Annotated in this window: 99 protein-coding genes and 1 pseudogene (2 of these 100 cut by a window edge); 50 read left to right on the forward strand and 50 right to left on the reverse strand. The window is 32.9% G+C overall.

The genetic code is table 11. The annotated features are described in order from the left end of the window. Nucleotides 1-342, reverse strand: partial view of a VOC family protein gene (locus SLH52_RS13850; protein ID WP_320209869.1) — the 5' portion only. The gene continues 309 nt to the left of window position 1, outside the view; the window shows 342 of its 651 coding nt (coding positions 1-342); it begins with the start codon at nt 340-342; its stop codon lies beyond the left edge, outside the window. Between the two features lie 540 nt (nt 343-882). On the opposite strand from SLH52_RS13850, the gene SLH52_RS13855 reads away from it, so the two are divergent. The 10 genes from SLH52_RS13855 (at nt 883) to SLH52_RS13900 (ending at nt 17,763) form a co-directional block, all read left to right on the forward strand. Then, nucleotides 883-1,008: an FbpB family small basic protein gene (locus SLH52_RS13855; protein WP_320209870.1), complete on the forward strand. Its 126-nt coding sequence runs from the start codon at nt 883-885 to the stop codon at nt 1,006-1,008. A gap of 113 nt (nt 1,009-1,121) precedes the next feature. Continuing rightward, nucleotides 1,122-1,403, forward strand: a complete 282-nt coding sequence (locus SLH52_RS13860; RefSeq protein ID WP_320209871.1) for a hypothetical protein — start codon at nt 1,122-1,124, stop codon at nt 1,401-1,403. A gap of 543 nt (nt 1,404-1,946) precedes the next feature. Next, entirely contained in the window at nt 1,947-3,122 is a 1,176-nt protein-coding gene (locus SLH52_RS13865; protein ID WP_320209872.1) for an acyl-CoA dehydrogenase family protein, read from the forward strand. 29 nt (nt 3,123-3,151) lie between these two features. Then, nucleotides 3,152-3,916, forward strand: coding sequence for a 3-oxoacyl-ACP reductase FabG (gene fabG / locus SLH52_RS13870; RefSeq protein WP_320209873.1), 765 nt, complete (start codon nt 3,152-3,154; stop codon nt 3,914-3,916). 24 nt (nt 3,917-3,940) lie between these two features. Further along, entirely contained in the window at nt 3,941-4,390 is a 450-nt protein-coding gene (locus SLH52_RS13875) for a MaoC family dehydratase N-terminal domain-containing protein (protein WP_320209874.1), read from the forward strand. Then, a complete protein-coding gene (locus SLH52_RS13880) occupies nt 4,387-4,791 on the forward strand; it encodes a MaoC/PaaZ C-terminal domain-containing protein (RefSeq protein WP_320209875.1) in 405 nt (134 codons plus the stop codon). The genes SLH52_RS13875 and SLH52_RS13880 overlap by 4 nt, the downstream gene beginning before the upstream one ends. Nucleotides 4,792-5,729: 938 nt before the next feature. After that, nucleotides 5,730-7,973 carry an immune inhibitor A domain-containing protein gene (locus SLH52_RS13885; RefSeq protein ID WP_320209876.1) on the forward strand — a complete coding sequence of 748 codons (2,244 nt, stop codon included), beginning with the start codon at nt 5,730-5,732 and terminating at the stop codon, nt 7,971-7,973. 854 nt (nt 7,974-8,827) lie between these two features. Further along, nucleotides 8,828-12,082, forward strand: coding sequence for a collagenase (locus SLH52_RS13890; protein ID WP_320209877.1), 3,255 nt, complete (start codon nt 8,828-8,830; stop codon nt 12,080-12,082). 199 nt (nt 12,083-12,281) lie between these two features. After that, nucleotides 12,282-13,373 (forward strand): hypothetical protein, encoded by a 1,092-nt coding sequence (locus SLH52_RS13895; RefSeq protein ID WP_320209878.1) that lies wholly within the window; start codon nt 12,282-12,284, stop codon nt 13,371-13,373. A gap of 835 nt (nt 13,374-14,208) precedes the next feature. Further along, nucleotides 14,209-17,763 (forward strand): PKD domain-containing protein, encoded by a 3,555-nt coding sequence (locus tag SLH52_RS13900; RefSeq protein WP_320209879.1) that lies wholly within the window; start codon nt 14,209-14,211, stop codon nt 17,761-17,763. A 341-nt stretch (nt 17,764-18,104) separates the two neighbouring features. Here SLH52_RS13900 and SLH52_RS13905 read toward each other — a convergent pair whose 3' ends face one another. Next, nucleotides 18,105-18,431, reverse strand: a complete 327-nt coding sequence (locus tag SLH52_RS13905) for a GNAT family N-acetyltransferase (RefSeq protein WP_320209880.1) — start codon at nt 18,429-18,431, stop codon at nt 18,105-18,107. A gap of 990 nt (nt 18,432-19,421) precedes the next feature. Here SLH52_RS13905 and SLH52_RS13910 point away from each other — a divergent pair. The 7 genes from SLH52_RS13910 (at nt 19,422) to SLH52_RS13940 (ending at nt 27,130) form a co-directional block, all read left to right on the forward strand. Further along, nucleotides 19,422-20,801, forward strand: a complete 1,380-nt coding sequence (locus tag SLH52_RS13910; RefSeq protein WP_320209881.1) for an MFS transporter — start codon at nt 19,422-19,424, stop codon at nt 20,799-20,801. A gap of 124 nt (nt 20,802-20,925) precedes the next feature. Further along, a complete protein-coding gene (locus SLH52_RS13915) occupies nt 20,926-21,795 on the forward strand; it encodes a cation diffusion facilitator family transporter (RefSeq protein ID WP_320209882.1) in 870 nt (289 codons plus the stop codon). A gap of 449 nt (nt 21,796-22,244) precedes the next feature. After that, nucleotides 22,245-23,021, forward strand: a complete 777-nt coding sequence (locus SLH52_RS13920) for a divergent polysaccharide deacetylase family protein (protein WP_320209883.1) — start codon at nt 22,245-22,247, stop codon at nt 23,019-23,021. Between the two features lie 288 nt (nt 23,022-23,309). Then, nucleotides 23,310-23,591 (forward strand): DUF6509 family protein, encoded by a 282-nt coding sequence (locus tag SLH52_RS13925; RefSeq protein ID WP_320209884.1) that lies wholly within the window; start codon nt 23,310-23,312, stop codon nt 23,589-23,591. 141 nt (nt 23,592-23,732) lie between these two features. After that, on the forward strand, nt 23,733-25,127 hold the full coding sequence (locus SLH52_RS13930) for a DEAD/DEAH box helicase (protein ID WP_320209885.1): 1,395 nt from the start codon (nt 23,733-23,735) through the stop codon (nt 25,125-25,127). Nucleotides 25,128-25,275: 148 nt separating this feature from the next. Beyond that, entirely contained in the window at nt 25,276-26,031 is a 756-nt protein-coding gene (locus tag SLH52_RS13935; RefSeq protein ID WP_320209886.1) for an exodeoxyribonuclease III, read from the forward strand. Nucleotides 26,032-26,149: 118 nt separating this feature from the next. Beyond that, nucleotides 26,150-27,130, forward strand: coding sequence for a sodium:calcium antiporter (locus tag SLH52_RS13940; RefSeq protein ID WP_320209887.1), 981 nt, complete (start codon nt 26,150-26,152; stop codon nt 27,128-27,130). A 358-nt stretch (nt 27,131-27,488) separates the two neighbouring features. Here SLH52_RS13940 and SLH52_RS13945 read toward each other — a convergent pair whose 3' ends face one another. Further along, nucleotides 27,489-28,646, reverse strand: coding sequence for an amidohydrolase (locus SLH52_RS13945; protein WP_320209888.1), 1,158 nt, complete (start codon nt 28,644-28,646; stop codon nt 27,489-27,491). A gap of 554 nt (nt 28,647-29,200) precedes the next feature. Between SLH52_RS13945 and SLH52_RS13950 the strand changes: the two genes are divergently transcribed. Together SLH52_RS13950 and trxA are read left to right on the forward strand one after the other, a co-directional pair. Beyond that, a complete protein-coding gene (locus SLH52_RS13950) occupies nt 29,201-30,556 on the forward strand; it encodes a TrkH family potassium uptake protein (RefSeq protein ID WP_413785533.1) in 1,356 nt (451 codons plus the stop codon). Nucleotides 30,557-30,670: 114 nt separating this feature from the next. Beyond that, entirely contained in the window at nt 30,671-30,994 is a 324-nt protein-coding gene (gene trxA, locus SLH52_RS13955; protein WP_320209889.1) for a thioredoxin, read from the forward strand. A 129-nt stretch (nt 30,995-31,123) separates the two neighbouring features. On the opposite strand, the gene SLH52_RS13960 is transcribed toward trxA, so the two are convergent. Both SLH52_RS13960 and SLH52_RS13965 read right to left on the reverse strand, forming a co-directional pair. Next, entirely contained in the window at nt 31,124-31,414 is a 291-nt protein-coding gene (locus SLH52_RS13960; protein WP_320209890.1) for a hypothetical protein, read from the reverse strand. 198 nt (nt 31,415-31,612) lie between these two features. Further along, the gene (locus tag SLH52_RS13965; protein ID WP_320209891.1) at nt 31,613-31,909 is read right to left on the reverse strand and encodes a hypothetical protein; all 297 of its coding nucleotides are present in this window, start codon (nt 31,907-31,909) and stop codon (nt 31,613-31,615) included. A 518-nt stretch (nt 31,910-32,427) separates the two neighbouring features. Between SLH52_RS13965 and SLH52_RS13970 the strand changes: the two genes are divergently transcribed. Then, complete coding sequence (locus SLH52_RS13970; protein ID WP_320209892.1) at nt 32,428-33,561, forward strand: histidine kinase N-terminal domain-containing protein; 1,134 nt, start codon at nt 32,428-32,430, stop codon at nt 33,559-33,561. Between the two features lie 559 nt (nt 33,562-34,120). Continuing rightward, the gene (locus SLH52_RS13975; RefSeq protein WP_320209893.1) at nt 34,121-34,585 is read left to right on the forward strand and encodes a hypothetical protein; all 465 of its coding nucleotides are present in this window, start codon (nt 34,121-34,123) and stop codon (nt 34,583-34,585) included. A gap of 243 nt (nt 34,586-34,828) precedes the next feature. Here the strand turns inward: SLH52_RS13975 and SLH52_RS13980 are convergent, their stop codons facing one another. Further along, nucleotides 34,829-35,200, reverse strand: a complete 372-nt coding sequence (locus tag SLH52_RS13980; protein WP_320209894.1) for a PadR family transcriptional regulator — start codon at nt 35,198-35,200, stop codon at nt 34,829-34,831. Nucleotides 35,201-35,741: 541 nt separating this feature from the next. Here SLH52_RS13980 and SLH52_RS13985 point away from each other — a divergent pair. The 11 genes and pseudogenes from SLH52_RS13985 to SLH52_RS14035 all read left to right on the forward strand — a co-directional run bounded on the left by SLH52_RS13985 (nt 35,742) and on the right by SLH52_RS14035 (nt 47,220). Next, nucleotides 35,742-37,745: a glycosyltransferase family 39 protein gene (locus SLH52_RS13985; protein ID WP_320209895.1), complete on the forward strand. Its 2,004-nt coding sequence runs from the start codon at nt 35,742-35,744 to the stop codon at nt 37,743-37,745. A 4-nt stretch (nt 37,746-37,749) separates the two neighbouring features. Beyond that, nucleotides 37,750-38,727, forward strand: a complete 978-nt coding sequence (locus tag SLH52_RS13990) for a glycosyltransferase family 2 protein (protein WP_320209896.1) — start codon at nt 37,750-37,752, stop codon at nt 38,725-38,727. Then, nucleotides 38,720-39,124, forward strand: coding sequence for a GtrA family protein (locus tag SLH52_RS13995; protein ID WP_320209897.1), 405 nt, complete (start codon nt 38,720-38,722; stop codon nt 39,122-39,124). The genes SLH52_RS13990 and SLH52_RS13995 overlap by 8 nt, the downstream gene beginning before the upstream one ends. Continuing rightward, entirely contained in the window at nt 39,121-40,014 is an 894-nt protein-coding gene (gene galU, locus SLH52_RS14000) for a UTP--glucose-1-phosphate uridylyltransferase GalU (protein WP_320209898.1), read from the forward strand. Before SLH52_RS13995 ends, galU begins: the two co-directional genes overlap by 4 nt. Next, a complete protein-coding gene (gene galE, locus SLH52_RS14005) occupies nt 40,011-41,000 on the forward strand; it encodes a UDP-glucose 4-epimerase GalE (protein ID WP_320209899.1) in 990 nt (329 codons plus the stop codon). Before galU ends, galE begins: the two co-directional genes overlap by 4 nt. Before the next feature lie 64 nt (nt 41,001-41,064). After that, nucleotides 41,065-41,742 carry a response regulator transcription factor gene (locus SLH52_RS14010; RefSeq protein ID WP_320209900.1) on the forward strand — a complete coding sequence of 226 codons (678 nt, stop codon included), beginning with the start codon at nt 41,065-41,067 and terminating at the stop codon, nt 41,740-41,742. Further along, on the forward strand, nt 41,739-43,100 hold the full coding sequence (locus SLH52_RS14015; protein WP_320209901.1) for a HAMP domain-containing sensor histidine kinase: 1,362 nt from the start codon (nt 41,739-41,741) through the stop codon (nt 43,098-43,100). Before SLH52_RS14010 ends, SLH52_RS14015 begins: the two co-directional genes overlap by 4 nt. Nucleotides 43,101-43,208: 108 nt before the next feature. Continuing rightward, a complete protein-coding gene (locus SLH52_RS14020; protein WP_320209902.1) occupies nt 43,209-44,399 on the forward strand; it encodes an NAD(P)/FAD-dependent oxidoreductase in 1,191 nt (396 codons plus the stop codon). A gap of 12 nt (nt 44,400-44,411) precedes the next feature. Beyond that, nucleotides 44,412-45,296 (forward strand): RNA polymerase sigma factor SigJ, encoded by an 885-nt coding sequence (sigJ, locus tag SLH52_RS14025; RefSeq protein WP_320209903.1) that lies wholly within the window; start codon nt 44,412-44,414, stop codon nt 45,294-45,296. A gap of 530 nt (nt 45,297-45,826) precedes the next feature. Next, nucleotides 45,827-46,519 (forward strand): annotated as a pseudogene (locus tag SLH52_RS14030) (DNA alkylation repair protein). A gap of 197 nt (nt 46,520-46,716) precedes the next feature. Beyond that, nucleotides 46,717-47,220 carry a DUF4275 family protein gene (locus tag SLH52_RS14035; protein ID WP_320209904.1) on the forward strand — a complete coding sequence of 168 codons (504 nt, stop codon included), beginning with the start codon at nt 46,717-46,719 and terminating at the stop codon, nt 47,218-47,220. A 422-nt stretch (nt 47,221-47,642) separates the two neighbouring features. Here the strand turns inward: SLH52_RS14035 and SLH52_RS14040 are convergent, their stop codons facing one another. Next, on the reverse strand, nt 47,643-48,599 hold the full coding sequence (locus SLH52_RS14040; protein ID WP_320209905.1) for a serine hydrolase: 957 nt from the start codon (nt 48,597-48,599) through the stop codon (nt 47,643-47,645). A 1,127-nt stretch (nt 48,600-49,726) separates the two neighbouring features. Between SLH52_RS14040 and SLH52_RS14045 the strand changes: the two genes are divergently transcribed. After that, nucleotides 49,727-50,140 (forward strand): hypothetical protein, encoded by a 414-nt coding sequence (locus tag SLH52_RS14045; protein WP_320209906.1) that lies wholly within the window; start codon nt 49,727-49,729, stop codon nt 50,138-50,140. 678 nt (nt 50,141-50,818) lie between these two features. Here the strand turns inward: SLH52_RS14045 and SLH52_RS14050 are convergent. The 3 genes from SLH52_RS14050 to SLH52_RS14060 all read right to left on the reverse strand — a co-directional run bounded on the left by SLH52_RS14050 (nt 50,819) and on the right by SLH52_RS14060 (nt 54,321). Next, nucleotides 50,819-51,817 (reverse strand): beta-propeller fold lactonase family protein, encoded by a 999-nt coding sequence (locus SLH52_RS14050; RefSeq protein WP_320209982.1) that lies wholly within the window; start codon nt 51,815-51,817, stop codon nt 50,819-50,821. 469 nt (nt 51,818-52,286) lie between these two features. Continuing rightward, nucleotides 52,287-53,255, reverse strand: a complete 969-nt coding sequence (locus tag SLH52_RS14055; RefSeq protein ID WP_320209907.1) for an alpha/beta hydrolase fold domain-containing protein — start codon at nt 53,253-53,255, stop codon at nt 52,287-52,289. Between the two features lie 634 nt (nt 53,256-53,889). Further along, nucleotides 53,890-54,321: a DUF6892 domain-containing protein gene (locus SLH52_RS14060; protein WP_320209908.1), complete on the reverse strand. Its 432-nt coding sequence runs from the start codon at nt 54,319-54,321 to the stop codon at nt 53,890-53,892. A 598-nt stretch (nt 54,322-54,919) separates the two neighbouring features. On the opposite strand from SLH52_RS14060, the gene SLH52_RS14065 reads away from it, so the two are divergent. The 3 genes from SLH52_RS14065 to SLH52_RS14075 all read left to right on the forward strand — a co-directional run bounded on the left by SLH52_RS14065 (nt 54,920) and on the right by SLH52_RS14075 (nt 56,712). Then, entirely contained in the window at nt 54,920-55,438 is a 519-nt protein-coding gene (locus SLH52_RS14065) for a hypothetical protein (RefSeq protein ID WP_320209909.1), read from the forward strand. A 59-nt stretch (nt 55,439-55,497) separates the two neighbouring features. Next, nucleotides 55,498-56,013 (forward strand): GNAT family N-acetyltransferase, encoded by a 516-nt coding sequence (locus SLH52_RS14070; RefSeq protein ID WP_320209910.1) that lies wholly within the window; start codon nt 55,498-55,500, stop codon nt 56,011-56,013. A gap of 63 nt (nt 56,014-56,076) precedes the next feature. Then, nucleotides 56,077-56,712 (forward strand): hypothetical protein, encoded by a 636-nt coding sequence (locus tag SLH52_RS14075; RefSeq protein ID WP_320209911.1) that lies wholly within the window; start codon nt 56,077-56,079, stop codon nt 56,710-56,712. 166 nt (nt 56,713-56,878) lie between these two features. Here the strand turns inward: SLH52_RS14075 and SLH52_RS14080 are convergent, their stop codons facing one another. Together SLH52_RS14080 and SLH52_RS14085 are read right to left on the reverse strand one after the other, a co-directional pair. Then, entirely contained in the window at nt 56,879-57,265 is a 387-nt protein-coding gene (locus tag SLH52_RS14080; protein ID WP_320209912.1) for a DUF350 domain-containing protein, read from the reverse strand. 224 nt (nt 57,266-57,489) lie between these two features. After that, nucleotides 57,490-57,825, reverse strand: a complete 336-nt coding sequence (locus SLH52_RS14085; protein WP_320209913.1) for a hypothetical protein — start codon at nt 57,823-57,825, stop codon at nt 57,490-57,492. A gap of 244 nt (nt 57,826-58,069) precedes the next feature. On the opposite strand from SLH52_RS14085, the gene SLH52_RS14090 reads away from it, so the two are divergent. After that, nucleotides 58,070-58,654, forward strand: coding sequence for a hypothetical protein (locus SLH52_RS14090; RefSeq protein ID WP_320209914.1), 585 nt, complete (start codon nt 58,070-58,072; stop codon nt 58,652-58,654). 570 nt (nt 58,655-59,224) lie between these two features. Here SLH52_RS14090 and SLH52_RS14095 read toward each other — a convergent pair. From SLH52_RS14095 to SLH52_RS14105, 3 genes are all read right to left on the reverse strand, one after another. Beyond that, on the reverse strand, nt 59,225-59,857 hold the full coding sequence (locus tag SLH52_RS14095; RefSeq protein WP_320209915.1) for a type 1 glutamine amidotransferase family protein: 633 nt from the start codon (nt 59,855-59,857) through the stop codon (nt 59,225-59,227). Between the two features lie 74 nt (nt 59,858-59,931). Then, nucleotides 59,932-60,894, reverse strand: a complete 963-nt coding sequence (locus SLH52_RS14100; protein ID WP_320209916.1) for a YafY family protein — start codon at nt 60,892-60,894, stop codon at nt 59,932-59,934. A gap of 787 nt (nt 60,895-61,681) precedes the next feature. Continuing rightward, nucleotides 61,682-62,122 carry a YncE family protein gene (locus SLH52_RS14105; RefSeq protein ID WP_320209917.1) on the reverse strand — a complete coding sequence of 147 codons (441 nt, stop codon included), beginning with the start codon at nt 62,120-62,122 and terminating at the stop codon, nt 61,682-61,684. Between the two features lie 426 nt (nt 62,123-62,548). Here SLH52_RS14105 and SLH52_RS14110 point away from each other — a divergent pair, with 426 nt between their 5' ends. Then, nucleotides 62,549-62,998 (forward strand): hypothetical protein, encoded by a 450-nt coding sequence (locus SLH52_RS14110; RefSeq protein WP_320209918.1) that lies wholly within the window; start codon nt 62,549-62,551, stop codon nt 62,996-62,998. 156 nt (nt 62,999-63,154) lie between these two features. On the opposite strand, the gene SLH52_RS14115 is transcribed toward SLH52_RS14110, so the two are convergent. Together SLH52_RS14115 and SLH52_RS14120 are read right to left on the reverse strand one after the other, a co-directional pair. After that, nucleotides 63,155-65,020: an ABC transporter permease subunit gene (locus SLH52_RS14115; RefSeq protein ID WP_320209919.1), complete on the reverse strand. Its 1,866-nt coding sequence runs from the start codon at nt 65,018-65,020 to the stop codon at nt 63,155-63,157. 296 nt (nt 65,021-65,316) lie between these two features. Beyond that, nucleotides 65,317-65,643 carry a hypothetical protein gene (locus SLH52_RS14120; RefSeq protein WP_320209920.1) on the reverse strand — a complete coding sequence of 109 codons (327 nt, stop codon included), beginning with the start codon at nt 65,641-65,643 and terminating at the stop codon, nt 65,317-65,319. Between the two features lie 571 nt (nt 65,644-66,214). Between SLH52_RS14120 and SLH52_RS14125 the strand changes: the two genes are divergently transcribed. Then, entirely contained in the window at nt 66,215-66,871 is a 657-nt protein-coding gene (locus SLH52_RS14125) for a hypothetical protein (RefSeq protein WP_320209921.1), read from the forward strand. Between the two features lie 303 nt (nt 66,872-67,174). Here SLH52_RS14125 and SLH52_RS14130 read toward each other — a convergent pair whose 3' ends face one another. The 3 genes from SLH52_RS14130 to SLH52_RS23410 form a co-directional block, all read right to left on the reverse strand. Further along, nucleotides 67,175-67,318 carry a hypothetical protein gene (locus SLH52_RS14130; RefSeq protein ID WP_320209922.1) on the reverse strand — a complete coding sequence of 48 codons (144 nt, stop codon included), beginning with the start codon at nt 67,316-67,318 and terminating at the stop codon, nt 67,175-67,177. Nucleotides 67,319-68,029: 711 nt separating this feature from the next. Then, on the reverse strand, nt 68,030-68,119 hold the full coding sequence (locus SLH52_RS14135) for a putative holin-like toxin (RefSeq protein ID WP_320209923.1): 90 nt from the start codon (nt 68,117-68,119) through the stop codon (nt 68,030-68,032). A 599-nt stretch (nt 68,120-68,718) separates the two neighbouring features. Further along, nucleotides 68,719-68,898: a site-specific integrase gene (locus tag SLH52_RS23410; protein ID WP_413785534.1), complete on the reverse strand. Its 180-nt coding sequence runs from the start codon at nt 68,896-68,898 to the stop codon at nt 68,719-68,721. Between the two features lie 1,086 nt (nt 68,899-69,984). On the opposite strand from SLH52_RS23410, the gene SLH52_RS14140 reads away from it, so the two are divergent. Both SLH52_RS14140 and SLH52_RS14145 read left to right on the forward strand, forming a co-directional pair. Then, on the forward strand, nt 69,985-70,857 hold the full coding sequence (locus SLH52_RS14140; RefSeq protein ID WP_320209924.1) for an ABC transporter ATP-binding protein: 873 nt from the start codon (nt 69,985-69,987) through the stop codon (nt 70,855-70,857). Then, nucleotides 70,854-71,981: an ABC transporter permease subunit gene (locus tag SLH52_RS14145; RefSeq protein ID WP_320209925.1), complete on the forward strand. Its 1,128-nt coding sequence runs from the start codon at nt 70,854-70,856 to the stop codon at nt 71,979-71,981. Before SLH52_RS14140 ends, SLH52_RS14145 begins: the two co-directional genes overlap by 4 nt. A 302-nt stretch (nt 71,982-72,283) precedes the next feature. Here the strand turns inward: SLH52_RS14145 and SLH52_RS14150 are convergent, their stop codons facing one another. The 8 genes from SLH52_RS14150 to SLH52_RS23415 form a co-directional block, all read right to left on the reverse strand. Further along, nucleotides 72,284-72,580 (reverse strand): putative quinol monooxygenase, encoded by a 297-nt coding sequence (locus SLH52_RS14150; protein WP_320209926.1) that lies wholly within the window; start codon nt 72,578-72,580, stop codon nt 72,284-72,286. Between the two features lie 501 nt (nt 72,581-73,081). Continuing rightward, on the reverse strand, nt 73,082-73,783 hold the full coding sequence (locus SLH52_RS14155) for an SAM-dependent methyltransferase (RefSeq protein WP_320209927.1): 702 nt from the start codon (nt 73,781-73,783) through the stop codon (nt 73,082-73,084). Nucleotides 73,784-74,307: 524 nt separating this feature from the next. After that, on the reverse strand, nt 74,308-75,033 hold the full coding sequence (locus tag SLH52_RS14160; protein ID WP_320209928.1) for an SRPBCC family protein: 726 nt from the start codon (nt 75,031-75,033) through the stop codon (nt 74,308-74,310). Beyond that, nucleotides 75,023-75,340, reverse strand: coding sequence for a metalloregulator ArsR/SmtB family transcription factor (locus SLH52_RS14165; protein WP_320209929.1), 318 nt, complete (start codon nt 75,338-75,340; stop codon nt 75,023-75,025). The genes SLH52_RS14160 and SLH52_RS14165 overlap by 11 nt, the downstream gene beginning before the upstream one ends. Before the next feature lie 468 nt (nt 75,341-75,808). Continuing rightward, a complete protein-coding gene (locus SLH52_RS14170) occupies nt 75,809-76,591 on the reverse strand; it encodes a serine hydrolase (protein ID WP_320209930.1) in 783 nt (260 codons plus the stop codon). Nucleotides 76,592-76,871: 280 nt separating this feature from the next. Beyond that, nucleotides 76,872-77,711, reverse strand: coding sequence for a DUF2785 domain-containing protein (locus SLH52_RS14175; protein WP_320209931.1), 840 nt, complete (start codon nt 77,709-77,711; stop codon nt 76,872-76,874). Between the two features lie 80 nt (nt 77,712-77,791). Continuing rightward, nucleotides 77,792-78,739, reverse strand: a complete 948-nt coding sequence (locus SLH52_RS14180) for a YafY family protein (protein WP_320209932.1) — start codon at nt 78,737-78,739, stop codon at nt 77,792-77,794. A gap of 652 nt (nt 78,740-79,391) precedes the next feature. Continuing rightward, the gene (locus SLH52_RS23415; protein WP_352223147.1) at nt 79,392-79,481 is read right to left on the reverse strand and encodes a putative holin-like toxin; all 90 of its coding nucleotides are present in this window, start codon (nt 79,479-79,481) and stop codon (nt 79,392-79,394) included. 334 nt (nt 79,482-79,815) lie between these two features. Between SLH52_RS23415 and SLH52_RS14185 the strand changes: the two genes are divergently transcribed. Then, nucleotides 79,816-81,207 carry a hypothetical protein gene (locus tag SLH52_RS14185; protein WP_320209933.1) on the forward strand — a complete coding sequence of 464 codons (1,392 nt, stop codon included), beginning with the start codon at nt 79,816-79,818 and terminating at the stop codon, nt 81,205-81,207. A gap of 77 nt (nt 81,208-81,284) precedes the next feature. On the opposite strand, the gene cydS is transcribed toward SLH52_RS14185, so the two are convergent. The 9 genes from cydS to SLH52_RS14225 all read right to left on the reverse strand — a co-directional run bounded on the left by cydS (nt 81,285) and on the right by SLH52_RS14225 (nt 89,421). Next, nucleotides 81,285-81,386: a cytochrome bd oxidase small subunit CydS gene (gene cydS / locus SLH52_RS23420; protein WP_413785535.1), complete on the reverse strand. Its 102-nt coding sequence runs from the start codon at nt 81,384-81,386 to the stop codon at nt 81,285-81,287. A 12-nt stretch (nt 81,387-81,398) separates the two neighbouring features. Then, nucleotides 81,399-82,424 (reverse strand): cytochrome d ubiquinol oxidase subunit II, encoded by a 1,026-nt coding sequence (locus SLH52_RS14190; protein ID WP_320209934.1) that lies wholly within the window; start codon nt 82,422-82,424, stop codon nt 81,399-81,401. After that, the gene (locus tag SLH52_RS14195; protein WP_320209935.1) at nt 82,421-83,767 is read right to left on the reverse strand and encodes a cytochrome ubiquinol oxidase subunit I; all 1,347 of its coding nucleotides are present in this window, start codon (nt 83,765-83,767) and stop codon (nt 82,421-82,423) included. The genes SLH52_RS14190 and SLH52_RS14195 overlap by 4 nt, the downstream gene beginning before the upstream one ends. 384 nt (nt 83,768-84,151) lie before the next feature. Further along, on the reverse strand, nt 84,152-84,592 hold the full coding sequence (locus SLH52_RS14200; protein ID WP_320209936.1) for an OsmC family protein: 441 nt from the start codon (nt 84,590-84,592) through the stop codon (nt 84,152-84,154). 25 nt (nt 84,593-84,617) lie between these two features. Next, nucleotides 84,618-85,610 (reverse strand): arsenic resistance protein, encoded by a 993-nt coding sequence (locus tag SLH52_RS14205; protein ID WP_320209937.1) that lies wholly within the window; start codon nt 85,608-85,610, stop codon nt 84,618-84,620. 394 nt (nt 85,611-86,004) lie between these two features. Then, on the reverse strand, nt 86,005-86,604 hold the full coding sequence (locus SLH52_RS14210; RefSeq protein WP_320209938.1) for a response regulator transcription factor: 600 nt from the start codon (nt 86,602-86,604) through the stop codon (nt 86,005-86,007). Further along, a complete protein-coding gene (locus tag SLH52_RS14215; RefSeq protein WP_320209939.1) occupies nt 86,601-87,740 on the reverse strand; it encodes a sensor histidine kinase in 1,140 nt (379 codons plus the stop codon). The genes SLH52_RS14210 and SLH52_RS14215 overlap by 4 nt, the downstream gene beginning before the upstream one ends. 120 nt (nt 87,741-87,860) lie before the next feature. Further along, complete coding sequence (locus tag SLH52_RS14220; RefSeq protein WP_320209940.1) at nt 87,861-88,385, reverse strand: AAA family ATPase; 525 nt, start codon at nt 88,383-88,385, stop codon at nt 87,861-87,863. 160 nt (nt 88,386-88,545) lie between these two features. Then, entirely contained in the window at nt 88,546-89,421 is an 876-nt protein-coding gene (locus SLH52_RS14225; protein ID WP_320209941.1) for an AraC family transcriptional regulator, read from the reverse strand. Nucleotides 89,422-89,546: 125 nt separating this feature from the next. On the opposite strand from SLH52_RS14225, the gene SLH52_RS14230 reads away from it, so the two are divergent. Together SLH52_RS14230 and SLH52_RS14235 are read left to right on the forward strand one after the other, a co-directional pair. Next, nucleotides 89,547-90,914 (forward strand): MATE family efflux transporter, encoded by a 1,368-nt coding sequence (locus SLH52_RS14230; protein ID WP_320209942.1) that lies wholly within the window; start codon nt 89,547-89,549, stop codon nt 90,912-90,914. Between the two features lie 326 nt (nt 90,915-91,240). Next, nucleotides 91,241-91,846, forward strand: coding sequence for a biotin transporter BioY (locus SLH52_RS14235; RefSeq protein ID WP_320209943.1), 606 nt, complete (start codon nt 91,241-91,243; stop codon nt 91,844-91,846). A 121-nt stretch (nt 91,847-91,967) separates the two neighbouring features. Here the strand turns inward: SLH52_RS14235 and SLH52_RS14240 are convergent, their stop codons facing one another. Then, entirely contained in the window at nt 91,968-93,053 is a 1,086-nt protein-coding gene (locus tag SLH52_RS14240) for an AI-2E family transporter (protein ID WP_320209944.1), read from the reverse strand. Between the two features lie 302 nt (nt 93,054-93,355). After that, a complete protein-coding gene (locus SLH52_RS14245; RefSeq protein WP_320209945.1) occupies nt 93,356-95,929 on the reverse strand; it encodes an AAA domain-containing protein in 2,574 nt (857 codons plus the stop codon). Between the two features lie 104 nt (nt 95,930-96,033). On the opposite strand from SLH52_RS14245, the gene SLH52_RS14250 reads away from it, so the two are divergent. Then, nucleotides 96,034-97,221, forward strand: a complete 1,188-nt coding sequence (locus SLH52_RS14250) for an alanyl-tRNA editing protein (RefSeq protein ID WP_320209946.1) — start codon at nt 96,034-96,036, stop codon at nt 97,219-97,221. Between the two features lie 434 nt (nt 97,222-97,655). On the opposite strand, the gene SLH52_RS14255 is transcribed toward SLH52_RS14250, so the two are convergent. Continuing rightward, nucleotides 97,656-98,663, reverse strand: a complete 1,008-nt coding sequence (locus tag SLH52_RS14255) for a phosphotransferase enzyme family protein (protein ID WP_320209947.1) — start codon at nt 98,661-98,663, stop codon at nt 97,656-97,658. 526 nt (nt 98,664-99,189) lie between these two features. Between SLH52_RS14255 and SLH52_RS14260 the strand changes: the two genes are divergently transcribed. The 3 genes from SLH52_RS14260 to SLH52_RS14270 are packed head-to-tail and all read left to right on the forward strand — an operon-like array spanning nt 99,190 to nt 101,143. Further along, a complete protein-coding gene (locus tag SLH52_RS14260) occupies nt 99,190-99,576 on the forward strand; it encodes a GntR family transcriptional regulator (protein ID WP_320209948.1) in 387 nt (128 codons plus the stop codon). Then, nucleotides 99,573-100,448, forward strand: coding sequence for an ABC transporter ATP-binding protein (locus SLH52_RS14265; protein WP_320209949.1), 876 nt, complete (start codon nt 99,573-99,575; stop codon nt 100,446-100,448). The genes SLH52_RS14260 and SLH52_RS14265 overlap by 4 nt, the downstream gene beginning before the upstream one ends. Further along, nucleotides 100,445-101,143, forward strand: coding sequence for a hypothetical protein (locus tag SLH52_RS14270; RefSeq protein WP_320209950.1), 699 nt, complete (start codon nt 100,445-100,447; stop codon nt 101,141-101,143). Before SLH52_RS14265 ends, SLH52_RS14270 begins: the two co-directional genes overlap by 4 nt. An 821-nt stretch (nt 101,144-101,964) precedes the next feature. On the opposite strand, the gene SLH52_RS14275 is transcribed toward SLH52_RS14270, so the two are convergent. From SLH52_RS14275 to SLH52_RS14285, 3 genes are read right to left on the reverse strand one after another with little or no spacing between them, the layout of a single operon-like run. Continuing rightward, nucleotides 101,965-102,666 (reverse strand): hypothetical protein, encoded by a 702-nt coding sequence (locus SLH52_RS14275; protein WP_320209951.1) that lies wholly within the window; start codon nt 102,664-102,666, stop codon nt 101,965-101,967. Next, nucleotides 102,659-103,534: an ABC transporter ATP-binding protein gene (locus SLH52_RS14280; protein ID WP_320209952.1), complete on the reverse strand. Its 876-nt coding sequence runs from the start codon at nt 103,532-103,534 to the stop codon at nt 102,659-102,661. The genes SLH52_RS14275 and SLH52_RS14280 overlap by 8 nt, the downstream gene beginning before the upstream one ends. Further along, nucleotides 103,534-103,899 (reverse strand): GntR family transcriptional regulator, encoded by a 366-nt coding sequence (locus SLH52_RS14285; protein WP_320209953.1) that lies wholly within the window; start codon nt 103,897-103,899, stop codon nt 103,534-103,536. Before SLH52_RS14285 ends, SLH52_RS14280 begins: the two co-directional genes overlap by 1 nt. Before the next feature lie 261 nt (nt 103,900-104,160). On the opposite strand from SLH52_RS14285, the gene SLH52_RS14290 reads away from it, so the two are divergent. Together SLH52_RS14290 and SLH52_RS14295 are read left to right on the forward strand one after the other, a co-directional pair. Further along, on the forward strand, nt 104,161-104,430 hold the full coding sequence (locus SLH52_RS14290) for a metal-sensing transcriptional repressor (RefSeq protein WP_320209954.1): 270 nt from the start codon (nt 104,161-104,163) through the stop codon (nt 104,428-104,430). Nucleotides 104,431-104,445: 15 nt separating this feature from the next. Further along, nucleotides 104,446-105,822: an MATE family efflux transporter gene (locus SLH52_RS14295; RefSeq protein WP_320209955.1), complete on the forward strand. Its 1,377-nt coding sequence runs from the start codon at nt 104,446-104,448 to the stop codon at nt 105,820-105,822. Between the two features lie 401 nt (nt 105,823-106,223). Here the strand turns inward: SLH52_RS14295 and SLH52_RS14300 are convergent, their stop codons facing one another. The 7 genes from SLH52_RS14300 to SLH52_RS14330 form a co-directional block, all read right to left on the reverse strand. Next, complete coding sequence (locus SLH52_RS14300) at nt 106,224-106,634, reverse strand: hypothetical protein (RefSeq protein WP_320209956.1); 411 nt, start codon at nt 106,632-106,634, stop codon at nt 106,224-106,226. Nucleotides 106,635-106,817: 183 nt separating this feature from the next. Then, nucleotides 106,818-107,786, reverse strand: coding sequence for an oligopeptide/dipeptide ABC transporter ATP-binding protein (locus SLH52_RS14305; RefSeq protein WP_320209957.1), 969 nt, complete (start codon nt 107,784-107,786; stop codon nt 106,818-106,820). Next, a complete protein-coding gene (locus tag SLH52_RS14310; protein ID WP_320209958.1) occupies nt 107,786-108,802 on the reverse strand; it encodes an ABC transporter ATP-binding protein in 1,017 nt (338 codons plus the stop codon). Before SLH52_RS14310 ends, SLH52_RS14305 begins: the two co-directional genes overlap by 1 nt. Nucleotides 108,803-108,893: 91 nt before the next feature. Next, entirely contained in the window at nt 108,894-109,829 is a 936-nt protein-coding gene (locus SLH52_RS14315; RefSeq protein WP_320209959.1) for an ABC transporter permease, read from the reverse strand. A 5-nt stretch (nt 109,830-109,834) separates the two neighbouring features. After that, on the reverse strand, nt 109,835-110,758 hold the full coding sequence (locus SLH52_RS14320; RefSeq protein WP_320209960.1) for an ABC transporter permease: 924 nt from the start codon (nt 110,756-110,758) through the stop codon (nt 109,835-109,837). A gap of 157 nt (nt 110,759-110,915) precedes the next feature. Next, the gene (locus tag SLH52_RS14325; protein ID WP_320209961.1) at nt 110,916-112,670 is read right to left on the reverse strand and encodes a peptide ABC transporter substrate-binding protein; all 1,755 of its coding nucleotides are present in this window, start codon (nt 112,668-112,670) and stop codon (nt 110,916-110,918) included. A 786-nt stretch (nt 112,671-113,456) separates the two neighbouring features. Next, nucleotides 113,457-115,343: the 3' portion of an FtsX-like permease family protein gene (locus tag SLH52_RS14330; RefSeq protein WP_320209962.1), read on the reverse strand. It continues 720 nt past the right edge of the window; the window shows 1,887 of its 2,607 coding nt (coding positions 721-2,607); its start codon lies beyond the right edge, outside the window; the stop codon is at nt 113,457-113,459.

Genomic DNA, 115,343 nt, shown 5'->3' on the forward strand with positions numbered 1-115,343 from the left:
AAAAGGTCTTACAAGGACTTCTAAAATATTCCCATCAGGATCATAAAAATATGCTTGTTGCCCTTCCCAAAATAAAGAGGTTTCTCCAAACTCATCTGGTAATAACACATCCTTCTTTGACAACGTTTTATATAAATGTTGGAAATACAGATCGTTCGTACGAAAACAAAGATGATAAAATGGAAGTTGGGCATCATGTTCAAAATTTAGCCGTGTCTTTCCAGCCATCACAGAAAACATTTGGTCGTTTTCTTCAATTAATATCATTTGTAGAACATCTGTATAAAATTTCTTCATTTCTTCTAAGTTATTTGTTTTCATAGATAACTCAATAATCTTCATTATTTATCTCTCCTTTGTTTAAGTAAAAAAATCTTTATAAAATATGTTGTTGAGTTTATTTTAATAAACTTTATTAGACAGAGCATTAGGCAGATGTATGAGTATTAGTACAACTTTCGTATGAGGTAGAGAAAAATTTGTTAATAGAAAATAAGCCCACGTCACATATGCTGTCACATAAAATATGAAAATACTAATTGACAAAGACATATTGTTTACTTTATGATATAGTTAAATTAACTTAATGTTTCTCCTAAAGGGGAGTAGCTTTTACAGCAAAGTCGTCATTACGGAGTTTAAAACTCTCGGCTTTGTTGGCGACATAACGTTGTTAGCAAGACCTTTATCAAGCGGTAAAGGTATTTATATGTAGAAAAACCTTTACCACTCTGGTAAAGGTTTTTTTTGATAGGTTATACAAAAGTGGAGTGAAGAAATGTAAAAATTATTGATTTACTATACATGATATAACACGATAATTTCCTACAGTATCATATTAACCTTTATTAAGAAAAATTAATTGAAAGGTGAGTGAATGTAATGAAAAAAGTAAAAATGCCGTTAGCTGAACTAATTAGACAAAACAAAGAAGACCTTCTTAAAGACAAAGATGCTATTGCCAAAATTGAAAAACGCATTGATAAGAAGCATGTTGGAAGCAAGTAAACATTTGTAAATGCAACGAAATGACTGGCTTCGGAAGAAAGATATTTAACATGCTAGGTTAATAAAAATGATGGATAGAGCTAGGGACTAAATTGTGATAGGAGAGAATCAATATGGCGATTGAAAGGATAAAAGTTGTTCCGTGTGGTTGTAAAGGTACGATACAATTTTGCGAATCATGTGGTGGCACTGGTAAGTTGAATGCATGCCGTAAAGTATTAGCTGAGACAACAATTGAACCTATGGGCCATAATACTGTAAAACAATCTTTTTTTAGTGTTACAACAGCTGATGATTACTTGGTGTACTCTAACATTAAACAATTTTTAGAAAACTTAATTGTTACAGTAAAAATGGAGAGAAAAACTTATAAAATTACTTTTACTACAATTTAACCATACTCAATAGCGTAGACATTACCTTAATGTGAAATTATTAACGATTAGGGTAATGTTTTTTTATTGAAAAAATATAATTAAAAGGTAGGATATGTCAAAACTTTAACAACATTTTTAAAGGACTAAACTCAAAAATATAGAATCCATAATTATAGTACTTTTAAATAGGCTACTTACGCATGAATTGTTCCTTCGTAACAAAGGATGGGTATCGAAAAGCTAGAATTCGTGGCATCTTTTCTTTTTTAAGAAATTGATGTCAACTAGTAAAAATTATTTAAGTGTTGCTGTGCCTATTTAGATACTATAACAACAAATATGACGAAAAGAGCCTGTTAATAAGTGAAAGGAGGGTGCCTCTTACTTAAAGTTAAAGGTGTTACCAAACTGTACATTAACAATCTCTACTTTTCTTGCAAAAAATATATAATATGAATGATTGTTTCCAGGGTAAAAAAGAAAGTGTATTACGCTACTTCAACGGTGTACTATAGCTTATTAATTCGGAAAATTCAAAAAATAAAATGTGGAGTTGATTTTATGAATTTAAGGTTAACCGATGAGCAGAAAATGGTTCAAAAAACAATTAGAAAATTTGTTGAAAAAGAACTAATCCCTCTTGAAAACGACGTTCTCAGAAATGAACGTGAAGGGAAGCCAGGTCTTCCTGCAAGTAAATTGAAAGAGCTTCAATTAAAGGCGAAAGAAGCTGGTTTTTGGGGTATTAGTACGCCAAAAGAATATGGAGGAGCAGATCTAGGGCAGATGATGTTAGCAATAGTTCTTATGGAAGTTTCGAAAACTTTTGTACCTTTTATGTTTGGTGGTTCTGCAGATATCATTCTATATTACGCAAATGAGGAACAAAAGAAAAAGTACTTAATTCCTACCATTGATGGTGAGAAAAAATCGTGTTTTGCCATAACAGAACCAAGTGCAGGTTCAGATACGAGAAACATAAAAATGACTGCGGTTAAAGAAGGAAATGAATGGGTTTTAAATGGAGAAAAGACGTTTATTACAGGTGGTAATGATGCTGATTTTGTTATGGTTATCGCTATTACTGACAAAGAAATGCATCAAGCAACAGGTAGGGATGGGGTGACTTGTTTTATTGTTGACAGAGACATGGGCTGGAGATCAGAAGAAATTTTAACGATGGGAGAAGGTGGACCTGCAAGTTTAGTTTTTGAAAATGTACGTGTACCAGAAGAAAATATACTTGGAGAGATTAATGGAGGCTATAAGTTAGGCTTGGAGTGGATAGGCTTTGCAAGGTGGATAGTAGGGGCACGTGCAGTTGGTGCATCTGAAAGACTACTTCAGATGGCAATTGATTACGCTCAAGAGAGAGAGACATTTGGGAAACCGATTGCTACGAGACAAGCTATACAATGGCAAATTGCCGATTGTGCTGTTGAAATTGAAGCTGCACGCTGGCTTGTGTTAAATGCGGCATTTACTCTTGACCAAGGTGAAGACAATCGTCATGCAGCATCTATTGCAAAATTATACGGAGCAAATATGGGTAATAGAGTAGTAGATCGTGTGCTGCAAATTCATGGTGGAATGGGATATACGAAGGAACTTCCAATAGAAAGATGGTACCGAGAGGCAAGGCTCTGGAGGATCTTTGATGGAACAGATGAAATACAGCGCTTAATCATTTCTAGAAATCTATTAAAAGGTCATGTAAAAGTAGGACAATTCGGTTAAGAAGATTTTTTTGGAAGGAGATATAACTCATGACAGGAAGGTTTCATAATAAAGTAGCAATTGTAACTGGGGGAAGCAGAGGAATAGGAAAAAGCATTGCTGAACAATTTGCTGAGGAAGGTGCAAAAGTAGCTATTTTTGATATAAATGAAGAAGCATTATATGAAGCTTCTCAGCAATTTCAGGAAAAAGGATTCGAAGTTTTTTCAAAAGTCGTTAATGTTGTTGATCCTGTTGTCGTAAATGCAACGATTGATGAAGTATATAACAAATATGGATCGATAGATATACTCGTAAACAATGCGGGTATTATTCGTGACAATTTATTATTTAAAATGACTGATGATGATTGGCAGACCGTTATGGATGTTCATTTAAAAGGATCATTTAATGTCACTCGTGCTGCTCAAAAACATATGGTGAAAAATAATTATGGTCGAATTATTAATATATCTTCAACTTCTGCGCTTGGTAATCGAGGACAAGTAAATTATGCAGCTGCCAAGGCTGGTTTACAAGGATTTACGAAAACACTAGCTATTGAATTGGGTAAATATGGCGTTACTGCAAATGCAGTTGCACCAGGATTCATAGAAACGGAAATGACCAAAGAAACAGCTAGAAGAATTGGTGTATCATTTGAAGATTTAATTCAGGCTAGTATAGCAACGATCCCTGTTGGAAGGACGGGTAAGCCGAATGATATTGCAAATGCTGTAACATTTTTTGCAGATGAAAAATCATCATTTGTTAATGGGCAGGTCATCTACGTCGCTGGAGGTCCAAAAAATTAACGAGTCATTTGGGGGTGTTATAGTTTGTTTAGTAAATTAATAGGCAGTCGTTCTAAAAAACAAAGAAACACCATTGAAAGAGGAGCTGTCAAAAAATTTGCTGAGGCAATTGGTAATCCTCACCCTATTTTTATAGATGAGGAAGTAGGGACGCAATCTCGATACAAAACTAATATTGCACCAGTAACATTTCCAAGAGTATTAAATTATGGTGTAATTGAAGATTTACAACTCCCTAAGAAAGGGCTGATCCACGGAGAAGAAATATATCATTATGAAAGGCCACTACTTGTTAATGAAGAGATACTTTGTTATCAGGAAGTAGAGGATTATTATGATAAAACGAGCAATAGTGGAGAGTTGGGCTTCTTAGTGCTGAAAAGCTACGGAGAAGATGTAAGCGGTAACATAATATTTACTGGTAAGTCGACGATCATTATTAATTCTGCCTTGCGAAAGGAGATGAACAGGTGATAGAATTGGCTGAACTTAAGGTGGGCGATGCACTGAGTAATGTCGAATTACCACCTGTTTCTCGTTTAGATTTAATTAAATATGCTGGCGCATCTGGTGACTACAATCCGATTCATACGATTGATGAAGAAGCTCAAAAAGCAGGTTTACCAGGGATAATTGCTCATGGGATGTGGACGATGGGGAATTTATCTAAGTTGTTTAGCCCTTTTTTGCAAGATGGTTTTATTCAAGACTATTCAATTCGCTTTAAAAGTATGGTCTTCTTAAACGATATTATTACATTGAAAGCTACATTGACAAAAATCTGTAATAATAAAATGAATTTTGATGTTAGTGCCATTAATCAGCAAAATCAACAGGTAATAAGGGGCAATGTACATTTTATTTCTTATGAATAATAGTTTTATTATTTAGGCTCTTCTCGTAAATTTTGGTGTTTACTTATTAAAATAGACAGTATGGTAAGTTTTTGACAACTCAATTATTTTAAACGTAGAAAAGATTCCACGAATGAATGATATTTATATTTAAGAAAGAAAAGCAACAATCTATGGAAAAAAACTGTTATTTATGGAATGATCTTCGAAATTATAAATGTTACAATTGTTAAATTGTCAGTTGTCTATTTTCGATGGTGATAAAAAAATTAACAATAAAGATAATGATATTCCTCACAATCCAATTAAATGCCGATTTTATTTAATTGGGTTGTTGGGGTGTGCCTTGCTAAATTTATTTGATCATATCCTCTGAGGATTCCTTTAACAACTCCCCCCTGAACTATTAACCTTAGTTTACATCTATTTTGTAAGTTATAGGTTAATTTGTCCTTTTCCCCATAATGCATATGTTTCATATTATAATTCCCATAATTATACCTTTGCAGACAAATTAGCCATTTTCATCTGCAGAATTATCTAGTTAAAGATTTTCACTACCGCTCTGTTTGTCTTCTATAAAACGATGATTGTTGTGTAGAGTGACATATTCGACTAATTTAAGAGCCATAGCTACAAAGTTTAGGAAAAGAATCTAAAATATTGAAAAGGTAATAAAGAATGTCTTTTATCACGGTTATTAAATTTTATTAATTTGATAATCTATTACATCCATACGTAATCATAATATTGCTTCATCTGGTTTGAAGTACACCTTTTTAAAAAAACAAGAAGAATGAAAGGCTTTTTTTCTTTTCTCTTATAAATACTGAAATAGTCCTATATAAATAGTTTAATATTGCTCATAATAATCAGTGAATTTACACTATTGAAAAAAATAGAAAAAAAACATATTATTTCCTTGGGTAAAACGATTAAAAATAGAAGGGAGAATCATATTGCAAAAAACAATAATATCTACCATAGCTATTATTTCATTAGGAATTAGTTTAATGACCGTTTCTATTGCCAATGGTGCTTCAGAGTTAAAGAGCAGAGGTCAAAATCAATCTCAAAATAATCCTTATATGTTTAGTGGAGAAATCATTGAGCTAGATAAAGAAGAATCGAAACGGTTAAAACTTATCCAGTCTGCTTACGACAAAAGAGGCATAAATGGGACAAGTAATGGGATTAGAAAAGGTAATGGAAATAAGTTGGGATTGGCTGAGGATGTAGAAATTGTGAATCCGGAAGCGTGGAATGGGGAGCAGACTGTTAGTAATGTCGTTGTACTTTTAGCAGAGTATCCTGATCATCCTGTTAATGACATTCTTTCTAATGATACTGAATTGTATTATGAGGACTATAATAAAGAACACTTTGAAGGGCTCGTGTTTGGAGAGAATGGTTATGAAGGACCAAATGGTGACAAGTTGATCTCTGTGAAACAATTTTACGAGGAACAATCTGGAGGAAGTCACACGATTGATGGGGAGGTATTCGGGTGGTATACCGTTGATAAACCTTCAACTTATTATGGAGATGAAAATCATGAATATGAGCGCAGGTACGAATTAGTTGAAGATGTCCTAAAAGAATTTGGTGAAGATGTAGCAGCAAACAATATTGACTTATCTAAATACGATCAGATGGATCAATATGATTTCGACAATGATGGAAATATCTTTGAGCCAGATGGGATAATTGATTATGTAATGGTTGTGCAATCAACTGTTGCTGAAGATGGTGTTTTTATGTCAGATAATATTACCAGTGATGAAACAATTTGGCCGCATTATTGGCATATTGATGAACCAATTAATCTCGATGGTACAGAGCTAAAGGGGTATTCTTATACAATACAAGGAGCGACAGGAGGAGCAGCTATTTTTGCACATGAGTTTGCTCACGCTTTGGGTTTACTTGATGAATATGAAAATTCTGGATTAGGAGAACCTATTTCTTTCTGGTCTCTAATGGCTTCTGGTAGTTGGGCTGGTGAAATCCCACAAACAGAACCACCTGGGTTTAGTCCTTATGCAAAAGAGATATTACAGGCTACTTTTGGAGGGAATTGGTTAACAGGTAATACAATTTCTGTTGAAGATATTGATAGTAACGGTCTAGAAATATTGCTTGATCAAGCAAGTACTAAAGGAACGAATAGTGATGTAGTGAAAATAGAACTACCTAATAAAGAAATTACAATAGAAGAACCCTATAGTGGGACTTACGCATATTACAGCGGTAGAGGTAACTATTTAGCTAACGAGTTGGTTTTTAATTTAGACTTAACGAATACATCAACTGACGCTTTACTTACATTTAAAACTTCTTATCAAATTGAAGAAGGATGGGATTTTGCTTCGGTTCAAATAAAAGAGGATGGAACTAATGAGTGGGTATCCATAGAAGGGAATATAACGACAACTGAGGCACAGGAAGATAATAATAATTCCGGACATGGAATTACAGGAAAAAGTGATGGATGGATAGATGGTGTTTTTGATTTATCAGCATTTGTAGGCGCAACAATCCAATTAAAATTTCATTATTTTACAGATACTAACACAGTTGAAACAGGCTTTTGGGTTGATGATATTAGTGTTGTTACTGATGGAGAAGAAATCTTCCTTGATGATGCAGAAGGTGAGACATCTGCTATTTTAGATGGGTTCACGAAAGCAACTGGGACATATAGTGGTGAGCACTACTATTTATTAGAATGGAGAAACCATCAAGGGGTAGACAAGGCATTGAGTCACATTCGTCCAATCACAAGTAAACCCGTATACTTATCCTATAAGCCAGGGTTGGTGATATGGTACGTTGATCATACCCAAGACAATAATGCTGTTGGTGATCATCCCGGAGATGGTTATTTAGGTGTAGTTGATGCTGATCAACAAATGGTCACTTGGACAGATGGGTACATCACATATACTGATACACAAATTCACGATGCTGCATTTGGTTTAGTAAAATCGGAAAAAGTCTATTTAGACTACGATGATTATTATGGTGCAAGCATTAGAGATAACTTTACTCAACAAAATACACTATTTGATGACAGCCAATCTTACCTAAACAGTAAAGTAGCAGATGCAGGGCGTAACATACCGACATATGGCTTGCAAATTCGTGTTATAGGAGAAAGTGATGACAGAAGTGTAGGTAAAATTCTTTTAACACGAGATTAATAAAATAACTTTATAATAATGCTGTTTTTGCATTTGATCTTAATTTTTTTATAGGGTTTATTCACGCACCTTTAAAGGAAGTTTCGTAAATTTCTGGAATAAATTCTACACCTATATATGTTAAAATTCTGTTTGTTTATCTTAAACAATATAGCATCATCTACTAACGATACTTTACAAATTTAGTGCAGTATACAAGTTGTACTTTAAATAGTAAATAGAAGCTGTCTTTAATAGGGGCAAATTCAATCTCTATTGTCGTAAATTTTGCAGCTTTCTTTACTTACATTTGAGACACTGATGTGCATGATAGAAGTTTATGGAAGAAGCTACGAACTATAGTAATTTTTCAAGTTTAGTATGCGAAAATAGCCTATGCAAAACATCTTGTTTGTTGAAGGCTATTTTCGTAAACTTTCTTAATATGAGTCTAAAACTAGAAAATAAAAAAGTCCTTTTACGCAACAGTCATCTTTTAAGAAGAAAATACTGTATACTTGTTTATTCTTAATTGCTAAAAACATAATTTTTACTAAAACAGCCTTGTAAGAAACGTGTATCAATATGTTTATTTTATTTATTGAAATACTGAGTATTTGGCATTATTTTGTATAAAAAGCAATTATAACTTGTTTACAGGATGAATTAAGCAAACAATTATTTCTGGTATTATTAAATTGTAAAACATTAAACAAATTCAAATTTACGATTTAAAATATCAGAAAATTAAAAATAATCAATAATTAACATTTATTCAAACTTGAAAATCTCATACAATTTAATGTTTTATGTAGCTGATATAAGCAGCTGAGTATTGGCATAATACCATTTTAACAAGGAGGAATTAACATTAAATGGGCATTAAGAAGAAATTAATGTGTAATTTATGTAGTGTTTTCTTAGCAACGAGTATATTATCTCCTGTCGGTGGAAGTAGTTATGCTCAAGGTAGCAACGCAATAAAGCGAGAGGAGGGTAATATTAATATTAACGAGATAGTTCGATCATCTATCCCTCAGTTAGATTCAAATAATAAAGATTATGAAGAAACTATACATGTTGAAAGAGGTGAGAAACTTACACTTTATCCTACTGCACCACCTCGTAATGAGAGAGCATCCACAATAAAATCTGCTGCTGTAGAAAATGTATATACATTCAAAGATTTATTAACATACTCAAATGAAAGTTTAGTAGGTTTGCTTGTGACAATGACAACAGAAAATATTTCTGACTTTTGGAACTATAGCGTTGACGCAGTAGAGTTTTATAGCGATAGAACTAGACTGTTAGCTTTAAGAGATGCTATTGTGGAAAGAGGCTCTCTTTATACAGCTAATGATGATGTTGGACTACCAACTTTAATCGAAGTTCTTAATAGAGGATTTTATATCGGCTTTGATAACCCTACTCCTGAATTATCTCACTTACAAGATTTAACATTTAGGTATGAAATGAATGAGGCTATTTCCTCGGTTGTAACTAATCGTCATTTTGAGCTTGGCACAACAACACAGGAAGAGATACTGACGCAAATCGGTTTTTTAATGAATCATGGGACGCCGGATATAAATATTTTTAATGCTGTCTTACCTGTTATTGAAGAATTTAATGTTAGAGTAAATACTTATATTAATGATTTATCAAAAACTGATGCGATTTATGCTCTGCTAAATGGCTTTGAATATAATCTTTATTTTAATTACTATAGTGGATCATATACATCGGTTCAAGAAGCCCCATGGTACGGTAGAGTAGACTCTTTTTTAAATGAGGTAGCAAAGATTTTGGAGTTTAGTCAATTTGTTGGAACAGATTCAGAGTGGCTTATTGATAATGGAATTTGGGTAATAGGTGAAGAAGGACGATTTCATAGTAATCCTGACTTTACTTTAAATGTATTTACTGATGCGATAGCTACATTTCCTTATTATAGTGGTTTGTATTTAGCTGTTGCGAAAAAAATAGATGATCTAGGCGGTCCTATTAATTATGAACAAATTAAAACAGCTTACGAAGATTACTATTATGGCCAACATTATATTTTTGATAATGGAGAAATCATTATTAAAGCAGGAAATCAAGTAACAACCGAAGAGATTCAAAGAATATATTGGGCAGCAAAGGAAGAGAAAGCTCAATTTCATAGATATTTTGGAGTAGATTCACCTGTTGAGGAAGGAAATCCTGATGATACACTTACAACAATTATTTACAATAATAAAGAAGAATATAAATTAAATAGATTTATTAATGGTGTTGGCACAGATAATGGTGGAATTTATATTGAAAGCTGGGGGACTTTTTTTACTTGGGATAGAGAAGTACCGACAGATAGTATTTATGAACTAGAGGAATTATTTCGACATGAGTATTTCCACTATTTGCAAAGTAGATATGTTGTTCCAGGGTTGTGGGGAAATACTCCTTTATATGATGGTGATCGTTTAGCATGGTTTGAAGAAGGAGGTGGGGAATTTTTTGCTGGAGCAACGAGAACTGGAGTTGAACCTAGAGCAACAAAAGTTGAAGGTATTTCAGCTAATCCAGCGGATCGTTATACACTAGATACTGTTTTACATGCATCATACAGCTTAGGTTGGGATTTTTATGACTATTCATATGCTTTCTATGATTTTATTATAAATAAGCACATTGACATCTTTTATCGTATAAATGAACTTGTGGCAAATGAAGACGAAGTAGGTTTTGATCGTTATATGGATCAGTTATCAAGGGATGCTAATTTAGAAAATGAGTATCAAAACCATTTAGCATATTTATACGATAATAAAAATCAATGGGGTGTACCGTTAGTTTCAGATGTTTATGTAAGTAATCACCCGGAGAAATCACTTGCTGAAATAAACAGTGATATTACTGCTGAAATAAACTTAAACAATGTAACACAAAACATATACACAGCTGATTTCTTTAATACGTATACTCTTTCAGGAGAATATGTTGGAGGAACTTCATATGGAGAAATGGAAGACTTTCAAAATATGAATGACATTGTCAATCAAGTCATTATTGACTTATCTAGAACTGGTCAATGGAGCGGATATGAAACGTTAACAGCTTATTTTGTAAATCATCGAGTTAATGCAAGTGGACAATACGAGTATGATGTAGTTTTTCATGGAAAATATACTGGTAATTCTACTAACAGCAATCCAATAGCAATAATAAGTGGTAATAGTCAGTTAATTGTTGGTGAAACGGTTCAATTCTATAGCACGGACTCTTATGATTCAGACGGCTCTATCGTTAGTTTTCAGTGGGATTTTGGAGACGGTAATACGAGTGCAAGAGAAAACCCTACTCATTTGTACACTGAAGCTGGTATTTTTACTGTACAATTAATTGTTAGGGATAATGAAGGTGCGACAGATAGCATAAGTATGACTGTAAATGTAAATAATGCCAGTGGTGCATTGATAGAATCAGAACCAAATGATAGGCAAACAGAAGCAAATATGCTTACCTATGGTGATCTATTGTCAGGCTCCCTTGATTATGCAACTTCATCAGACCATACAGATTGGTACTTTTTTGATGTAGATGGTGCAGGAGCTCTTACAATTGATGTATCGATACTAGACGGTACAGACTTTAATGTGTTAGTAGAAGATGAAAGTGGCAATCGTATAGCAGAACCATTAACAGATGCGAGCTTTCATGCTACAACTGGCCGATATTATATTGTAGTCTATACTTGGGCTGGTGAATGGGTTGATTATACACTAGCGTTAAATGCTGAACAAACTGAACCAGGTAATGGAGGGGTAGCTACTGAATCAGAACCAAATGATAGACAATCAGAAGCAAATCTTATTGAATCAGTCATGACTGGTGCTTTAGACTATGGAAGCAATGATCACACCGATTGGTATTACTTCGACGTTAATACAGAAGGTGTAGTAACAATTCATGAAACGAAAATTAGCGGTACTGACTATAATATCTTAGTGGAAGATGAAAATGGAAATCGAGTAGCAGAACCTATAGTTAACCCTACATTTAATGTATCTCCCGGAAGGTATTATGTCATTGTTTATACATGGGAGGGCAATGCTGTTGATTATGAACTTGAACTGGTGAAATGATACAAAGAATACTAGTATGTAAGAAAACCTTACTTACTAGTATTCTATTTTTATGAGTTAAGCAACCAAATAATGGTATACTTAATAAGGTGTATTCTCGTATTCTCCTGTGTTATGAAGTTAATGAAATTGTTTGCCTTTGTATAATAATCTTTTTAATGTCCAATAGATTTAGAATGAAGTTTAAGGAGGAAGAAAAATGGATAAAGCAATGTTGTTAAATTTGCGTCAAAATGATTATGAAAGTAGATTAATTTCTACTGGGAATAATTATCCAGACATTGATATATCCAAAGATCAACTGAATGAACTTTGTGTGTTATTACATGCGAGAGTTTCGATGGATGAGATCGTGAGTTTACTATCAATATCAGAAGTTGACCTCATGCAAAAAATTGATAAATTACGTCTAGAAGGGCTAGTTAAGTATGTGAATAACTATTTTCTACCAACATTCCCTATCGTTTCAGAAGATGATGGAAGAGAGTTATATCAGTTAAGTAGGAAAATCGGTCAGAACATTGTTAAGTTGATATGTGGAAAAATGCACGAAATTAAAGAAGAAACATATAACATTCCTGCATTTCAAAAGTTTACTTTTGAAGAACTTTCCCTGTTTATGTTAAGTGATGTGCTTCTCGATAATTTTCAAATACAAAATGTTGAAAAACTATATTTAAAATCAGAAAAACCAAATAGAAATAACAAACATTATTTTTTTGCATTATTAGCAAAGAATCCAAATTCATCTTTAGAACCATTCGGTATTTATGGTAATGATTATCGACAAATGGGGAAATATACATACTGTATGTATGGCAATTCACGGTATAACAAAGATCAGTTTTTAACTTTATCTACGGAACAATTAGAAAATCATTTTAATTATTCCTCTATTAATATAGTACAAAGTAAAGAGTTGATATTAGATAGGATCGTAGAGCACTACGATGGAGATGCAACACTTCCAAAGCAAATTCAGATGGGATTAGAAAAATTACATTTGTTATATAATGAAAAACTAATGCTACCAATTTTAAATGAGAACGAATATGGATCGTTATTTGATATTGCAGGTGTTATTCGAGACGACTTAATTTACATATTATTATGCTATCATAATGACCTTGTTAACTATTTTTCTCAATCTCTATATGCAGAGGAAACAACATATGGAGAATTTTTTCTTTGGTACTACCACTTCTTTTATACTTTTGTAACGGAAGAGCTCATCAAATCTAGAAATATTGTTTTGCCTAAGGGACAAGTTTTTAATTATATGATCCGATAAATCAACACAAAGCATAAATTAGTTTGACTTAAAGGACATTGTATATTTATAAAGAATGGTTTCGCATCTATTGTTGTAGGAATGAAGACATTAAGTAGGTTTCCATAGAAAGAATTATACGCGAATATAACTAACGTTAGAGGCATCTATATTTAGGATATAAAAGTTAAATCATTGACATCAGTTTTCTCAAATCCAAGTATAAACAACACAGTTTACGAAAAGAGCGACTTAAAAATTATCTTTTGAGAACATGATTTGAAGCTAATATTTATAGTATTAAACATTTAAGGAGTACTAGTTACTCTTTTTTATTGTGTCATTCATTTCCTAAGCATGCTAATTGATATATTTTCATTCAAGATTATTTAAAGCTGAATGTTGGCTGATGTTTTATATTTTATCAAATGTCAGTTATGTATATATTTTTATACATAACAATGTATAAAAATATACACAGCATATTTAACTTCTTTCATATACGTATTTAAATATCATACATAAGTCTCATTGGAAATAATGACATTTTATTTCCTTTTTTTTATGTAGTTCAAATGTAGTAAATATTAGTTGTTACTTTAGTTTTGGTATATCATTTGCAATTTATATTAACATGGCGAACAATCAGCGGTATTGTTGTCTAAATATTAGGAAAGAGGTGTTGTATGGTTTTATATTTTTTCCTTGAAGGGAGGGGCCACGTTTAGTTGATTAATTCCAGGAAAATTTGTAGGAATTGATTCCGGTATGTTTACGCTTATTAAGTCAATATTTCGAGTTTAAAAAGACAGAAAATTACGAAAATAGTATAACTATACAAAAAGGAGGAATTATGTTGTCAACAAAACGAAAGGTCATGTACAAAATTACAAGCATTATCCTCGTATTATCTGTTATTTTATCGACAGGCTCTTTAACTCAAGCCAACTCAATTAACAATGATTATACTACTATTGTCAAAGGAAGAGAGGAAATAAAAAAGCCGTTACAACATGCACCTGGATATAGCGATTTGACAATTTCAGACGCGAGTAGCTTATATGAACGGAATGATGTTCATAATACGGTTCGAACAAAAAAAGCTAATAACAGCGAAAACAATGTAGTAACAGCAACTAGCACAGTTACAAACTTTGCTTATTTAAATAATTTGTCATATGACAGCTTAATAGACTACCTAATATATGATCTTAATAGCGTCGACGATATAGAGGATTTTTGGACGTTTAGCTCAGATGCTGTTGACTTTTATGTTGATGAAAGCCGCCATCAAGCATTATTAGACGCAATTGTACAACAAGCTCCTCAGTGGAGCGAAACAGATGATGTAGGTTTAATCAATCTTATAGAGATGGCGAACAGACCTTTTTATAAATCAGATGAATATCGTGAATTAAGCTTTTATGATGACTTGGAGTACCGAGAGAAAGTAAATCCAGCGATCAATGCAGTGTTAGACAATCGTAATGTTGGCTTTAGTGACAAGCCTGAAGGCAACTACTTGATCACTCAATTAAGCTGGTTTTTAAATCATGCGGTTACAGATAGTGATGTGTACTATAAATTTGGTGATGTTGTTCGGGAGTTTACTACTAATTTGACATTGTATGCTGAATATGATGAAGCAATTGATGCTTATATTGAATTTATTTATTCACTTGATTGGCAAACAAAATATAACTTTGGAACAACAGGTTGGGAGTTTAATGCTGGGTTAGATTATTTAATAGAACAAATAACTCGTTTTATTTATGAGATGGAAGAAGATTACCGCTTAGTATGGGCATTAGACAACACAATGTGGCTGATCCTTCATTTTAACGTAGGGGGATATCATTCTAATGAGTATTATGGCTATGAAGCTATTACAGAAGCTCTTGATACAGTATACAATAGATGGGGTGCAAGGGAATATTTAGCACTTTATCATATTTACTGGCAATATAACGGCGTGGATGCAAATGGAACAACTGTAGCCAGAGTGGCACCTTATGATTCATTTGTTGACCGATATTTCGGTAATGAATATGTGTTCGAAGATGGTGAGTTTACAATTTGGGCAGGAGATGACGTACCAGAGGACAAAATAAAAAGAATGTATTGGGCAGCAAGAGAAGTAAAGTCACAGTTTCATAGGTTTTCTGGGACCGATTATCCAGCCGACGGACCAGGGAATCCTGATGACAACTTATTATCAATTGTGTATAACAGTAAATTTGAATACCAACTTATGAATGGCTTATTAAATTATGATTATAGTGTTGAAAATGGTGGTAGATATATAGAAAGTGAAGGATTATTCTATACATGGGATAGAAGTGTGGCAGCAGGAGATAGTAGGTTTGAATTAGAAGAGTTGTTTCGACATGAATACACGCATTACTTAATGAGTAGATTTCTAATACCAGGATTTTATGCTGACACTCCTTTGTACGATGACAATAACAATTTACCTTGGTTCGGCGAAGGCGGTGCCGAATTTTTCGCTGGTTCTACTAGAATTGGTGTAGACGGTAGAAATGTGATGGTTGAGGAAATAGGAGACCCATCCACTAGGTTTACAGTTGAACAAGTGATAAATGCTACTTATGATTTATATGGTTTTGATTATTATGATTATGCATACAGCTTCTATGATTTTATGGTCAACGGTAACAGTGGTGACTATTTATATATTTTAAATGACTTAAATGAAATTGTAGCTAACGAAGATTTTGAAAGAGCTTCAACTCTTTATAAGCAATATGTAGATGATCTTTCTCAAGATCAAGCAGTCGAGGCAGCATACCAGCAGCATATGAATGAGATGTGGGAAAATTACACGAATGGAGAGTACCGCACTGTTTTAGTAGATGATGAGTATTTATACGAGCATTCTGAAAGGTCTATAACACAAATTCAGAATGATATTACTAGTTTGATGAATTTAGATAATGCTGATGTGACAATAAAATCATCGACATTCTTTGAAACATTTACGCTTGAAGGAACATATATTAGTGAAAGCTCATCTCGTGGCGAAGCCGTTGATATTGCTGAGATGGATGATGTTACGAATACAGTGTTAAATGAACTAGATTATAGTGGCGTTTGGAGTGGTTATAAAACTGTTACTGCTTACTTTGTAAATCATCGAGTCAATTCAAATGGACAATTCGAGTTTGACGTAGTCTTTCATGGAATTTATGGAGGCGAAACGAATAACAGTGTACCAATTGCAGTGATTAATGCACCTGCTAGTGTTGTAGTTAATGAATCGACTTTATTCACAGGTGATGGTTCATATGATGAAGACGGCTCTATTGTGAAATATGAATGGGATTTTGGAGATGGAAACATAAGCTTAGAGGAAAACCCGATTCATATTTATGAAGAAGTCGGCTCATTTGTCGTAACATTATCGGTAACAGATAATGAAGGATCTACTGGTTATATCACTAAGACGATAGTTGTAGAAGAATCTGGTGCAGAAGGCACTGAAACGGAACCAAATAACCGAAAATCTGCTGCAAATAACATACGGTTTGAAGGTGAAATTAGTGGCTCTTTAGATTATGCAACGGGAGATCATACAGACTGGTTTTACTTTGATGTTGATGGAGCAGGCGATATCGTTGTAGATGTAACAATAACAGGTGGAGATATTAATGTCTTAGTAGAAGATGAAAATGGTAATCGTATAGGCGAGCCGTTAAGAAATAATACAATGACACTATCCACAGGAAGGTATTATGTAATCGCTTATACATGGTCTGGAGAATCTGCTGATTATACTATGTCAGTATCTTACGATAATACTAGTACAAATATTGCTCCGGTAGCTATCATAAACGCACCTAGTAGTGTAATTGTAAATGAAGCAGTTACGTTCAATAGTACTGATTCGTATGATGAAGATGGGTGGATAACTTCTTACGAGTGGGATTTCGGTGACGGTCATACGAGTTCAATTGCAAATCCAACACATGTTTATGAAGAAGTAGGTTCGTTTGATGTGCAATTAACTGTTACCGATGATTTTGGAGAAACGAGTGTGACAATAGTTAGTATCAATGTTCATGATGATGTACAAATAACCGAAACTGAGCCAAACAATCGAAAATCTAATGCGAATTTCATTGGAGAAAGTATTGTTGGATCTCTTGAATATGAAGTAGGAGATCATACTGATTGGTACTATTTTGATATGGTGGATGATGGAGAAGTGACAATTGACCTTAATCAATCAGGTGGAAATTATAATGTTGTAGTTGAGAATGAGAATGGTGAAATTGTAGCAGAGCCACTTCATGACAATGTTTTTCACCTCCCAATGGGTACTTACTACATTATAGCTTATACATGGTCCGGGGAGGAAATAGTCGATTATTCGATTCAAATCACAAAGTAAATTCGTAATCTTAACTTTCCAAACCTACAAGGAATCCGTATTTCAGTTTAATAAAAAAGCAATAGACCAAATCTACTCGATGATTTGGTCTTTTTCATATCTGTAGTGAAAAGAGAGTTGAAAGGCGATAGTGTAAAAAACCGCTGTGTTCGTCTATAAGCTACGGTTAACGATCAGTGTATGTGATTGTTTTACAAAAACCAGCGTCTAATTCCCTTATAATAGTTGTAAGTACTTGTTCACTGGTGGTTGTTTTAACTGATGCGATAACTGTTAACGTGTTGGAATGATATAGATGTGTTAACGCAGATACCCTTATTTACGTTTATAGTTAGCACCTGTTAAATAATTTTAAGTTCCATTCTTCTACTCTTTGTAGTCATTCCGATTGACCTATAAAACTCAATGGCAGATGTATTTTTCTCGGACACTCCCAATTCAATACTATCAACTGTGAGACTCTTCCCGAAATCAAAAACATATGTAGTTAGCTTTTTTCCGATGCCTTTCTTCCTATGCGTTTCAGCAACTGATAAACTGTTAATATATAATACTTTCCTCGCTCTGACAAAAGAATTTTCGGCTGTTTCTTCTTCCTTCGTCACTATAACTCCGACTATATCCTTGCCTACGTTAGCCACAAAAATATGTTGTTTACCATCTTTCAATTGACGTTCAAAGAATTCTTGCTCGACTGGATTCGGATTGTCTATGTATAAATCTGGTCTTGCACGTACGTGTGAACCTGCTTAAATAAAGGCAACAATAACTCGTAGTCGTTCATCTCAGCTTTTCGAATAGATATATCCATATTTTTTTCTTTCCCCTTAAAGATTGCTGCTTTTAGCATTTCTCACTCTTGCCCTGAAATACTCTCTATTTAGAGTCCTTTAGTTGAGAAAAAACTTTCTTTATATATGAACATAAAATTCCACAAACCTTTTTCTTTACGCCTCTTATCGTAAACATTGTTGCTATTGTAATCAAATTAGTACTATAAATAGTGATTGAATGGTATTAGTCATCGTTATTCAAATGAAAAGATGCCACGAACGCTAGGTGTATCCGTGCTTATATCTTAGTACGTAGATCAACAATCAATACGACCACAGTTTTCCTTATCATTTTAAAACCACAATATTTCACAAAAATGGATAAAGAACAAGCGTAACTTAAAACTACCATAATTAATGGATTAATCCCCCCGCCTTTATAGCTCGATCTTTCAATTAGTTGGCATAGAGTCACCAACTGATAAATCAGAAGCTGATCTTTTGTTCAATGAATGAAGCAACTCCACTATGGAAGCTATAAGCATTATTCTTTTCAAAATCCCTCTTTTCGCTTTATGATTAATAAGAGCACGTAAATTTTATCTATTCGAAATAGTAAGTCGTTCATGCGAATAGTAATATTAATACATTTAATATTGATGAAGGCTGTTTTCGGATTTGTTGCTTTTCGTACTAAGAAATAAAATACGTATATATGAAGTGTTCGTGGCACCTTTTCTCATTTTAAAATAAAATCTATTGCATAAATTTATACACTTCTGTAATATTTTATCTCAATTTCAACAAAATTTCCGAAATGAACCTTGATGGAAAATGACTTCTTTTGGTTTCTATTAGTAATTTAATAAGTGAAGGTGGGTTTAAATGACTTCAATTTCTGTTCCTGCTAGCAAACAGGCGCACAATGAACAGATACAAGAAAACAAAATTGTCCTTATATGGAGTTTTACTGTATGGCTTGTTGTTATGAATACAACGATGTTTAATGTAGCATTGCCGAGTGTGCTACAAGATTTATCTTTATCTTCTTCGTCAGCATCATGGATTGTTTCTGCATATTCAGTGTCTTTTGCTATTGCAACGTTAACATTTAGTCGACTATCTGACTATATTCCCATTTCAAGGCTGTTACTTATAGGCTTGACAATATTAGGTGTTGCATCCGTATTAGGGTTTCTCTCTCAAAGCTTTTTAGTATTGCTTGTTGCACGAATATTTCAAGCTGCTGGAGCGGGGGCGGTTCCAGGACTTGCTATGGTGCTTGCAAGTCGTTACATTCCACTTTCTAGAAGAGGGAAGGCGATGGCACTTATTTCATCGGCTGCTTCACTAGGTTTTGGGTTAGGTCCTGTAATAGGTGGGGCAATTACGCAATATTTGGGCTGGAATTATCTTTTCGCTGTAACAGGTCTCGTTTTACTGTTTATTCCTATTTTTTTGAAACTATTACCTCATGAGGAAGTGAAGAAGGTAAAGTTTGATACGATTGGTGGAATTCTTACTGCTTTATGTGTAACTGGCTTGTTATTGTTTCTTTCAACTTTTTCGTATGTCATTTTAATAACTACAATTATGTTAATTTTTATTATGTGGAGACATATAGGTAAAATTGAACTTCCATTTATTCAACCGGCACTACTTAAAAATAAACAATATTTAAAGCTATTATTTATTGCTTTTTCTGCATTTATAATACACTTTGCCTCCTTATTCTTATTACCACTTATTTTAGCAAATGTGTATAATATGGAACCTGCTGCAATTGGGATGATTATTTTTCCTGGTGCGATTTTATCTGCAGTAGCTGCACAGTTTATTGGAAGATTAATAGATAAATTCGGCAATATACCTTTAATCATTTTCGGACAAACGTTTCTTATGATTGCGACTGTTTTATTTGCAATCCTAGCTAGTATATCTCCATACTTCATCCTTGTAACATATATGTTCATGAGTGTTGGTTTTTCTGCACTTACTTCAAGTATTTCTAATGAATTAACGAGGATTTTACCTAGTTCTGAAATAGGATCTGGTATGGGAATGGCACAATTAACGCAATTCATTGGAGGCGCATTTGGTGTAACATTAACAGGGATATTATTGACGATGCAACAACAAAAAGGGTTAGTAGCAGAGATGAGTCATAGGAATATTTTTATCGTTTTATCGATGCTGCTTTTATTGGCTATTATAATGTTTGCACTATATGCACGACATAAGAATCAATTGGAAAGGGGAGAATAGTTTTTACTAGATGAAACTTTTTTTGACACCTATTAATAGTAAAGTTTGAGGAAAAAAGGTTGCTCTAGACCCACACGATGTATAGTTGATATCATGTTACGTAACATAAGTGGAGGGGTAAATTATGGAGCAACAAAAATATCAAGAACTAAAAATGGGTGAACGTGGCGCAATGATAAGTATCATTGCTTATATATGCTTGTCAACTTTGAAATTATTAATTGGGAATATGGCAAATTCTCAAGCATTAATCGCTGATGGACTAAATAATGCAACAGACATCATTGCATCAGTAGCAGTGTTAGTTGGCCTTAAATTTTCTAGGAAGCCACCCGATAAAAATCATCCATACGGCCATTGGAAAGCTGAAACTGTTGCCTCACTCATTGCTTCATTTATTATGATGTTTGTAGGTATACAAGTGTTATATGACGCAGTTGTCTCCGTAGTTAATGGACAACACCAATCCCCTGATATGATTTCTGCATGGACAGGTGTTGTTGGTGCATTAGTCATGTATTTTGTATACCTTTATAACAAAAAATTAGGAACAAAGATAAAAAGTCAAGCAGTACTCGCAGCAGCTAAAGATAACCTATCAGATGCATGGGTTAGTATAGGAACTGCAGTAGGTATAATCGGTTCTCAGCTAAATTTGCCTTGGTTAGATCCTCTAACTGCAATCATAGTAGCAATTCTTATTTGCAAAACAGCATGGGGAATCTTTCAAGATGCATCGCTACATTTAACAGACGGTTTTGATGAAGAGCTCATAAGCTGTTACAAAGAAACAGTTCTTAGTTTATATGGCGTAAAAGGGGTAAAAGAGATTAGAGGAAGGAGATATGGGAATAACGCTGTAGTAGACATTGTTATTCTTGTGAATTCTAATTTAAATATCCGTGATGCTCATGATATATCGACAATGGTGGAAAATGTTTTAATAAAGGAACATGAGGTATATGATATCCATGTGCACGTCGAGCCTAATTAGGGACTTAACTTAAAGAAAAGAGAATGTCAGCTGTTTAAACATAAAGTGTATCGACATGTTTAAACAGCTGTTTCTGTGCAAAAATTAAACTTAGTCTTTTTTGCATACAACTATTATTTATTTCGGTTGAACTGATTTGTAATTATTTAGAAACTATTTTATCAATCAAAGTCTTTATTTAGCTATATTTGAGCATCCCCTCGTAAAATAAGTTTTTTGAATAAATAACGTATCTGAAAAATAACTTACTCATTTTATTAGATATTTCGTTAGATAATAAGAGTACCAAACATAATTTTTCACTCTTATTAAAACATATACACATATGTACATTTGATAGCAATTGATTGATAAAACATAGGTCGATAATTTTTTGTTTAGTTTATTTTAGTCAATGAATAGCAGTTAGGTAATAACAAACAATAATAAGACTAACATTTATAGGTGGGATGAATTTGAAACGTTTTATTATTTGTTTACTTTTGCTTTTTGTTGGCATATTAGCACCGCATACTGTATATGGGGAAGAAACTATAATAAAGTCAGCAATAATAATTGATGATTTTGGTGGTGGAGATGGAGGGGTTATGGAGTTTCTGAAAAGTGATATTCCAATCACAGTTGCTGTTATGCCTTTTGCCGAGAACTCAATTGAACATGCTATGTTAGCACATAAAAATGGTTTTGAGATCATGGTCCATTTACCTATGCAGCCGAAGAAAGGAAAAAAATCATGGTTAGGTCCCAAGCCTATTACGATTGACCTTCCTGTATCAGAAGTGAAAAGAAGAGTAACTGAAGCAATCGAAAGTGTTCCTTATGCTAAAGGACTAAATAATCATATGGGGTCTCTCGTTGTCGAAAACGAAGACATAGTCAGAGCTATCGTTGAAGTAGTAAAACAGAAAGATATGTATATTGTAGATAGTGGTACCAGCCCTAAATCCAAGTTTCCTGAAATTGCTGAAGAGCTAAGTGTACCTATCTTGAAAAGAGATATCTTTCTAGATGATGTTTCATCTGTTTCACATGTGAGTAATCAAATGTTAAAATTAGCAGAAGTGGCTGAAGAGCAAGGAGCCGGGATTGCAATTGGACATGTTGGTGTCACAGGTAAAGTTTGTTATACTGGAATTTCACAATCAATGAAGCAATTTAAGGAACGAAACATTGAAATTGTTCCAGTATCTGACCTAATTGATGATAAGTATTTTGAATTTGAATAAGGTAATTTCACATAGCGTGTTGTTTTTACGTGTCGTCCTTTATTCTCAAGACTATTTATAGGAATAAAATTAACTTTTTTTTACCCATTCTGTTAGTAAGATTATTATAAAGGGTTTAAAAAACATATACAACGAAACACAAGGCAAGAACGTTGGATTATGATTTATGGTAAAATGTAAGATAGGATTTAACTATTTTTATCTATTGTTTAATACAGTTCAACATAATTATTCGGTCAATTGATTAATTATTTTTGGGTCAAGGGAAGTATAAAGGGAGAGGAATTAATGAATATTATTAGTCATTCAGTTGAAAAACTAAAAGATCCTACAGGGATTTTAGTTGGAGATAGATACGAATTTCTTTTACATATTGAACTACCAGAAGATGATGACTTATATAGTCCTGAAGGTTTATATATAAAAGTTATCTTTGCAGCTTATGAAGATGATTATAAAGTTGCGCAATATCAAATTTTTGAAAAAAATACAAATAAATATTATGATTGGGCTTTAGACGCAGAGGAAGAAATCCAAGTATTTAACTATTGTAAACAAAACTTTCAATAAATATAGGGTTTAAGAAGGGCGATATCTCACTAGGGGTACTGTCCTTTCATCGTTTTAGGATGATGTTCATATCGTTCGTGCCTAGGGTAGACCGCATAGATTAAACAAAACGTAACACGTATAAGAAAGCAGGTATAGCAAATGAAAGAATTTTTGTCATTAAACCTTTCAAATACATTAATCAATACATTAAAAAATGAAGGGATTTTTCAACCAACACCGATTCAGGAGCGAGCAATTCCAATCATACTCGAAAATAAAGATGTTATCGCACAAGCACAAACTGGGACTGGTAAAACAATTGCCTTCATGTTACCGATTTTAGAAAAGATTGATTCGAGCAAAGGACACATTCAAGCACTTATTGTAACTCCAACAAGAGAGCTAGCCTTACAAATTACTGCTGAATTAGATAAATTTATTGCGGATGTAGAAGGTGTTCATGCTTTAGCTGTTTATGGTGGACAAGAGGTAGATAAACAGCTAAAAAAATTAAAACAAAACACTCAAATCGTCGTCGGAACACCAGGTCGCCTTTTAGATCATATTAAAAGAAAAACGATTGATTTATCTACAATTGATATTCTCGTACTTGATGAGGCCGACCAGATGTTGAACATAGGATTTTTAACAGAAGTAGAAGAAATAATTAAAGAGACTCCTGATAAACGTCAAACATTATTATTTTCTGCTACAATACCTACAGAAATAAAAAAATTAGCATCAAAATATATGCATGATCCTACTTATATTCAAGTTGAAAAAATTCAAGGGCCCGCAGATAATGTTAATCAAATAGCAATACATACAATTGATCGTGCCAAACAAGCTACACTCTTCCATTTAATTGATACTCGGCGTCCATATTTAGCAGTCATATTTTGTAGAACCAAGAGAAGGGTTAGTAAGCTGTACACCATATTGAAATCAAAAGGATATTTATGTGATGAACTACATGGAGATTTATCACAAGCTAAAAGAGAGCAAGTGATGAAACGTTTTAGAGATGTACAACTTCAATTGCTTGTTGCAACAGATGTGGCAGCGAGAGGGCTAGATGTTGAAGGAGTTACTCATGTTTTTAACTATGATATACCACAGGATGCCGAAAGCTACGTTCACAGAATTGGGAGGACTGGTAGAGCAGGTATGCCAGGAGAGGCTATTACCTTTTACTCTTCTAATGATCGACCTGTCCTTGATATGATTGAAAAAGATCTAAACATCAAGATAGAAAAACAAAACGTAGGTAAAATAACAAAGAACGACGACAAGGGTAAGAAAAAAAATAATTATTCAAAGAAAACTAATAAGAATCAATCTTCTCGTCAAGGTGGTAAGGAAGGATCCAAGTCTAGATCAACATCCAAGTCTAAAAATCAAAGTTCAAAGTCGAGACAATCACATAAATCTCATAGCGATGAGTCTAGATCCACATATAAAGGTAGTAAGAATAGCTCTAAAACTAATTCGAATAAAAAATTACATCGGAAGAATACCAAAAACAGGGCTACTCAAAAAGGGAGAAGGAAATAAGTCATGTTAAGCAAAGCTACTTCAAAAGAGATCATGATTGTAGGTTAAACTACTGTGGTGAGACGCTACTACATTGAAAATATAGTGCTTTCCATAAAGGTGAAAACGATCCAAACAAAATAAGTTCAACAGTGGTGAGGAATAGTATATGAAATTGGTTTCTTGGAATGTTAACGGAATAAGAGCATGTGTGAAGAAAGGATTTTTAGATTATTTTAATGAGATTGATGCAGATATTTTTTGCATTCAAGAGTCAAAATTACAGCACGGTCAAATTGACTTAGAATTAGCAGGATATTTTCAATATTGGAACTACGCTTTGAAAAAAGGTTATTCTGGTACAGCGGTATTTACAAAAATAAAACCACTATCTGTCTCATATGGGGTAGGAGATAATGAAAGTGACCCTGAAGGTAGAATTATTACTTTAGAGTTTGAAAAATTTTATTTAGTTAATGTTTATACACCTAATGCTCAAAGAGATTTAGCAAGACTTAATTATCGTTTGCAATGGGAAGAAAATATGAGAACTTATCTTTTGGAATTAGATGGCATCAAACCTGTAATTTTATGTGGAGACCTTAATGTAGCTCATAAAGAAATTGATTTGAGGAACCCAAAGTCAAATAGGGGCAACTCTGGATTCACAGATGAAGAACGTGAAAAGATGACAAATTTGCTTGATGCTGGCTTTGTTGATTCTTATAGATTTCTTTATCCTAATAAAGAAGGCGCTTATTCTTGGTGGTCATATATGAACAAAGTAAGAGAAAGAAACATTGGATGGAGAATAGATTATTTTATCGTATCCAATAGACTTAAAACTAATATACTAGATTCAGAGATTCATTCACAAATACTCGGAAGTGACCATTGCCCTGTTTTACTAGAAATGGATATGTAACAGTTTAGTTAAAAATAGTTGTATGAAGTCATTTTTTATTATAAATTAACTAAGTAATGTATTAGATCATTTTGGAAATACTGATTACAAGTAAATTTTATTGAAGGTGGACGAACTTATGGTATATTTTCTCTTTTTCATTGCTGCATGTTTTACTATCTTTCTAGCTGTCCAGTTGTCAAAACATGCTGATATTATTGGAGAAAAATCAACTTTAAATGGAGCGGTATTAGGGTTAATGCTTGGTGGAGCAACATCATTACCTGAAATCACAACGAGTGTGACTTCTATTTTTATTGAAAATCCAGATATTGCGACTGGAAATGTACTAGGTAGCAATTTATTTAATTTGTTAATATTAGCTCTCGTTGATCTCTGGTTTAGAAATAAACAGATTTTTAATTACTCTAGTAAAGAAAATGGTTATACAAATGTGCTTGTAATGATCCTTTCAAGTATTATTTTTATATCACTTTATATAAGAGTCCCAAATCATTTCTTTTCTGTTGGAATAGATACGATTGTGTTAATTAGTGTTTATATATTGGGCATCGTTCTATTGTCAAAGGTTAAAAAACCACATGTAGAAGTAGAAGCTCAAGGAGAATCAAATAAATATGCACATGAATCTTTAAAAAAATCTGTACGAACTTTCGTATTGACTGCTTTTCTTATTCTGCTTTTTGGTACCCTGTTAACTATTTCAGCAGACCAAATAGCTACACTAACTGGCATTGAGGCTTCCTTTATAGGATCATTTTTAGTAGCAGCAAGCACAAGTTTACCAGAAGCAGTGTCTATTGTCGTTGCGGTACGGCTTGCAAACTATGGCCTTGCGATTGGTTCAATACTAGGTAGTAACATCTTTAACATACTCATTTTAGTGTTTACTGATGTTATGTTTAGAAGTGGTAGTTTGTTGTTCTATTCTAGTCCGAGCCATATATATACCGTATTAGGAACGCTTATCCTTTCAATCATCACATATTATGCAATATTAAGAGAACGTTCTATAAATAAAGTTACATACGTATTGCCAAGTTTATTCGTCGTTATATGTTATTTTATCACTAGTTATGTTATTTTTAGTAAATTATAATAGGCTTACTTTGTAGCTATTGTATTAACAAAAATATTGGTTTTTGACAAAACCTCATTATCAGTAAGATACATACACCTAGAAGAAGCTTAAAAAGAAGGTAAAACATAACCAAGACAATTAAGCTAATAAACAACTGTTAAAAAAACAAGCCTTCAAAATTAAACTGATGAAGGCTTGTTGTTATTGTCAGGCTCTTTTCGTAAACTATGGTGCTTTTAATACCAAAAAAGAACCTTAAATATCGAAATAAAATGCAACGAACGTAAGTTGTATAGGTGTTTATTTTCATAGTATGAAAACAGCGTATTATTTTGTTAAAATACATCATTTATGATCACGCATCAATATTAATTAATTAGATGTTCATTCTACGCTCTTCAGCATAAACAAGTTTGCCGTCAATAAACGTTTGCTCAACTTTATTTCTTAAGTCAAATGGGTCTCCGCTCCAAAGTACGAAATCAGCGTCTTTCCCAACTTCAATAGATCCAACCTTTTCTTCCAATCCTAAGTGTTTTGCAGCATTTAACGTAATAGCTTGTAAAGCAATCTCTTCTGTTAAGCCATATTTCACAGCTAAAATAGCACTAGTCATCAAGTGATCTATGCCGACAACTGGGTGATCAGTAGTAATAGAAAATGGTACATCTTCATTAGCTAACGCTTGAAGTGTGTGCCAACCTTTATCAGCAAGTTCAATCTTTGACCGAGAAGACATAGTAGGTCCGACAGCTACACGAACATTGTGCTTAGCAATGAAGGGAGCAATTTTGTGACCTTCTGTACAATGCTCAATCGTAAGGTCGAAGCCAAATTCAGTTTTTAAACGTAACGCAGTTACAATATCATCAGCACGATGGGCATGAACACGTAATGGAATTTCTTTATTGAGTACCTTTGCCATATTTTCTAGCTCAAGTTTACGATCTACCTTGCCCTTTTTCCTATTTTCAATATAATTTTGCGCCTCAACTAATTTTTCTCTTAACAGTGCAGCTGTCCCCATTCTTGTTATAGGTAAAACACCTTTACCACCATGAAAACGCTTTGGATTTTCACCTAGAGCAGCCTTTAATCCTGAAGGATTTTTGACTACCATTTCGTCAACGATATGGCCAGCTGTTTTTACGATAACCATTTCACCACCGATTACATTGGCACTTCCTGGCATGATTTGGACAGTTGTAACTCCAGCAAGACGTGCGTCATTGAACCCCTTTTCAATGGGATTAATCCCATCTATTGCTCGAACTTGAGGAGTTGAAGCAGCACTTACTTCATTGTAATCTTGTCCTTCTTTGCCAATTCCCTCTTCATGTATACCTAAATGTGTATGTACATCTATTAGACCTGGTGTAATAACTTGGCCTCTAGCATTTACAACCTCACATCCGTCAGGAATAGCAATGTCAGTTCCAATTTTTACGAATTTACCGTCAGAAACAATGATTGTACCATCACTTAATTTTTTTCCATTACCAACATAACCAGTCACATTTGTAATTGCTAACATCAAAATCCTCCTAAAATATCAATAAAATAACTTAATTGTTCTATTAATCATATTTTTCTATCTATATCTTATTGATCATAATGGATATTTGAAATATTGTAAATAGATTGCAATAAGCCGAATCTATAAACTGTTTGCTGTCATTTTACTATAGGTGAATGAGAATTTGTGAAAAAAATTTTTTTATACGAAAAACAACAGAAATGAAGCAATTTTAGCATGAGGTTTACGTTAAGCTCTGATGGTGTTAGTATAATGACTAATTCGTTGAATGGGGTCGATATGTAAGCGATTAAAAGCAATAAAACTAAAGGGGAATATCATTAATAGGCAATTTCTTGGTTTATCTTTGGGCATTAATTAGTTGATACTTATAATCTTTTATCAATGTAAATGCTCTTTTGAAATTTTATTGCTACAATCAAAAATATTATCTAAGATCATAATTACCTCGGAGTAAAGATGCAACGAAACGATTATTTGATAGTAAAAATCAACTCACAAACAAGTTCTTTAAAAACAATATTTAAGAAATAGGTATTGGAGAAAAAACAATGAGAATGTTAGCTAAAAGAAAATTATTGTCTTTTACACCAATTCAATTGATTGTTCTTTATTATACTGTTGCTGCGATCGTATCAACAATTTTACTCATGCTTCCTATTGCTGTTAAAGATGGTGTGGAATGGTCATTTATAGATGCTTTATTTACTGCTATCAGTGCAATAAGCGTAACAGGGCTAACTGTTGTGTCGACAGTTGACACTTTTAGTGTTCCAGGAATTTTTATCTTGGCATTTATTTTACAATTTGGTGGCATTGGATTAATGACCTTAATGACTTTTATGTGGATGTTGTTTAGAAAGAAAATTTCATATCAAAACAGAAAGCTCATTACTTATGATCAAAATCGTATTACATATAAAGGGCTTGTTATATATATTAAACAAATCTTATTGATCATTATCTCGATAGAGACTCTAGGTATGCTTGTTTTAGGCACATATTTCTTAAAGTATTATCCTAATTGGCAAACCGCATATTTACAAGGCTTCTTTGCTTCAATTAGCGCAACGACAAATGCGGGATTCGATATTACAGGGAGTTCTTTAGTACCATATGCAAACGACTATTTTGTTCAATTTATATATATCATTTTATTAATTGTTGGAGCAATTGGCTTTCCAGTCTTGATAGAACTGAGGGATAGTTTATCATTTATGAAATGGAACAAAAGGTTTCGTTTTTCACTATATGTTAAGCTCACAACACTTACTTTTTTCATTTTAATTGTACTTGGAGGACTATTGATTTTCCTCTTTGAATTTAATCATTTTTTTGCACATAAGCCGTGGCATCAAACACTGTTTTCTTCATTGTTCCATTCTGTGTCAGCAAGGAATGGTGGCCTAGCAACACTGGAATTAAATAATTTATCAACTGCTACTCAGCTTACATTGGCGATGCTTATGATCATAGGTGCATCACCTAGTAGCGTTGGAGGAGGGATACGTACAACGACCTTTGCTATTGTGATTTTAGCAATGTATGCACATATTAGAGGGCAAGGATCAGTAAAGATATTTAAGAGAGAATTAGAAAAAGATGATATCGCAAAGTCATTTGCGATTGTAATGATTGCTTTCCTCGTTTGTTCAAGTTCCGTTGTGATTTTGAGCGTAATTGAACCATTTTCATTAAAGTCGATCATATTTGAGGTTTGTTCAGCGTTTGGAACGACAGGATTATCTTTAGGGATTACACCTAGTTTGAGTAATGCTGGGAAAATAGTTATCATTTTCCTTATGTTTATTGGAAGGATAGGAATTTTAACTTTTATTTACTCAATATCTGGTGAGCAAGAACAAGAACAGCATCACTATCCTAAAGAGTATGTCTTAACTGATTAACAAACAGAAGGATTTGTGTGTATTATTCTTGTGAGAATAAAATTGTATTCCTGTATTTGAAAAAGACTTTTTTGTAACCCTTGCATTTTTATAAAAAAGATCTAATGAAATATAGTGATCAACGCTCCTAGCTTACACGTTTCTGATAAATCATTTGCAAATGAAACTAATGACGGTTTAGTATTAGTAGATTTTTGGGCACAGTGGTGTACACCGTGCAAAATGATTGGATCAATTCTTGAAGATTTAGATCAAGAGTTTAGCCATAAGTTAAAGATAGTTAAGCTAGATGTTGATGGAAATGAATTAACTGTATTAAAATATGGCATTATGAATATGCCTACATTATTACTTCTAAATAATGGTGAAGTGATTGATAAAGTCGTTGGATACAGGCGACAGGAACAATTAGTTAGTCTTATTACAAAGCATTTATAATTTAGTTTTAGGTGAAAGCTAAATAGTATAATACGTGTATTATGGATATATAGGCTTTCATACATTACTTGGTTAGAAACACACTCCTACTGAAGTAGGAGTGTGTTTTTTGCTAGTGCAAGTTAATAGTTAACGATCTTCTAATAATTCCTTAACGTCATCTACCTTAAAGTCTAGTAGGATTTCTTTTTGCAAAACACGTTTTAAAGTTTCAGCTACATTACTATTGACATCTAATAAATCACGGATAGTTACTAGCCTTTGAGATTCAAATGCCGCAACAGCTGCTTGAATTTTTTCACCTTCAGCATTCATTATGTGTGCTAGCGCTAGTTCCTCAAAACCAACTGTAACTAATAAAAATAATAGAACATTCTCTTTATCATAATCTGGTAAAGTAGGTGCAACTGGCATTCCCATAATTAAATCCCTCCTTCGTTGTTGTATTGTCTTACACTACATTAGTATGTTGAGTGATAGATATTGCTTGTTTAAATGTCTAATTCGTTTTAAAGGAAATTAAATTGTATTTTTGTACTAGAGACATACTAGAAGCAATGTTTTATAAATGTAAAAAACAACTCCAATAGAGGGAAATCGATAAACTTCCCGAATATATTAATTAATATTTAATTGAGTAATCAATTGTCTTATATCATACAACTTATTGTTTAATAGGATTTGTTGTTGATTTACACAAGTAAGTGTACGCTGAACACTTTCAGTAATAGCAAGTAACTCAGTTGTGTCAATTGTTTGATTCTTAAAAGCAGTAAATGCCATCATTACTTTCTTAGCTTCCGCTTCCATAAGTCGTGCTAAAGCTATTTCGTTTTCTGTGATAGCTTGTAATAAAAACCATAATACTTGATCCTTGTCTATATTTCCTAATTCAGGAATAACTGGTATATCCATTTTTACAATCCCCCTTTCATTTATGAGGAATTTTATTTAGTTCTAGAGGATAAAAACATAATATGCTAAATCTGTACTAGTCAGGGATGTTGAAAGTGAATAACAGTTATATTTTTATGATTCGTAGATTCTGTGTCTATGAAGTACTTAACATGCTCTTTAGAGTATTTTATGGATAAGGTTACTATTCGCTTGTGCGAAAGACTAGCATGGAAGGATTGTTTGAAATTTAAAGCTCTCTTATCGACAACTATGTAGCTATTCATACTAATTTAGGGTGCAACAATTAAATTTATGCAATTGACTTTATAATAAATGACAAAAGATGCCACGAACGTTAGGTATATACGTGTTTATTTTCTGATGTGAAAAAATGCTTAATTTACGAACAATGGGAGATTAACCAAGATAGAAAAAACCTTTCTTACTATAGTTCAATCTTCTGCTAAAATAATACATAGATACGATCACAATACAAGTTATTCACGAGGTAAATAAGTAGAAAGTGAGGCTATTGGATGAATGCAATTCGTAAGGAAATTGTACAATTTTTAGATGAAAATGTTTCAACCTTTATACAGTCTTGGAGACAACGTGTACTTATTTCAGATAATGATATACATAAGGAAGAAGTTATTAATAACGGTAAAAAAATGTTTCAGTTAGTTAAGCTTAGGTTGGAGAACGCATTAAGTGAGGGAGATGTGCGAGAATTAGCGTACAAGGTAGCTTCAGAAAGAGTAGAAGCGAATATTAATATTGGAGATTTAGTATTTAATGTTAATGAAGGCCGCAAAGAAATTAATAACTGGATTATCAGCTCAGGATTTCCTTACGATAAACTCATACAGATTTTAGAAGAAATCAATACCATTTTTGATCAATTCTCGTATTACACAGTTAAGAAGTATACAGAAATTAAGGAGGAACAATTAGAGGAGAAAACTCTATTTATTGATCAAACACATAAAGAGCGCTTAACCATTTTAGGGCAAATGTCTTCAAGCTTTGTGCATGAATTTAGAAATCCGTTAACAACTGTTATTGGTTTTACAAAGTTAATTAATAATGAATATCCAACGATAAAATATATTGATATTATCGAACATGAGTTACATCAATTAAACTCACGTGTCACTCAATTTCTTCACGTATCAAAAAAAGAATTAATAAACGGTGACAAATTCGAAGTTTCCTTAAAAAAATTGTTTGATGACCTACTAAATTTCATTTATCCAAGCATTGTAGATGGAGATGTTAAAGTTACTAAAAATATTCATTCCGATATTAGTGTTTTTGCAAATCAAGAGGAGCTTAGGCAAGTTTTTTTAAACATCCTATTAAACTCTATAGACGCATTGCAATATGTTAGACACACAAAAATAATGAATATTGATTGTAATACATCTGATGGAAAAGCTGAAATTACGATTTCAAACAATGGACCTGTCATTCCTAAAGAGATCATTGCAGTGATTTTTGAACCGTTTTTTACAACTAAAGAATTAGGTACTGGAATTGGTTTGTATATTTGCAAGAAAATAATTAACAAACATGAGGGAGAAATTAGTTGTGTTTCAGATGAAAAGTTAACTACATTTTCTATAAAGCTTCCTTTGTTTATCAAAAAGGGGAAATGCGCCATTTCATAACAAATAATTGTAGGGTAATAAGAGGCTTTTGTAATGGAAAAAGTAAAGTGTGGATGAAATTTCCTCATAGGATAACCGGCTAACAACAAGGTTTAACAAGAGAAGTATTGGTAAAAACAAACCTTTTTCAATGGCTATTGTAGTTATTAATTTAAAACAACCTTAATCAAAGGTTGTTTTTTACATAGTGTTTTAATTCTTTACTCCTATTTAGTAGCAGCTCAGAATATATAAATAGACTATTTGTAACAGAAAATATGATACTCAACTATTAAAATTATGTCTAGAGAAATAGCGCAAAAATATAGTACTAGTTCAGTATCTGTTACATTAACTGGGGATAGCGGGACAAGTTAGGAAAGGAGTCATAAATAGATGAGATTTACGGTACTGTAGCAAGAAAATGAAGGTGGTAAACCATGAACCTTACCCAATTGATAGGGTGTATCTTTAATGAGCTAAGCTTTTAACAGCTAAAACGTATATTTTTATGATCTTTAAATTTTGAATAGATGGTTTGGCGTCATCTGTTTTAGTATTAATAAGAGGAGAGAGTATGTTGAGAAAGAAATTGGCCATTATCTTATTTGTTATAGGGGTTTGTATAATAGAATTGATGTATTTTATGACTCAAGCTAAAAAATATGTTTCATTAGCACCAATTTCAGTACATGTAGTTTTATTAACTATGGCAGGAATCATAACATTTAAAGAAATTTCAAATTTAGATCAAAAAGCAATTATTAGCCATTTCGTTAAGAAAGTAGGCCTTAGTATGTTCATATTAATATTACTCCCTATTAGTTTTTTAATGACAAAGCCAGAATACTCATACTCTCAGGCACAAAAGGTTATTGCGGATAAAGAATTCGTGACAATTGTACACAATAACAGGAAATCAATAGAGGACAAGGATGAAGGGACCAGGTTTTACGTTATCACATGTACGAAAGATGGCGATACTATTTCCTTCATATTTAATCCTTATGATGGATCATATGAGGAACTTCAAATGAACCCTTAAGTAAATTATGTTAACATCCTCATCTAGTTTATCGAATGACCTTTCTAGTTTAGGTTTTGACCGATAAACTAACGAATTTGAACCGATAAAAACAATTTTCCTGCATCTTCAGTAGTTCAAATAAGCAGCAACCAGGTGATGCTTGACACCTCCCGATTGCTTAGTATGGATGAAATTTAATTTTTTATCTTTTATGACGTTCTTCACTTTGTCACTGAACTTCTATTCTAGTGAAATTATCTATCATTTATACACTTGCGTCATGACTTTATCTAAGACCTTCCGTTGTTCTTCAAAAATACTATAGTATTTTTTCTTCAAAACATCAAATTCTTCTTTTCCTGCATTCGTTAATCGATATAAATAAATCCTCTGTCTCTTACCTTTAATATGAACTTCTCTAGTTAATAGGCCATCTTCAGTCATTTGAGCAAGCGTATTTAGAAGCGTTGATGGGGCAGGGCACCATTGGCCACCGAGGGTGCGAAATTCTTTTTTAAATTGTTCACTATACATCGTTAGCCTCGTTGTCAACAAATACAAAATATAGAATTTCACAAATTGTGCTGCACTCATATTTAAGGCAAATCGTTTAGGCTCACTAGACTTATCCATATAATACCTCCTTTTATCAAATTATACCATATTACTACTTAGTAGCATCTCAGAATGTTATTTTAAAAGATATTTACTAAGAAAAATCATTTTCATCTTAGAGTGTCAAGTTTTTATCCTTCATTAAATGATGTATAGCACTGCTTAGCAGTATCCCTATTAATCCAAGCTTAAAATACCAAACCGATGTGAAGTGTTTTATAAAAAAAGATAAGACGACTTGAAAAAATGGCTACGTGTATTTCATACTTGTTCTCAGTCGTTAGAAGAGCATAATTCAGAGTAAATCATATTTTCATCTATTACAGATTAAGAACATTTAACCTTGAATAAATGCACGCAAATTTATGTTTACATAAGTCGTTGCAAACTTATAAATTTACAAGTGCTAAATAGCAAAAAACCTATAAAAACAGAAAAATGAACATTCTTATCAATTTAAGTAAAACGTAAATTCTACCAATTCGTTACACTTGTTCATAATCAGTTCATATTCAGGTGATAAATTGTAAGCAGATAATTTAAAGGAGTGATTAACTAGATGCTCAAGCATGTAAAAAAACCAGATTATTTACTCATACTTATTATTCTATTAGCTGCTGTACTGAACATTTATAACATATGGACAGATGATTATGCTAATCCATATTACACTGCAGCTGTAAACAGTATGATGCAAAGCTTTGAAAATTTCTTTTTCGCATCTTTTGATGCTGCAGGCTATGTAACAGTGGATAAACCACCAGTTGCGTTTTGGATTCAGACCATTAGTGCATTTATTTTTGGATTTCATGGTTGGAGTGTCATATTACCACAAGCATTAGCTGGAATAGGGTCGGTAATATTGATGTATGTTCTCTTAAAACCATCTTTTGGTACCACAGCAGCTAGAATTGCCAGTTTAGTCATGGCATGTACCCCTATCGCAGCAGCAGTAAGTCGTACGAATAATATTGATAGTCTTTTAGTATTTACGTTGCTTTTAGCTACTTGGTTATTATTTAAAGCAGTTAAAAATGAAAAGGTTCTATGGCTCATTGGTTCATTTGCTGTAATCGGCATAGGGTTCAATATGAAAATGCTTCAAGCTTTCATGGTATTACCTGCTTTTTATTTATTTTATTTGTTAGCTACAAAAATTGATTGGAAGAGGAAGGCGAAAATATTATCTGGTGCAACTGTTGTTTTATTGGTCGTTTCATTATCGTGGGCGGTCATAGTTGAATTAACTCCAGAAGAGAATAGGCCTTATGTTGGAAGCAGTCAAACAAATTCCGTCTTAGAATTGGCTTTCGGTTATAACGGAATTTCTCGCTTAATTGGATTACAGAAAGGTGGTACTGAGCCTGTATCTAACGAAGAAGGTAATGGTACCCCTCAACAAATGTCACCAAATAGAAGTAGGGGTGGTATGCCTAGTGGGGGACCACCAAATGGGCAGATGACTCCAGAGATGGAAGAAAGAATGAAAGAAATGCAAGAACAAATGGAAAGTGGAGAAGGTATACAAAGTGGTAATAATCCAATGATGGGTGGCGCCCGCCAAATGGACGATACTGGTGAACCTGGATTGCTAAGATTATTTAGTACAGCCCTATCAGATCAAATTAGTTGGTTCATTCCATTTATATTGATAGCAAGTATCGGGTTGCTTATGAAGATGAGAACCTTAAGAAAAATAACACAAGAAAATAGTCAAATATTATTTTGGATATTATGGTTTATACCTATAGCAGCTTTTTTCAGTGTAGCATCCTTTTTCCATTCATACTATCTCGTCATGCTTGCTCCTCCAATAGCTGCACTTACAGGTATAGGTTGGGTGGCATTAGTAAAATCGTATCTTAATGATAATGGCTGGCAAAAATGGCTCTTTCCAATTGCTATTTTAGTAACAACACTATTTGAGCTATACATTTTAATGACAAATGGAATAGTAATTGGATTAGGATTACCTTTAGTTGTTGGTTTATTAGGTATAGGTTTGTCATTAGCATTGTTTATGATGAAAAAAAATAATAAGTTCTCTTATCTTACATCTATAGCTAGTCTTCTAGTCTTGTTAATTGCACCTTTCTATTGGTCAGCGACACCGATGCTTTACGGTGGAATGGCTATGCTTCCGGCGGCGGGACCTGATATAAAAAATACACAAGGTATGGCGCAAATGATGATTGGAGATGCTGACCCGAAAACGATCGAGTATTTAACAGAAAATAATACGGGCGAGGAGTATTTGTTTGCTACTGCGAAAGCAACTACGGCAGCTCCATACATTATCGAAACAGGTGAGGCAGTAATGGCTATGGGAGGATTTAGTGGAACCGATTCAATTTTAACGGTTGAACAGCTTAGTGACATGGTCAAGGAAGGGAAGGTTAAATACTTCATATTGACATCTGAACTCATGGGTAGAGGTTCGGGTGTAGAAGATTGGATCAAAGAACACGGCACGGAAATTCCTAAGGATCAATGGCAATCTACTTCTAATGAATCCCAAATGAGCGGAACGATGACGTTATTCAAAATTACGGAGGTGGATTAAGCCGATGAATGAGCATGTTAGGTATTCTATTATTGTCCCTGTCTACAATGAAGAATCTGTTATTCATGAGACGTACTGTCGTTTAAAAGAAGTTATGGAAAGTACAGCCGAAGTTTATGAATTATTGTTCGTCAATGATGGTAGTCAAGATAACACTGCTTCTATAATAAAAAATTTCTGTGACGATGATCCATCAGTAAAGCTAATTAATTTTGCTAGAAATTTTGGTCATCAAATCGCAATTACAGCAGGGATGGATTATGCAAAAGGTGATGCCATTGTAGTGATTGATGCTGATCTACAGGACCCACCTGAATTAATTCTACAAATGATAGAAAAATGGAAGCAAGGATTCGATGTGGTATACGCAAAACGGATCAAACGCGAGGGAGAAACGCTCTTTAAAAAACTAACAGCAACTTTATTTTATCGTGTATTAAGGGCTTCAACAGATATTGATATTCCTGTTGATACAGGTGATTTTCGTTTAATAGATCGTAAAGTATGTAATGAGATGAAAGGGATTCAAGAAAAAAACCGTTTTGTACGAGGTTTAATAAGTTGGGTTGGGTTTCGACAAACAGCTGTAGAATATGTACGAAATGAACGGTTGGCTGGGGAAACAAAATATCCATTTAAAAAAATGTTGAAATTATCGTTAGATGGCATTACAACCTTTTCCTATAAACCTTTAAAGCTAGCAGGCTATACAGGTGGATTTTTATCCATCACGGCCTTTCTATATATGGTATTTGTTATCTACCAAAAACTATTTACAAATAGTACAGTAGATGGATGGGCTTCACTTATCATTATTCAACTGTTCTTCAGCGGCATTATTCTCATCTTGTTAGGAGTGATTGGCGAATATATTGGTCGTATTTACGATGAAACAAAGAATCGTCCTCTATATATTGTTAGTGACAGCTATGGTGTAGAAACGCACGAAAGAAAAGTCACAAGTAGTGTTGTGCATGAATAACAAAGGAAATCGTTTTCTTAAATTTAGTATTGTTGGTGGGATTAACACAGGCATCGATTTTGCTATATTTTCACTATTGGCCGCTATGGGCATGAATTATTTAATAGCGCAAATCATCTCCTATGGAGGTGGTTTGCTTAATAGCTATTTTCTTAATAGGAGATGGACATTTCAGCAGCAAGCAAGAGTTGAAATAACCGAGGTTGTTAAATTTATCTTAGTTAACTTGATGACGTTAGTAATTACTTCAATCCTACTTGCATTTTTATACAACGAATTAAACTTGCCATTATTATTATGCAAATTGCTTGCGACAGGGTTTGGTGTCTTTATTAACTTTATTGGCAATCGAATTTGGGTTTTTAAAAATTCTGAAGAAAGAGGCGAAAGTGTATGAAGATAAAGAAAGCAGTCATTCCAGTAGCAGGGCTTGGGACACGATTTTTACCAGCAACAAAAGCTCAACCTAAAGAAATGCTCCCAGTAGTTGGCAAGCCTGCAGTGCAATATATCGTAGAGGAAGCTGTTCAGGCAGGTATTGAAAGTATTATTTTTGTTACAGGAAAAAACAAGAAATCGATTGAAGATCACTTTGATAAATCTACAGAATTAGAGCGGATGTTAGAAGAAAAAGGAAAAATAGCTCAATTGAAGGAAGTACAGTCTATATCATCAATGGCAAATATTTATTATATTCGTCAAAAAGAACCGTTGGGCTTAGGGCATGCGGTGCTTTGTGCAAAGCAATTTATAGGGGATGACCCATTTGCAGTCTTACTTGGTGATGATATTATGATTTCTAAACCTCCAGCGATCAAGCAAATGATGAATGTATATGAAAGAACTGGCGTTCCTATCGTAGGCGTGCAACAGGTGCCACTATCAGATGTGAGTAAATACGGAATTATTAATCCAAGTAATAAAAAAGACGAGGTTTACCATATTCATGATCTAATTGAGAAACCCGATTTAAAGCAAGCTCCTAGTAATTTAGCTATTTTAGGAAGGTATATTTTAAATCCTTCAATTTTTCCTATTTTAGAAACAATTGAAAGAGGAGCCGGTAATGAAATACAGCTGACAGATGGATTACGACACGTTTGCAAAAAAGATGGCTTAATGGCTATTGAGCTGCAAGGGAATCGTTATGATATAGGAGATCAGCTAGGATATACAAAAGCTATTGCAGAAATTGGACTTCAAAGACCCGAATTAAGATCAAAACTTCTAGCCTATTTTGACCAACTTCTAAAAAACGAATCTCAAAAAAAGGAGCTGGTCAAATGAAAGCAGTATTAGTAACTGGAGGAGCAGGATATATTGGCAGCCATACTGTTCAAGAGTTGCTGCGTCAGAACATTAAAGTCATTGTATTAGATAATCTGTCTACTGGTCATAAAGAAGCTGTTAATAGTCCCTATTTCTATATAGGTGACATAGCTGATGATGAATTATTACGTGATATTATTTATACGCATCAAGTTGATTCAATCATACATTTTGCTGCTAAAAGCTTAGTTTCAGAATCATTAATTAAACCTGAAGAATATTTTCGTGAAAATACTTTTAAAACGTGTTCTTTTTTTGAAAAAGCTATACAATATGGTGTGAAACGAATTGTTTTCTCCTCAACAGCTGCTGTTTACGGAATTACAAAAGATGAACCGATAAATGAAATGTCTACGATAAAACCGATTAATCCATATGGTGAGTCCAAGTACTTTACTGAGCGATTTTTATATTGGTTAGGAAAAAAGCATAAAATACAATGGATCGTTCTACGTTATTTTAATGCAGCAGGAGCTTCTTTAGATGGAGAAATCGGTGAAGATCATCACCCGGAAAGTCACCTTATTCCATTAATACTACAAACTGCATTAGGAAAGAGAGAATTTATTTCTGTGTTCGGAAATGATTATCCAACATTTGATGGGACGTGTATTCGTGACTATATCCATGTCATTGACTTAGCAAATGCACATATCAAAGCGTTAAAAGCTTTGTTGGAGGGTAAAATAGTTTCAAATATATACAATGTAGGTACGGGTAAAGGATATTCTGTTGCAAATGTAATCAACGTAGCCAGAGAAGTTACTAATAGAAGTATTCCTATCGAATTTGAACTAAGAAGGGAAGGAGATCCACCTATATTAGTAGCTGATAGTACTGCATTACAAAAACAACTAAAGTGGAAACCAGCATTTAGTGATCTTACAACGATTATTGACAGTGCTTGGAATTGGCACTTTACCCATCCGAACGGTTATAAGTGAAAACTTAATTAAAAAAATATAAACATATAAAGTATAGGCATGGTAAAGGTAGGAGGGGAATAAAATGCTGCAAATTTTAGTTGCAGACGATGATAATCACATTCGTCAATTAATTACTCTTTACCTAGAACAAGCTGGGTTTAAGGTGATTCAAGCTTCTAATGGTAGAGATGCTTGGGGGAAACTAGAAGAATATAAAATTAATCTAGCTATTGTTGACATTATGATGCCATATAAGGATGGCTGGGAATTGACAGAGGAGATTAAAGAATTTTTTGATATACCTGTTCTCATGGTTACAGCTAGAGGAGAATCACAAGATAAGTTAAAAGGCTTTAAAAAGGGAACAGATGATTATTTAGTCAAACCCTTCGATCCACTAGAAATGGTCGCACGTGTAAAAGCGTTACTAAAGCGATATCAGATAGAAGCAAGTGATATATTGTATATTAGTCATACAAGGTTAGATAGAAAACGATTACAAATATCTTTTGAAAATGAACAGATGACCTTACCTCCAAAAGAGTTCGAGTTACTCTTTACTTTAGGTAGTGTAGCTGGAAAAATATTCACAAGAGAACAGCTAATTCATCAATTGTGGGGCTATGACTATGAAGGAGATGAGAGGACTGTGGATGTTCATATAAAAAGATTGAGAGAGCGTTTTTCAAAGAAAGACACAGGTTTTGAAATTAAAACAATCCGTGGACTAGGGTATAAATTAGTGAGTCTAAGTCAATGAAAACAATATATGCAAAATTGATAAGTTCTTTCATCATTACAATCTTGTTAAGTATGATCATAGCCTTTTACTTCGTAACGGCATTCAATAAAAGGGACATTCAACATAATTTAGCAACTAACATGAAGAGCGTTGCATACGAATTCATTCAATTATATGGTAAGGAGAATGCACAACAAGCTGTCTCATTTTTTACTAATATGTCCTTTACGGGATATACATTTATCATATATGATGAGCTTCTTCAAAAACAAGAAGTTGGAGAACGTACAATACAAGCTACCATTCATGAAGAGGACATAGTTAAAGTGTTAAATGGTGAAGAGCATACTAATTATGTAAAAGGGGTAAACCCACCTTTTAATTCAATTATCGGTGTGCCATTTGAAGAGCAAGGCAAGCAATATGCGTTGTTTGTGTTATCCAACCCTGAAAAACAGATCAGATCTTCTCGGAAAATACAACTAACTCAGTTAGCATTTGTGCTTATAATAGGGAGCTTGTTCTTCTTATATATATCAAAACTACTTGTGCAGCCTATCAAAGAATTAATCAAAGCAACAGAAGAGGTAGGAAATGGAAATTATAAAGTGGAAATTCCGGTTACCTCTAAAGATGAAATTGGTTCATTGACAAGCCATTTTAATAAAATGACGAAAGAGTTAAGTAAAATAGAACAAATGCGCCAAGATTTTGTTGCAGGAGTCTCTCATGAAATTCAATCACCACTCACGTCTATACATGGGTTTGCTAAAGCATTAAAAAATAATGAGATTGATCAACAGGCAAAAATGGAGTATTTAACTATTATTGAACAAGAAAGTACGAGGTTGTCTCAACTAGGAGGAAACTTATTAAAATTAGCCTCACTCGATTCAGAACATCATCCTTTTACATTAGTCCGTTATCGTGTAGATGAGCAAATTCGTCGTGTGATCACTTCTTTAGCTCCTCAATGGGAAGCAAAAGAATTACTATTGAATATCCAATTACCAGAAACTTATTTTAAAGGTGATGAAGATTTGTTAGAACAAGTTTGGGTGAATCTCCTTAATAATGCAATCAAGTTCACTCCTCGATTAGGGAGCATCGACATTAACTTAACTACAGATGAATCTAAAGTAACCTGCTCCATCACTGATACAGGACCTGGAATACCAGAAGAGGATCTCAAATATCTATTTGAACAGTTTTATAAGACTGATCATTCTAGATCTTCAAGAGGAAGTGGTTTAGGACTTGCTATCGTAAAAAAAATAGTTGAAATGCACGGTGGACAAACTATGGCTATTAGCGAACTCAATAATGGAAGTACATTTGTCGTTACACTACCAATTAATCAAGAAAACGAGAAATAAAAAGAAATTTTTAATACTGCTAATCAGACTAGGTTTTTATAAGAATTTCCCTTACTTTTGTCACAAACTTACCTCCTTACTCGTTATAAGGGCAAGGAGGCGAATAAAATGAAAACAATTGTGATATTAGGCGGAGGTTACGCTGGAATAAACTTAGTAGACAGTTTGAAGAAAGAATTAAAAGACCAGCTAGGAACAGCAGTGAGAGTTATATTAGTTGATAAAAACTCGTATCATTTTCGAAAGGTACTATTAGTAAAAGCAATTACCGAAGATGCAGACGACTTACAACTAAAAGTTCCCTTTCAACGGTATGTTTCAAAGGGTATTGAGGTGTTACAAGGGGAAGTCACACGTATTAATAAGGCTGGTAATATTGTTGAAATTGAAAAGGAAGACCACCAAGTAGTTGAGCTTCATTACGATTATTTAGTCATTACGCTAGGTAGCAGAGTTAAGGACAATGAGCACTTTTTTGGGGGTATGACACTTAAGGATGAAAGTAGCGCACATGCTATTAAAGATAGGTTAATAGACTTAATAAATAACACAAAAAAACTCAATTCTGATCATAAAAGGCAAAGCAATTTAAATATCGCATTAGTTGGTGCTGGAATAACAGGAATTGAAACTGCATGTGAGCTTGCTGTGTGGCTAAAAGAACAAGCGTTAGTGCATGGTATTGATCCGAGTGGAGTAGAAGTTCTTTTATTCGATCCGAAAACACGGCTTCTACACGAAGCACCTGAACATATTAGTTCCAGATTAGAGAAAAAGATGAACAAATTTGGTGTCAAGTTTTTTTCTAACACAAGGGTAAAGGAATTCAAGAATGGATACCTAGTCTGTACAGATGGAAGAAAATATGAAATAGGCTTATGTGTCATTACAAACGGTGTGGAAGTTAATCCAACCATCAAACAATTTCAATTACCACTATCTGATCGAAATCAACTAATTGTTAACGTTTGTTATGAAGTAGAAGGGCACCAAAACATTTATTCAATTGGAGACTGTGCTCGAATAATTGACCCTATTACAAATGAATACGATGGAATGACATGTAAGGAGGCTATTCCACAGGCACAGAGGTTGGCTAAAATTATTAAGAATAAAATGACTAAACAGCCAAATCATATCGTTCATACTAGCTACCCTGTTAAGCTATTTTGTGTTAGTTTAGGACCAAATGAAGGATTTGTTTGGATTCAAAAATGGGGTATGAATTTTACGTTAACAGGCCAATTAGGGTTGAGATTCCGCAATTATACATGGAATCTTGCAAGTTTACTAAAGTGACGGTGAAGGATATTGGAAAATTCATTAATTCAGCAACTTTATATAGATTATAAGCCACTTCTTTTTTCTCTTGCTTACAAAATGACTGGGAGTGTTAGTGATGCAGATGATGTCGTCCAAGATGTGTTTTCTAAATTAACAAATTATGAGCTAAAGAACAATCAAAACGTGAAAGCATTTCTTTGTAAGTTAGTGACAAACCGTTCCTTGGATTTGCTAAAATCATCAAGGAAGAAGAGAGAAATATACACTGGAACTTGGTTGCCAGAGCCAATTGTTCAATATGAAGATCCATTAAATCATGTAATGGCAGAAGAAGACATTTCTATTGCTCTTCTCTTTTTGTTCGAATCATTAAATCCAATAGAAAGAGCAATTTTTATACTACGAGAAATTCTAGAATACGATTATAAAACCGTAGCTGATATCGTTCAAAAGTCAGAGAGCAACTGCCGAAAAATATTGAGTAGACTGAAAAAAGAACTTCCTGATCTTAATAAAGAACTTCTTCCTATTCCTGCTGAGGAGCATGAACAAACAGTCGTAACATTTATCTCCGCCTTCCAAACTGGAAAAGTAACAAACCTCGTAAAATATTTACAAAACGATATCACTTACTATGCAGATGGTGGTGGTAAAAAAGCAGCTGCATTACGTCCAGTCATAGGTAAAGAAAAAGTAAGCGCATTATTTAAGGCACTTGCTATTAGACTTTTGGAGGAAAACTACAAATTTCAATTGAATACAGTAAACGGGCAAGCAGGTTTGACCATTTTGGACCCAACAGGATTCACTGCTGTGGTCTCCTTCAAAGTCTATGAAGGTAAGATAAAAGCCATCTACTATATTGTTAACCCTGATAAAGTTAGACATATTCAAAATGATGTGAGCATTTAATAGTAAATTCCAGCCGATACCTCAAAAAACCTTTGGGGTTATCGGCTTATATTTTTATACACACAGTCATTTTTTTAGGAGATCATATGAATGAATAATAGCAAAATAATTAACTCACAGATATTTGATAATAAGCATAATTAATAGTTTATTTTTTGTTGTGGTACATAATGACTGCAAGACTCTATTGGACTTTTTTAACATATTATGAAAATTTGGATGTACCGAGTATAAATACAGCTAATAAATACACCTTTTAAGTTCCTTTGATGATATACATAATATTCGGAATAAAAATGTAATCTTAGTATTTGCGGTCAATCTCTCCATTACAAATAACCGACACATTTTTGTAACTATACCTTTCTACAAATGATTTCGTATAATAATATTAAGTGTAATACCTAAATAATGGATACTAAGTGAGGTAGTTTTCAAGCTAATACATACGAGGACCAGTTTTAATGTTATTAAGTCTAAGGTTCAGTCAATATTAGAAAAATTAGTTTAATAATAATGGGTGAGAAAAAATGATTAAAAACCAAGTAGCCAATAACAATAATAGTGTATTATTAGAAGTTCATAAACGAATAGATGGTATTACGAAAAACTCGAATGTTAAGACCTATCAAATAAGATCGATTTCCTCAAGTGTATTTAAACTAATTGATAATAAATCAATTGCAAATATACTTCTACTTTGTGAAAAACTGTTAGAGAAACGTAAATGGGAGTATGGGGTTATTGCGTATGATTGGGCTTTCAGAATTAAAACACAATATAGTAAAGATACTTTCCTTGTTTTTGAAAGATGGCTAAAAACATATGTAACAGGGTGGGGAGATTGTGATGATTTCTGTACTCACGCTTTTGGAGAGCTATTAAGTCAAAATAATAGCTTATTTCCTAAGGTTGTTCAATGGACATAACACACTGATTTTTGGGTAAGGCGTGCAGCAGCTGTTATTTTAATCTATCCAATTAAGAAGATGAGGTTTGATGAACTAGAACCGTTTAAAATTGCAGATCATTTGATGAATGATGAACATGACTTAGTTTTAAAAGGTTATGGATGGATGCTTAAAATATATTCAACTGTTAAACCTGATGAAGTCTATCATTATGTGAAAAATAACAAAATGATTATGCCTAGAGTTTCTTTTAGATATGCGATTGAGAAATATGATGATAATACAAGGAAATACTTGATGCAGAAAAACTAATACAACAACATTTTAAGATATGCAACATGAGATGTAAGTGTTTACTAGTGTTCAAGACAAAAAAGTCATTCAACAATCTGGCGCTTTTCGAATAGATAAACGTCATTTTGAAAGGGGATTTTATTTATAGCTTACAAATAATCATAATTGTTGTAAACTACATGTTGGAGTAAAAAATTTTCATTGTAGGTGAAATCATGAATTCGAATAGAGAACAGTTGAATGCAATTATTCAGGAATTAACTGATGATGCGGTTTTTGAATTGACATTTTATGCAAAAGAAATCAAGTCAAGATACGAGTTTAAAGATAAGATGGATAAAAAAGGGGTCGGACTTACCTATATTGGTAATGCTGAAGTAAGGAAACGATGGGAAGATACATTTACGAATTCCATTAGTCAAAGAAAAAAAGATGAAATCTTTTTACACCAGTATCTATGGCATATTTTCAGCTATAAAGTATTACCTTGTAAAGAAAAAGAAAAAGCCATTGAAGCTTTCAATAAAGTAAAGAAAAATAAAGTTTACGTTTTTTATCAAAATACATACTCATATTCACTTGAAAGTGCTGAAAATATTACGACAGAGGATTTTAAAGGTGAAAAGGATATGTATATAGTTAACGAAGATTATACATGGACTTATGTACAAACCCATGAACAAGAAGCAGGATTGGGTCCTTACTTTTTTGAATTATAAGCATAGATAAAAATTATATAACTTAGGAATTTAGTAAGTTAATTAACGGCTAGAATGAACGATAGTAATCTTCAGCAATAAGGTGACTTTTTTTCTAAGAAGTGCGTCTTTCATTACTGAAAGGGCTAAATCGTCTATTAGTTCCAGTTCTTAAGAATAGAAAAAAATAAAACAATTATTTTACATAATAAGTAATCTTCTTTGTTGTATATCGTTTGTTAAGAACCTTGCTCTTATTAACATAGAAAACACCAAAAAACAGTGTAAATTGACCCTTAAATGGTTATGAATTAACAGCTAAATTAACAGTGAAATAGCAAAATAAAGAGGAGCTGGGATAATCTAGCTCCTTTTCCTATGGACATAAATGACATCATCTTCTTCTACAGCATCTGATAGTTTACCACAATCCCTTAGCTCCATTAGAACAATGGCATTAGATGCTTTCTAATCAATTCAATTCTATCCTTGGCACGTGGCATGTAGCAAGAAGCAATAGTAACTACCATTTCCTTCTTAGGGTTTATGAAAATTACATTTCCTCCATCACCTAAAGCTGCATAGCCATCATCAACAACCCACCACAAGTAACCATATGGCACGTCTAACCATCGACTTTTTTCTGTTGTGCTGTCTTCTATCCATTTAAAGGATACAATTTGCTTACCGTTCCATACACCGCCATTTAAATATAATTGACCTATTTTTATCATATCCCTTGGAGTTAAAGTAAGCCCCCAACCAGCCGAATTTACACCTTTAGGGTCTGCTACCCAACCAGTAACATACTTATCCTTTAGAAAAGCTAAATAGTCTTCTTTATTTTGTATAATAACATTATTAGGAACTTTGATTTCAAGAGGTTTAAATAAGTTCTCTTCAGCGAAATCAAGCACTGATTGACCAGTTGCGATCGTTAGAATACCTGATAAAATATTTATGCCAACAGTAGTATATTTAAACTCCCCTACATCACTTTTCCCCCCTAGCAAATCTAATGCAGCTTTTACCCAATCATCACTTGAATAGACCTTTGTATATGGCTCTGACTTGTATTTAAATGGTGCAGTCATTGTCAACAAATCTTTTATGGTGACATTTTGTATTGTTTTTTCGCCACGCTTAATTGTATAATCAGGGAAAAATGTTAATACTTTTTCTTCAATATTGTTAACATATCCTTTATCTATTGCAATACCAATAAGAGCTGATATGATACTTTTTGTTACAGATGCTACATGCAATACATCCTCTTGTGTATACCCATCAAAATATTTTTCGTAAACCAAACTTTCATTTTTTGCAATAGCAATACCTGCTATATTGGAATAATCATTTTTTACTAAATCTTCAAAATTAGAAATAGAATTATTATTCATTTTCGCCTTTTCGTATAGACACATTGACGTTAAATATATCAATACACTCCTTTCGTTAAAATCTAACAATATTGTTGTAATTAAGAATAATTTGTTATAAAAATATATTCAACTATTTATTTACAAAAAAAATAAAATGGTCCTGGTGCAAATAAATTATAGAATGAGAACACCTAGATATAATGACTCTAAAAAGGTGTGAGTGTATGATGAAACACGAAAATTGATTGAAATTAAAGCGTTATCAAAGTAAATGTTTGCTACGGTTATAAACACTTAGAGATAGTTTTTAGAGATTAACTGTATAATAAAATACTGAAAAAAAGAATGTTAATGATAAAACTATAAGAACAACAAACCTCATTTTCTTTGAGGTCGGAAGATAAGTAAACTTTACTGTCGTATGAGGAAAAAACAAACTTATTGTAATGATAATACCGATAAAACCCAAAAGAAAAGCTGTCTGAGAGATTTGATGTGGTTATGTGATTACACCGATGCTAATTAGTAAAACTATCTACAAGGTATTAAATATCAATCGCCTTTTAAATTTGATCTCCAAAATTAATACCTGGTACTAGTTAGCTACCTTATTATGATAAATATTCGTATTATGTATAGATATTTCCTAAAATGACAAAAATGTCACTATTATAAAAAATGATCTTCCGTAATCAGCACATACTAGGAGAAAGGGAGTTGTTTATATAAATTCGAGTAGATTTGTAAACAGTGAAAAAGTATTTTTCACCTGTTCCACAAGATTGGTATTTTCCCATCTTGTGGATCAAAAATTTCATACGCACTGAATTATCTGTGTTAAAACCATCGGTAGTGAAAAAAATTATTATATACAACTTTAGGCAAATTAAAAATATCAATAAGACCAATTTCACATTTTAAAAATTATGAAATCGAGCTTTTATCGTTACCCTATTGACTCTATTTATGTCACGTTGTATCAAGGCTCCTATCAATGTTTAATCCTACAAATCCTTCTGTTCATTATCGACTAGCAGAGACCAAAATGATAACTAATAAAATGGATAAATTAACTTTTTCTGTAAATTCATATGTTGTTTTATGTTATTCTATTATTTAGTACGAATACTATAAGGAGAAATAAAATGAATTATATAACAAATTTATTGAATTTTACTAAAGTACTTTTAGCTGTACTAATCTTATTTGCTCCTGTTGAAGTAGCATCTGCAGCTTCCTTAGAATTGACTAAAGAACAAAAGGAAAAGTATTACAAACAATATGTTGAAATTGTCGAAGAAGTAGTAGCAGATTATTGTGTGGAAATGGGGGTTGTACCTTATGAGGAGTTTGCAGAAGAACATTGGGTGAAACCGCAAGAATTTCGAAAATTAGCAATTAGTATGGCAAATATGGAATCTGTAATATCTACAGAAACATGTAATTCATCTTATATTAGGTGGTTTAATACAATGAATATAACTACTATGAGAGGATCTTTTGCACAGTTGATGCTTGTGCAAATAGCATTCATATTGGAGGAAAATATACACGAATAAACTAACTTGATTTGTATAATTGTTATAAAAAATTAGTTTATTAGCTTTTCTGACTTATGGACAACCTAAAATAGTTTTTCCACAAAATGGCGCGAACCTGTAACAAGGGTTAGTGCTTTTCTTCATTTTAGGGGAAAGATTGGGAAGTTTAAATGTATAGTTGTACTGTAATACAATTTTTTGTAACAAGGGATTCAAGCAAAATACTAAAGAAAAAGGACTTTGAAATGAGAATTAAGCACATTTAAGAGTAATTCTGTTAATTAGATTGAGTGAGTTTTTACATAAATGCCTGACTTGTACTTCTATGTTATGTAAGAATTTTTGTTAAGCTTGCATTAATGTGCTTAGGCAGATAAATTACTTTTATAAAACTAAATAGCAAATAGGGGGTAGCAATTATTATATAACAAGCTTTTTTAAAATTAAACTTAATAGATAAATAACAGGGGGAACTAGAGGTGTGAAAAAAGACTCAAGAAATAACTCTTTCATTAAAGGCCCCTTGACTTAACTTACCAAATTTAAATACCCTTGACCAAAATTGCCCACAATGATAGGGATTCCTTCACTACAATTAACATATATATCCAGCTTTGTCTAGGGTGAATAATAATAGGTTTAATTGAAAGTGTTTTAAGCTATTAAACATAGTTGTGATCTACTACATACTTAATTCTATGTAGTAGATTCAACTACGTAAGCTAATTTTCCATCAGGTGAGAAGGTAACAGAACCTATGTTACTTATTAGAATTGGAATTGTAGTAATTACTGAGTGAGTTTTAACATCGATGACGGGAACAGAATTTTCATTTGAAATCGTTACATAAGCAATTTTCCCATTAGGATTAAAAGCAATATCATTTACATTAGCATTAATACTAGGATTAACAAGAGTAGTAGAAATAACTGAATGTGTTTTTACGTCTATGACGGATACAACGCCACCAAAATTTGTAACATAAGCTAATTTTCCATCAGGTGTAAAAAGAACTCTAATTGGGTCAACAACTTGGATAGTAGAAATGACAGCGTGGGTTTTTACATCAATAACTGATACATTTCCAGGTTGTTGTTGTTGAGACCTATTTGTAACGTACGCAATTTTCCCATCAGGAGAGAAAGCAATATCTCTTACGTTATGGCTAAGAGTCACAGTAGCAATCACAGAATGTGATTTAACGTCAATGACAGACAAAGTACCATCTCCACCATTAGCAACATAAGCTAGCTTCCCATTAGGAGAAATGGCAATTAATTCTGGACGCGATCCAACAGAAACAGTAGCTATTACTGTATGGCTTTTAACCTCGATAACAGAAATAGTGTTGTCAAGTTGGTTAGTAATATAAGCTAATTTTCCATCAGGCGTGAAAACGATGGTACTCGGATTGCTACCAACTTGAACAGTAGCAATAATTGAGTGAGTTTTAACATCAATTATTGAAATAGTATTTCCAAATAGGGGACCTGTACCTCCGTTTGTAACATAAGCAATTTTCCCATCAGGAGTAAAAACGACATTACATGGATTAATACCAGCTTGAATGGTGGCTATAACCATCTGTGTTGATATATTTATTACAGATACAGTGTTATTATCTTCAGTTGCAACATATGCTAAATTCCCGTTAGGAGTGATATCTAAAGGTGATGTACCAATAGCTATACCAATTTGGAAAAGTTGTTATAGCAGAATGAGTATTAACATCAATTACGACAGTAGCCAAAAATCCACCTCTCTCTAAAAAATAATTATTTTACAGTGTATGATAAAATTGTATCTTTGATGTAAAAATTGTATGTTTATAATAGACCCTATTGTTATAGTAAACACAAGATCAATTGTGGTTAATAGGTGGATGTTCAGAAGATAAAAGAATGAGAGCTTTATCAAACTAGAAGATTAATTTTATTAGGGGATTACCCATTTTTAGACAGGAAACATATTGATTAATGAGTCTATAAGTGTAATAACTATTGACCAAATTGGAAATGGTATTCTCAATATGGTGCTGTTATAAAGTATATTGAACTTAATTATACTAAAGACAGGTTTAAAAAAAATATGTAACCTCCTTATTCCGTTCATTAAAAGGAGGGGATTTTCACCGATTATCATTTTCTGATAAAATATCGATAACTCACTTAAGGATATTTAAGGCTCTCAGTAAAGCATTTAAACTATTATCTGCATCTTTCTTACTATGAAACGCATCTGGAACAGTTAACCCTAAATGATGATACCCTGGATAAACATGCAATTCTGTAAGTACACCGTCATACATTAAACGTTTTGCAAAATCCAATGTCTCATCTGCAAATAAATCAATAGAGCCTACACATAAATATGTGCTTGGTAAGCCCCTAAAAGATTTAGCCATAGCAGGCGAATAATATTCTGAAATGCCTTCAGTTCCAGGTTCTTGTTTAAGAACAGACTTCCACCCAAAATAATTGATAGCATTATCGAAAAAATATTCACCATTAAATGGATGCGTTTCTTCAATAGCCGTACGATCATCTAGCATTGGTACAGATAATTGTAAATGATGAAAATTAAACTCCTGACAATCACGAGTAAATAAAGCTAATCCTGCAGCTAATCCAGCTCCAGCACTTTCGCCAGCAACAGCAATTCTATTAATATCAACATTTAATTCTTTAGCGTGCTCGATACACCATTTAATTCCTGAATAACAATCATGTAATTGAGCAGGTTGAGAAAATTCAGGGGCTAAACGATAGTCTACAGAGACACCGATAAAATTATAGTGATGTGCTAGAAATGCATGTTTTTCATTATTCATTTCTGGACTACCGATAATCATACCACCGCCATGTACAGAATAAATTAATGGATTAAGTTGCTCAGCTCTATTTTTCGGCTTTGTAATAACTAATCTCACTTTAGAATCATCAAATAAATTATCAATCCTTATTTCTTCTATTTCAACATCATATCGTTCTGTCACACTAGAAGTGAAAAACGCTTTAAGTTGTTCTCGAACTTCTAAGTAATTATCTGGGGTTAAACTCATACTGCCCATAACATCTAAAATATCTCGTATTTCTGGATCAATTAAATGTTCACTTCGTTTAACTCTTTTCATAATACACCCCCATAGTTAATTGTACATTTTAGTTCAGATGATCCGTATGTTGTGTATATAATTACTTTCTCAATATTTTCAATAAAATTCTTATAACTACTAATGAACTACTTCATACAAGCCTTAATCATTCCATTAAAGTTATTCTACATACATTCTTTATAAAACCATAGACACTTTAGTGTCGATTTTCCAATCTAGAAGTGCATGCTGCCCATTTAGAGCTGTACAAACTTAACCGAGTCGAACGAGATTTAATTGAAAATCGTTTTTACTTGATAAAATTCTACGTATTGATTTAAAGTGGGGGATTCCTTAGAACGGAAACCTAACATTTTTTCTAATTTACTAGGCCACCTCCTTTGTAATAAAGAAATTAATAAATAGCTTAGTTAATTCGCAAACAATGAAACACAAGTAATATTGTTTTTAAATATGTATTGGTTATGAATTTAATAAGGAAAAGGTGATGATTGGGTGTCAGATATTTTTGACTTCTTAAGTGATCTATTCTCTACAAACTCGAAGAAAAAGAAAGATGGGGAGGAGTAGAACTAACTAGCATTCATCCTGTATAGGCTATATTCAAAACGAAAAGGGCTGCTTTCAGCCCTTTATTCAACTCAATCATTGATTACTCTACTGAAATTCCATCATTTATCATTGGTGCTAATAGCTCTTCATCAACTATGCCAATTGCATACACTGTTTTTAAATTTACTAGCTTTTGATAACCCTCTATACTTTTCACATCAAAAATATCATCATCTCCGTCCCAATCTGGCTTTAAATATGATGTGTAAATTTCATTTCCTCCATCAAATACTAGCTCCGTGATCGAATTAAGATCACTTTCTTCAAGAACTAATTCACTAAAATATTGCATCAGTTCTGGTATTGGAGGGATATCTTCATACCATTCGTAATTATCGACAAATTTGTCTTCTAACTTTTGTAAATCATCTTCAAATCTTGTAAATTCCTCTAATTCAATCAAGCTATTTATCACCACTAATTTAAAATTAAAATCACTAAACAAGCCTGCCTTGTCTTTATATTTATTCAAAATTACATCTCCTTCCACAGATTTATTAATGATAAAAACCCACTTTCAGTTTTCTTCGCCATACACGAACGAAAATCCTCTCTTTTGTGAAGTGTGAACAATAAAAAAGAGGGTAGGGTGATTAGCTAAAATGAATTATTCAATTTAACTTTTGTAGCCTCTATGTGAATGTCGTGGAATAAGGTATAGATCGAAAATTCATGATATATCCTCTTCACCAAAATATAAATATCACTTATTTAATAAGCCTCCGTCAGTAGACTAAAAGATGGTTTCTATATGTCAGTAGGAACATTCTGTGCTACTTGTAGTACCTTTTAGTTCATCTATCTATACAAATTCAAATGTTTTCAGCCCTGTTTGTTTCGATTTACTTCATTTATTGTTGTCCTAAAATTACCATATTTATTTTGCAACTTCTACATGAATTCATTCGTCTAGCATGTATAAATGAGTTATTTAGGAAGCAGTTAGCAAAATTGGTAGAATATTAGTATTTCTTGGATTTAAACAATTGTTGTGATGCTTAAAGCGAGATATTTTAATGACTACTGTACCTAATATAATTTTCTTACATTTACATATTTAAGGAAAAGGGGTGATTACACTGAAATTTATTTATATGATAGTTAGTACTGTAATGCTGTTATCAGCTTGTTCTAAATTAGAGAACGTTGACGATAGATTATCATTTGAAGAACAAATTCAAGAATTATTACTTCAAAATCAAATTAATGTTGGAACCATCATTGATTATGATGTTAAAGCTAATCATGTTTTTGTCATTTATCAAAGTAAAAAGTATTTAAGACCTATAGAAGTAGCAGTTTTAAAAATGGATAATGATAGCCTGAAATGGGTTACTGGGTATAAAGATTTTTTGTATGAGGGATCGTCAACACATTGCCAAAAGGATTCTTTATGTGTAACTTTAATAAGAGAAAGCGATCCTAATATTAAAGATGTGAAAATGTTTGACAAAACTGCTAAATTAGTTAAATCTTCTATTGAATTGACAGATGGCTACACGGAAGAAGTAAAATATTGGATTATTTATAGCAATTATGACGAATATAACAATGCTATATCCAATGATGTAGAGTACGTGATGAAGTAATGTATAGCTAATAACTGAAAAAGGTGATTATTAAATTCACATATAAGGAGAATATTACTATGAATAATTCATTGGAAGTAATTGAACTTACATCAGTTGACGACAACATAATAGAACTTTCTAAATTGTTAAAGGAAGTTGTTAATAAGGGTGCTTCTGTAGGTTTTTTAGCACCTATAAGTACAGATGCAGCAATAGAGTATTGGAGCAAAGTGCTTAAGCCTGGAGTGATTTTGTATGTTGCAAAGATTAATAATGAAATTAGAGGAGCCGTTCAGTTGCATTTAGCTATGCAACAAAATGGTACACACAGAGCTGAGGTTTCAAAGTTAATGGTTGACCCAAGTAGTCGTAGATGTGGTATTGCGTCAACACTAATGAAAACTATCGAGTCTAGAGCAACGAAAGAAGGTAGAAGTTTAATAATATTGGATACTAGATTAGGTGATCCATCAAATATTTTATACAAATCTTTGGGTTATGTAGAATCTGGGACTATACCATCCTATGCACAGTCATCAGATGGCAAACTACATGGAACTGTTTTTTACTTTAAATTATTGGGACTAAAATAGCCACGTAGGAGATACTTAAGTAAATCTTCCATCATTAGATTAGACACCACAGGAGAGACATTTATGAAATCTGTGAAAATATTATGCATCTTACTAACATTAGGTTTTGGTACTTTAACTGCTTGTAGTTCTGTAGAAACCACTAAGGAAAAAACAAGTAATAATGATCTACAAACATCTGAAAATAAGGAAAATGATACACATATAGATAAAGACGAACAAACGCAGGATGAAAATGCTATGCGAGAAGAAAACAAAGATCAAGATGAACAATCAAACGAAGATAATGTTTCAGTTGAAGAAACTATGGAAAATGAAGATCAGGCAAACGAGAATAAATCATTATCAGTCCAGGTAATCAAAGAAACATTAATACTAGGCCAAACGAGTGATGAAGTTGAACATCTTTTGGGAAGTGACTATCAGAAAGGGATGGGAGCGAAGAATAGTGAACAATTATGGAGGTATGATTTAGGAAAAGATGAAGATTATACATCAATTAATGATGAATTCTTTGATGCTATAGATGTTGAAGGTTTAAATAGTGGTATTATTGAGGCTCAATTATTTATTACTTGGTCTGAAGATGGCAAAGTAGAAAAATACTCCATTCATTACCTTAATAACGAAAATGGGAACGTGGACAATTACCGAGTATATTACGATGAAAAAGGAAATATACAAAGAATCATAAAATAATAGCTAATTGTACTTACATATATGGGTAGCGATATATACATATCTGAGAAAGTAGTTATGTACGAGTTTACTGTTAAGGACATAAGATTATTATATTAAATAAGAATAAGTGAATGAATTGAAAAAGGATTGCCACTTCAGTCTAGGCAATCCCACTCCTTTTTCTTTAATATGTTAAGCATCCAGCGATAATTAAACCAACTGCTATTGATAAAAGTAATAGGAAAAGACCTACAGCTTGATTATCTTCATCAATTGCTTTAGTAATTTTAAATTGAGGAGTAAGTAATTCTGCTAAGAAAAAGACTACAATTTGTGCGACGATTCCTATGGATCCCCAAATCATTAAATCAACAAGGTTAAGAGAATTAGCAGATGTAGAATATAGAACTATCCCTAATCCAACTAATCTACCACCAAGAACATAAGCGGCTGCTTTATTCCCATCTGCAATTAATCTAAACTCTTTGTTTTTCGTTGTCAGTTCCATTAAAAATAATCCTATAACAAGCATAATAATATTAGTTCCTAAATAAAGTAAAAAATTTACCATTTGTTATTTCTCCTTAAATATATTTCTCATTTCCTACCAAGGGGTAAGAAATAAGATTCATTTTCCAATGTCTATTCCTGAGCGAACACCATTTTAGCTTCTTATAAAATTTATATATTTGCGTTGTAAATCTTTCCATAAAAACTATGTGCCATAGTTTAGTACAAAAGGGTTAAAAATCATCACTTGTTATCCTCGTACCGTTCGTAAGATATTCCTTTAAATCAACCCCCAAACCCTCCTTTTGCTCCAGAACCAAAACCGGCCTTTGTAGTAGCATTTTTGTACGTTGAGGTTGATTTGTACGAGTTATAGGCTGAGCTCTTAATCAGTTTACTTTTATTAATATAACTTTTGCCAAATAAAAAATAGTGTCCATAAAAATCGGAATCATCATCATCACATTCCCATACTCCCAACTCATGATCAAATTCCCAATCTAAACAATCTTCATTATCTGGTACTTCAGGTAAGGTTGATTCCCCGCACCCAGTTAATGAAAGTGATACAACTGCAGCACTTACGCCGGAAATCATTTTCTTTGTCTTGTTAGCTTTCATCAATTATCCTCCTTTTCACTTAATATATACTCATACTACCAAATATTATAAACTAATATACAAAAAAAGGGATTATCTTCTTATGGATTAGAACCATTGAAGTATATTCTAATATGTTTAATTTTAAACTAAGAAATACAAATAAATTCCATCTTAAATTTTGGAACTTTTTTTCAAGAGATTCGTCTTGCATATGAGAAAAAAGTTGGACAATATTGATTATTTTTAGAATTGAGGAAGGTTAATGAAAAAATTAGTATTAGCTAAAGTTTTAATAACGATTACAGTTATCATGGCATTCATTTTAACTTATACAAATGTAAAAAATACACAGTTTCAGATTTACGACGGTGTCTTACTAAATGTTGGTGTAATCGGGACACTACCAGACATACAATCCCACAATGTATTATTACATCAGGCTAACTTAGAACAAATTGCTGAGGACCACATACAATATGATGCTTTCGTATTAACAGAAGATGTTTTTCAAGAAGCATCGTTACCTACAAATAAAGATGTCTTCATTAGCAACTTTCATACACCAGTTTTCTTTGTAGGACTATACAAACCTCTCTGGGTGTATTTGGAAGATGATTATAGAGGTACTTACGACGAAGCATTCTCCCGTGATTATATGGGACATACACAAGGATATTTAATGACAGATGCAGAAAACTATCCAACATGGATTTTAGGTAAAGGTCTTTCAAAGGACAAAATAAATGATAAAGAAATAAATGATATATACTTTAGTTTATTTAAAGTAACCGAAAACATAAAAAATGGCAATGTTGAAAATGCCTTTGACTTTATGCCATATGAATAACCTTTTCACAAACCATATAATTGTAAGACAATTAGGTGAGAAAAGCTAAATCGCAACTGTATATTAGAATAAACGTTTTAAGTGAACCGTTTGGATTAATCAATGAATATAAAAAAAGAATAAGACATGCTGGATAATCACCTAATTTTTATATATATTTAAAAGCATGCTTATTCCTTTTTTAGTAAGAACACCTTAATAGTTATTAGTCATTTACACTGATGAAGATAGATTAACAAATTTAATAGGTAATGAACGCCATGAAATTAATTTTTGAAGCTGCACATTAACCATTTCTTTAATATCCTTATTCTTCCAAAGAGTTAACACATGTTCTATTTCTAGTTGTTTTACTAAATTTTTTATAACGCTATAACCTAGATAATATCCTAACCTTATAAACTTAAAGTGACAGCCACCGTTTATAGAAATCCATTCTTTAAAAATACGATCACTTGATAATCCTTATTCTAAATCATAAAAAAACTTGTTGGCAATCAGTAATTCATATTATTTTATAGCTACATAATGATTCGCACTTATTCATTTTTACAATATTAACAATTAGACTTAGTTATTTAATGAATCCATTAACTGGAAGAAATATTTAGATTCATGAAACTTATTTAGGTTATACCATGAATGTAATGTGTCTAGTGCGAATACATCTATTTTTTTTAGTACTTCCATAGCAAATTCCAGAGGAGATATCCCTGATGCAGTTACTAAATTCTCATCACATACCACAGGTCCTAATTCATAAAACTGATCTCCTTTATAATTTGGACAGCTCATTTTTATATAATCTAAGTTATTGCTAGTATGTTTTCTAGAATTTAGGTAGCCAGCATTCGCTAACCCTTCAGTTGCACCACAGATAGCAGCAACAATTGTACCACATTTTAAAGCATCTCCAACTCTTGCTATGATAGGTTGATGAATACTATCTCCCCACGTATTTCCTCCAGGTAATATTAAAAGATCTTTACTCTTTAAATTACAATCATCAAGTGAAATATCTGGTTGTATGTTCAGTCCACCCATCGTAGTAATCGTTTCTTTATTAGTTCCAACTGTAATTATTTTTAAAGGAGCTAAACCTTTTTTAAAATATCTTCCAGAGTTTAATTCGGCAATTAAATATCCATACTCCCAATCTGACATCGTATTAAATACGTAAAGAAGAACTCTGTTCGTTTGCATCTAATAACACTCCAATCAAAATTATTATAGCAATTATAAAATAACTTCCCTGACAGATAGCGTCAGGGAAGTTATTATTTTTCATGAAATTTTATTAAATCCGAAAGAATTTCGATCAGCCTTTCTTTTAAACTTATTGGCTCTTGCACTTGAATAGATTTACCATAAGGCAAAATCATGTGAGGTACATATGTATTTAGTATTTCTTTCTCAAGTAGGAATATCGCTTGATTAGGAGTCCGTTCATGTAAATAATTTTCTAAAAACCAATGTTGGCATATTTCATCCAAGGTGTTTTTATTTCCGTTAATAACTAGAGAAATAATCTCTTCCTTATCATCCATAGTCGGAAGAATATTTTTTAAAAAAAATTCACGTGCTGAAAAATCTTTTGGCTTATTAAACTGATATTCCGTTTGTATGATGGTATCAATACGCTTAACTTTAAAACTGCGTATATCATTCCTAAGATGACAAAATCCAATTACATACCAGTTAGTTTTCCAATAAATAATTGTGTATGGTTCAATTAATCTAAACTTCGATTGCTCTTCGCTACTTTTATGGTACTGTATATTAACAGCGTATCTATCGGCAACTGCCTGCTCTAGTTCTTTTAGGAGAGGGACCGCAGAGAAGGAGCTTTTTTGATTTATAACTTCAAGACTAGCTTTGCGTTGGCTTATTTTTCTTTCTTGTTCTTGATTGGAATATTTACTTAGTTTTGAAACTGCACTAGAAAGTGCTTCACCCCCGTAGTATCCCGCTTCTTCTGCAAAAACAGCAGCATGATATAAGGATGTTTGTTCCTCATTATCAAAAAAAAGAGGAGCTTGGATAAAATTAGTCATTAAAGTATATCCACCGTTATGACCTGAGTCAGAAATTATAGGTACACCACTTGTAGAAAGTGTATCAATATATCGATACACAGTCCTTATATTGATCTCTAATTTTTCTGAGATTTCGTTTGCAGTTATTTTTTTACCAGTACTTAGCATCCATAATATTGCTAGTAAATTATCAACTTTAGGCATCTGAAGCCACCTCTAAAATTATTCTCGTTTAGTAAATTTTACTAAACATTAGCTTGTTATTCTACTCATTCCTCAATAATATGTAGGATGTTCAATATGTTATCCAGATTCTTCTAATTAATAAGCTTCTTACACATAATCAATTTTTTATTTATAACATATTTTGGAAACTATTATACTATCTTTGGTTATTTCAACAGCTATGTTGCGCCTCAATATAATTGCCATGTGTGTAAGAATAATTCACATGTCAGAACCATGGAATTTATGTTCTATATGATCGCACCAAAAAGTTCACTTAATACAAACACAGGCTATTATTATTCAACTTAGCTTTTTTAGCGAGACATCTTAACGTTAACAAAGAAAATGAAACAATCCCTTTTTCCCATTGGGCAAAATCATTATAAGATATCGTGCTCAACAGCATATGTACACCCTCCTCAGTCATTCGCAAAAGCAAAGTTAAGGAGGGGGTGGAGTGATGATTAATGGTTATACAATATCTTATGCACTTTAAAGTGTGATGCTTGTATTTATGTGCTAAGTCAACTTAATCATTCTTTAATAAATGATCAATTTAACTAAAGAGCATTTGTCAAGACTTGCTAGAATAATAGCTTTATTCGATGTGTTTTTAATAACGAATTAACTTAACATGCGGTTGGACATAGTTATTGACTACTCTGAACAGCAAATACGTAAGCCAATCTACCATCCGGTGTAAAGGTAACAAAAAGTGGTGATGTTCCAGATAAATCAAGTATCGCAATTACTGAATGAGTTTTTACATCAATAGCAGTAATGGTGCCATTTGTCGTCCCGACGCCTCCAGCAATATAAGCAAGTTTTCCGTCAGGAGAAAAAGCAATATCAAATGGTAAAGATGGCTCGGTGGAAATCGTTGTAACCACGCTATGGGTTTTGATATCAAGACAGTGATAGAATTTCCGAATGCATTGGCAACATAGGCAGTTTTTCCATTTGGTGCAACAGCGACAGCTATAGGATTATCTCCGACAGGTACAGGTGCAATTAAAGAATGAGTTTTCACATCAATAACTGAAATAACAGGATCATTCATACCGTTACTGTTAATAAAATAGGCAATTTTTTCGTTCGGTGTAAGAGAGAAGGGGGTTGCTTTAAAGGTAGCAGGCGGGAAATTCCCTTCAGGTATTGTAGCTATAACTGAATGGGATTTTGCATCAATAACAAATGTAGCCAAAATAAAAGCACCTCTTTATTTAGTCGTTATTAAAAGAATACGAAATATTTTTTACAGTGCTACTAAATTGGTATTTGTTATTCGAAAAATATGTGACAATCATTTAAAAAGTTTTAATCTACTTCATTAAGCAGCATGAACTTACTATATAATGAAGAGGAGAATCTACATAAAAAAACCACACCGCCCATTTATGCAAGAAGTCAAGCAACAAATTGAGCAATGGAAAGAGACAATTCATGCAAACTATAGTGTAAACTACTACATAAATTTCTTATTACATGTAATAATATTCGTCTTAGGAAATAGTAGATCAATAACTTACAATTTTGAGAAATGTGTTAAGAGAAGTAGTAGTTAGATAATATACAAAGCACTCCATACCGATTCCATAAAATTTTCATAAGGTTAGAAAGGTTGGGGGATATGACTAATAAAATATATTTTTCGGTATCAACTTATCTTAAAGAAGACTCGTGGATAGGCGTACCGTTAAATTATGATTATTGGATTCCATTAATTAAGCACTTTTTAAAACACTCAAATACAATTGAAATCCATTGTTGGAATGAGGAAAAAGTAATTTTCGACGAATTATTGCTAATAAATGAGGATTATACTATGGATGTCATGCATGGTATGACCATTATTAAAACAGCCTTATCTCCAGAATTAATTAGCCTACTGACAACAAAATACCTAGATAAAACAGGAAAGATAAAATGGTTTTCTTTATTCTTTTACAATGATGGAAACAAAACCTTTAACTCAGAACATTGGGGAACAGAATTTGTTGTCTCTGCTTTAAACAAAGGTGAAGCTCAAACAATTCGTAGCATAATGCCAAAGGATACTAATTTCCATGAATATGAATAGATGTACAGTGTTATCCCGCATCAAAACCTACTAGATAAGATCATTCCACAAATATATATAGACACACGAGCAAAGGTAATGAAAGAAAGCCTCTCTACACAAGTTTTTTCGACTTATAAGTGCAGAGAGGCTTAAGATACATTATTCTTTTGATGTTTACATAGTTACTTTCTTTTTACGTAAATACTTTTGTAATCCTCTTTCAATAACCATAAAATTAATGATAAGTAACGTAATGACTAAACACGTCCAAAATGGAACCCAAGGGTTAACCCTAATATCTACGGCACTATTTTGTAACAATGCCATCCATGATTGTGAATTACTAATCCACACCCATTGCCCAGTATAAGCCATTTGTATTTTCTCTTGAGATATAAAAACACCAATGATCGTTAGTTGCGCAAGTAATGTTGTCGTTTTAGCGAGATCAGCTGTAAAATTAACGATAATTTTAGGGTACAGATGAGGTAAATAATAGAAACGATAATTTTTTAGTGCCGTATTCCCTACAGCAACACCTGATTTAACATACTCAGAACTCGAGAGTTTGTCTAGTTCATTAGATAATAGATGGACAACTGCACCTAATTCTATTAATGCAATGAGTATAATCATCCATAACGATCTCCATTCACTAATTACAAGCTGTGGAATTGCTGAAATGATTAAAATAAAAATAATAGTTGGGATATAGCTTAAAAGATCATTCCAAAAAGAGATGATTTTTCTAAATACACTATTTGTATTTCTAATTGCAAAGCTAATGATAAAGGCTAAAACATATCTTAACAACACTATGCCAAAGATCAAAGTTAGTGTGTTCTTCGCCCCAACAATGAATAGTTCAATTAGGTTTCTCCCATATTCATCAGTTCCAAGTGGATATTCACCCATAGGAGGCACAGGAGGCAAGTATAACTTTTCATCTATCCATAAATGCTTAACACGTGTCATGTCAAATATCGGTAGAATACTAGATAAAATGCTAAACAGTAGCAATAAACTAATCGATAATAATCCGATTGTTAATTGCCAATTTTCTTTTATCTTTGTTTTCAAAAAATTCATAGCTTTTCTAAGTACACTATTTGAATTATTAACAGTAGCTAAACTGTTCTGATCATCGACCTTAAATGTCGGAGTTAAGAAAATTTGTGATACCTTCGTTATGAGTACTGTTAAGAAAATGATCAGCATAAAGGTGATAAGGAAAGCAATTTGTGTTTGATATTCATTGCGATCTGTCGCTACAAGAAACCTGTACGCAGCTCCCTTATAATCAGTGAATATCTCAATTATTGGTAAGCTCGTTAAAATATAAATCATCATTTTTGGAGCAGCGCTTAGTATACTGTTCCATGAATTCCATAATCCGTGAATGAAAATCTTTCTAAGGTTTGACATACCTTTTGCTGATAAATAGACCATATAAAGTTTACTTTCCTCAAGCATAAGGTTATTATACATCACTCTAACCATGTAGATTGCTGGGTATATGGATAAAATTATGGTCGGGATGAGTATATTACTAGCTTGTTCATGACCATAAAGGTCAATTCTTGGAAGTCCAAATAAAGGAAACTTAATTAATATGAGTTGTAAGCAAAGAAGTAGAAAGAAATCCGGTATTGTAAACAATAAATCTAAAAAAGATTTTATGTATTTAAATAATCTCTTATTTCTAAAATAGTATATAATTAATCCAATTAATGATCCACCGACAAACCCTATTAAGAATGCAGGAAGAATCAGTTTAATACTTCTCCCCATATATCTTTTTATTTCCTCACTTATTTCTATCCCAGTATAAGTTAGTCCAAAACCTTTGTTCTCTTTAATGCTTGTAATAAAATTGGTTAGCTGAGTCTTATATGCTTCAAATCCAGTAATGAAATGTAATTGAATCCCATTTCCATCATTCATATCGATATTATACGATTCCTTCGGTATTAAAATGATGAGACTCATAATTAAGAATATTAAGATAATATAAAGTGTACTTCGCGCTAACTGTTTCAAAATTTACCTCCTCTGTAGAATTTAGTAGAATATTGCAATATAATGTTTAGTATTATATCAAAAAAATGGATTTTTGAGAATAATTTAACAAAAAAATGTAAATTTTTTTGGTGAATCTATAAAACAAAGTTTTAAAGTAAACATCTTAGTAGAGGTAATTTCTATTAGTAATGTGAAATGGATATTTAGATTTCAGCGTCATTATATAATGCAGATCTTAAATTCTTATAATATTAGCCAGCACAATTCATATATATAGCTTATTTATTCGTTATTTGCATAAAAGAATGAAAGATTTAATTTACTTCTTTTAATACTCCAGGTTGTTCTGTATATTTTAACTTGAATAATATGATGTACATAATTTGCTCCATTAATGAATGGACATATAGCCCTTGAATACTTTCATAGCATTTAGTTTTGAAGTTATATACACAAATATTTTTAACGGAAAATCTATCAATAGCCTTATCGGTTTTTTTATCTTCAATTAATATTAAATAATATCTACAGTATTCAGGTTCAGCAATATTAGCATATTGTATTTCTAGTTCATCGTGTCTTTCTCCAGTTCTCTTATTAATTAATTTTACCTCACAGATTTTATCCAATAGATTATTCATGAGAAACACCTCTAAACAGATTAGATGTTTCTATCATCTCCAACAAGTATGGGATAAATACATGAACTTCATATTAAAACGGTCATGTCATTTATCTTTTAGTACAATTCATCCAAGAAGGCATAGAGTGATGATGTTAGTTTTCATCCCTTAGCACCGAATATAGAATAGATATTTTATATTTAAGACTTATTAAATCCAGAAATGAACCAAAGGCTCTTTTCGAAAACATTGTTGCTATGGTTATAAATTTAATTCTATAAAAAATGGTTTTATATTGTTAGTTATCGTTGAACATAAGGCGGTTGAACCATCTATTAAAATTTGGGCATTGGTGCATGCAATAACACGCTAACACTACAAAATACTATGCACCTAAATTAATTCAAGGTGGTATGGTTACAATATTAAAAGACCCTAGGATTACTATAGTGATGTATGTCAACTACAAGAATATAGCAATGTGAATCATAGCTAAGCAAGAGTGATAAAGAGGAGGTATAGCAAATACTACTAAGGAATACACTTCTATATAAACATCTCTAAAAACAATCATTTTGGAGGAGAGAATATGGAATTTGTAAAAGCAGAACATTTAAAGAACTTGTATAGTGTAAAAGGTAGCTTTTATAATATAGAAATAGATAATCAAGTGTTTGAATGTAGAAATTATGCGGAAATCTACCACAAGAATAACAAATGTCATTCCAAGTATGACGCAGTGTTTGTTCTAGTAAACCCAGGTTTATGCTCACCCAAGTACTCAACATATCAAATCCCTCATTACAAAAAAGAAGAAATTCTTAAAAACTTCACTCCTGCTAAAACTGACAATACCCAATATCAAATTATGCGTTGCATGCTATTAAAACAATGGAATAATGTTCTTATAATTAATCTCTCAGATATTAGAGCAGGTAATTTAACTAAGTTTAAACAATCGGTAGATGAAGCGACTAGTAAAGGCTTTGAATCCCACAGCATTTTTTCAAGTGAACGTAAAGAAGAGCTAAAAGATGTATTGACGAGAAGTAAGGGACCTATCATATTGGCGTGGGGCACTAATCCAATAGTGAAAAATCTAGCAGAGCAAGCGTATGCCTCACTACCGCTAGAGAAAATTGTTGGGATAGAACATACGAATAGACCTTTTTATTATCATGCAAGTCCTACTCCTTTAGAACGGAAGATAAAATGGTTGAAAGAAATAAACGAAAGAATTTCTTGAAGTTTTAAGCGCTATATTATTTTTCCTTGTTATTTCCTAATGATAACAATCTGTAATTACCGTCTATCATTAAAATTTATCGCTAAATTCTATTTTTATGTCATTTTAGCAGTAACTCAAAGAGGGTGGGGGAGTGTAAATAATATTAGGGATTGATACTGCTTAGGCTATTATGTGTGACGACATCGTCCAGAATTCTTTGGCCAGTATAACATATAACTAACTTAGGTGTAACAAGTGCCTCATACGAAAGGTAATTTAGCAGAGGGCCGTCGTACAGCAATTTCTAAAATGGAGGGAAAATCAAACTGGTTTTTCTTGTTCATTTTGTGTTTCTAAGTCATTTACCTGTTTTTCTAGGCTTGCTATAATTGCACTTTGCTCAGAAGAACAGCCGTAAACAAAGGTCGTAATAATAATACATGTAAATATTAATGTATATTTCATCTAATTCCCCCTTATTATTTTAGTTAACGAGAGTTAACAAAATAGTTTACCTTGAATACTATTTGTTCATTTTAGTAATAGGTTAATAATGTACGCAGGTAATCATTCTAGATTGAGGAAGGAAATATGTTATATTTTCCTTATGACTCGTTCTTTGACAACTGAGAATATAGGTTTGAGTGGACAAATCTATGTAAAAATCAAGTTTTCCCTGATTCGTTACCACACTCCCTGGTATTATATTACAAATTAACACAAAATAAAGAACTAGCATACTAAAAAACAACAATCTTTTAGAAAAAAGCTTTTTTAGAAAAAATTAACTATATCCTCATTTTTGTTATTATCAAGTTGAGTATTCCTAATCAAAAGTGAGATCAGCGTGGTAGGGGGAACAACCCTGTATTTCCAATCCTTTTCCATCATTATTATTTGCACTTCCTATAATTGTTTTTTCCTTAATATTTATGGTTATTTTCTATAGAAGGTTGGACTAACATATATAACGTGACTAAATTGTACTGGCGTCTATGTTATTTGTACATTTACCAACAATTATGATATTCTAATCCTAGACAAGCATTAACTGCATACAATAAGAAAGACCGAAGGTGCAGCAACACCGACGGCCTAACAATAACGATTCCTTCAGGAGTCGGCTAAATCATGTGAAATAGACCGCCCTCATCTTATCAGGATACAAAGGGTGGTCTATTTTTTGTCGTTTTTATTAAAAGACAGTACCGAAATGATCAGCCCGCAAAATGCAATTGCCAACATCAACGCTTCAAGTACCGTCATACGCCTCACCCCCTTTCAGGGAATGAAGGCGACCACCCTTAGAAATCCGCTATTGTATTCCAATTATCCATAGTTGCCCATATTGACGAAGTTAGCTGTGACAGTACATCTAGCATTCGTGGCATCTTTTCTCCTTAAAATCAGAACAAAATAGAAACTGAATTTCTTCAACCTTAGTAACCTAAAGTAACTGCAGGGCAGTTTTTTCGTGGAGTGAACCACACCAGGCTTCTTATGGTGATTATCAACCCACTAGCATACAAAAGCAAAAAGATAACTACCCACTAATGGATAGTTATCTTCCTTTCAACTTAAATAGGCATTAAAATATGTTAAAAGAGTCAATCACTTTCTTTTTCTGTTCAAATTCTACATGGGTATATACTTCTGTAGACGTAATACTTTCATGTCCTTACAACTCTTGAAGCGTACATATATCAATATTCTTTTGGAACATTAAAGTCGCAAATGTATGATCCAAATGGTGTAACGAAAAGCATGAGGGAGGGAGGTCAGCTTTTCGTAATTCATTTAAAAAAAACAAATGTAATACACTATGATTCGGTTAAATCGGCATACTTGTATTTTGGTAATAGTTGCTAACTCCATGCTAAGAATTGATTCAAATCATACTCATAACTGACAACCGTATGTGATGAGTAATTTTTTTCAATTTGGATGTACAATATGAAATCATCTATAGCAGCTTTTAAGAGAAAACCTCCTAAAAAATTATGTGATTTAGACGATAATCCATTATCCGTATAATAGTTCAGCATTATCGTTCAAGAGAAGAATTAATGTTCACATTAAAAACGTGAAACATTATTAGGAATGTGTTGAAGATATGTTCCAGAGGATAGATATTATAGGAACTAGAGGATATTAGAGCCTATGTGGCGTAAAATTATTCTAGTTTACATAATATATATTATAGGAAGCAAATGCGAAAAGACTTAATATGTCTCATAATAAAAGTAAACTTATGATATTGAGACACAAAATGAAATTAGTTGTTAACATTAATAAAATTTAAAATCCGTCATATTTAGAATTATAATTCTAAATATGACGGATTTTTAGGTCTATCCAGTTATCCTGTATGTATTCACACATTATTTCGTAACTGTTCTACGAAATAATCACGTTACTCGCCACATCATTTCTTCTAAAACTGAACCCAATCAGTATAAATTTTATGAAAAACTTTAATATTCATTATTTATATATTTTCATACTCTTTCTGGGAAATTTATTTCCTGTGTTTTATATTTTTATTTATTGTTTCCTCTCCTTCGCTGTTCCAATTAATCGTAGTTACTTAAATGGATTACTAATAGCTAAATTCGTACTTTGTTTTAAATAGTAACGAAGTACGAGTGTTTATGAACTTTTATTCACTTTTTTGACCTATGTACCTCTTTGATGAGAAAGTAAATCTCTAATATCCCCTCCCTTCTGTCTTACTTTACATATGTTTTTGGTATCTACAACAGTATCTATCATAAGATAAATTCTAGTGTTTTTATGACTCTTCTCTTAAACTTTGTTGCTTCAATATAAATACCCTTCTTTCAAATGTGCAAGAATCCCAATTCCTTCACTTACGTGTTAATCTTTTCAAACAAAGATCATTAATATATGAATGGAAAAAACTACATGTTATTTTTTTAAAACTCTTTCAAAGCCTTTTTCGTTTAATTAACTGTGTTGATCAACTTCATAAATAGAATAATAGATCGTCATCTAGCAATATCATAAGTAAATTTATGAATTGAATTTAGACCTATCATCTAAAGTGTCATAAGCATTTTCTTAACAACCATATTGTTTGTAAAACAAAAAAATGAATAGAGGTGTTTTCCTTGAATTTAACAATTGATAAAGTAACAAAACAGTTTGGAGATAAATTAGCAGTAAATAATGTTTCATTTGAGTTAACTGAGGGAGTTTACGGGTTTTTAGGAGCAAACGGTGCTGGTAAAACGACATTGATGCGCATACTCGTTACATTAATAAAGCCGACTTCGGGTCGTATTTTATTAAATGGGAAAGATATTGAAGTGTTAGGAGAAGAATATCGTGACGTACTCGGCTATTTGCCACAATACATTGGATTATATAAGAACTTTACTGCTGAAAAGTATTTAATGTACATCGCTGCTCTAAAAGGGATTGAGAAAAAGGCAGCAGTAAGAAAAGTTGCTGAGCTATTAGAGGTCGTCAATTTGACAGAGCACCGTAACAGAAAAGTTGGTAAGTTTTCAGGTGGGATGAAGCAAAGAGTTGGCATTGCCCAAGCACTATTAAATGACCCGAAAGTATTAATTGTGGATGAACCTACAGCGGGTCTAGACCCTGAGGAACGCATTAGATTCCGAAATCTACTATCTTCCATTTCAAAGGATCGAATTGTTTTATTGTCAACACATATCGTTTCTGATATTGAATTCATCGCAAAAGAAATACTTGTCTTAAAAGCAGGTCAGCTCATTCATAAAGAAAAGCCAGAAGAGTTACTAGAACAAATTAAAAACTATGTATGGACAATAAATGTACAAGAGCATGAGGTACAAGCATTTCAAGCAAAATATAAGGTAGGAAATATTATTCGTCAGCAAAATGAAATTGGACTTAGAGTCATTTCTGAAATGAAACCTGACGAAAGAGCTATTAAAGCAACTCCTAACCTAGAAGATCTCTATTTATATTACTTTGATCAGGAGGTAGCCATATGAAGCAGCTAGTAAAGTTTGAGCTATACAAATTATTTCGTCAAAAAGGCATTTACATTACTATGGGACTCATGTTTATCCTCTTTAGTATGATTAGTTTAAGTGCACATATACCAACCTCCCCATATAAGGCTTTGGAGTTAAAGGGTGATTTACAGTTAGCGGCGGAAAATTGGGAAGGAGCTATTTCTGAGAAGAAATTAGATAATGCGTCAAATATACAAGAATTGCTTATACCGAAAAGTATTGAAGGTACATTATCAGAAAAAGAAGTTGCTGAACAATTTGTGATAATGTCTCTATTTGATAATGAAACGATGAATAGTTTAGTAATTCCTAATAGATTATCTGAACTTCAAAATTATATGAGTAAATTAAGCGCGAGTGATTTTTCATACAAGGAAGCTTTGTTAGAAAAAAATATGTTAGAAGATTTGAATTTTGAAACATTCATTTATAGTAAAGGTCCACAAGAAACAATTGGGTTCGCATATTATTCTCGCTTTTTTACAAGTATAATGATCTTAATCGGTTTAGCTACAATATTTGTGAATGAAACGAATACGGGGATGGATCAGTTAATATATAGTAGTACACATGGTCGTCGTAAGAGTATCACAGCAAAAATTTTCGCGTCCATCATTTACGTATTGTTTGTGATTTTGTCTTGGTTAACATTTGATGTTTTAATGAACATGTATGTTTATGGGAATAGCGGATGGGATGCACCTATCCAAATGATCACACAGCATACACCATATAACTTGACTATGTTGGAGTTTTTTCTTATTCAAACCGGCATTCATATTCTAGTTGCTATTGCTTTTATGACATTAGTTTTAGTAGTGTCTGCACTTTCAAAAAATACATTAATGTCATTCATTATTAGTGCATCGATCTTTATCTTACCAACAATTTCATTTAGCATTCCGTTTTGGGATTATGTGATGAAGTATAGTTTTGCGAACTTCATAACTGCACCTGATTTTGTTAATTCGTTCCATGCAATTAATTTGTTTGGCATTCCAGTCTTAGACCCATTGGTACATTATCCTATGATTTTTCTACTTAGCATCATTTTATTGATTGCTATATATAGAACGATTAAGAGGAAGCAAATAGCATAGCAAGTTCCACTGAGCTTCATTCTTTATTTCAAAACCAGCTACTATTGACCATATTAGCTGGTTTTGTTTGTGTTGATATAAACACCATAGCCCTTATTCCATCTAAAATGAATTTTACTGAACCTCATGATCTCACCTTTGTATAAGTATAATATGTACAGAATCCTAATGTAATTAATCCATCATTCATCACGATTTGAATCTTTTCTTCGTTTAAACATTACTCATTTACACTATGAATTAAAATAAGACACCTCCACTAAAGGAAAGGTGTCGCTGAATGAATGATGTACAACTATGTGTTACATTTCTAATTGTTTAGCATCATAAATCTTCACGTCCAGTGGCGCAATGAGATATTCTGTTGCCTTGCTCGTAAAATATGTAAAGTGTTCACTTGCGTTATGGCTGTTAACAGCCTCTATATCTTTCCAAGCTTCTACCATTGTATACACACTTTCCTTTTCGGTATCTTTCATTAGGTCATAGGAAATATTTCCACCTTCTGCTCTAGAGGCAGTAATTAATGAACGAATATCTTTAAGAAATGCTTCTTCCTTCGCAGGGTTTACATGAGTCACAGCATGAATAATAATCATAAATTATCGTCCTTTCATCAATTGCTTTTCTTCTTCATAGTGTTATGTTTAATATTATTTGTTTTGAATTATAGGAACATAACTTCCTGTAAGTGACCACCTTACATAATTTAATTATCAGTGTAGTTAGACAACAATCATTAATTTATACATTTCTTATCTTTTTATACATTCCGCAGGGGGGATTGCTCTTTATCTTGTTGTGTATATGATTGAAATGCTACAACGAACCAGATCAAATTCACAATGATTATAGCCATGCTATTCAAGACGACTATTTGCACATCGGAGAACAAAATCCTTTATTACTTCCAGCGAATAAGACAGAAAGATAGTTCCAAGCTATACCTACTAACAACATATTTTGATATGGAATATATAAACATTTTAACTAAAAAATTGACTATATTAAATGAGATTATTACTTGATTAACGATTTAACGGGTATCTTCTATATGTAATTACATAGAAAAGGGTAACGTTGAACGCTACCCCCTGTTCTTATTTTATTATCTTCAGCATTGAATTAGCATTTTTTTGGAATTCATACTTACTACTGAGTTCATCAACCTTATAACCTTGCACTGTAAGATAGTTGATGATCCTATCTAACTGTTCAAATCGGTTACCTTCTAAATCTACTAACGGAAAGATTCGAACTTCATCTTTTGTTACTCGTAATAGTTCATTTATAGTCGCAATATGAAAATCGTAATCTAATCTATCTGCATACATAAACAGAAAATGCGCAGATAACGTTATATCGAACTGTTCATTTGCAAATGGTAATGTTGGTAATTCAGCTGGAATGTATCGATTACTTGATAGTTTCATGTGACTTGTACAGTCATTTAGAGCACTTACCCGATGCTTTTTTAAACCTTCTACATTACCGAAATAATTCCAAATATAATTACCTTTAGCTTGTTCCATATGCTTCATTGTGTGTGCTATGTCTCTCGAACCTTTCCCTTTTAGGGATTCAACTGAATGGTCATAGACAATATCACAAGCAGTAATATTCAAACCTACCTTTTCCCCTATTGCTGCAAAAGAGCATGCGCCAGCAGGACAATCTAGTATTTTTTTACTACTTAAATCATCTTCAGAGAATGAAAACATATCCATGTATTCTTTGAATGTTCTCCCAATAAATATAATTCTTTCTAAATCCAATTTTGTACTTTGCTCAACTATACTCAACTAACTCACCTCATATAACAAGAATTAGATTTATACTAACACATTGTGATCTATCATGCTCGTTATTTATTGTTGATATTTTTAACTGCGATAAAGCTTTTTAAAATGCATTAAATCTTTTTATTAGTATTACATCCTCAATGTAGCATCTGTTCACTCTTAATCTTTGTATAATAGATGAATTTCTTCCTGCATTTCAATCTGTACCAATTGATTAAAATAACCGAGGGTTTACACTTTATTAAAAGCACAGCTCCTCGGTTTTAATAAATATTTATGAAGTTTTTCGTTTACTTTGTAGTAAGTATAACTAAGTAAGCTGGACTAGATTAGGTTTTATATGATTGTAGTGGGTACAAAGAAGATATTTGCTACGAAATTTCTCCGTCTTTTAGTGGAAAACAGCATCATTTTTCAATCTTTAATGAATAAAGTTTAGTTTTTAAGCTTTAATCTTTAACTACCACAATTTATTATGTCTATAGGATGAAATTTGCTTTAGGGAAGTCAGTGACCATAAAGACTTACTTTGATGGCGTAGGTGACTTTGTACTTCCGTATGGTACTGTTAACAAATACACATCCTTTGTTTTATCATCTCGTTTTAAAGTTAACTTTATTTCTTGCTGTGGAATCGTTTCAGTAATCACTCTTTCTAGATCATCATATGTTGTTACGGTTTGTTCATTTACTGAAGTAATGACATCTCCGACTCGAAGTACTCCATCAGCCGGAGTGTTTGGAACAATCTTAACGATTTCTCTCGCTTTAATGCCCTCTTGTACTATTGTTTTGTGCTGCATACCTATCCAGCTGTTCCAAAATAAATGGCGAATATCCTCTTTGTTTTCAATAACACTTTTCATATTTCTCATGAATTGGTATTGACCGAAAGAGCTATTTTCCATTTCCATCATTCCTAAGTCTCCAGTCCATAATCCATTGAACTCTAGCGTAACTAAGCTACCATTATTTTGAGGGGTTACTGTCCAAATTGTTTTGCCATTATTTTCATCTTCCATAATGAGTCGCTTGTTTTCTACAATTTCAACTATTGTAGCACTATGAGCTACACCCCATCCGTAATCTGCAGTAAATTTTCCACCTACTTTCAACTCGATTTTACAACTTTTTGTTTCCCACTTATTACGTTCCTCACCGATTGTTAAAGCCTTCCATACTTTTTCTGGTTTAGCATTAATAAATATCTCTCTTTTCACAGAATGATATGTTGTCACTTTAATCATCATCCTCCTCTAAATAATTTTTTAAGCTCGCAAGCTTTTGATCTAATACTGCCTCTAGCTCTTGTTTCAACATCCCATATTGTTTTTGAAATATCTCCATTTTCAAACCGTACAAACAGTATCTTCCCTCTCTTCTTTCATAAATCAACTCCTCTTCTTTTAAAATCTTTAAGTGTTTTTTTATAGCTGGTTGAGAAATATTGAATCTATTTACTATCTCAGATTGGTTTTTTTCATTATGTGATAGCATCGATAAAATGGTTCTCCTAATGGGGTCTGCAATTGCACGATAAAAATCTGTTATACTCACCTCCGACATATAACCTTTTGGTTATATGTTAATATTACCATAATTTTCTTCATTTACAAGCGATATTATTAAAAATTCAGATAAAAATTTTAAAAAGTAATTTTAAAACATATTGTAAACTGATTGTATAGCTATAACTTCGTTAATAAATAGATTGAAATTTCATATAACAAAACAATAAGGTAAGAAAATTATAGAGGAATTAATCGAGGAATCATATAATCCCATTACCTCTTATTAAATGAGTTACAAAATATGTTTAAATAATACAGTGATCTGATTAATGATTGAGGAAAGATAATAGATTAGCTTTGTGGATGCCTTCAAGAAACTGATGCAAACAATGAACACGTTATGCAATTTTATGCGAAGGTAGATCAGGTGAAGACTCACTTCACCTAAATAGTAGATGTCGATATACAATCCAAAAACAATTGTTTGATTATTATCCTGTAACAACATGGACCACTAATTAATGGCGTTATGATGGACCAGGTTCTTTTTCCAATCTCTGTACACATTTAACAAAACGTGTGCTACTTTATCGTCAGACTCGCTATTTTTTAAGCGATTTGGAACGTTATTACCTCCAATTACGTATAAATAAGGGTCTTTTGAGAAATGACCTAAGATGCCTATATCCAAGATTAAATCATGTAAACCACCAGTCATATGGGCAAGGTATTGTTTTGGTATTTGACGATGAGCCTCCTGCTGCCTGACCATACCTGTAATAAGTGGTGTAAATAATTCTGGTTGTGTTAGATAACCATCGTAAATCTTTATTAAAATAGAAAGTAAGTCATTTATTGACCCGCAGTTTTGAGTATCTTGTGGATTTTTAGTAAGATTGAAACTATTGAAGTTCTCATCCCTTAGTTTAGCGTTTACTTTCTCCAAACCACCGATGTATGAAACGATATGGTTTGCTAAGACGTTATCGTGACAAGCTATCATGACTTCAATCATAGTACTTAACGGTAAATTAGTTCTTTTTTGAAGGTGGGGGTAAATAATATGGCTGTCTTCTTTAGGGTCAAAGCTTACATTATTGATCATTGAATTCCACGATAAAAGGCCTTCTTCGATCAACTTTGCAACTGCATACCCCACTAAAACTTTACCTACTGAAGCTAAAGGTATAATAAAATCTGCATGATAAGAACAAATAAGAGCATTCGTTTTAGTACAATAAACAACAGCACCATATTCCCCTTTATATTCTTCAAGAATAGCTTTCACATTAATCATTAATAAATTCTCCTTAAAAATAGTACAAGTTATCTATCATTTTTTTTGGGCTGTTTTCGCATTGATTGTTGTTTTTCGTAAAGATATAAGTACATTTATACCTAGCGGTCGTGTCATCTTTTCTACTCTTAAAATTCATGAACCTTCATTAAACTCTTCATACTATCAATTTATTTGTCATAATAGCAACATAGTTTACGAAAAAAGCACTTTTTATCGAAGAAAAGACGACACGAATACGATTTGGTCCTTTATTTTCCCCAAGTGCGAAGAAATGTAGTTAATAAACAAAACAAATATTGTTTAAAACAGTTTCAATTGGTGTAGTAAACGGTTGGCAAACCTCATTTTGCTTGAACCTGAAATATAAACTACGTAAAAAGTTTTTTCGATTTACTAACAGACAATGCTGTTGCTGAGTGTTTTTTATTTGTTCAATATTATCAAATTGCTTTATCCAAGTAGTAATATCTTCATCACTCAATATATTCCTCTCTATAATACTTGTTACTGCAGTAATTAAACGCTCATCCTCTTCGTTAATATATGTATAGTCTTTAAAACATACTTTTTCTTTCACAGCTTCTAGCATATCAACTAGCTGAATTTTTTGCATAACTTTACAAACTGCTAGTTCATTAAGTGCGTCTGCTAAATGTGCTGTAGAGTGAGCCCATCCCTTATTTTCCACAAATCCTCGTACATCATTTTCAAGTCTTGCATAGCATAAAACATTTTTATGTACATGAAGAATTTCTTCTTCTGTCAGCAAATTTTCTCCATTTTGATTATGGTACATAACAACTGAACTGACTACTAAAATAGCAAATGCCCTATTAAAAACTGTATCATCTTCTTTTGCCCCTACGTTATAAAACAAATGTTGATCAGACAATGACAGCTTCAATAAAGCTTTTAATTGATGATCTGATAAGTTTTTTCCTCTTATCAACTCTTGAAAAAGAGAAAAAATCAGTTCATCTCTTAATTCTGAATCTGTTGATCCCAGATGTTTCATCATTGCAGTTGTTAATTGGTCTAAATTTACATCTGTTGGTACACTCCAGTTATTGGACTTAATTTTTTGTAGTAAAGGTTTTAGTTGTTTAACTTCATTCATGTAAATGCAGCTCCTTATTATTTTGTAACTATAAATCAAACACCCAATCATCATAACAAAACAACACTGACATAAACTTGTCAGTGTTGTTTATATTTTTTCATGATTTGTTGACACTTTTCAGTTAAGTGAGTTATTAGATTAGGTGGTTCAATAATTTTCACTTCATCTATATTCGTTATAGATAATCTTATAACATCATCAACATACGACCAAAGCTGTAACGTAACTAAATCTCCACATTCTTTTACTACAGAATCTAGAAACATATAATCATGTTTAACTGTTTCATATAAGTTCTTATCCATTGATAACGTAACATTTATTTTATCGTCTTGCCCTTGCTTCTTGTTTTGCATTAATTCATCTAGTGACGTTGAAGAATATGTATTTTCTGAAATTCTTATCTGCTTTATTCTGTCTAATCTAAAGCATCTATCCTGCTTTCTTAGGTGACAAAAACTATTAATATACCAACCACCGCTATCAAAGAATAGTTGATATGGAGTTACTTCCCTTTCAATCAGTTCATTTGTTTGAGGTGAGTAGTATTGTATTACTATATTTTTGTATTCAAGAAAACTATCAATAATAATTTGAGTTACATCATTCTTATAAGAACCGGGGAAAATATCATTAATAAAAAAAGTTATTTTATCTAATAAAGTAAGATATTTTTCCTTCTTATTATTATCTAGAATGTTAAGTAGCTTATACTTTAATGATACGTAGTCTTCTTGCATATTCGGAACTTTAATGATTTCTCCTAACCGCAAGCTCATTAATAAATATAAGATTTCTTTTTCGTTAAAAGCAACACTTGGTATGAAATAATTATCATCTATTTGATAACCTCCACCAAATCCTTCTAAGGATATGATAGGTATGTTTAATTGACTTAGTGCCTCTATATCCCTATAAATCGTTCTTTCACTTACTTCAAATAGATCTGATATTTGCTTAGCTGTGAGCTGTTCGTGTTCTTTTAATGCATAAATAATTCCAACCAACCGCTCCATCTTTTTCATGTATAATCTCCTATAGTTTACGAGTTTTTTGTTAGAATTTTTTACTAAAGTTGTTACACCAAAAAATATTCAAGGAGTAACAAAGTAAAGGCTTTGATTATACTTCTTCTCCTCCAAATATCGTTAATGTAATCTGATTATATCAGAGTTTCATATATGTGTAGTTATAAAATAAGAACTGATTATACAATTTAAATATATAGGTTCCGGTTTTAAACCAGAACCTTCGTAATGGTTATATTATGTTTCCCAAATAAAAGCTAATAACTTGATTAACGCATCCATGACCCTCACACCTTTCTACATCGTATTTTAAGACTCTTTTCGGAATTTATATGCAGCTTTTTTCCTAATTTACTACCAACAATACGAGGTCTGATATGATTTTGTGAAAAAGTGTTGCCACGAACCTATGCGAAAAAAGCCTTATTATATGTAGATGTTATGCGATAAGTTAATATGTGATACATGGTCTATTGTACATTTTTAAACAATTGTGATATTCTAATCATAGACAAGCTGTTCTTGCATACAATAAAAAAGACCGAGAGTGTCGTCACCACTCACGGTATTGAACAATAGACGATTCCTAGAGGATCGGCTTATAGTCAAAGTAGACCACCCACTGCTCCGCTAAAGCGTAAAGGGTGGTCTATTTTTTGTCGTTTTTGTTAAAAGACAGCATTGAAATGACGAGAGCAGCAAACGCTACAGCGAACATCAACGCTTCAAATACCGTCATATGCTTCACCCCCCTTTCAATGGGAATGAAGCCGACCACCCTTTAGAAATTCGCTATTGTATGCATATTATATCACGATTACCTAATAATCCCCTAATTTAGTACAACCTCCAATTAATCCAACCCCTACCATATTATATGTAATCATGCAAAAATACGTATAGAGTGATGTACAAGCATAAAAAAAATGTGCAAAGAACCGTCTAAGATCGCCCACAACAAAATATTTTAGTTTTATACTTAAACCTATTTAAACGCTATTTAGTATACATCTCTATACATAAATAAAACACATCCATATAATAAATTACCACTTAGTTTAGGAGTTGAGGATGTGTATAAAACATTATGTGGGTGTAATCAAGTTGTTGGGCAAACTCTTGTTAATATGAATCAATTTGTATTACAGCCAAATACTTCAAGTAGTATTGCTCAAAATATCCCCATTACACCAGATTTTTTGACATTAGCACAACTATCACTTGAGCATCTTATGCCAGGGGACGTTGTCTTTTTGAATGCAACTGTAGGGTCTGAAGTATTAAGTGATTCTCCAGAATTATTATATAGCATCTATCGTAACACAGTTAGTTCATCAAACCTCATATTTAGCACGAAAACAGAATTGGAGGGCAGTATACCTAATTTCAGTAATGAATTCAGTATAGATACATTTAGTCATGTAGATATGAGTCCAACCTTAGGGAAAGTAAAATACATCCTAACAGTTGAGTGTGTTGATTTAAATGCTACGGCTCAAGTAGTAGGTCCTCTCACTTTCGTTATACAACAAATCAGAAAACCTCAGTCAGGAAAGTGTATGTGCTACAAAGCTGTTGCTCAAAAATTAATAGATATGAATCAATTTGTATTACATCCAAATACAATAGAAACTACGTCTGAAGATATACCATTATCACCAAATTTCTTGACGATAGCGGAACTATCATTGGATAACATCATGCTACACGATCATGTTCTATTAGAGGCTACTGTTGGCACAGAAGCATTAGCAAATGAATCGGAATTAATTTATAAAATATATCGGAATTCAGTAAGCTCAGGCAATCTAATTTTTAGTGCGAAAACAGAATTAGTAGAAGGTATTGATTTCAATATTGATAGCTTAACTCATGTTGATTTAAAACCAGCTTTAGGAAAGGTTAAATATATTCTTACAGTGGAAGGTCTTGCTCAAAATGGAATGGCCAGGGTAATAGGTCCAACTACATTTGTTATCCAACAAATTAGCAAAGAACAGATTAGCAAATGTAGTTGCAGCATTCCTGCTAAAACAAAACTAATAGATGTACATCAGTATGTGTTAAATCCAAATACTTCAGCAAGTATTATGAAAAATATCCCTATATCACCATCGTTTTTAACACTAGTAGTATTAATTGTAGATAAAGTTATGATAGATGAGAAGATTATATTAAATGCGACAATTGGATCTGAAGTACAGGACGATTCACCTGAATTAATATATAAGATATATCGAAATACTGTAAACCCAACCAATCTAATTTTTAGTGCGAAAACGGAATTGGAAAATGAAGTAAACGATTTTAGCATTGATAGCTTTACACACGTTGATTTGAAACCAACTTTAGGTAAGGTGAAGTATATATTAACCGTAGAAAATACTGATATTAACTCGATAGGGTCAATAATTGGACCCATAACTTTCACATCTAAAAAAATCATTTCTAGTAAACCAGCATAGTTCCACTTAAAGTATTGAATGTTAAAGAGCCAATCTATTCATTAATAGATCGGCTTTTATCATTTAAATATACTAGGTTATTTTTTAATAACATCATCTTTAGGTGCCAGCCAAAACGCGAAAATTAATGATGCAATAACGATTAATATAGGTGCATAGAAAATAATAAAGTTATTCATTCATCATCCTCCTTATGCATGATTGTTACCTTTACCTTGAACGTAACCCTTATCAAATAGAAAAAGCTTCAACAAAAGGTAGAGAGAAGGAATGAGTAATCCTAGTCCAGCAATAAACGCAATAATTAACGCAATTGCCATTGTATCATTTGTAAAGCTATCGTACATTGTAAGATATGGATACATTAAATACGGATAATGCGATGCGCCATACCCAAAGAAAGCTAGAAAAAATTGACCTACTAACAATCCAAATGCTATTCCAAATGCTTTTCGTTTCCATAGTAAAAACACAGTACCAATAAATAAGAAAAATGACAAACCAAACATCCACCATAAATCTAGTAAACGCTCATAGTGAACTGAGTTATGTGAACGTAATTCAAAAATAATCCCTGAGGCTGTAACAATGGTTGGAAATGCCGAAACGAGAGCATATTTTCTTAATAATTCTGTTGCTTTGTGATCTTGTGCATAATAAGCATACCATGTTAAAAATACAGCAGATATATATAGAACAGCGGACAAACTAAGAATGACAATACTCCATGTCAAGGGATTTGTGAACAAATCCACATAATTAAGTATTGGACCGGATGAATTTATTGTCACAAAGCCTCCTTCTGAAATGGTTAAAACGATAGACAATGATGCAGGTATAAACAAACCTGTAAGACCGTACAACATCGTATACGTCTTTTTTTGGGGCTTACCATAAGTTGCAAAAGCGTAATAAGATCCTCTAATGGCTATGAGTATTATCGCTAAGCTAGCTGGAATTAGTAATGTTGTACCATAATAAAATGCGGTTTTTGGAAAAAAACCAATCATACCTACGAAGAAAAAAACGAGAAAAACGTTTGTAACTTCCCAAACTGGTGACAAATAACGTTGGATGAGCTTCGTTAAAATATGCTCCTTATGTTTAAGTATGCTATACGCATTAAAAAATCCAGCACCAAAATCAATAGAAGCCACAATTACATAGCCAAAGAGAAAGAGCCATAACACTGAAATACCAATTACTTGAAGAGTCATACTGAGCCACCTGCTTTCTCTAGTGCTCGATCTGACAATTCTTGTTCAACTGTATTTTTTTTGAACATTTGTGAAAGAACGATGATACTACTTATTGTTAAAACTACATATAACCCTGAAAATGCATATAGCATTTTATCAACATGTTCAGTTGTAGTTGCTGCATTATTTGTTCGCATAAGTTGATATAGTATCCACGGCTGTCGGCCGACTTCTGTAAACCACCAACCTACTTCGATAGCAATCATTGCTAAAGGTCCACCAAGTACCACCATCCACCGGAACCATTTCGTCAAAATAAAATTCCATTTCTTCCAAATGGCTATTAAGTAAACGCTTGATAAAATTGTTAATAAAATCCCTATGGTAATCATTAAATCGAATAAATAATGAATATAAAGTGGTGGTATTTCATCTTCAGGAATTTGATCTAGCCCAATTACTTCAGCACTTGGGAAACCAAAAGCTAATATACTAAGTGCATAAGGTATGTTTAAGCTATACTTCACTTCCTCATCATTTAAAACTCCGTATAAAACGAGTGGAGCTTCACTTTTTGTGTCAAAATGCCATTCAGCTGCAGCTAGCTTTTCAGGTTGATATTCTGCTAGATACTTTCCAGAGAAGTCACCAATTATAGCCGAAGCAAGTGAAAACACTAGACCAAGTTTCATAGTTAAAAACAACGACTTTTTATGATATTCATGATTTGATCCTTTAAGCATCCGAAAGGCAGCCATTGATGCTAAGACAAATGCTGATGTCATATAGGCTGTTGTCAACACATGTGCAACCTTCGTAGGCATTGCTGGGTTAAACATTGCTAATAAAGGTTGAATGTTGACAAGTTCTCCTTCTACAATATCAAACCCTTGTGGAGCATTCATAAATGCATTTACAATCGTTATAAAAATAGCGGAAAAGGAAGCCCCGATAGCAACAGGTAATAACAATAACAAATGTTTTCGCTGATTTTCAAAACGATCCCATGTGTATAAATAGATTCCAAGAAATATCGCTTCAAAGAAAAAGGCGAATGTTTCTAAAAATAATGGTAACGCAATGACATTACCTGCAAGCTCCATAAAGTTTGGCCATAAAAGTGATAGTTGTAAGCCAATTGCAGTCCCTGTAACTACACCAACTGCAACTGTAATAACAAAGCCACGTGTCCACCTTCTTGCTAAAAGAATGTAGTGTTCATCTTGTTTCTTTATTCCTACCCACTGTGCGATCATAATCATAAGTGGAACACCAACACCTATTGTTGCAAAAATAATATGTACTGATAGGGTTAACTCCGTCAATATACGACTAAAAAAGACTGCCTCTTCATTTACCATGGAAAAGCCTCCCTCCTTACCCTGAAAAAACACGTCCTAAAAAGGATAAACCTAAGATAAGTGCTACTAGAAATGTTATTAAAACCAATGCTTTCTCCTGTTTTTTATACATAACACCGCCCCTTCAAGTTCAGAATATCACAAATTAAACATCTTTAACGGTGACAGTTAAGCGTCATTTTTGTGATGTAATTATGAAGTATGATCCTTTATTAAGAACTGGATAGGATCTAGTTTTTGGTGGAGAAAATATAAAAAAGGATAAACCTCACGACTCTTATCCATTATCAATTCTTGAAAATCTTCTTAATGAAAAATACAGTTTGGCGAAGTAAATCCTTTTATTAGCAATGTTAGATCATTATATACAGATTGATAAAAAATCTATGCTTTTTGCCAAGAGTCAATCATTTCTACTTGTGCAGCCTTGAGCATCGTGTATACAGGACACCGAGATTCTACTTTATGTTGAAGCTCATTTATTCTACCTTCGGGTTCAGTTGTCATGATTTTAACATCTACCTTAACAGCTTCAAAATATGGACGGGTATGTGGGCTACCCATAAATCCGCGTGGATCAAATTTCCCACTGATTTTCAGTTCCATATCTTTAAAATCAAAGTTCATTTCTCTTGCTACTACACGTGCTGTAACATTTTCGCAAGCTGCTAGCGCACCTAGCACTGCTTGAAGTGGGTTTGGCCCTAAATCTCTTCCACCCATTTGTTTACCTTCATCTATGATAAATTCGTGCTTACCAGCTTTATTCTTAATTGTCAGACCCTCTGAACGTGCGTTTACAATAATGTTTAATTTGTTTGACATTTAATAATCTTCCTCTCTAGATGTACTATCCAATTGTTGTTCTTTGTGTCAATGTTTTTTGCTGTTGTTGATTAAACCAATACTTCTTCGCATATTTAACATAATAAACATGACCTTGTTGCTGAACAATAAAAGCTATCGTAACGATTAGTGCTGCATCAGCACCGAAAGATGTCGCTGCTAAACCTACTGCAATTGAAAGGTTTCTTAGCGCTACCCCATTCACTAAAGCAATCCCATCTGAACGATTTAAAAGCCTCTTCGCAATTATTGTGCTAATAATATAGTTTACTAGATAAAATAACATTAAAACGATAAGTGCAATTATGATTAGCTGTGGCTTGGTAACAATCATTTCTGCCTTCATACTGATACTTACAAATACCACATACAGCATTGACCATATACTTAATGGTGTTATATTAGGTTTAATTTTCTGCTGAAATTGATTCAAAGTATATTTTTTTAATATTAATTTGAACGTAATATGTCCCAATATCATAGGTATAAAAACAACTAATAATATGGTGCTGAAAATTTCAAACATATTAATATTAATAAATTCTCCAACCATTATTAGTAAATATAACGGTGTTAACAACGAACCTAGTATTAAGCTAAAGACTGTTAATTTTATCGCAGCATGAACGTTCCCTTTTTGCATGGATGTCCATGAAATAGTCATACCACTTGTCGGTAATAGTGCCAATAACACTAAACCAGCAAACATATTAGGATATTCATTTAATAACGTTTTCCCTATTAATAGTGCAATTGCTGGAATTAAAATAAAGTTGATAATCATAGAATATAATAAAATTTTAGACCCCTTAAATGAGGATAATTCTTTCAACTTTAAACCAACCAACGATGTATAAATCATCAAAATTGTTGCATATAATATTGTTGGTTTTAAAAAGCTCGTATTAATAGAAACCCCTATGATAAAACCTAGTACCAAAGTTAATGGAATACTTAAATGTAGAAACCTTTGTGGAAAAGTATATATCATTCTCATTACAACTCACCTCCAATCACAAGTATACCCTACATGGTATACAAAATACTATAAGGGGTATATATAGGTTTGTCAATTTATAAGAGAAAATTATACTACTATTGAAATAAGTATAGTTCAAATATCTAGAATAACTATGTTTTATCCTACAAAATTACGGGAAATACATCCCCTTTCCCACCCTGTAAAAATTTTTCTTAACGTTTTGACGTTATTAGATCCATTTGTACCGTATCCTTTCATTTCTTTTATAAGCTTTATATTAATTAGTCTGCTTTAAAGCAATTAAGAGGAAGCAAATAGCATAATCCCCAATACATGTGATAATTTAATATTTACTACAAATAAAACCAGCTAATTTTAAGATATTAGCTGGTTTTGCTTAAACAACTATTTACTTAAACCATCCTTTTTCTTTAAAGTGAGTGATGGCTTCAATTCGATTTTTAACTTCAAGCTTATCAAGTATCGTTGAAATGTAATTTCTTACCGTACTCGTTTTTATTTGAAGCTCATCTGCAATTTCTTTCGTATCTCTACCATCAGCAACGAGTTCTAACACTTCTTTTTCACGATGAGTCAGAGGATGACCTTCATTATACATGTCGTCCATCAGTTCAGGTGCATAAATTCGCTTTCCAGCCATGATACTTCTAATTGAGTTTGCCAACTCCTCGCTTGGGCTGTCCTTTAATAGATACCCTTTAACACCTGCCTTTAATGCTCTTTGGAAATAACCACTTCGTGCAAAGGTCGTTAAAATGATAACTTTACATCCTATTTCTTTCAGTTCCTCAGCTGCTTCTAGTCCACTTTTTTCCGGCATTTCAATATCCATTATACAAACATCTGGCTTGTGTCTTTGAACAAGTGATATTGCTTCAGCCCCATTGTTAGCTTTACCTACCACTTCCATATCCTCTTCTAAATTGAGAAGTGATCCTAATGCACCCAACATCATTCGTTGGTCTTCCGCAATAACTATTCGAATCATTTCAGTTCCTCCTCATTTCCCTGCTTAACGATGTTAGTGGGGACTTTCATGATGATAGCTGTTCCTTCATTTGAAATGATATCTAGTCTACCATTCACAAACTCAAGCCTTTCTTTCATACCTAAAAGCCCACTACCTTTCCCTAAATCGTGATCCATGACGATACCAATACCGTTATCACGAACGGTAATAGAAATTTCATTCCATGATTGTTCTATAGATATCTCACATAAAGTAGCGTTACTATGTTTTACAACATTCGTTACAGCTTCTTTGACACACATGCTTAGTATATTTTCTAGAAACAATGAAACATTATTCAATTTGACATCCTCATCTATAATAAAATCAAGTTGAGCAGCTTTTAGTATCTCTTTTACTCGCACAAATTCCTCTTTCAACCTTATACCACGCATTTGTGATACCATATTTCTTACTTCATTTAAAGCTGTGCGTGCAGTTTGCTGTACATCCTTCAATTCGTTTTTAGCTTTTTCAGGGTCTTTAGCAATTAGCTTTCTCGCTAAATCACTTTTTAAGCCAATTAAAGAAAGTTTTTGACCTAACGTGTCGTGTAAGTCACGAGCAATTCGTTGTCGTTCCTCTTGTTTAACGAGTTCAGAAATCCTTTTATTTGCATCTTCTAGCTGTTCTTCAAGTCTACCTTGTTTTTTGCGATTATAAATATTGAATGGTAGAAGGATAACGCTAATCCACACAATGATAATAAAAGGAATTTGTTTTAGAAATAGCTGTTCTTGAAGAATGACGCTAAAATTAATTAAACCGGTTGTTATGATTAGATGTATAATGTAAATCGTCATAAAGGTAATACGAGTTCTTATATGACCATTAAAATATGCGATGTAAAATGCAAAATAAATAAATTGAAATAAGATGGTCATTGTTACTGATACTGCTAATAATAATAACGTTAATAAATACATGATCCATCCTTTGGAGATGAATGCAAATCTATAAGAAACAAGAAATAACACAGTTAATATAATTCCTACTACAACTTCAAGCTTTGAAGAAGATTGAAAAACAAAATAGAACGGTAAAATACTAAATACGCTCCATATGTATGGTGAAATGCCCTCACTTTTTTGAAATATCCATAACTTTTTTATCATTATTATAAACCTCTTAATAAGTTGGTCTTATTTGTTTATTTTATCATTATTTTCCATTTGTTTTTACTAATTTGACTTTCAATTCCTTAATGTATTACTAAATAATTTCTTTGTAAAACTTTAGTCTTTATTATTTATATATTCTATGACTTCATTTACATAGTTATGTAATGGTTTGGATGAATCCACAATTAAACCGTAAGTATCAGAGGGCTTTTTACTACTATTAATAGTTTTTCTGAAATTCTCTTCAGTAGCTTCTATTATTTGACTTTGCATACGTTTTCGTTGCTTTAATCTGCGATTTATTTCTGTTAAATCATTGAGATAGCACTCTACGTATTTATAGTTTGTACCATACTTTGTACATAGGCGCTGTCCTTTTTCTATCATTTCACTATATAAACATGGGCTATCGAGTATCACACTATTTTGTTGAGATAAATAATATTCTACTAATGACCAATCAATATTGTATGAAATCTTGCCTGCAACTTTTGGATCTATAGCAGATTCAAGAGACTCTATTAATGCCGTCTTTACAATGTCGTGATCTACTACAATAGCACCTGTTCGTTTTGCTAATACCTTTGCAAGAGAAGATTTCCCTGAACCTGGAAATCCTGACATTTGTAGAAAAAACAAGAAGTTCCACCTCCTTTAAAACTAATACCTTATAATCTTATTTTTTTCAGCAAAATATGTTGTTTGTGGCAGACAAGTTGTAATCTTTCCTGCCGATCTAGTAGCAATTATTTATAAAAATGATCAGTAGCGATGATGCTTGTTATCACTCATATAGACGTTAGTTCATATCATTTGAGCGGCTCACTTCTTTACGATACATGACAGGACTTATTCCTTCATGCTGCTTAAAGAGTTTTGAAAAGTACGTATAATCTTGAATTCCAACTTCCTTACCAATGTCCATAACCCTTTTATCGGTCGTCGTTAGCAACTTTTTCGCTTGAAACAATCTATATTGGGTAAGAAATTGTAAAGGAGTCATCCCAAGTGAGCGTTGCATACACCTTGTTATGTAATCAGCATGAAAATGAAGGTCACGTGCTACATCCTCTAACAAAAAATTCTCCTTATAACGCTCTTTTAAATAGATAACTACTTGCTCTGCTAATTTCTCAGAAGCATCAGGAATACTAAGGGCTTCTTTTTGAAGATGAAAAATGAAATCTTGAAAATAGAGCTGTTGTTGTATGTGGACTTCGGGATTTTGCAATTCATTTAATGAAATGACTTTTTCCATTACATTTTCCATATAACCCTGTCTCCTGACAGTCCCAAGCCTTGGAATCTGTAGATGAAAATGAGCTGGTGTGACAAAAGTAGGTTGTTTCTGAATGATATGAGACCAATTTAAGGATCGGCTTTTCTCTAACTGATAAGTTTGCTCTGTTTGAAAATGCATCCATATGTATTCACTTTTCTCTGTACACCCTCGATGTCCATAATGTTCAATTCCTGGAACTAAAATAATATACTGCCCTTCTTCTATCTCGTATGGAATGTCATCTTCAGTTATATACACAACCCCTTTACAAACATAGATTAAATCAAAAACGATAAATGTTCTTTTAAAATGCCTTTGTCCTTTATGAAATATAGCCCTCCCACCTTTAATATATGTAGGAAAAGGTGGGGCTGGTATTGTAATTATACTCATTTAAGCTCTCCTCAAAAGTCGTAATACTCCAAAACAAATCGGCTCAGTCTATTCATTATTATACAGAAAATAGATACACTAGGTATAGTTTTTCAAAAGATATCAAAAGGAGTCTGCATTAAGTCGTGAAAAAATCAAACATACAACAAAATTTAACATTATTTGCACTTACATGGCCGATTTTTATTGAACTGTTACTCCGAATGTTAATGGGAAGCGCTGATACGCTGATGCTTAGTCAATATTCAGATCTGTCAGTTGCCGCAGTTGGTGTATCTAATCAAATAATATCAATCGTCATTGTCATGTTTAACTTTATCGCAACAGGTACTGCCATTATTATTGCTCAACAACTCGGATCAAAAGATCTAAATCGTGCAAACGAAACTGCAGTTGTAGCGATTTCTGTAAACTTATTTTTTAGTATCTCTTTAAGTGCTATCCTATTTATATTTAAGAAAGACATTTTATTATTAATGGGGCTACCAGTTGAACTAATGGGTGAAGCATTAAGTTATTTACAAATCGTTGGTGGTTTTATGTTTCTTGAAGGGCTACTAATGACGATAGGAGCTATATTACGCAGCCACGGTTTTACAAAAGACACGATGTATATCACAATGGGAGTAAATCTTATAAATGTAATTGGGAATTATCTTTTTATTTTTGGTGCGTTCGGTGTACCTGTATTAGGTGTAAAGGGAGTTGCTATCTCAACAATATTAAGTAGATTTATTGGTTTACTTATCATTGTTTATGTTTTATTAAAGCGAACAAATGGTTCATTACCTTTTCATATTTTCTTTAAGTTCCCAAAACAGCCAATTCGTCAATTACTTAAAATTGGTATCCCAACGGCAGGGGAACATTTATCATATAATACCTCTCAAATGCTAATTACTTTCTTTATAGCTATGATCGGTACTGATGCGATAACAACTAAGGTATACACACAGAACTTAATGATGTTCATCTTTTTATTCGCACTCGCAATAGGTCAAGGAACTCAAATAATGATAGGGCATCATGTAGGAGCTAATGAACTCAACAAAGCGTTTCACCGATGCTTGAAGAGTTTAAGATTAGCGGTCGCTATTTCCTTGTCTGCCGCTTTAATCTTTTTCTTCTCAGGAAAAAACTTGCTGCAGTTATTTACAGATAATGAAGGTATTATATCATTAGGTAGTCAGTTACTGTTGTTAACAATTATACTTGAACCTGGACGTGCATTTAACTTAGTTGTCATTAATTCGTTAAGAGCAGCTGGAGATGTAAAGTTTCCTGTATATATGGGGATTTTATCCATGTGGGGCATAAGCGTACCTTTGGCATACATGTTAGGCATACAAATGGATATGGGCTTAGTTGGTATTTGGATCGCATTTATCGTTGATGAATGGTTCCGTGGTATACTTATGTTAATTCGCTGGCGTTCTAAAGTATGGGTTCAAAAAAGCTTTGTTAGTGAAGCTAATGCTCAATCAACATCATAAATTAATTTGAAATTTTTATCCTCTACAAGCGCTTTAGTTTTTAGTCTAAGGCGCTTTTTTTTAGGCAGTTTTTTCTCACCCTAAAAACTAAACGCGTATATAACTAGTTTTCGAGGCATCTATTCTTCAAAAAAACGATGACTTATGCGTAATGTTACACCTTTATCTTGTGCTTCAACAGAATAGCACCAAATTTCAAACCTTGAGATGAGTATAGGTCATTGACAAAACGACCTTTTTACAAGTACACTTCAATATGTTAACGCTATAGATTTATAAGTTAACAATTCTTTTGTGTAGATTTAATGGAGAAGGGAGAATACATCATGGGAAAGAATTCAAGGAAGTTCAGGGTGGTTGACGTAACATATGGAGCTATGTTTGTTGCATTAATGGCAATTGGGGCTAATATTATTTCTTGGCTACCTTTCTTAAAAGTTGGGAATGTACCACTCTCAATGCAACCATTTTTTGCTATTTTAGCAGGATTGTTGTTAGGAAGTAGAGTTGGCTCTTTATCAATGGTAGTTTATGCTCTTGTTGGTATCGCTGGTTTACCTGTCTTTGCCGAATTTAAAAGTGGATTACCAATTATTATGTTACCTACAGGTGGATTTATTATTTCATATATTTTTGTAGCTTATTTTGCTGGTAAAATTGTCGAGCGCAAAGAACAGCCGACTTTGTCAACATTTATGATTGCATCATTTGTTGGTATTTTCCTCGTTTATATGATTGGTACTAATTATATGTATCTTTCTATAAACACTTGGACTGGTGCAGAAATAGGATACTCAGCTGCATGGAAAACTATGATCTTTTTTGCGATAAAGGATTTTGTATTTACGATTATTGCAGCAATGATTGCACCAAGAATTTATCATATAGTTAATAATACTAAATCTGCATCTACTTATAATAAAGCAATGTAATCTTTGAAATTTAGCAAATCGAAACCCTTGATCGAAGGAATGAACACAACCTTTAGATCAAGGGTTTCCCCATTTTCACGACCTTTATATGTAATGTACAGTGATGTCGTTCAAATGACTATTAACGTGATTCCTGTATACTGATTTTATAAAGCTTAACTGCATGGGAGATAACAACTTTTGCAACAGCATAAGTAGGGATGGCAAAAATAATACCTAGTATCCCGACTAAATTCCCGGCAGTTAATATTAAAATGATAATAGTTAACGGGTGTATATTCAATGTCTTTCCCATTACTTGTGGCGATATCACATTACCCTCGACTTGTTGTGCAATTAGCATGATTATAGCAACATAAATTGCCATTATAGGCTCCTGGAAAAGCGCAACAAGAAATGCAGGAATAACAGCTAGATAAGGTCCTAGAAACGGTATCACGTTCGTAAACATACCGAAAATAGCTAAGATGATCGAATAATCAAGACCAATAATGAGATAGCCTATAAATAGCATCAACCCAACAGAGACACTGACCATTACTTGACCTTGTACATAGGAAGAAATTGTTTTATCCATATCTTTCAACACTGCAAGAATATTACCACGCTTATTTTCAGGAAAGAATTTAGCGACGCTCGGTTGAAAACGATCCCCATCCTTTAACATATATAACAATATAAAAGGAACGAGGAACAGATAAAAGATCGTATTTACGAATCCACCAACAAAGCTAATGATCCCACTAGATATATTTCCGATATTTTCAGTTAGTTTTTGTTCGAAGTCTCCACTGAAAGATAAAGCAGCTTCTTGAAAATCAGGGAATAAATCCATGTTTTTTTGTACATACTCGATCCCCTCAAACATAACATTTATCATTGATGGTAAGTTATTCATTAGTCGCTCTAGCTGATCATTAATAACAGGAGTTACTAATTTGTAGAAGATATAAAAGAATAAAATGATTACCAAATAAACGATTATAATCGCTAACCAATTTGGAATTCTTCTTTTTTCTAACCACTTAATAAGTGGCCTACATAAATAAAATAAGACCCCAGATATAACGAATGGTAGAAAAATTGTTTTAATTAGTACGAAAACTGGGGTAAACACAAATAACGTTTTCTCAAGGAGAAATGCAATTAATAGAATCAAGATGATTCCTACCATTGTTCTAAACCAACGCTTTTCACTTAAACTCATTTTTTCACTCTCATTCCATAGAATCACTTATTTCATATTCCTATTATTAAGCTTTACCATTATAACTAATCATAAACTGTCGCAAATATATTATTGTTAGTCTCATGTATAATATGAAATTTTTAGTTCAACAAATTTAACTCTGGTAACCGCTTATGGAATATAAAATTCTATGACATATATTTTAACATAATTGCCTAAAATTCGTTAAATAAATAGGGAATAAGGTTCTAAGTAGAACTATTATGGCTGTAAAATCACAAACCATGTGTCACAAATTTGCTCAAGGCTCCCCTTGCCCCTTACCACAATTGTTTTGCATCGTAATAGACTTTACATGTTGAGCAATAGATGGCTGACTGTCCATTTTTCATTTCCTCAATTAATTTTGAATGACATTGCTTACATCTTGCATCAATATATTGTAAATATTTAGCTAATATTTTGTCAGGCAATACCCGTTTACTATAGCAATGCTTACATTCAAGTAGAATTCTTCCTTCCTCATTTATATAGCTGCTCTGTTGGTGATTGCATACGTAACAATAGTGCCAAGTTGCAATATACTTCTTCAGTGATATCGTTGGATGATGTAGAAGTATTGTTTCTCTAACTTGCATTTGATTAAGTTTAGCCAATGGGATATTTAAGTATTTTAATAGCAACCGAACTGTTTGTGGTGCGTTCATTTTTGCTGCAACCTGTATATCTGTATGAGCGATCGCCCATATGATTCTTTCATCAATAATGACAAATGGCTGTAAAACTCTTTTTTGTACTAAATGGTAGTTTTGTAGTGGAATTTGTTCAGGTTCTTCAGTAATTATTGTAATGACCAATTTATTAGATAAACCTTTTAACAATGGCCAAAGTTGATTATGAAAGTTGTTTAATTGTGGTACAGAGATTATTATTCTTTTGTTTGCGTTTAATATATCTTTAAATAATATATCGTTCGCTTCATTATTCCGATACCAAGTTAATTGTTTACTACCACGTTCATCTGTTAATGATGCTACAATGCTGTCGTAGCTCTGCTTGTGATTTTGCTTATGCATATGATTTAACAGTTTACTAATCGCTTTATCTTTACCTACCTTGCTCTTAATAAAAGGTTGATCAGCAATGGTTAATAACTTGCCTTTTGCTCTTGTGACAGCTACATTTACTAGTCGTGATGATTGTTTATTAGTTAACAATTGTCCAGCAGTAAGTTGGCCATTACTATCCACAATATCAAATATCATGAAATCTCGTTCAGATCCTTGAAATTTGTGAATAGTTGCAGCTGTAATTGTCGTACCTTCTGCTAATTTTGATAATGGCATTCTTTCATTTAGCCAAGTGGATATGATTCGAGCTTGGGCACGATATGGCGTCACGTACCCTATAGATTTATGCCCATTTCGATAGGCAACAAATATATTGTGCAGTGCAAGACAGGCTGAGATTATGTTAAACCTTGATTCATAGATTTCATCCTTCATCGCGAAAGCTTGAAAATAGGAGCTATCAATCAATATCATTGCATCACCTTGATAAGGCTTTTTTCTAGCAATGATTGCTCTCTTTCTAACTGTTCGGTGATCACTTACATAGGATTGATACATTTCTACATTAGAAAATGCGGAAATATCAGGATGCATCCTTCTCTGTTTCGTTAGCATATACAAATTCGGGTGTTTTCCTTTTTTTTTCAAGGTTGTCACGATGTTTGTCTTCCGGAATATATCTTCTTTAAGCCATCTGTTTACATATAAATTGTCTGAAAGAGCAATAGGTGGTAACTGTTGAAAATCACCACAAACAACAATTCTCTTACCAAGAGTAGCTGCAAAGGCTATTTGTGGGACATATGCCATACTTGCTTCATCAATCACGATAAGATCATATTTTCTATCAAAAATTTGCTTATCTACTGCCGCTTTTGTTAGAGTTACCCCTATTACTCGTGCTCGCTGAATAACTTCTTTCTCTGCCTCAGATAAATCAGAACGATACCCTTCTAATTCAGTCTGTAATGATGTAACTGATTGTATCGGAACGTGTTGCTTAGTTTCTATTTTCTCTTTAACATAATCCTTTTGTTCAGTAATCACCATTTTTCGGTCACGTATTTGATGATGGATCTGTTCAGCTATTGTTGAAGACAGCAGACTATCGTGGGCAATTACGTGTTCGTCTCGACTCAAACCGTATCTAATAATATCACCTGTTTTCCAACGTCCATGTTCAGACAAGAAATTCGTAACAGCAAGCATTACTACATCAAGTGCAGCATTGCTATGTGTTAAGACGAGAATTTTTTGTCCTTTTACATAATTTTGCACGATAACTCTGGAAAGCGTGAATGTTTTTCCTGTACCAGGTGGTCCCCAAACATAAGTTGTATCATTATATAAACTTCGATTAACAACCTCTTTCAAAGGAGTTTCAGCATGCTGTTGATGATGATTAACAGCCGCATTACCTCTTAACAACTTTGACACTTGCCTAAGTTTTTGTTGATCGTTTGTAGCTTCATCAAGCCTAGTTAATAAAGCTTCAATTAAACGCCAAGGTTCCGTACTCAGTTCTAAATCGCTGACTGTTTTCCCCAAATATGTCGCTAGTGTGAGAATAAGTTGGTTACCTTCAACAGATATAATTTCTCCATGATAATCTGCTTCATTATACTTAATTCTTACTGCTGCACCTTCTACCAAATAAATATCTGAACTTGTATAAAAAACATAAATATATTCATCTTGATGAGAAGAAATCATCTTTCCATGTCGAATGTGAACACTAGAGCCACCTTTGTCTTTCAACGTAGATATTTCTGCTTGAAGTGCCTTTTGCCATTGCTCAAAAATCTCATGAATAGTTAATTTCATCTCAGTTTCCCTTCTAATTACGCTTTAATAATTGCAAAAAATAGTATAATATACGAAAATCATAATTATATCAATTAAATCCAACGTGGGAAAGGTGTAAAATAATGAAAATGAACCTCTATTATTCAGAACCAAATATGACTTCTTGGCAAACTGTCATTACACATAAATATGAAAAGGATGATCAATACTTCGTTATTCTTGAAGAAACAGCATTTTATCCAGAAGGTGGAGGACAACCAGCAGATCATGGAACGATTAATGGTGTAGAAGTAGTTGATGTGCAAGAAGATGGAACAAGTATTGTGCATCAAGTGACAGCGCCATTAAACATTGGTGAGGCGGATTGTCAAATTGACAAACAACGACGTATAGATCATACACAACATCATACTGGACAACATTTATTATCAGCTGTATGTATTGAATTGTTTGAAATGGAGACTTTAAGCTTTCACCTTGGATCAGATACTGCATCCATTGACTTAGATACACCTAGCTTGTCTGATGATCAATTGTTCCAAGTAGAGCAACAGGTGAACAAATATATATTTGAAAATAGGCAAATAAAAACTTATTATGTGTCTAGTGATGAATTAGCTTCATTACGATTACGTAAACTTCCTAAAGTATCAGAAAATATTAGGATCGTTGAAATTACTGGCATAGATGTGTCAGCTTGTTGCGGTACACATGTGGAATCTACAGGACAAATAGGTATGCTAAAGGTACTTAAAACCGAAAAACATCGTGGCAAAACACGACTATATTTTGTATGTGGCTTTAGAGCTTTAGCTGATTATGGATCAGCACACTCAATCATAACAAATATCGGTTTAAAGCTAAGTACGAGTAGGGAGAATTTCGTAAATAATCTAGACAAAATGGACCAAGAGAGAAAACAATTACAAAAAGATTTAAGCGAGGTAAAAAGTCAATTATTTTCATATGTGGCAGATGAATTAATTCGCGAAGCAAATGACCATGTTATACACTATATATCAAATGATTATAGTAGTAGAGACTTACAACTTATGTCAAAACAAATTTTAGCAAAACAGCAGGCTATCGTGTTATTATTATCAACTATCGAAAATCGACTATTAATAGCACAAGACGGTGGATTCGATATACATATCGGGGCAATGGTAAAAGAGCATGCGAAAGAGTATGAAGGTAAAGGCGGAGGAAACGACAAACAAGCACAAGTATCATTTTCATCAACAAGTGATGCTACAAAATTTTTGACTTTTGCAAAAGAGTATACTAAGAATATTAAGGTTAGTAAATAGATATCGCACTCCTACCAAAAAGATAAAGTTAACACCATTAACACCCCCAAATCATATGATTTGGGGGTGTTAGCAAGTGGGGTAATTGTTTTTGGCTACCTCTCATTGAAAGTGTTTTAACCTACCATTTTTTACAACGATGTTAAAATAAGCTACATGATATTTGTACTTACAATGCTATTTTAGTTGCAATAGGAACCAGCTTTCGCAAACAGTCATTCATATTAATTATTAGAGCTTATAGTTCACCACCTCCTTAGCTTGCATAAGACAAATGAGGCATATTAGGTTTTATACTTCGCCGATGTATATACTTTAGGCTTTCTTCGCATTGATTGTTGCTAAACGTTCTATGGTATAAGCGCGTATACATATTATTAAGCTTTAATAAAACTAGCAACAAAGTTTACGAAAAGAGCCAAACTTAAACGAGCTCACTTTTTTAAGTTAATGTTATACTTTTCGACAAATTCTTTTACTCTTGGTAAACTAGTTTCAATAAAATCTACAGGATCATTACTAACTTCCAATATATAATTCAAGAAGTTCACTCTTCTAGCGGTCATAAATAGCTCTAGCTCGTAGTCAGTTATATTAGGTAAATCACGAACCTCTCTATATCCTTGTAAATAAAAACGTTTTACTTCATCAAAATTTTGCGTCTCCTCATACTTGTAGTAATACAACATAATGGATATGTCTTGTATTGGCAACCCAAACATAGAATCCTCAAAATCTATCAAATGCATTTGTTCCCCGTTAACTTTAATATTCGATGGGTTTAGATCACCATGTATTAATTGAAGGTCTTCACTATTATTTTTATAGTAAGTCGATAATTGATCATTTAAAAAAGGAATGATCCCATCCATTATTTGATGGTATTCTATTGACAAAAACTTCTGGAATTTTTCATGTTTATAGATTGCTTCTTCTCCGTGATAATAAAATACTTTATCCCACGTTTTTGGAGTAATTTCTGAAGGAATCTGTATCCCATAAGTTGTTTTATGAAGGCTAGCAGTTAACTCACCTAATTGTATAAAGCGCTTCTCATTTTCATTCCCATCTAAATCATCACCGTCTAACCAACTATATAAAGCAACACGTTTAGGTGTAGAAGTATATTTTGATTTAATAACTTGTAATTTCTTCCCATCTTTCCCTGAGATCATTCTCGGAGCAGAGATGTGATTAGCTTCATTTACAATGTCCATAAAGAATATTTCAGTAAGATTATCCTCTAAAGAACTAGATTCCTCTTGAAAGATTTTCATGACATATGTATAACCTAAATGATCTTTAAGTTTATATAAGATGTTAGTCTCTTCACTAAGAAAAACTAACTCCTCAAATTGTAGATCATACTTCTCTGTCGCAAGTTCTGCAACCTTATATAATGCTTTATCTCTTGCTATTACACCACTTTGTTCTTGTTGCATAAAAATAACTTCCCTTCTACTAAAAATAATAGATTGAAATAATCTATTTAGTTTGTTACCTAATGTCTACACTAATTGATGAATGAGCATCAATAAATAGCAAGAATCATTTGTAATCAAACTTGCCATAAAAAACTGATCATCAATTGAGTGGGATGATCAGTTTTTATCTTCTTTACTTATTTTTTGTATAAACGATTTTTTTTACAGTGTCTGGTCAGAGGAAATATAGTTCAGCTAACGGAATTCTTATAAAATTGCACTACTTCATTTTTCATCAATCCCATTATTAAAAAGTTCATTTCCTTTGCACGATTGAGTTATTACTACTTAGTTAAAATTACTAGTTAGAGTTTGTAAGTTTAGTACCTGCTTAACGCAAAAAAATGTGGCATCTAGAGTATTTGTGTATTCACCTATTAATTAGAATCATCTTTACAGAAAGAAAAACATCCTGTATAGTTAGTTACATGAGTGACTAACTATACAACTAAGCTGTATTTTTACTTAAAGTGAGGTGGCATAAATGAAATCAACTCTTGATGAATCTCAGCCTATTTTCCAACAAATTGCTTTGATGATAATGGATGACATCGTTGACGGAAGGTTAAAAGTTGAAGAGCAAGTTCCATCAACAAATGAGCTTTCACGGTTCTACAATATTAATCCCGCAACTGCACGAAAGGGTTTGCAGTCCCTTGTTGATAAAGGAATTATTTACAAGCAACGAGGTGTTGGAATGTTTGTTGCAAAAGGAGCGAGAGAAAAATTGCTTATAGAAAGAAAGCAACATTTTTATGAAGAATACATCATGCCTTTACTGGAAGAAGCACGCCGCATTCACATTGATGAAGAAATGATAATTGACTTAATAAGAGGACAACAGAAAAAAAATGAGGAGAGTGGAACATGATTAATGTACAAAATGTCACTTACGGATACCATCAGACACCTGTGTTGAATCATTTTTCATTTAAGGAGGATGCACCGATTATATGCGGTATATGGGGGAAAAATGGAGCTGGAAAAACAACACTTATGAGTTTATTAGCAGGACATGACCGACCAGATAATGGGGAAATTACCATAATGGATCAAAATCCATACAACAATTTATCTGCACAGCAACATATATGTTATATACAAGAAAATCATCCCTTCGGTAAGAATTGGACAGTACAGGATGTATTAAAATACGGGCAATATTTTCATCCAAATTGGGATCAGGAGCTAGCAGAATCTTTGTGTGATCTATTCGAATTACCAGTAAAAAAGAAAATTACTAAATTCTCCAAAGGAATGAAAACCGCGGCACAAATCTTACTAGGCTTGGCAAGCAACGCTACAGTGACAATTCTAGATGAGCCAACGAATGGTTTAGATGCAGTAAAGCGCAAGCAATTTTATGATGTATTATTAGAAAGCTATGAAGACAATCCTCGATTGATTTTACTCTCCACTCATCATATTGAAGAAATCCAGCCTTTATGTGAATCGCTAGTTGTCGTACATGAAGGAAAAGTATTGTTCTATCATCAAATGGAAGAAATGCGTGAGCGTGGCATTTTCCTATCAGGTGCTGAAGAAGATATTCATAAAGTGATGAAGCATGCAAAAATCATAGAATCTTCAAAAATAGGCTCTACAACTAAAATTATGATTGATGCTCCATACTCTAACGAATGGAAAAAAATTGCTTCTGAACAAAATCTCTTGATTGAAAAAGCTACTTTACAAGGCTATTTAATTAACATGACTACGACTAAGAAGGTGGTTAATGTATGAATGCTGTAAAAGGAACATACAGGCTGTTATACGAAGATATGCGTTGGTGGTTATTGTTATTTTCAGCCATAACATTAGGGCTAGCTGTTATTTTTATAGCGATTGGGGTTATTTTTGAAGTAAGTTTTACTGCTACCCTTTTCGGGCCGATATATGGAGCAATTTGTACAATAGCAGCTATTGGAATTGTTTATTCCTTCCCAGTTTTAATAGGCCTAGGCAGTACTCGAAAACAGTTTTTAAAGTCATACTACTTTATCGCTTCCATTATGGTTATTTGCTTTATTACAGTTTTAAATATTATCTATTTTTTTATGAACACATTGAATCAATTAGGTGTTCACAAGTTATCCTTCTTTCATCCAGGCATGTTATATTCAATAAATTATCATATATTAGCATATGTGTGGATTGATTTGATGGTTGGTTTTTCACTACTTGGACTAAGTGCCTTTCTTACCGTCAGCTGGAGAAGACTAGGAAACCGAAATTTCTTAATTATATTTTTCGCATTTAACCTTCTTGCTACAATATTAATAAATATTGTGAATATCACTTCTTTATTAGAGTGGATTTTTGAACTAAATGTCATTTATACATTTACAATTGTAGGTTTTATAGGATTTTGTTTGTTAATATGCACTTTCCCAATGATGAAACATGCGCCACTTGTAATGAAAGCAAGAAACGCTTAAGCGATTTAATAATAATTATAACGATTTTATGAAAAGGGCCTTATTTTTGACTGGATATGATTATAAGCTGTTTCGACATATCAAACCGGTTTACCTGTTTTATATGTCTATTGTTATATTACATTCAGCCGTTGTGGCTCCTTTCATAAATCGTTACTATCTTTAACTTGGATATTAAATTACTTTATTTATGAATTCATATTATTAAGTATAGTTTACGAATATGGCTTTTGAGAGCCAACCATTAAGCACGAGAATATCATATAGTTATATACAGTATTAATGAGGATTACCCGCATTTAAAATCATATTATACCCACATCCCTACTAATTGCTCAACTATAGACATATTCCTAATCAAACAGTTTGATCCCACATTTGATAAATGAATATACTTTTTGCTATATCTAGAATGTACTATTAACTATTACTTATATAAGCAAAATCTTTAACCATTTACCATATTACTGCGGTTGATTAGATCCTATTAATAAGTCTTTCATAACTTTCAACGATACGATCATTGTTAAATTGATCGTATCGCTTCATTATTAGTGCTTTGTAACAAATTCTAATTTGCTCAGGATGTTCCTATCTAAGTAACCTTGTTGTTAGTGGTAAGAAAATCTCTTATCGCTTTAAAAAAGCTGCTTTCGCATCAATTGTTGTTTTCGTCTTAAGACATATATATACGAAAACCTATCTTAAGTAATACGATGAAAACCTAATAAGAACACTTATTATTGTACTAGTTTGATATCAATAGCAACAAAGCCTAGGAGTAAAGTCGTAATTTAAATATCCTTTCTATCCATAACCATCTATCTTGATACACTTTGTACTAATGAAGCTCTTCTTAATACTATCCATGTTAGGAAAATAAATGTGATTACAACTATCGTAACTGCGCCAAAATTTAAGTCTACCGTGCGCCCCTCTATACTCATAACAAAATCTATAAATAAATCACGGACGTTAGGTATTAAAATGAATATACCTAGCAAAGCTAGGTTGACAAATCCACCAATTAGACCGAACCTGTAGAATATAGCACTAGAGAAGAAACCGACTGATATGATGAAAAGACAAATGACAAAGTCAATGAAAAAGTGATTGAACCATGTAAATGATAATGTTGTAGCATCTAAAGTGTAAAATATCGCTAAATTTGATAGTTCCGGCGAAGTAGTTATTAATTGAAAAATAAAAGATACGAGTAAGTTCATTGCCGACATAAAAATGGCAAAAAGAATAGCGAAAAAACTAGCTGCTATAATGTAGTTATTCCGTGTCGCTCCCATTTTAATACAATTAGGAAAAATTTCTTTAGTAATTGAAAATCCAGCAATAGCAGCATAAATGTATACCGCTAAACTAGTATTTATTCTCACAATTGAGTCTAAAGATAATGAAGCTACAGAAAGTACTACTAAACTTGAACACAACACAACCCAAAAGATACTTATCGTGAAGCGAAAATCATAAATGAAATAATTTAAGGTTGCTCGAATATCATTATGCATATAAACGTCCCCCTTCTTTTTCTGTCAAGTGAACCATTAATTCCTGAATATTGCACCGCCCTACATCTAAGCCTTTTAATTTTGCCTCTTGTATGTTTAATTTTTCACCAAATAACATAGCTGTTTTTCTTCCTATCATCTCATTCTCAAAAATAACATTTTTTTCATGACAATACTCATTAACTGCTTGTATATTCCCACTTATTTGAAGACTCATTTCTTGTAATTCATCTGCCGTTTTGTGTAGGAGCAACTCCCCATCCTGGATTAACAAAATTTCTTCAAATAAATTACTCGCTTCATCAATTAGATGGGTTGATAAAATAAACGTTCGAGGATTCCTCTTATACTCGTCTAGTAAAAGATCATAAAACTTATATCGTGCTGATGCATCTAAACCGATATACGGTTCATCAAAAATAGTAATTTTTGCTCCGCTTGAAAGTCCTATGATGATACCTAATGCAGATTCCATCCCTTTAGACAACGATCTAGCACTCATATTCGGGTCTAAATTGAACACATGTAGTAAATGATCAGCTGTTTGCTTTGACCATGTTGGATAAAATTTAGATGCTACGAGTAGTACATGTTTAACCTTTAATTTTCTTTTAAAATTATTGCTTTCATTAATTAGGCAAACATTTTTTAACACATTTCGATTATTGAAAGGTTGTTCGTTATTAATAAATATTTTACCTTTGCTTTGTAATATATGACCTGCAAGTATTTGCATAAATGTCGTTTTCCCTGCTCCATTTCTACCTAATAGTCCATAAATTTTTTCCTCCTCAAGCATTATGTTAAGGTTGTGTAATACCGTTTTTGAACCATACTTCTGACTAAGGTTTTGTGTGTGAATTTTCATCATTCATCCTCCTTGTTAATCAAAATAGAAAGTTCTTCCTTAGATAAACCAAGCTTATTTGCTTCAGCTTTTAATGGAATGATGTAATCATTGTAAAAATCTTTTTTCCGCTTTTCGAAAATCATTTCTTTAGCACCATCTGCGACAAACATACCTATTCCCCTTTTTTTAAATAAGATCTTCTGATCCACAAGCTGATTAATCCCTTTTGATGCTGTAGCAGGGTTAATTTGATAATATTTGCCAAACTCATTTGTAGAAGGCACTTTTTCTCCTTCCTTAATAGACCCATCTAAGATACTTGATTCAATATTTTCAGCTATTTGAGAAAAAATGGGCTTTTCACTGTTTAACTTTTGATCCATAATGGTTCCTTCCTTCATTGGTTAGCTACTTATGTAACTAACTTAAATGTTTTTAAATAAAATGTCAATACTTTCTATATAAAAAATTATTTTACCTGTTTTGTGGACTATGCACCCATTTCTTTTTGATGGGCACTTCAATTAGTAAACTTATAGCAAACAATAAATATCTTGTGCTACTAAGATATTTGATTAAAATCGTATTTTTGGGCTTGCAAATAACCCCCCCTAGGGGATATAGTGTTCAGTGAGGTGATATATATGTCAGACCATCATAAACATCGCAAAAGTATAGTGAATCGGTTAGCCAGGATTGAAGGACATGTTCGTTCTGTGAAAGATATGGCTGCATCAGATAGAGATTGCGGTGATTTACTTATTCAACTAGCTGCTATTCGTTCAGCACTTGACAATTGTGGGAAATTGATACTAAAGGACCACCTTGAGGGCTGTGTAGTCGAAGCTGTCAAAGAAGGTGATGATAAAGTAATGGATAAATTAAACGACGCTATTGACAAATTTATACGTTAGAGGAAGGTAAATTAAATGGAGCATCAAATTGAACAACAAAAGAATTCACCTGAAACAACAAAACATTTGATCATCACGATTTTAGCTCTAGCATTACCAGCAGTTATCGAGAATTTTTTTCAAACAATACTTGGATTTGTAGATACGTTATTTGTTTCAAAGCTTGGTTTAATTGAAGTATCTGCTGTTGGTGTAACGAACGCTATTTTGGCTATTTATTTTGCAGTATTTATGTCGTTAGGGGTTGCGACAAATGTATATGTAGCAAAAAATATTGGAGCAAATAACAAGGAAAAAGCGAGTCAAATTGGCCAACAGGCCATTATTTTGGCGGCATTATTTGGTATCTTCTTTGGTGTTATATCGATATTTTTTGCTGAATCTCTATTACTGCTAATGGGTGTAGAACAAGATGTGTTAAGCGCTGCAGTTACATATTTTCAAATTGTAGCCATCCCTTCTATTTTAATATCACTAATGTTTGTTCTTAGTAGCATTATGCGAGGAACTGGTGATACAAAAACACCAATGAAAATAAGTGTTACGATCAACCTATTAAATATATTATTAGATTATATTCTCATTTTTGGTTTTTTCTTTATCCCTTCTTTCGGACTTGCGGGTGCTGCCTTTGCTACTGTCATTTCTAGGTTTATTGGCGTAATCGGCTTAACAATCTACTTAGCAAAATCGAACATTCTTGCATTTAAGAAAAAAGATTGGAAGATTAATAAACAGTCCCAACTACAATTAGTTACATTAGGTGCCCCAGCTGCTGGAGAAAGACTTGTTATGAGAGTCGGTCAAGTGCTTTACTTTGGGATGATTGTTGCTCTAGGAACAAACACATTTGCAGCCCACCAAATTGCAGGAAATATTGAAATATTTTCTTATATGATTGGGTATGGATTTGCAACAGCAGCAACCACATTAGTCAGTCAAAAGCTTGGAGAAAAGGATTTTGCAGGAGCGCAAAGGTATGGGAATTATTCAATTCTAATTGGCACGATTGCTATGACTATTTTTGGTCTACTACTCTTCTTCTTTGGAGAATGGGCAGCATCATTTTTTACAACAGATACTAGTGTTATTCAACAGATCACTCTTGCATTGAAAATAGATGCATTTATTCAGCCAGTTCTTGCATTTGTTCTCATCTTAACAGGCATTTATCAAGGCGGTGAAAATACTAAATTTCCGATGTATACAACTGCAATCGGGATCTGGTTAATTAGAACACTAGGTGTTTATCTATTAGGATTATACTTTGGCTTTGGAATTGCGGGGATATGGATTGCAATTGGTTTAGATAACTTATTTAGAGCAATCTTTTTGTGGATACGATATAAAAATAATAATTGGATAAATAATATAACAAAGTTGGAAGCATAACTTTGTTAATTATAAAGAACTTTGTTCTTTCCATGCATTCAATTATCTTTTTTTAAAAGCATTATTCGTAAACTTTGCTACTATCTTTCCTATACTAGATTATATATACGTTTTTACTCAAAAGTCATCTCTATATAGAAGAAAAAATGCCACGAAATGTTGGAGTATATATGTTTTGTGCTTAGTATGATAACTACAATAAATGGGGAAAAAGTACTTCATTCCAGACATAAATTAAAAGGGAGTTATAAGATTTCGAATTCAATCTATAAGACTCCCTTTTGTAATGCTCATTTACATATCTACGTGTGTAAGTTTTTATAAATTAACAAGGATGAAACTAATCATTTAGAATATGGAAAAATCATTGAAAGTCCAACCACATTATAACGTCATATCCCTTAATGAATCATATAGTAAACAAGATTTAGCACAACCGCTACGGTAAGTAGGGTAACTGCGACTGTTAACTGAATGTTGACTATTTCCTTTTTAAGAATATTTTTTTGCATTTGTTGCTGTTCTTGCTCTTTTATCGTATCAGGATCAACCTTGTAATCTACTAAGCTCTTAGCATGTTTTTCTTTCGATCGAAAATCTTTACCCGAACTCATCAAAAAAACAGGAGTGAACCAACGCTCCAATAAATAAAAAATCGTGCAAAGTGTTAACATAAGTAATCCAAATATAAATGTGTAGTTTGTTAGAGTAAATATAAAACCTTTATCATTGACAAATAAGAAACTTAACACAATACATAACAGTAATATAAAAATACTTAAGATGTATTTTGTATGTTTGTAAGAATACACAAAAATCTTTCCTTTCTTACAATGAGTAGTGATCTATCTACATAAGTTGTTGTTATTAATTTCATATACAGCTGTCGTTTAGTTGCATATCATTTTCTATAATATCTCGTTTTGAACAACAAGAGCTCTCTTGAAAAAATATCGGTATTAAACATTTAGTTGTTCAAAATAAAGTTATGCAAGCTATTCATATAAATGACAAGCAACAAAATGACCTTTCTTGACCTCAACAAGCTCAGGTTTTTTTTCTTCGCATTCTTTTTTGACATAAGGACATCTTGTGCGAAAATGACAACCACTAGGAGGATTCATAGGACTTGGCACGTCTCCCTTCAGGACGATTCGTTCCCTACTTTGTTCAATATCTGGATCTGGGATAGGTATAGCTGAAAGTAGAGCCTGTGTGTACGGATGAAGTGGATCCTCATACAATTCTACACTTTCTGCTACTTCAACTAGCTTACCGAGGTACATGACACCAATGCGATCTGATATATGTTTGACCATCGCTAAATCATGAGCAATGAATAAGTAAGTTAGCTTGTGCTTTTCCTGTAATTCTTGAAATAAATTAACAACCTGTGCCTGGATGGATACATCTAACGCTGATATTGGTTCATCTGCTATAATAAATCTCGGCTGTACTGCTAGTGCTCTAGCAATACCTATACGCTGGCGCTGTCCACCAGAAAATTCGTGTGGATACCTGTTTGCATGATTTTTATTTAAGCCAACCAGTTCTAACAACTCATATACTCGTGCAAGCTTAGCCTTTTTGTTCTTTTTGTACATCTTTTGTGCATCCATTCCTTCAGCAATGATCTCAGTGACTGTTAACCTTGGATTTAAAGATGCATATGGATCCTGAAAGATCATTTGAATATCACTGTGTAAGGCCCTTTTTCTTTTTTTGTCCATTTTTAAGATGTCTTCACCATCAAAAATAATTTCACCGCTTGTAGCTTCATATAACTGCAATATTGTTCTTCCTGTTGTTGATTTTCCACAACCTGACTCTCCTACTAAACCAAAAGTTTCACCTTCATTTACTGTAAAAGATACGTCATTTACTGCTTTAAGTTTCTGGCCTCCCCCGACTTTAAACTCTTTGTGTAAATTCTTCACTTTTAGTAACGGTTTAACGTTTCCCATTATACTTGTCCTCCTAGCTGCATAGGTTGATGTATCGGAGGAACCGCTGGATCCTCAAGCCAGCAAGCTACTTTATGAGTTGCTGATTTTGTAGTTTCATAAGGATATTCTTCAGCACAAATATTCATGGCGTAATCACAGCGCTCTGCAAATGGACAGCCGTTAGGTGGGTTATTCAATGGTGGTGGTGTACCAGGAATTGATACTAACCTTCCGTGTTCCCTCGAATCTAAACGGGGGACGGACTTTAACAATCCCCATGTATAAGGGTGCCTAGGGTTATAAAATATTTCTTCTAAAAAGCCTTGTTCAACAATCTTCCCTGCGTACATAATCATGACTCTCTGAGCAATATTAGCTACAACTCCTAGATCATGTGTAATTAAAATAATGGATGTATCGATCTTTTTTTGTAAATCTTTCATTAAATCTATAATTTGAGCTTGTATCGTTACATCAAGTGCAGTTGTAGGTTCATCTGCAATTAACAGCTTCGGGTTACAAGCTAATGCAATGGCAATCATGACACGTTGTCTCATACCGCCACTAAATTGATGTGCGTAATTATTTAATAGTTTATCAGGATTAGGAATACCTACTAAACTAAGCATTTGAACAGCTTTCTGTTTAGCAGCTTCCTTTGATAACCCTTGATGCTTTATTAGGCCCTCGCTAATTTGTTTCCCAATCTTCATTGTTGGGTTTAACGAAGTCATAGGGTCTTGGAAAATCATTGATATTTCAGCGCCACGTACTTTTTGCAATTCCTTGTCGTTTAGTTTGGATATATCCCTGCCTTCAAATAGTATTTCACCTGATTTATAGCGCCCTGGAGGCATTGGATTTAACCCGACAATTGTTTGAGACGTAACGCTTTTTCCAGAACCTGATTCACCTACTAAGGCGATTACTTCTCCCTTCTTCACTTCAAAGCTTACTCCTCGTATTGCCTCAACTTCACCTTCAAATGTATCAAAAGAAAAGTATAAGTCTTTTACTTCTAATAGCTTTTTCATTAAGTCTATACCCCCCTAAGCTGAATAAAATAGTTGTTTATAAGGCTATTAATATTTACAACATTTATTGAATTAACATAGAGTATCTATTTTATTTTCGAAGTCTTGGATCTACTGCATCACGCAAACCGTCTCCAAAAATACTAAACGATAGAATGATCAAAGTAATAATCGTTGCTGGAAAAAATAACAAGTGAGGTTCTAATAGAAGTAATTTTCTTCCATCATTAACTAAGGAACCTAAAGACGCATCTGGCAGTGGTACACCTAAGCCAATAAAACTCAGTACAGCTTCAGCAAAAATAGCTGCTGGTATCGTAAAAGACATGTTAACCATCATTGGGCCCACCATATTAGGAATAAGATGTACACGTATTAGTTTCATAGGTTTTGATCCTAAAGAACGCGCTGCTAATACGTATTCTCTACTTTTTAAGCTCATTACTTGGCCACGGATGAGACGGGCCATCCCCACCCAACCTGTAAGAGCAATTGCGATAATAATTGCTAATATTCCTCGTTCAATGACCATCAAAAGTAAAATAGTAAATATGATGTTAGGTATACTTACGATTATTTCTATAAAACGCATCATGATAAAATCAATTCTTCCTCCAAAGTAGCCAGAAATAGCTCCATAGACAACGCCAAAAATAACATCTAATGTTGCTGCGACAACACCAATGAGTAGAGATATTTTCGCACCTTCCCACGTCCTGGTCCACATATCCCGACCTAATGTGTCTGTGCCAAACCAATAATCATTTTCCATCGTTGGTTCCATTTTAATGCTGTCATAATTTTGGTAGTCTGCCTCATGTTCATTCATATATGGACCAGCAAACGCCATAAAAGTAATGACTACTAGGAAAAACAACGAAATCATGGCTGGTTTATGTTTTTTTAAACGACGCCAAACATCTTGAGAAAAAGACATACTTTTATACTGTTTATCTTGGTCAGCTTTATAGATACTCTTGTCTAAAGGCTGGAATCTCTTATCTTGGATCATAGGATCTGTGTTCATACTATTCAGTCCCCCCCTATGACACGAATTCTTGGGTCAACAATTGAATACAATAGGTCCACAATAAATAGACTAATGATGTATAAAATCGCATAAAATAACGTCAAACCCATCGTTACTGTATAATCTCGTGTTATAACTGAAGTTACTAACTCCTTACCAATACCTGGAATCGCGAAGATTTCTTCAACGACTAACGAGCCTGTCATACTGAAAATGATTACAACCGGTAAGCTAGTGATGAGTGGAATCATCGCGTTTCGAATACCATGTCTCATAAGAACAAGAGGCTGAGACAACCCTTTTGATTTAGCTGTTTTTATATAGTCTTGTCCTAACACTTCAAGTAACTCCGAACGCATCATCCTTGTGTAATATGCAAAACCGCCTAACGCAATTGCTAACGAAGGTAGTATCGTATGTTTATATGATTCAAATTGCGCAATAGGTAATAATTCTAGTTTCCCAGCAATTACATATTGGAGTAACACTGCTGCCACGAAGCTTGGAATTGCGAATCCAAACACTGCAATACCGACAGCTAAATAATCTATTAATGTATTTCTCCTTATCGCAGCAATAATGCCAAGTAATATTCCAAATGGGATACTTATCGCAACTGCTTGCAACCCGATTGCCGCAGAAGGTCCAATTTTCTCTGCAATAATTGTCGTTACTTCTCTATTTTTTATTCTATATGATACCCCAAAATCAAGTTGTACAACATTTGACAAATATATTGCATACTGTTCTGGTACCGGTTTGTCTAACCCGTACTTGGCTTTCATATTTTCTAGCACTGCTGGTGGAATTTTTTCTTCTTCAAAAGGCGTTCCAGGAATTGCTTTCATAAAGAAAAATGATAAAGTACATATTACCCACAAAGTTAAGATCATAAAACATAAACGCCGGAGGAAAAACTTTAGCATACTTATCCATCTCCTATCTTGGTGTGACTTAAAAAATAGAGTAGTCAAGTTAAATCAAGGTATATGCACAAAACATATACCTTGATTATTTAGAAATTTAAATTAGTACATACGTATCAAGTTAAAGCAACAACAATAGAAGTTAAGTTTATATCTTTTACTTTTCTGTAATCGATGCCCATTTGTATGATGATCTTGGACCAACAGCATGAGTGACAATACCATCTACATATGTTCTTTCTAAACTATAAAACCCATCATGTGATAGAGGAATATACGCATAATCTGACACAACAATCCTTTCCAGTTCAGCGTATAAATTAAATTTCTCTTCAATATCATTCGTTGCTCTAACATCTTCAAGTACTTGATCGTATTCTTCACTTACATATCCATTTTTGTTAAAAGATCCTGTTGAAACAAATAAATCCAAATACGTACTTGGCTCATCATAATCAGCAGTCCATCCTGCTGCTACTAAATGGTAATCTCTACTATCCATCAATGCTCTTCTTATTTTGGAGTCCGTTTGTTTAATCGTAAATGGCACACCGATTTCTCCCCATTTTTGTTGCAAATATTGTCCTGTCTTTGCCCAATCATCACTTTGGTAAACGATTAACTCAAATTCAGGTACATCTTCTCCAATTTCAGCTTTTGCTTCTTCAACGAGTTGTTTGGCTCTTTCAATATCAAATTCAAGCAACTTAGAATTTTCAGTGAATTCTGAGCGGAAATCTACACCCGCTTGTGAACCTGCCATACCTGGAGGAATAATACCACCTGCAGGAACCTGCGTTCCTCCCCATGCAACTTGACTCATTTCTGCACGATCAAAGCCAATTGCTAATGCTTCACGAAACTTAGCATTTCTTAAATACTCACCTTGGAGCCCTTCTCCTTCTTGGTTTAATACAAACCACCACGTATTTGCTCTTGTACGCAACGTTGCTTCATCACTATTTGCATATTGATCAATATAATCACTAGGGAGAGCTACACCATCTATATCACCTTGCTCATACATTTGCATTCTTGTATTATCATCTGAGATCCATGGCATGTTGATTTTATCAAGTTGAACCGTATCCTTATCCCAATATTTTTCATTTTTCGCTAAAACAACTACTTCATCGTGAGACCACTCTTCTACTACAAAAGGACCTGCATAAAGCATGTTGCTTGCTTCAGTCCCATACACATCTACACCGCCAACTTCTTCAAAATACTGTTGTTGAATTGGTGCTAACGATGGAAAAGCAAGTAACTCTAGAAAAGCTGGGCTTTCTCCATCCACTTTAATTTCTAGTGTTTTATCATCAAGTGCTTTGACACCTACAGCGTCTTTGGCTGTTTGTATAGATGACTCAGCTTCAGCCTCATTTTCAGGAATTTCCATATAAACCAAATCAGCAGCCCCAGTGATTAATGTAATTTCAAACAAATACCCATACTCTGCTGCATTGCGTGGATCCATTACTGTCTTCCAACCGAATTCAAAATCATATGCCGTTACAGGCTCACCATTTGACCAAGAAGCATCTCTTAAATAAAATGTATAGGTATTATCTTCAAAATCATGACTTTCTGCTAAGCCATATTCAAGTGTAGCGCCATCTTGACCTTTTCTCATTAGCCCCTCTTGAATGTTATTTAAGAGAAGTAAATCTTGAGTATAGGCAGCATAGACAGGACTTAATGAAGTAGGCTCACTCATAATGGTGTTATAAACTTGTTCACTATTCGTACCTTCAGCTTCCTTATTGTTATTATCACTACTATTTTCGTTACTTTTTTGTGATGATGAGTCGGATGTCTGTGAAGCTCCTTCACTATTACAACCAGCAAGACCAAGTACGACTGCCAATACTACTGTTAACATGACCATTAACCAACTTGTTCTCTTTTTCATAATTTCCCCTCCTCTTATTATTGCGTGAGCCTTGAGTCACGGATTTCATTACCGATAACCTATATTGCAACCTTCTGTGTGTGTTGCCATTGAAAGATTACAATTGTTCCACGCTCTTACGTATGTATTTTGCAAGATATGTGCCAAGGCAAATGTGTATAAACGAACCTGAAGTCAATGTACAAATTGGATATCGTGCTCATATACATATGTGTTATACAAACAGCAATTTATTTGAAGGATAAATAATTGTATTTAGATATGGACAGTAATAACAGCTTATTAGTTATGTGTATATGAATCCATACACATTGTAAAAATATTTTAAATATTCAATGACTTTATCATCTATGTTGTACATCTAGATAATTCTGTTCTAGTGTTTTTCATACTAACAAAATAAACGCGATAAAATTACTGTTATTGGTTTTTGTTTAAATCTTGTTAAAATAATGAAACAATTATCTATCTGCTTAAATTTAAATGAATAGAAATACAGTTTACGTAAAATGTCTAAAGCAATTTTTCTTCTTTCCATTGTAAAATAAATTATAATTGGCACTTTTCGAAACCATTGGTATCTTTACGTAAATTAGACAGCATAAATTTGCTACGTGTGCTAATCAAATGTTATATCGTATTAGTTTTGTATGACATTCATTAATATGACCCTACCCACATTTGAAACCGTTATTAAAAACACCTACGTATGTTTTCAATGATAATTTTCGATCTATATAACAAAGTAGTCTAAGGAAGATGATTTCCCAAGACTACCTTCACAACCTATATATTTTCCATTTTTAATGCATCAATAATGTTTTCTTTTTTTACTTTAGCACTGGAATACAGCATTGCTCCAACTACTATTAAAAATATAGCAATAATAACAAACATCATATCCATCCAAGGTATCGTAAAATCAAGTTTGCTTGTATTCATCATGGCCCGATGAATGGCATAAATGATTACTATACTAATTGGTAAGCCATATAACAAGGACTTTATCCCGTAAAAGATACTTTCATAATTTATCATTTTGTTAAACTCTTTAGAGGTCATACCAATTGATTTTAGCATTGCAAACTCTCTTTTGCGTAAAGCAATACTAGTAGAAATCGTATTAAATATATTTGCAACTGATATCACTGTTATGAGTATTGTAAATCCATAGGAAAATGCTTTAATTAATAACATCAGCTGTTTGTTTTGCTTTTGTTCTACATGAGAACTATAAATAGAGAAATTGGCATCATTTAGCTCTTCGATTTCAGTGTATGTTGTCATTGGATCGGAAGATGTTAAGTACAGATCCGTAAAAAAATCTTGAACATAACTACTAGGAAACAGTTGTTCCACTAAGCTTTCTGGCATGACGATTTCAAATTCAAGGAAATCTATCGTAATATCTCCCATTGGATATTGGTCAGTGACGGCTGCTATTTGCACAGAATTTATAAATGTTTCTCCTGCTTGTTTACCTGTTCCAAAAACTTTGTCAATTAAACCTATTTTCATATCAGGTTGTACATAAATAGATTTTTCTTCAATTACTTGTTGAGTCTTTTCATCTAGGTGTTTAAATGTATCTATCAATATCACTTTAAGCTGATCAGAATTCTTCAACTTTTCGGGATCTACATTAATTGATTTAGCATATTCAATAAAGCTATCTTCATCTAGTACATTTAAGTCTACTCTATAGAGGATTTTTCCACCTTCTTTTTTATTTGTTGGACCAATCCATTTTTCTGAATCATCAGGTACGATATTATCATCAATCCATGAGTATAGATGCATTGTCTTTACAATACTAGCACTCGTCACATTATCTAGCGTAGATAGAGACTTTAACATTGTTGTATCTTCATTTATATTTGTTACTTGAATATCATAATTAACGTTCCTTTGTGATAGTTCTATCGATTTTTGTAAATTATCGGTAAAAAAAGAAACCGTTATAAAAAGGATAATACTCACCACAAAAGAAAAGATCGTTATGTCGTATCTTTTTTTATTTCTTTTTACATTTTTCAAACCGATTTCAGCTTGAATTCCAAACAAATTCCGAACAATTTTTGATGTCTTAATTTCTTTACCTGTTAGCTTGACATCTTGAGTTTGGCGTATGGCATCAATAGCTGAAACTTTTGAAGCTTTCCGAGCTGGTAAATAACATGATATGAAGATTGTAATTAGTGAAACACCAATTGCAACCAACATTGACACTGGCGTAACGGTTAGCGTTAATAGTTTCTCACCTATATTTAAAGATTGTTGTATATATGTGTTAATAATTGAGAGCGTAATAATTACACCTATTACCCCTGTAATCATACCTATCGGAATGCTAATGAAGCCGACAATTGCTGCCTCGAACAAAACAGAATTACGTTTTTGAATCTTTGTTGCACCAACACTGCTTAACATTCCTAAATATCGAGCACGTTCAGCAATACTTATCGTAAAGGCATTATAAATTAAGGCTACCGAGCCAACTACAATAACCGTTATAATAATGATTTCTGAAGCAAAGATTGTCATTCTTAAGTTTCCTTTGCCTGTCACTCCATAATAATTCAACAAGTGAGTATTGTATTGGATCTTATCAGCTTTGATATTATTTTTTATAGCTAAAGAACTTGAGGTATCATATAAAGATTGACTGACTTT

This window comes from Cytobacillus sp. IB215665, assembly GCF_033963835.1.
GTDB lineage: Bacteria > Bacillota > Bacilli > Bacillales > SM2101 > Nanhaiella.

Bases quoted from the DNA above. Each gene is read 5' to 3' on its own strand.
- SLH52_RS13960 (WP_320209890.1), bottom strand. From the start codon at position 31,414: ATGGGAATGCCAGTTGCACCTACTTTACCAGATTATGATAAAGAGAAT.
- SLH52_RS13895 (WP_320209878.1), top strand. From the start codon at position 12,282: ATGGATAAAGCAATGTTGTTAAATTTGCGTCAAAATGATTATGAAAGT.
- SLH52_RS14225 (WP_320209941.1), bottom strand. From the start codon at position 89,421: ATGAGTATAATTACAATACCAGCCCCACCTTTTCCTACATATATTAAA.
- SLH52_RS14095 (WP_320209915.1), bottom strand. From the start codon at position 59,857: ATGCAAACGAACAGAGTTCTTCTTTACGTATTTAATACGATGTCAGAT.
- SLH52_RS13990 (WP_320209896.1), top strand. From the start codon at position 37,750: ATGAATGAGCATGTTAGGTATTCTATTATTGTCCCTGTCTACAATGAA.
- SLH52_RS14250 (WP_320209946.1), top strand. From the start codon at position 96,034: ATGAAAATGAACCTCTATTATTCAGAACCAAATATGACTTCTTGGCAA.
- SLH52_RS14285 (WP_320209953.1), bottom strand. From the start codon at position 103,899: ATGGATCAAAAGTTAAACAGTGAAAAGCCCATTTTTTCTCAAATAGCT.
- SLH52_RS14200 (WP_320209936.1), bottom strand. From the start codon at position 84,592: ATGTCAAACAAATTAAACATTATTGTAAACGCACGTTCAGAGGGTCTG.
- SLH52_RS13995 (WP_320209897.1), top strand. From the start codon at position 38,720: ATGAATAACAAAGGAAATCGTTTTCTTAAATTTAGTATTGTTGGTGGG.
- SLH52_RS14145 (WP_320209925.1), top strand. From the start codon at position 70,854: ATGAAGCAGCTAGTAAAGTTTGAGCTATACAAATTATTTCGTCAAAAA.
- SLH52_RS13910 (WP_320209881.1), top strand. From the start codon at position 19,422: ATGACTTCAATTTCTGTTCCTGCTAGCAAACAGGCGCACAATGAACAG.
- SLH52_RS14075 (WP_320209911.1), top strand. From the start codon at position 56,077: ATGAAATCTGTGAAAATATTATGCATCTTACTAACATTAGGTTTTGGT.
- SLH52_RS14070 (WP_320209910.1), top strand. From the start codon at position 55,498: ATGAATAATTCATTGGAAGTAATTGAACTTACATCAGTTGACGACAAC.
- SLH52_RS14210 (WP_320209938.1), bottom strand. From the start codon at position 86,604: ATGATTCGAATAGTTATTGCGGAAGACCAACGAATGATGTTGGGTGCA.
- SLH52_RS13925 (WP_320209884.1), top strand. From the start codon at position 23,310: ATGAATATTATTAGTCATTCAGTTGAAAAACTAAAAGATCCTACAGGG.
- SLH52_RS14325 (WP_320209961.1), bottom strand. From the start codon at position 112,670: ATGAAAAAGAGAACAAGTTGGTTAATGGTCATGTTAACAGTAGTATTG.
- SLH52_RS13985 (WP_320209895.1), top strand. From the start codon at position 35,742: ATGCTCAAGCATGTAAAAAAACCAGATTATTTACTCATACTTATTATT.
- SLH52_RS13920 (WP_320209883.1), top strand. From the start codon at position 22,245: ATGAATTTGAAACGTTTTATTATTTGTTTACTTTTGCTTTTTGTTGGC.
- SLH52_RS14085 (WP_320209913.1), bottom strand. From the start codon at position 57,825: ATGAAAGCTAACAAGACAAAGAAAATGATTTCCGGCGTAAGTGCTGCA.
- SLH52_RS14240 (WP_320209944.1), bottom strand. From the start codon at position 93,053: ATGAGTTTAAGTGAAAAGCGTTGGTTTAGAACAATGGTAGGAATCATC.
- SLH52_RS14255 (WP_320209947.1), bottom strand. From the start codon at position 98,663: ATGCAACAAGAACAAAGTGGTGTAATAGCAAGAGATAAAGCATTATAT.
- SLH52_RS14295 (WP_320209955.1), top strand. From the start codon at position 104,446: ATGGAGCATCAAATTGAACAACAAAAGAATTCACCTGAAACAACAAAA.
- SLH52_RS14245 (WP_320209945.1), bottom strand. From the start codon at position 95,929: ATGAAATTAACTATTCATGAGATTTTTGAGCAATGGCAAAAGGCACTT.
- cydS (WP_413785535.1), bottom strand. From the start codon at position 81,386: ATGAATAACTTTATTATTTTCTATGCACCTATATTAATCGTTATTGCA.
- SLH52_RS14170 (WP_320209930.1), bottom strand. From the start codon at position 76,591: ATGATTAATGTGAAAGCTATTCTTGAAGAATATAAAGGGGAATATGGT.
- SLH52_RS13915 (WP_320209882.1), top strand. From the start codon at position 20,926: ATGGAGCAACAAAAATATCAAGAACTAAAAATGGGTGAACGTGGCGCA.
- SLH52_RS14310 (WP_320209958.1), bottom strand. From the start codon at position 108,802: ATGAAAAAGCTATTAGAAGTAAAAGACTTATACTTTTCTTTTGATACA.
- SLH52_RS14090 (WP_320209914.1), top strand. From the start codon at position 58,070: ATGAAAAAATTAGTATTAGCTAAAGTTTTAATAACGATTACAGTTATC.
- SLH52_RS14290 (WP_320209954.1), top strand. From the start codon at position 104,161: ATGTCAGACCATCATAAACATCGCAAAAGTATAGTGAATCGGTTAGCC.
- SLH52_RS14015 (WP_320209901.1), top strand. From the start codon at position 41,739: ATGAAAACAATATATGCAAAATTGATAAGTTCTTTCATCATTACAATC.
- SLH52_RS14205 (WP_320209937.1), bottom strand. From the start codon at position 85,610: ATGAGAATGATATATACTTTTCCACAAAGGTTTCTACATTTAAGTATT.
- SLH52_RS14120 (WP_320209920.1), bottom strand. From the start codon at position 65,643: ATGAATAATCTATTGGATAAAATCTGTGAGGTAAAATTAATTAATAAG.
- SLH52_RS14160 (WP_320209928.1), bottom strand. From the start codon at position 75,033: ATGATGATTAAAGTGACAACATATCATTCTGTGAAAAGAGAGATATTT.
- SLH52_RS14135 (WP_320209923.1), bottom strand. From the start codon at position 68,119: ATGACGGTACTTGAAGCGTTGATGTTGGCAATTGCATTTTGCGGGCTG.
- SLH52_RS14190 (WP_320209934.1), bottom strand. From the start codon at position 82,424: ATGACTCTTCAAGTAATTGGTATTTCAGTGTTATGGCTCTTTCTCTTT.
- SLH52_RS14080 (WP_320209912.1), bottom strand. From the start codon at position 57,265: ATGGTAAATTTTTTACTTTATTTAGGAACTAATATTATTATGCTTGTT.
- SLH52_RS14275 (WP_320209951.1), bottom strand. From the start codon at position 102,666: ATGCATAATGATATTCGAGCAACCTTAAATTATTTCATTTATGATTTT.
- SLH52_RS14130 (WP_320209922.1), bottom strand. From the start codon at position 67,318: ATGAAATATACATTAATATTTACATGTATTATTATTACGACCTTTGTT.
- SLH52_RS23415 (WP_352223147.1), bottom strand. From the start codon at position 79,481: ATGACGGTATTTGAAGCGTTGATGTTCGCTGTAGCGTTTGCTGCTCTC.
- SLH52_RS14215 (WP_320209939.1), bottom strand. From the start codon at position 87,740: ATGATAAAAAAGTTATGGATATTTCAAAAAAGTGAGGGCATTTCACCA.
- SLH52_RS14195 (WP_320209935.1), bottom strand. From the start codon at position 83,767: ATGGTAAATGAAGAGGCAGTCTTTTTTAGTCGTATATTGACGGAGTTA.
- SLH52_RS14010 (WP_320209900.1), top strand. From the start codon at position 41,065: ATGCTGCAAATTTTAGTTGCAGACGATGATAATCACATTCGTCAATTA.
- fabG (WP_320209873.1), top strand. From the start codon at position 3,152: ATGACAGGAAGGTTTCATAATAAAGTAGCAATTGTAACTGGGGGAAGC.
- SLH52_RS14125 (WP_320209921.1), top strand. From the start codon at position 66,215: ATGGAATTTGTAAAAGCAGAACATTTAAAGAACTTGTATAGTGTAAAA.
- SLH52_RS14020 (WP_320209902.1), top strand. From the start codon at position 43,209: ATGAAAACAATTGTGATATTAGGCGGAGGTTACGCTGGAATAAACTTA.
- SLH52_RS14260 (WP_320209948.1), top strand. From the start codon at position 99,190: ATGAAATCAACTCTTGATGAATCTCAGCCTATTTTCCAACAAATTGCT.
- SLH52_RS14235 (WP_320209943.1), top strand. From the start codon at position 91,241: ATGGGAAAGAATTCAAGGAAGTTCAGGGTGGTTGACGTAACATATGGA.
- SLH52_RS13935 (WP_320209886.1), top strand. From the start codon at position 25,276: ATGAAATTGGTTTCTTGGAATGTTAACGGAATAAGAGCATGTGTGAAG.
- SLH52_RS14035 (WP_320209904.1), top strand. From the start codon at position 46,717: ATGAATTCGAATAGAGAACAGTTGAATGCAATTATTCAGGAATTAACT.
- SLH52_RS13860 (WP_320209871.1), top strand. From the start codon at position 1,122: ATGGCGATTGAAAGGATAAAAGTTGTTCCGTGTGGTTGTAAAGGTACG.
- SLH52_RS14305 (WP_320209957.1), bottom strand. From the start codon at position 107,786: ATGGGAAACGTTAAACCGTTACTAAAAGTGAAGAATTTACACAAAGAG.
- galU (WP_320209898.1), top strand. From the start codon at position 39,121: ATGAAGATAAAGAAAGCAGTCATTCCAGTAGCAGGGCTTGGGACACGA.
- SLH52_RS13865 (WP_320209872.1), top strand. From the start codon at position 1,947: ATGAATTTAAGGTTAACCGATGAGCAGAAAATGGTTCAAAAAACAATT.
- galE (WP_320209899.1), top strand. From the start codon at position 40,011: ATGAAAGCAGTATTAGTAACTGGAGGAGCAGGATATATTGGCAGCCAT.
- SLH52_RS13930 (WP_320209885.1), top strand. From the start codon at position 23,733: ATGAAAGAATTTTTGTCATTAAACCTTTCAAATACATTAATCAATACA.
- SLH52_RS13950 (WP_413785533.1), top strand. From the start codon at position 29,201: ATGAGAATGTTAGCTAAAAGAAAATTATTGTCTTTTACACCAATTCAA.
- SLH52_RS14045 (WP_320209906.1), top strand. From the start codon at position 49,727: ATGAATTATATAACAAATTTATTGAATTTTACTAAAGTACTTTTAGCT.
- SLH52_RS14040 (WP_320209905.1), bottom strand. From the start codon at position 48,599: ATGAATAATAATTCTATTTCTAATTTTGAAGATTTAGTAAAAAATGAT.
- SLH52_RS14320 (WP_320209960.1), bottom strand. From the start codon at position 110,758: ATGCTAAAGTTTTTCCTCCGGCGTTTATGTTTTATGATCTTAACTTTG.
- SLH52_RS14100 (WP_320209916.1), bottom strand. From the start codon at position 60,894: ATGCCTAAAGTTGATAATTTACTAGCAATATTATGGATGCTAAGTACT.
- SLH52_RS13855 (WP_320209870.1), top strand. From the start codon at position 883: ATGAAAAAAGTAAAAATGCCGTTAGCTGAACTAATTAGACAAAACAAA.
- SLH52_RS14150 (WP_320209926.1), bottom strand. From the start codon at position 72,580: ATGATTATTATTCATGCTGTGACTCATGTAAACCCTGCGAAGGAAGAA.
- SLH52_RS13940 (WP_320209887.1), top strand. From the start codon at position 26,150: ATGGTATATTTTCTCTTTTTCATTGCTGCATGTTTTACTATCTTTCTA.
- SLH52_RS14055 (WP_320209907.1), bottom strand. From the start codon at position 53,255: ATGAAAAGAGTTAAACGAAGTGAACATTTAATTGATCCAGAAATACGA.
- SLH52_RS13965 (WP_320209891.1), bottom strand. From the start codon at position 31,909: ATGGATATACCAGTTATTCCTGAATTAGGAAATATAGACAAGGATCAA.
- SLH52_RS14270 (WP_320209950.1), top strand. From the start codon at position 100,445: ATGAATGCTGTAAAAGGAACATACAGGCTGTTATACGAAGATATGCGT.
- SLH52_RS14175 (WP_320209931.1), bottom strand. From the start codon at position 77,711: ATGAATGAAGTTAAACAACTAAAACCTTTACTACAAAAAATTAAGTCC.
- SLH52_RS13980 (WP_320209894.1), bottom strand. From the start codon at position 35,200: ATGGATAAGTCTAGTGAGCCTAAACGATTTGCCTTAAATATGAGTGCA.
- SLH52_RS13890 (WP_320209877.1), top strand. From the start codon at position 8,828: ATGGGCATTAAGAAGAAATTAATGTGTAATTTATGTAGTGTTTTCTTA.
- SLH52_RS13970 (WP_320209892.1), top strand. From the start codon at position 32,428: ATGAATGCAATTCGTAAGGAAATTGTACAATTTTTAGATGAAAATGTT.
- SLH52_RS14315 (WP_320209959.1), bottom strand. From the start codon at position 109,829: ATGAACACAGATCCTATGATCCAAGATAAGAGATTCCAGCCTTTAGAC.
- SLH52_RS14265 (WP_320209949.1), top strand. From the start codon at position 99,573: ATGATTAATGTACAAAATGTCACTTACGGATACCATCAGACACCTGTG.
- SLH52_RS14180 (WP_320209932.1), bottom strand. From the start codon at position 78,739: ATGAAAAAGATGGAGCGGTTGGTTGGAATTATTTATGCATTAAAAGAA.
- SLH52_RS23410 (WP_413785534.1), bottom strand. From the start codon at position 68,898: ATGCTGAACTATTATACGGATAATGGATTATCGTCTAAATCACATAAT.
- SLH52_RS14280 (WP_320209952.1), bottom strand. From the start codon at position 103,534: ATGAAAATTCACACACAAAACCTTAGTCAGAAGTATGGTTCAAAAACG.
- SLH52_RS14110 (WP_320209918.1), top strand. From the start codon at position 62,549: ATGACTAATAAAATATATTTTTCGGTATCAACTTATCTTAAAGAAGAC.
- SLH52_RS13945 (WP_320209888.1), bottom strand. From the start codon at position 28,646: ATGTTAGCAATTACAAATGTGACTGGTTATGTTGGTAATGGAAAAAAA.